General features: G+C 38.1%; 68 protein-coding genes, 2 tRNA genes, 2 other RNA genes and 8 pseudogenes. 29 read left to right on the forward strand and 51 right to left on the reverse strand.

Going from position 1 to position 105,011, the window contains the following annotated elements:
• Positions 1-801 precede the first annotated feature (801 nt).
• Positions 802-877, reverse strand: a tRNA-Lys gene (locus tag FNZ60_RS04475).
• A gap of 434 nt (positions 878-1,311) precedes the next feature.
• Between FNZ60_RS04475 and FNZ60_RS04485 the strand changes: the two genes are divergently transcribed.
• From FNZ60_RS04485 to FNZ60_RS04495, 3 genes are all read left to right on the forward strand, one after another.
• Positions 1,312-2,895, forward strand: a complete 1,584-nt coding sequence (locus FNZ60_RS04485) for a TerC family protein (RefSeq protein WP_142416487.1) — start codon at positions 1,312-1,314, stop codon at positions 2,893-2,895.
• Positions 2,896-3,850: 955 nt separating this feature from the next.
• Positions 3,851-5,251, forward strand: a complete 1,401-nt coding sequence (locus FNZ60_RS04490) for an amino acid permease (RefSeq protein WP_142416488.1) — start codon at positions 3,851-3,853, stop codon at positions 5,249-5,251.
• A 775-nt stretch (positions 5,252-6,026) separates the two neighbouring features.
• Positions 6,027-7,418 carry an amino acid permease gene (locus FNZ60_RS04495; protein ID WP_142416489.1) on the forward strand — a complete coding sequence of 464 codons (1,392 nt, stop codon included), beginning with the start codon at positions 6,027-6,029 and terminating at the stop codon, positions 7,416-7,418.
• Positions 7,419-7,546: 128 nt separating this feature from the next.
• On the opposite strand, the gene ilvC is transcribed toward FNZ60_RS04495, so the two are convergent.
• From ilvC to FNZ60_RS04535, 8 genes and pseudogenes are all read right to left on the reverse strand, one after another.
• Positions 7,547-8,566: a ketol-acid reductoisomerase gene (gene ilvC, locus FNZ60_RS04500; RefSeq protein WP_142416490.1), complete on the reverse strand. Its 1,020-nt coding sequence runs from the start codon at positions 8,564-8,566 to the stop codon at positions 7,547-7,549.
• 678 nt (positions 8,567-9,244) lie between these two features.
• Positions 9,245-9,403 (reverse strand): annotated as a pseudogene (locus FNZ60_RS04505) (hemagglutinin repeat-containing protein); the annotation flags it as partial.
• 2 nt (positions 9,404-9,405) lie between these two features.
• Positions 9,406-9,813, reverse strand: a complete 408-nt coding sequence (locus tag FNZ60_RS04510) for a hypothetical protein (protein ID WP_142416492.1) — start codon at positions 9,811-9,813, stop codon at positions 9,406-9,408.
• A gap of 161 nt (positions 9,814-9,974) precedes the next feature.
• On the reverse strand, positions 9,975-10,376 hold the full coding sequence (locus tag FNZ60_RS04515; protein ID WP_142416493.1) for a hypothetical protein: 402 nt from the start codon (positions 10,374-10,376) through the stop codon (positions 9,975-9,977).
• A pseudogene (locus FNZ60_RS04520) lies at positions 10,373-18,397 on the reverse strand (hemagglutinin repeat-containing protein). Before FNZ60_RS04520 ends, FNZ60_RS04515 begins: the two are co-directional and overlap by 4 nt.
• Positions 18,398-18,436: 39 nt before the next feature.
• A pseudogene (locus FNZ60_RS04525) lies at positions 18,437-20,204 on the reverse strand (ShlB/FhaC/HecB family hemolysin secretion/activation protein).
• A gap of 1,693 nt (positions 20,205-21,897) precedes the next feature.
• Positions 21,898-22,632: a pyridoxine 5'-phosphate synthase gene (locus FNZ60_RS04530; RefSeq protein ID WP_142416494.1), complete on the reverse strand. Its 735-nt coding sequence runs from the start codon at positions 22,630-22,632 to the stop codon at positions 21,898-21,900.
• 84 nt (positions 22,633-22,716) lie between these two features.
• The gene (locus FNZ60_RS04535) at positions 22,717-23,838 is read right to left on the reverse strand and encodes an ATP-dependent DNA helicase (RefSeq protein ID WP_142416495.1); all 1,122 of its coding nucleotides are present in this window, start codon (positions 23,836-23,838) and stop codon (positions 22,717-22,719) included.
• Between the two features lie 572 nt (positions 23,839-24,410).
• Between FNZ60_RS04535 and FNZ60_RS10100 the strand changes: the two genes are divergently transcribed.
• The 6 genes and pseudogenes from FNZ60_RS10100 (at position 24,411) to FNZ60_RS04550 (ending at position 27,808) form a co-directional block, all read left to right on the forward strand.
• Positions 24,411-24,740, forward strand: a complete 330-nt coding sequence (locus tag FNZ60_RS10100; protein ID WP_246054711.1) for a Rossmann-fold NAD(P)-binding domain-containing protein — start codon at positions 24,411-24,413, stop codon at positions 24,738-24,740.
• A 9-nt stretch (positions 24,741-24,749) separates the two neighbouring features.
• Positions 24,750-25,337: an NAD(P)-dependent oxidoreductase gene (locus FNZ60_RS10105; RefSeq protein WP_281280243.1), complete on the forward strand. Its 588-nt coding sequence runs from the start codon at positions 24,750-24,752 to the stop codon at positions 25,335-25,337.
• Between the two features lie 332 nt (positions 25,338-25,669).
• Positions 25,670-25,924 (forward strand): MFS transporter, encoded by a 255-nt coding sequence (locus FNZ60_RS10435; protein WP_281280244.1) that lies wholly within the window; start codon positions 25,670-25,672, stop codon positions 25,922-25,924.
• Between the two features lie 52 nt (positions 25,925-25,976).
• A pseudogene (locus FNZ60_RS04545) lies at positions 25,977-26,780 on the forward strand (MFS transporter); the annotation flags it as partial.
• Between the two features lie 27 nt (positions 26,781-26,807).
• Entirely contained in the window at positions 26,808-26,933 is a 126-nt protein-coding gene (locus tag FNZ60_RS10440) for a hypothetical protein (RefSeq protein ID WP_281280242.1), read from the forward strand.
• Positions 26,934-26,983: 50 nt separating this feature from the next.
• Positions 26,984-27,808, forward strand: a complete 825-nt coding sequence (locus tag FNZ60_RS04550) for a TauD/TfdA family dioxygenase (RefSeq protein ID WP_246054712.1) — start codon at positions 26,984-26,986, stop codon at positions 27,806-27,808.
• 672 nt (positions 27,809-28,480) lie between these two features.
• Here FNZ60_RS04550 and FNZ60_RS04555 read toward each other — a convergent pair.
• From FNZ60_RS04555 to FNZ60_RS04585, 7 genes are all read right to left on the reverse strand, one after another.
• On the reverse strand, positions 28,481-30,283 hold the full coding sequence (locus tag FNZ60_RS04555) for an acetolactate synthase 3 large subunit (RefSeq protein WP_142416497.1): 1,803 nt from the start codon (positions 30,281-30,283) through the stop codon (positions 28,481-28,483).
• A gap of 282 nt (positions 30,284-30,565) precedes the next feature.
• Positions 30,566-31,438: a tRNA (adenosine(37)-N6)-dimethylallyltransferase MiaA gene (miaA, locus tag FNZ60_RS04560; RefSeq protein WP_142416498.1), complete on the reverse strand. Its 873-nt coding sequence runs from the start codon at positions 31,436-31,438 to the stop codon at positions 30,566-30,568.
• Between the two features lie 1,011 nt (positions 31,439-32,449).
• Positions 32,450-33,976, reverse strand: coding sequence for a Do family serine endopeptidase (locus FNZ60_RS04565; RefSeq protein WP_142416499.1), 1,527 nt, complete (start codon positions 33,974-33,976; stop codon positions 32,450-32,452).
• 147 nt (positions 33,977-34,123) lie between these two features.
• Positions 34,124-35,068, reverse strand: coding sequence for a protease modulator HflC (gene hflC / locus FNZ60_RS04570; RefSeq protein WP_142416500.1), 945 nt, complete (start codon positions 35,066-35,068; stop codon positions 34,124-34,126).
• Positions 35,069-35,070: 2 nt separating this feature from the next.
• Positions 35,071-36,216: an FtsH protease activity modulator HflK gene (hflK, locus tag FNZ60_RS04575; RefSeq protein ID WP_142416501.1), complete on the reverse strand. Its 1,146-nt coding sequence runs from the start codon at positions 36,214-36,216 to the stop codon at positions 35,071-35,073.
• Positions 36,217-36,338: 122 nt separating this feature from the next.
• Entirely contained in the window at positions 36,339-36,848 is a 510-nt protein-coding gene (locus FNZ60_RS04580; protein WP_142416502.1) for a dihydrofolate reductase, read from the reverse strand.
• Positions 36,845-37,639, reverse strand: coding sequence for a thymidylate synthase (locus tag FNZ60_RS04585; RefSeq protein ID WP_142416503.1), 795 nt, complete (start codon positions 37,637-37,639; stop codon positions 36,845-36,847). The genes FNZ60_RS04580 and FNZ60_RS04585 overlap by 4 nt, the downstream gene beginning before the upstream one ends.
• Positions 37,640-37,862: 223 nt before the next feature.
• Between FNZ60_RS04585 and FNZ60_RS04590 the strand changes: the two genes are divergently transcribed.
• The 4 genes from FNZ60_RS04590 (at position 37,863) to FNZ60_RS04605 (ending at position 45,833) form a co-directional block, all read left to right on the forward strand.
• Positions 37,863-39,170, forward strand: coding sequence for an MFS family transporter (locus FNZ60_RS04590; protein WP_142416504.1), 1,308 nt, complete (start codon positions 37,863-37,865; stop codon positions 39,168-39,170).
• Positions 39,171-40,606: 1,436 nt separating this feature from the next.
• A complete protein-coding gene (locus FNZ60_RS04595; RefSeq protein WP_142416505.1) occupies positions 40,607-41,914 on the forward strand; it encodes an MFS family transporter in 1,308 nt (435 codons plus the stop codon).
• A gap of 684 nt (positions 41,915-42,598) precedes the next feature.
• Positions 42,599-43,903 (forward strand): MFS family transporter, encoded by a 1,305-nt coding sequence (locus tag FNZ60_RS04600; protein ID WP_142416506.1) that lies wholly within the window; start codon positions 42,599-42,601, stop codon positions 43,901-43,903.
• Between the two features lie 622 nt (positions 43,904-44,525).
• Positions 44,526-45,833 (forward strand): MFS transporter, encoded by a 1,308-nt coding sequence (locus FNZ60_RS04605; RefSeq protein ID WP_142416507.1) that lies wholly within the window; start codon positions 44,526-44,528, stop codon positions 45,831-45,833.
• Positions 45,834-45,901: 68 nt separating this feature from the next.
• Here the strand turns inward: FNZ60_RS04605 and FNZ60_RS04610 are convergent, their stop codons facing one another.
• The gene (locus tag FNZ60_RS04610) at positions 45,902-46,207 is read right to left on the reverse strand and encodes a DUF2853 family protein (protein ID WP_142416508.1); all 306 of its coding nucleotides are present in this window, start codon (positions 46,205-46,207) and stop codon (positions 45,902-45,904) included.
• Positions 46,208-46,303: 96 nt separating this feature from the next.
• On the opposite strand from FNZ60_RS04610, the gene ssrA reads away from it, so the two are divergent.
• The 5 genes from ssrA (at position 46,304) to FNZ60_RS04635 (ending at position 50,277) form a co-directional block, all read left to right on the forward strand.
• Positions 46,304-46,660: a transfer-messenger RNA gene (gene ssrA / locus FNZ60_RS04615) on the forward strand.
• 171 nt (positions 46,661-46,831) lie between these two features.
• The gene (locus FNZ60_RS04620; protein ID WP_142416509.1) at positions 46,832-47,377 is read left to right on the forward strand and encodes an SspB family protein; all 546 of its coding nucleotides are present in this window, start codon (positions 46,832-46,834) and stop codon (positions 47,375-47,377) included.
• Positions 47,378-47,385: 8 nt separating this feature from the next.
• On the forward strand, positions 47,386-47,586 hold the full coding sequence (locus tag FNZ60_RS04625) for a DUF4169 family protein (RefSeq protein WP_142416510.1): 201 nt from the start codon (positions 47,386-47,388) through the stop codon (positions 47,584-47,586).
• Positions 47,579-47,830 carry a ribbon-helix-helix domain-containing protein gene (locus FNZ60_RS04630; protein ID WP_142416511.1) on the forward strand — a complete coding sequence of 84 codons (252 nt, stop codon included), beginning with the start codon at positions 47,579-47,581 and terminating at the stop codon, positions 47,828-47,830. The genes FNZ60_RS04625 and FNZ60_RS04630 overlap by 8 nt, the downstream gene beginning before the upstream one ends.
• A 110-nt stretch (positions 47,831-47,940) precedes the next feature.
• Positions 47,941-50,277 (forward strand): ATP-dependent helicase, encoded by a 2,337-nt coding sequence (locus FNZ60_RS04635; RefSeq protein ID WP_142416512.1) that lies wholly within the window; start codon positions 47,941-47,943, stop codon positions 50,275-50,277.
• 56 nt (positions 50,278-50,333) lie between these two features.
• On the opposite strand, the gene FNZ60_RS04640 is transcribed toward FNZ60_RS04635, so the two are convergent.
• Positions 50,334-50,963, reverse strand: coding sequence for a DapH/DapD/GlmU-related protein (locus FNZ60_RS04640; RefSeq protein ID WP_142416513.1), 630 nt, complete (start codon positions 50,961-50,963; stop codon positions 50,334-50,336).
• Positions 50,964-51,102: 139 nt separating this feature from the next.
• On the opposite strand from FNZ60_RS04640, the gene FNZ60_RS04645 reads away from it, so the two are divergent.
• From FNZ60_RS04645 to FNZ60_RS04670, 5 genes and pseudogenes are all read left to right on the forward strand, one after another.
• Entirely contained in the window at positions 51,103-51,684 is a 582-nt protein-coding gene (locus FNZ60_RS04645; protein WP_142416514.1) for an SCO family protein, read from the forward strand.
• Positions 51,685-51,710: 26 nt separating this feature from the next.
• A complete protein-coding gene (locus FNZ60_RS04650) occupies positions 51,711-52,580 on the forward strand; it encodes a 50S ribosomal protein L11 methyltransferase (RefSeq protein ID WP_142416515.1) in 870 nt (289 codons plus the stop codon).
• Positions 52,581-52,597: 17 nt separating this feature from the next.
• Positions 52,598-54,424: an aminopeptidase P family protein gene (locus FNZ60_RS04655; RefSeq protein WP_142416516.1), complete on the forward strand. Its 1,827-nt coding sequence runs from the start codon at positions 52,598-52,600 to the stop codon at positions 54,422-54,424.
• Between the two features lie 300 nt (positions 54,425-54,724).
• A pseudogene (locus FNZ60_RS10110) lies at positions 54,725-55,117 on the forward strand (integrase); the annotation flags it as partial.
• Between the two features lie 792 nt (positions 55,118-55,909).
• Positions 55,910-56,536 carry a hypothetical protein gene (locus FNZ60_RS04670; RefSeq protein WP_246054713.1) on the forward strand — a complete coding sequence of 209 codons (627 nt, stop codon included), beginning with the start codon at positions 55,910-55,912 and terminating at the stop codon, positions 56,534-56,536.
• A 374-nt stretch (positions 56,537-56,910) separates the two neighbouring features.
• Here the strand turns inward: FNZ60_RS04670 and ligA are convergent, their stop codons facing one another.
• The 24 genes from ligA to ettA form a co-directional block, all read right to left on the reverse strand.
• Positions 56,911-59,061 carry an NAD-dependent DNA ligase LigA gene (ligA, locus tag FNZ60_RS04675; RefSeq protein WP_142416518.1) on the reverse strand — a complete coding sequence of 717 codons (2,151 nt, stop codon included), beginning with the start codon at positions 59,059-59,061 and terminating at the stop codon, positions 56,911-56,913.
• Between the two features lie 109 nt (positions 59,062-59,170).
• Positions 59,171-60,832, reverse strand: a complete 1,662-nt coding sequence (recN, locus tag FNZ60_RS04680) for a DNA repair protein RecN (protein WP_142416552.1) — start codon at positions 60,830-60,832, stop codon at positions 59,171-59,173.
• A 7-nt stretch (positions 60,833-60,839) separates the two neighbouring features.
• Positions 60,840-61,733 carry an outer membrane protein assembly factor BamD gene (locus FNZ60_RS04685; RefSeq protein WP_142416519.1) on the reverse strand — a complete coding sequence of 298 codons (894 nt, stop codon included), beginning with the start codon at positions 61,731-61,733 and terminating at the stop codon, positions 60,840-60,842.
• Between the two features lie 160 nt (positions 61,734-61,893).
• Positions 61,894-62,778 carry a UDP-3-O-acyl-N-acetylglucosamine deacetylase gene (gene lpxC, locus FNZ60_RS04690; RefSeq protein WP_142416520.1) on the reverse strand — a complete coding sequence of 295 codons (885 nt, stop codon included), beginning with the start codon at positions 62,776-62,778 and terminating at the stop codon, positions 61,894-61,896.
• Positions 62,779-63,008: 230 nt separating this feature from the next.
• The gene (gene ftsZ / locus FNZ60_RS04695) at positions 63,009-64,775 is read right to left on the reverse strand and encodes a cell division protein FtsZ (RefSeq protein ID WP_142416521.1); all 1,767 of its coding nucleotides are present in this window, start codon (positions 64,773-64,775) and stop codon (positions 63,009-63,011) included.
• A gap of 63 nt (positions 64,776-64,838) precedes the next feature.
• The gene (gene ftsA / locus FNZ60_RS04700) at positions 64,839-66,140 is read right to left on the reverse strand and encodes a cell division protein FtsA (protein WP_142416522.1); all 1,302 of its coding nucleotides are present in this window, start codon (positions 66,138-66,140) and stop codon (positions 64,839-64,841) included.
• A complete protein-coding gene (locus FNZ60_RS04705; protein ID WP_142416523.1) occupies positions 66,137-67,048 on the reverse strand; it encodes a cell division protein FtsQ/DivIB in 912 nt (303 codons plus the stop codon). Before FNZ60_RS04705 ends, ftsA begins: the two co-directional genes overlap by 4 nt.
• Positions 67,036-67,956, reverse strand: a complete 921-nt coding sequence (locus FNZ60_RS04710; protein WP_142416524.1) for a D-alanine--D-alanine ligase — start codon at positions 67,954-67,956, stop codon at positions 67,036-67,038. Before FNZ60_RS04710 ends, FNZ60_RS04705 begins: the two co-directional genes overlap by 13 nt.
• A 238-nt stretch (positions 67,957-68,194) precedes the next feature.
• Complete coding sequence (gene murB, locus FNZ60_RS04715; protein WP_142416525.1) at positions 68,195-69,172, reverse strand: UDP-N-acetylmuramate dehydrogenase; 978 nt, start codon at positions 69,170-69,172, stop codon at positions 68,195-68,197.
• Positions 69,150-70,577 (reverse strand): UDP-N-acetylmuramate--L-alanine ligase, encoded by a 1,428-nt coding sequence (murC, locus tag FNZ60_RS04720; protein ID WP_142416526.1) that lies wholly within the window; start codon positions 70,575-70,577, stop codon positions 69,150-69,152. Before murC ends, murB begins: the two co-directional genes overlap by 23 nt.
• Entirely contained in the window at positions 70,561-71,697 is a 1,137-nt protein-coding gene (gene murG / locus FNZ60_RS04725; protein ID WP_142416527.1) for an undecaprenyldiphospho-muramoylpentapeptide beta-N-acetylglucosaminyltransferase, read from the reverse strand. Before murG ends, murC begins: the two co-directional genes overlap by 17 nt.
• The gene (locus FNZ60_RS04730; RefSeq protein WP_142416528.1) at positions 71,694-72,842 is read right to left on the reverse strand and encodes an FtsW/RodA/SpoVE family cell cycle protein; all 1,149 of its coding nucleotides are present in this window, start codon (positions 72,840-72,842) and stop codon (positions 71,694-71,696) included. The genes murG and FNZ60_RS04730 overlap by 4 nt, the downstream gene beginning before the upstream one ends.
• Positions 72,843-72,994: 152 nt before the next feature.
• Positions 72,995-74,389, reverse strand: coding sequence for a UDP-N-acetylmuramoyl-L-alanine--D-glutamate ligase (murD, locus tag FNZ60_RS04735; protein ID WP_142416529.1), 1,395 nt, complete (start codon positions 74,387-74,389; stop codon positions 72,995-72,997).
• 4 nt (positions 74,390-74,393) lie between these two features.
• Positions 74,394-75,464: a phospho-N-acetylmuramoyl-pentapeptide-transferase gene (gene mraY, locus FNZ60_RS04740; RefSeq protein ID WP_142416530.1), complete on the reverse strand. Its 1,071-nt coding sequence runs from the start codon at positions 75,462-75,464 to the stop codon at positions 74,394-74,396.
• A 22-nt stretch (positions 75,465-75,486) separates the two neighbouring features.
• A complete protein-coding gene (locus FNZ60_RS04745; RefSeq protein WP_142416531.1) occupies positions 75,487-76,908 on the reverse strand; it encodes a UDP-N-acetylmuramoylalanyl-D-glutamyl-2,6-diaminopimelate--D-alanyl-D-alanine ligase in 1,422 nt (473 codons plus the stop codon).
• Complete coding sequence (locus FNZ60_RS04750) at positions 76,905-78,356, reverse strand: UDP-N-acetylmuramoyl-L-alanyl-D-glutamate--2,6-diaminopimelate ligase (RefSeq protein ID WP_142416532.1); 1,452 nt, start codon at positions 78,354-78,356, stop codon at positions 76,905-76,907. Before FNZ60_RS04750 ends, FNZ60_RS04745 begins: the two co-directional genes overlap by 4 nt.
• A gap of 23 nt (positions 78,357-78,379) precedes the next feature.
• Complete coding sequence (locus tag FNZ60_RS04755; RefSeq protein ID WP_142416533.1) at positions 78,380-80,122, reverse strand: peptidoglycan D,D-transpeptidase FtsI family protein; 1,743 nt, start codon at positions 80,120-80,122, stop codon at positions 78,380-78,382.
• Positions 80,119-80,526, reverse strand: a complete 408-nt coding sequence (gene ftsL, locus FNZ60_RS04760) for a cell division protein FtsL (protein ID WP_142416534.1) — start codon at positions 80,524-80,526, stop codon at positions 80,119-80,121. The genes FNZ60_RS04755 and ftsL overlap by 4 nt, the downstream gene beginning before the upstream one ends.
• Positions 80,523-81,521: a 16S rRNA (cytosine(1402)-N(4))-methyltransferase RsmH gene (gene rsmH / locus FNZ60_RS04765; RefSeq protein WP_142416535.1), complete on the reverse strand. Its 999-nt coding sequence runs from the start codon at positions 81,519-81,521 to the stop codon at positions 80,523-80,525. The genes ftsL and rsmH overlap by 4 nt, the downstream gene beginning before the upstream one ends.
• 263 nt (positions 81,522-81,784) lie before the next feature.
• Positions 81,785-82,175, reverse strand: an RNA gene (gene rnpB / locus FNZ60_RS04770) — RNase P RNA component class A.
• An 83-nt stretch (positions 82,176-82,258) separates the two neighbouring features.
• Positions 82,259-82,768 carry a lytic transglycosylase domain-containing protein gene (locus tag FNZ60_RS04775; RefSeq protein ID WP_142416536.1) on the reverse strand — a complete coding sequence of 170 codons (510 nt, stop codon included), beginning with the start codon at positions 82,766-82,768 and terminating at the stop codon, positions 82,259-82,261.
• Positions 82,769-83,994: 1,226 nt separating this feature from the next.
• Positions 83,995-84,372, reverse strand: coding sequence for a hypothetical protein (locus tag FNZ60_RS04780; RefSeq protein WP_142416537.1), 378 nt, complete (start codon positions 84,370-84,372; stop codon positions 83,995-83,997).
• A gap of 2,586 nt (positions 84,373-86,958) precedes the next feature.
• On the reverse strand, positions 86,959-87,897 hold the full coding sequence (locus tag FNZ60_RS04790) for an ArsR/SmtB family transcription factor (protein WP_142416539.1): 939 nt from the start codon (positions 87,895-87,897) through the stop codon (positions 86,959-86,961).
• Between the two features lie 592 nt (positions 87,898-88,489).
• Complete coding sequence (gene ettA, locus FNZ60_RS04795; protein ID WP_142416540.1) at positions 88,490-90,139, reverse strand: energy-dependent translational throttle protein EttA; 1,650 nt, start codon at positions 90,137-90,139, stop codon at positions 88,490-88,492.
• A 177-nt stretch (positions 90,140-90,316) separates the two neighbouring features.
• Between ettA and FNZ60_RS04800 the strand changes: the two genes are divergently transcribed.
• The gene (locus tag FNZ60_RS04800) at positions 90,317-90,847 is read left to right on the forward strand and encodes a hypothetical protein (protein WP_142416541.1); all 531 of its coding nucleotides are present in this window, start codon (positions 90,317-90,319) and stop codon (positions 90,845-90,847) included.
• 56 nt (positions 90,848-90,903) lie between these two features.
• Positions 90,904-91,512 (forward strand): bifunctional nicotinamidase/pyrazinamidase, encoded by a 609-nt coding sequence (gene pncA / locus FNZ60_RS04805; protein ID WP_142416542.1) that lies wholly within the window; start codon positions 90,904-90,906, stop codon positions 91,510-91,512.
• A gap of 451 nt (positions 91,513-91,963) precedes the next feature.
• Here the strand turns inward: pncA and FNZ60_RS04810 are convergent, their stop codons facing one another.
• On the reverse strand, positions 91,964-93,013 hold the full coding sequence (locus FNZ60_RS04810) for a DUF475 domain-containing protein (RefSeq protein ID WP_142416543.1): 1,050 nt from the start codon (positions 93,011-93,013) through the stop codon (positions 91,964-91,966).
• A 364-nt stretch (positions 93,014-93,377) separates the two neighbouring features.
• Here FNZ60_RS04810 and FNZ60_RS04815 point away from each other — a divergent pair, with 364 nt between their 5' ends.
• Positions 93,378-93,917 (forward strand): helix-turn-helix domain-containing protein, encoded by a 540-nt coding sequence (locus FNZ60_RS04815; protein WP_142416544.1) that lies wholly within the window; start codon positions 93,378-93,380, stop codon positions 93,915-93,917.
• 382 nt (positions 93,918-94,299) lie between these two features.
• Positions 94,300-94,479: a YegP family protein gene (locus FNZ60_RS04820; RefSeq protein ID WP_142416545.1), complete on the forward strand. Its 180-nt coding sequence runs from the start codon at positions 94,300-94,302 to the stop codon at positions 94,477-94,479.
• 773 nt (positions 94,480-95,252) lie between these two features.
• Here the strand turns inward: FNZ60_RS04820 and FNZ60_RS04825 are convergent.
• Both FNZ60_RS04825 and FNZ60_RS04830 read right to left on the reverse strand, forming a co-directional pair.
• Positions 95,253-95,564 (reverse strand): hypothetical protein, encoded by a 312-nt coding sequence (locus tag FNZ60_RS04825; RefSeq protein ID WP_142416546.1) that lies wholly within the window; start codon positions 95,562-95,564, stop codon positions 95,253-95,255.
• 169 nt (positions 95,565-95,733) lie between these two features.
• The gene (locus tag FNZ60_RS04830) at positions 95,734-96,417 is read right to left on the reverse strand and encodes a hypothetical protein (RefSeq protein WP_142416547.1); all 684 of its coding nucleotides are present in this window, start codon (positions 96,415-96,417) and stop codon (positions 95,734-95,736) included.
• Between the two features lie 465 nt (positions 96,418-96,882).
• On the opposite strand from FNZ60_RS04830, the gene FNZ60_RS04835 reads away from it, so the two are divergent.
• Positions 96,883-97,197 carry a helix-turn-helix domain-containing protein gene (locus FNZ60_RS04835; protein ID WP_142416548.1) on the forward strand — a complete coding sequence of 105 codons (315 nt, stop codon included), beginning with the start codon at positions 96,883-96,885 and terminating at the stop codon, positions 97,195-97,197.
• Here FNZ60_RS04835 and FNZ60_RS10115 read toward each other — a convergent pair.
• Complete coding sequence (locus tag FNZ60_RS10115) at positions 97,121-97,303, reverse strand: hypothetical protein (protein WP_142416549.1); 183 nt, start codon at positions 97,301-97,303, stop codon at positions 97,121-97,123. The two genes, FNZ60_RS04835 and FNZ60_RS10115, sit on opposite strands and share 77 nt — an antisense overlap.
• A gap of 1,565 nt (positions 97,304-98,868) precedes the next feature.
• Positions 98,869-98,945, reverse strand: a tRNA-Ile gene (locus tag FNZ60_RS04845).
• A 174-nt stretch (positions 98,946-99,119) separates the two neighbouring features.
• Between FNZ60_RS04845 and FNZ60_RS04850 the strand changes: the two genes are divergently transcribed.
• A complete protein-coding gene (locus FNZ60_RS04850) occupies positions 99,120-99,845 on the forward strand; it encodes an SIMPL domain-containing protein (protein ID WP_142416550.1) in 726 nt (241 codons plus the stop codon).
• A gap of 29 nt (positions 99,846-99,874) precedes the next feature.
• Here FNZ60_RS04850 and FNZ60_RS04855 read toward each other — a convergent pair whose 3' ends face one another.
• The 4 genes and pseudogenes from FNZ60_RS04855 to FNZ60_RS04870 all read right to left on the reverse strand — a co-directional run.
• Positions 99,875-100,336: a YcgN family cysteine cluster protein gene (locus FNZ60_RS04855; protein ID WP_142416551.1), complete on the reverse strand. Its 462-nt coding sequence runs from the start codon at positions 100,334-100,336 to the stop codon at positions 99,875-99,877.
• 563 nt (positions 100,337-100,899) lie between these two features.
• A pseudogene (locus FNZ60_RS04860) lies at positions 100,900-101,723 on the reverse strand (tyrosine-type recombinase/integrase); the annotation flags it as partial.
• A 246-nt stretch (positions 101,724-101,969) separates the two neighbouring features.
• Positions 101,970-103,986: pseudogene (gene rpoD, locus FNZ60_RS04865) on the reverse strand (RNA polymerase sigma factor RpoD).
• Between the two features lie 413 nt (positions 103,987-104,399).
• Positions 104,400-105,011 (reverse strand): annotated as a pseudogene (locus tag FNZ60_RS04870) (DNA primase); the annotation flags it as partial.

Here is a 105,011-nt window from a genome sequence, read left to right on the forward strand (position 1 = left end):
GATGTAACTATATAAGTTTAATATTTTCAAACTTGAAAACTCATTAAGGCTTATTTTCTGTCGTTTAGCAGGTATTACCATTGAACATTAAGCTGATCTTACTCCTGCTACGTTCAAGCCAACAAATTTGTTTTATCCTGATCTAGCCTATTAGAGTTCTTACAATGATTACAGAAAAATTTCTTTTTAATCAGAAGAATTATTAGACAATGCTCATACTGCTAACAAAACTAAAGTTTTTTCTATCTTTAAATAATATACTAAGCGCTCAAAAACTTTAGTCAATTTATACTAAAAGAGTTGCTTCTTATAATTCTTAAATAATACAATTACTGGTAGAAGCTTCTTCTTACTCATTATAATTTTTACAAAAGAGATAATACGTATTAAAAAATCTTAAATACCCTTGGAAAGATCTTTAAGCTCCCTAAAAATACAAAATGCTAAAATATACAAAAACTTATGAAAAACGATATCAATAATCTGCTCTATTCATATTGAGTTAAGTTGCTGAATACCATAAGATTTTCTTATTTCAAAGTAGATGTTGAATCAATCAAAACCGTTTGCTTGCATGTCATAAATGTGGAATCCACGGGTGTAAAATTATACAAGAAAGAACTAAAAACGACTCTTATGAAGAGTCCTAAATGCCAAAAGTACTGCTATAGGATAACATTAGAGGCTGGCAAAATGTGTAGTGGTATCAGCTTGCTCCTACTTCCAAATTTTATTGAGCCTTTTCTCATCTAAAAAAAGTTTTTTACGCACTCAATAAATTCTTCATAGTCTAAAACAAAATGGTGGGTGATGAGGGAATCGAACCCACGACCCGCTGATTAAGAGTCAGCTGCTCTACCGACTGAGCTAATCACCCATAGGCTTATCAAAAGATAAGAATGAGCGTTTCTATAACGCCCCTAAGGATAGATGTCTAGATATTTTATTGCTTTTATATAGCCTTCATTGTCTGTAAGATTAAAATATGATATTCACCACTTGATCTTATATAAAAATAAACCCATTATAAGAGGCTCTATAAATAAATGTTCTGATTGTTATACAGAATCTACAGTTGGAGGATTATCGAGCATAATGCCCGAGCAAAATTCAGAGGAACCTTCTTGTCATTGTAAGCGAGATGGAGCGTCATTTTATTTTATCAATAATCATATGCGTTTAAGTAATATGTTGCCATTTTTTGCATTGAATGTAAGTTTGTTACATTCAATGCTCATAATCCAATATACGAATAAGAGCCCATGTTTTTTTTTATCGATCACGCGCTTTTAAGCTTTTAAAAGGTGAGAAATGATGGAATGGATCACTGATCCCCATGCGTGGTTTGGTTTGATCACGTTGGTTTTTCTTGAAATTGTTTTAGGAATAGATAACCTTGTCTTTATTGCAATTTTAGCTGAAAAATTGCCGCTGCATTTGCGTAATCGTGCACGCTTGATAGGTCTTACTTTAGCGTTAATTATGCGGCTTTTCCTTCTCACAATTATTGGATGGGTTATGAGACTCGATACAATAATTCTTTCACTCTCATCTTTTGTATTTAGTTGGCATAGCTTTATTTTAATCGGTGGTGGAGTTTTTTTGCTAGCAAAAGGAACGTTAGAATTACATGAAAGGTTAGAAGGGGTATCGCATGAAAGAAAAACGGGTAGTGCTTATGCAGTTTTTTGGCAAGTAATTGTTCAAGTCGTGGTATTGGATGCGGTTTTTTCACTCGATAGTATTATTACCGCAACAGGTATGATTGCAAAAGAGCAGGCAGCGGTTATGTATATCGCAGTCATTTCTGCTATGGGAGTCATGATGTGTGGCTCTGGCACTCTTATGCGTTTTATTAATCGTCATCCCACTATTGTAATCCTTTGTCTTGGATTTTTGATGATGATTGGCTTTTCACTCATTGTTGAAGGATTTGGTTTTCATATTCCAAAAGGGTATTTGTACGCTGCTATTGGTTTTTCTGTTCTCATCGAAGCTTTTAATCAAATTGGACGTCGTAATCGTGAAAAGATGATAACAACGAATGATCTACGCAGTAAAACAGCCGATGCTGTTTTAAGACTCTTAGGAGGGGGCAGTAAAGATAGTCATCTTGCTGAAACTGTAGATGTCATTGCTGAACAAGCCGCAGCTTCTGAATTATTTAGACCAGAAGAAAAAGAGATGATTCGTGGTGTTCTCGATTTAGCTGATCGTCCTGTTCGCTCTATCATGTCTCCGCGAAATGAGATTGAGTGGTTAGATTTAAATGCTGATGAAAATGAAATGCGTGAAGAATTACAAAAGGTTAAACATAGCCGCTTAATTCTTGCGCGTGAAAAAGTGGATGAATTTGTTGGCGTTGCATTGACAAAAGATCTTCTTTTAAATTTGGCAGAGGGTAAAAAAATTAATTGGAAAAAAGCTATGCGAGAACCTCTCGTTGTTCATGAAAATACAAGCGTTTTACGACTGATGGAGCAATTACGTCATTCTTCGATTCAGCTTGCAATTATTGTTGATGAGCATGGATCTTTTGAAGGAATTGCAACACCAACCGATATTCTTGAAGCAATTGCTGGAGACTTTCCTGATGATGATGAAGAGCTCATGATTGCAGAACAACTTGAAAATGGCAGCCTTCTTGTAGAGGGATATGCCGATATCCGCCGTTTAAGTGGTTATCTTGGACGTAATCTTGTTGATGAGTCAGATCGTTATACAACTCTAGCAGGCTTTATGCTTTGGCAGTTTGGTCATTTGCCAAATGAAGGAGAAAGTTTTGAAACAGATGGTTTACGCTTTAAAGTTATCGAAATGGAACGCCGAAACATATCTAAAATTCTTATTTCTCCACTTGTATTACCAGAAAAAGCTAATTCTTATGATACATAAGATACGTAAAAGAATTTTATTGAGAAAAATAAGAAGTTGATAGCTTAATTACATTTCATTACTTTTATATTTTTTAAGCACGCAATAAGAGATATACAAAAGTTAAATTATCAACGAACGTTCAGTACAAAAAAGTTTTTATTGATGATGCGTAAAGAATATTAAAAGAAAAAATAGCGCAAAATTATTTGTAAAGGATCATTACTCTCAAAAAATGGTGAATATAGACAACATATTAATTTATAACAATTATTTATTACTGTTTATTAAGCTATGACCTTCACATTAAAACGTTTGTTTGCAAATACCGAATTGCCATCTATAACAATGCTCAGATTTCCACCCCTGTGACTTGCACCCACTGATGAGTACATCTTTAAACCAGACACTATCTTTTATGAATTTATCACAACATCTGACAAAATTTTTCAATATCTAAATTAACTACTTTAGAAGAAAAACTATGGTATTCTTCTTTGTCTTTGTAAAACACAAAAAAACTCCTTTTCACTTATGATAACATCGTAAAATTAAAAAAATGATTTTAGAAATCATTTGATTTTGCTAATAAGCTATTATCTTTAAACCAAGAGTACAACTTTCTAATTCTCCTTGAGAAAAAAATTAAATTCCTTCCTAATTATACAAAAACAAATAAGATTTAGAAAATCATCAAATTTTTCTGATAATTTTTAAAGAACTCTTATAATACGATGTCTTTTTTTAGCCATTTATTTGTTATCAAAATAACAATAAAACTCCATATTCAAATATCTGTTATGTTATTTAAGGAGAAAACATTCTCTTTTCTAAAACTATATTTTTTATCTTTATCCACACGAAACCATGAAAAACGTTTTTTTCCTTTACACCTTATTTATATCATGCTTCGATACAAAATAACGCCTTTTTTAGTGTAATTTAATGTCAAAATAATTAAAGGGAACCCAAAAAAATGAGCTCTAAACAAAATTTAAAAGATAAATCTCAGGATAAGCTGCAACGTGGACTACACAACCGTCACGTACAACTGATAGCCGTTGGTGGTGCTATTGGAACAGGTCTCTTCATGGGATCTGGAAAAACAATTAGTGTAGCAGGCCCTTCCATTATACTCGTTTATGCGATTATTGGTTTTGCCCTATACTTTGTCATGCGTGCGATGGGAGAATTATTGCTTTCTAATTCAAAATACCGATCTCTCATTGATTTTTCAACCGATATGCTAGGACCAGGAATCGCTTTCTTTGTTGGCTGGAGCTATTGGTTGAGCTGGGTTGTAACTGGCGCAGCTGATATTATTGCCATCATTACTTATATGCACTTTTGGTGGCCAACCCTCAATCCATGGTTTATCGTTTTTGCTTGTATTGGTATCTTTTTAATCTTTAACCTGCTTGCCGTAAAATTTTTTGGTGAACTTGAATTCTGGTTTGGTCTTATTAAAGTCGTCGCAATTATAGCCTTAATCGTTGTTGGATTTTATATGATCACAACAGGCTTTATTTCTCCCAATGGTACGGTTGCTTCTCTCAATCACGTATGGAATGATGGAGATATCTTCCCGCGAGGAATCACAGGCTTTTTTGCTGGATTTCAAATTGCCATTTTTTCTTTTGTTGGTATAGAAATTGCTGGAACAACGGCTGCTGAAGTCAAAGAGCCTAAAAAAGTTCTTCCCAGAGCAATTAATGCAATACCAGTGCGTATTGTACTTTTTTACATCTTTTCTCTCGCTGTCATTATGTCTGTCACACCTTGGAATCAAATTGTTCCAGATAAAAGTCCTTTTGTTTCGATGTTTTTGCTTGCAGGCATTCCGATTGCGGCTGGTTTGGTAAATTTTGTCGTTCTCACCTCTGCTGCGTCTTCAGCAAACAGTGGTATTTTTTCTACCAGCCGTATGATATATGGACTTGCAACACAAAAAGGTGCACCTCAAGTTTTAGGAAAACTTTCCAAATACCATGTTCCAGCTAATGCTCTACTTTTTTCCTGCTTATGTATTTTAGTAGTATATACAGTTGCCTCACTCTCTCCAAGCCTCATAAGTGCTTTTACAATTGTGACCAGCATTTCAGCTATTGCATTTTTATTCGTATGGTCTGTCATTTTGATTAGCTATATTGTCTATCGTCGCAATCATCCTCATCTGCATGCTGAATCCGTCTATAAAATGCCAGGGGGTGTTGTTATGTGTGGGCTGATTTTAGTTTTCTTTGCTTTCATACTTTATTTGTTAACATTAGAACCTGATACTCTAACAGCCTTAGAGTGTGGTATAGTTTGGTTTATTTTCTTAGGTGTAACGTATTTTATGTTCGTAAGAAAAAACACATCTCAAGATAATAAATAAAGCACATAGATAAAAAATATCTCAAAAAAGGGTACTAAAGGTACCCCTTTTCTTCTTGGTCTCCTTCCCACATCTAAAAGGATGAGAATTCCGACCAAAGCTCATTTGCAAATAAGCCGGCTTATTAAGGAGTGTTTCTTCTAACCACTTATATAGTCCAGCGACATAAAAAACTTTATGGACAAGCCCTACCCTGAATACTCACCATATATTCTAAAAGTACCTCATGTATAAAATTTATATGCCTGATCAATATATTATTAAATAATGCTGTTTTTACGGCATAATAAAATAAAATACGAACTATTCTATAAAGAGTTTTTTATAAACTTCACTTACATCATTGATGAATAAAACATTTAGCTTTTATCTAAAAAGCAAAAAAACAAAATTTATATTCACATTTCTCTTAAACTTAAGAATACAGCTCTCAACAAAATATACCCTACCCCCTACAATAAAAAATTTATGAAAATACTTTTTATTGTGCGTAAATTTAATTATTATTTTTTACTTTATTATACTTTTATATTAAACAATATATTTAAATATAAAATATAAAAATAAGAGTAGTTGTTTATCATAAATAGGTATAACATATTTTATATTTTATATATAAAAATAATTAACGCATTAATCAACAATTTTTTTCTTTATTAATATAGGATCATAGAAAAAAATTCCTTTACTCCACAGCCATATCATGTTCCGATAGCAGGGATTACCTTTATAAGGTAATTTTTATCTTAAAATAACTAAGGGGAATTTCCCAAAAATGAACAAACAAAATTTAGAAAAAAAACCTAAGAAGAAATTGCAACGTGGACTACATAACCGCCACATACAGCTTATAGCTCTTGGTGGAGCGATTGGAACAGGTCTCTTTATGGGATCAGGAAAAACAATTAGCGTGGCAGGCCCCTCAATTCTACTCGTATATGCGATTATTGGTTGTGCTCTATACTTTGTCATGCGTGCTATGGGAGAACTATTGCTTTCTAATACACAATACCGATCTTTTATTGACTTCTCAACCGATCTTCTAGGCCCATCTGCCGGATTCTTTATCGGTTGGACATATTGGTTATGTTGGATTGTCACTGGAACTGCTGAAATTATTGCTATTGTCACTTATGCACACTTTTGGTGGCCTGAACTCAATCCGTGGATTCCTGTTATTGTTGGACTTATGTCCTTTTTAATTCTTAATCTCGTTGCCGTAAAACTTTTTGGTGAACTTGAGTTTTGGTTTGGTTTTATCAAAATCGCAGCCATTTTAGTCTTAATTGTTGTAGGGTTTTATATGATCTTTACTGGTTTTATCTCTCCAAACGGTACAGTTGCTTCCCTCAGCAATATATGGAACGATGGAAATATTTTCCCACGAGGGATTTCGGGATTTTTTGCTGGATTTCAAATTGTTATTTTTGCTTTTGTTGGCATTGAACTGGCAGGAACAGCTGCAGCTGAAGTAAAAGAGCCTAACAAAGCCTTACCACAAGCTGTCAATTCAATACCTGTCCGTATTGTATTCTTTTATATTTTCTCTATTCTTGTTATTATGTCTGTAACACCTTGGAATCAAATAAGTCCAGAAAAAAGTCCTTTTGTAACAATGTATGCACTTATCGGTATTCCAACTGCAGCTGGTTTAATGAACTTTGTTGTCCTCACAGCAGCCGCCTCTTCAGCAAATAGTGGAATTTTTTCTACCAGCCGTATGGTATATGGACTAGCAACACAAAAAGGAGCTCCTAAATTTCTAGGAAAACTTTCTCGTAATCACGTTCCAGCCAACGCACTATTCTTTTCATGTTTATGCATCTTATTAGGCTATGCAGCTGTATCGTTATCTCAAACCCTCATAGAGGCCTTTACGATTGTTACGACAATTGCTGCAACGTTGTTTATATTTGTATGGTCTATCATTTTGATCAGCTATATCGTCTATCGTCGCAATCGTCCTCTCCAGCATGCTGTCTCTCCTTATAAAATGCCAGGAGGTGTTGTTATGTGTTGGGCGCTTCTCGTTTTCTTTGCATTTATTATTTATTTATTGTCATTAGAGACGGATACTGCCATAGCTTTAAAATACATTCCAGCATGGTTTATATTTTTAGGCATTGTATATTTTCTTTTTGGAAGAAAAAATTATGCAAAGACTTGAAAAATAGCCTCTCCTAAAAAATAAAGCTTACATTGCAAAAAAGCATATAAAAAAGGGTAACTTGAGTTACCCTTTTTAAATATTTATCTATAAAATTATAAATTTGACAAAATATCTCTGTAGGGGCTTCAATTACGTTCTTTATCAACCAAAGCGTTAGATTTTATCCAAGGCATCATAGAACGAAGTTTTTTACCAACTTCTTCAATAGGATGATTATCATTTAAACGCCGCATACTTTTAAAATGAGCCGCACCAGCTTTATATTCCTGAATCCAATTCGATGTAAATTTACCCGTTTGGATATCTTTCAGTATACGTTTCATTTCTGCTCTGGTTTCATCCGTAATCACCCGTGGACCAGACATATATTCACCCCATTCAGCTGTATTAGAAATCGAATAATTCATATTTGCAATTCCCCCTTCATACATGAGATCAACAATTAATTTAACTTCATGTAAACACTCAAAATAAGCCATTTCCGGTGCATAACCCGCTTGTGTTAGTGTTTCATAACCTGCTCGGATCAATTCAACAAGACCACCACATAAAACCGCTTGTTCACCAAAAAGATCTGTTTCGCACTCTTCTTTAAATGTTGTTTCAATCACTCCAGCACGTCCACCACCAAGTCCACATGCATACGATAAAGCTACATTATGAGCATGCCCTGAAGCATCTTGCGCCACTGCTATTAAGCAAGGAACACCACCCCCCCGCTGGTATTCATGACGCACTGTATGCCCTGGACCTTTAGGAGCAATCATCACAATATCAATAGTTTTTTTAGGCTCAATCAAGCCAAAATGAATGCTCAAACCATGCGCAAAAGCAATCGCTGCCCCATCACGTAAATGATCATGAATATGCTCTTTATAAATATCAGCTTGCAACTCATCTGGTGTTGCCATCATAATGAGATCTGCCCATTTTGCTGCTTCAGTAACACTCACCACTTCAAAACCATCAGCCATAGCCTTTTTAACTGTTTCCGATCCTAAACGTAAAGCTATTTGAACATTCTGGACACCGGAATCCTTCAAATTTAAAGCGTGCGCACGTCCTTGAGAACCATAACCAACAATGGCTACTTTTTTCCCTTTAATAAGATTAACATCCGCATCACGATCATAATAAACACGCATAAAAACACTTCCTTCTTTTTCTATTTTAACTGAATTTAAAATTATTTTTTTATTAAATAAGAAACATTATCTTTAGTGCATCACACACCCATAAAGACAAAAATGCTGCTTATAAGAACACAGCAATTGAATAGTCTTTAAAGTTTACATATTGCATAGAAAAAACCGTAATCCCCAAACATTCCCAAAACATATACGGATCCCCAATAAATAAAATTCAACCGCTATTTTACAAAAACAATAATGACATAAAACAATATTTCTAAAAAAAATATATCTGCTAAGATTCTATTCTTCTGTCACAAAACAAAATGTTATAGCCTAAAAATTAAGATACAACATACAAATCTTAACATGAACCAAATCAATACGGATAGCAAGAACAATTACGAAACAACAGGGATTGTTATAGCACAAACTTCAAAAGCATATAGAACAATATCTATAAAATTATGAAGAGAACACCCTTGTATTATTTAGACAGTGCATTGTTTTGATAATAATCATCATCATGATTCAACTTGAAATAAAACCTTGAGTACCGTAAGATTCTCTCATTTCAAATCTCTCTCATGTTGAATCAATCAAAACCATTCGCTTGCACGTTGTAAGCGAGATTGGCGTGTGAATAAAAAACTATTAAGAAAGGATTCAAAATGCTTTTTATGAATCGTCTTACGTACCGGTGCCTATAACATGGCTGTTCTTGTGCTGAACTTCATCACTAGAGCCTTCTCCTTGACTAAAAGCAACACTGCCTGTTGCCCCTGCCCCCGTGCCATAACCATAGCCAACACTCATGGAAGTACTTTCATTGTTGTTTTGTGTGCTTTGCGTTGTTAGGGTTGGCATTCTGGTTTATTTTTATATTTTTGACAATAAGCGCTCTTTAAACGTCTCTCGACACTGCGCTTTGGGATAACAGCACCAGGAACACAGATAGGAAGATCTTCAGCATTATAATTATGACACCGGTCTCTCAATCCAACATTAAAAAGTTTATGATAAAATCCTGACTTCACAAGACACATACGAACCGCAGCATTTGCATTCATGCTTAAGCCTTCTGAGTCCATACTATCATTGTAAGGGCTTGGCATACCACATTCTAACAGGGCTTTTTTGACCTCAAGTTGATCTGCCCCTGGCTTTGCCCACATATCCAAAGCCAATTGTTCATCGAAAATATTACATCCCACCATAATAAGCAGAACACTGCAGCTCAATAATTTTAAGATATGTTTCATTTTTCCCCTCTTTTAATGGATTTAGTTACTATAAAAATGCCTACGCCTGTTGATCTTCTGCCCAACGTGTAGGACTAAATTGTAATAGTTACTTGAGGTAACAATCCCGCACAAGCATGGGAATACATGAAAGTGGGGATTGTTTCCATCAACAGCAAAACTTAAGGATAGCATTCATATTGTTCTGGATGTTTTTTACAAAACGGGCTGTTTAAACGCCTCTTAACACTGCGCTGTGGGATGACAGCACCTGGACGACAAATCGGCAAGTTTTCAGCTTTATGATTTTCACACCAAGTCCCCCCTCCCACTTTACCACGAAAACCTGCTTGAACCATACAGGCATCAATAGTTGCCCATGCATTGTAACTGAGTTTTCTGTTTTCTGGATCGGCATCAATAAGGCTTGGCATGCCACATTCTAACAAGGCTTTTCCTACCTCTGTAAAACCTGCTCCTGACTTCTCCCACGTAGCCACCTCTCCTGGAGGAGGCTTGTTAAATTGACATCCAGTTATGATCAATAAAATTATAGTGCTTAATAGCTTTAAAGTTTGTTTCATTTTTTACTCCATGATTTACTTAAAGGAAATTGTTCTAAATGAGATGTGCCATACTGCTTTTGGCATTTTGGACCCGCATTTCCAAGACATGTATGGACACTGACGGGATCTGTGAACATTCTCCATGCTTCTTTCCACCAGTTACTGCCAGCAGGTATTGTCTCGTAAGTATAGTCATTGCCGCCAATCACTCTGTTGACAAAGTCAAATCTATGCCCATCAAAGCCAATAGTGGTTTGTTTTTCATCACTCAAATACCTTAAGAGACCTTCTGCAGCCAAAACATTCGCCGCTGGTCCATAGAAATTGATCGTCGTATTATTGGCTATCCCATGCACTCCTTCTTGTTTGAAAGAATTCATCATGTTAGAATTTGTCAAACTGCCACGACTATGGGCATCAAAATGTAATCCTGTGTTCCCATAGCGAGACATCAGATTTTTTGCTTCTTGTGTTGAATTGGTCAGACCCCAAAAGTTATTTTCAAAAAACTTCTGATAGCCTGCCACCAGAAGCTCTGAAATGGCAGAATCGGCTTGGGGAAATACAACAAAATAAAGCGGTGCATTTTTATCCTTCGCATGTTGTTCTGCATAAACAGCAGCTTCATAGGGTGGGGTAAAGATGCCGTTAAAGGACACATGTACCTTGCCATCAGCGCCTTCCTGTAAATTTTGCTTTTCTTCCTCCGTTAAATAATGAAACTCAGGAATATTTTGTCCACGACCGTCTTTGATATACTGTCCATTTTCATCTTTTAGATAAATTATATTGCCATTTTCATCACGATCCACCACAGCGAGAGGGTGTTCTTTAAGAAACATGGTTTTGTAAGAATTATCACTGTATTTAAACCCTTCCTCCAGCAATTGCGTGGCCATTTCACGGTTTTCATGAACGAGTTGTTCCAGCTTGGCAACATCGAGCTGTTGGACACCCTTATGAGCGTTAACGGTATCGCGATTAAGGGAAGCAATGGCTTGTTCGCCATTTTGCCCTGTCAGTGCTTTCTGCCCTGCTTCATCGGTAAGCACAATGGTGCCATTGCTGATGGCCGATTTGGTATAGCCGTCCTCAGAATCCTTGGCTTTGGAATGATCTAAGACATTTTTGGCAATGTTTTTTGCAACGCCATATTTGCCTTGATACATCGGCCCCCCCGTTGAAATGCTATAGCCTTTGCTGCTGGCTTGAGCTTCAGCACCGTTGATAATATCACTGGTTGTAATGGTGCCTGTTGTCAGACTATTTTTGTCTGCCGGTGCGCTGCTGTTAATAATGCCTCCGGTCAGTGTTGTTTTATTTTCAACAGTGATATCATAACCGCCCGCCCCCGCTTTAATGCCTGATTGTTCCCCAACACTGTGATAATTGCTAGAGGATTTATCCTTATTCAAGGCAATATTGGTTGAAGCTTTATCATCCTTTTTTCCACCATTATAGCCAACAGAAAAGGAATCCTGCTTGCTGGAGCTTTGCATCGTGTCACTCTGGCTGGTAATGGTTAAATCACCCCCAACACCCATCTCTACATGGTTTCCAGAAAGGACGGCCCCATTCAGTGTGGTATCTCCTCCACTGTTGGTATGAACCGTGCCTGTGCCCACAACATGGCTGTTCTTGTGCACAACCTGTTCACTAGAGCCCTTGCCTTTCCCAAAGGAAGCATTGCCCATCCAGCCATGACCACTGGTGCCATGAGTGTAGCCAACATTCATGGAAGCACTTTCATTTTTGTTTTGTGTGCTTTGCGTGTTTTGTGCACTTTCAAGCGTGATATCTTGCCCCGCTGTTAGATTAATATTGCCGCTCTGTTCATCATTGATCAGAGGGTTTGTGCCTGCAATAATATCAACCCCTTCACCATAGATGTTGCCTTTGTCAGCGTTTATGTTAATAGCATGCCCCCCTTGTATGTTATTTGTGAGCGCATTGGACGTTTGATACGATGCCTCTGCCTTATTTGATTGAAAGCCTGCCGTAATGCTGGCTGAGACATCAAGAGCATTGCGAATGTCTTTTGGGGTTGCTCCACCTTTTATCCCACTGTAAAGACCCTTGCCTTTATTATAGAGACCATAGCCTTTCAAGCCACCAATTAAACCATTGCCGATTTTGTGTTTTGTATCCCCATGACCAAAGCGTGTGCCTGCATCCTTCACATCTTGTATATCACCTAATATCCCTACATTGACAGATCCTGTCACACCAGCAAAAAACTTTTCATGTTTTTCGTTGCTCTTAGCAACATCATGCACTGCTGAAAGCCTCACGTTATTGCCTGCATCAATATTCACATCATGCTCTGCCGAAACATTTGTCGCTTGTAAATTTGCATCATTGCCGGCTTTAAAATTCGCATCATTGCCGGCGTGGAAATTGGACGCTGTATTGGTCTTTTCCCATTGATCACCTTTGTCCTTAGCACCCACAACACCAAGTCCTACAGAAACACCGGTGCGGTTTTTGCCAAACTGAATGCCAAAGCCTGAGCGCTCTTCTTTTGAGTTTGCACTATGGCTATTCTGCCCCGGTAACACATTAATATCATGGGCTGCTGCAACATTAATATTTTCCTGTGCGCTAAAGTCAGAGCCCACGATATCCACATCTTCTTTTTTGGCGGTAATGGCGATATTTTTCCCATTGAGTGAAGAGCCTTGATGTTCAAAACTTTCCTCATTCTTTGTCTTTGACTCACTGCCATAGATTGAAGCAAAGCCTTTGCCTGACCCCACACCAAAACCCGTTTTATGGGTTTCTGAATGGCTCTTATGATGGTCTGTCATGCCATCAATCGTCACATTTTTTCCGCTCACATGGATGTCTTCATTGGCAATCATATGAGAAGCCGTAATCGTGGCGTCTTTTTCGGCATTCAAATCAATATTGCCCGTTGCCCCAAAGACAGAGGAAACCGTTGTGGTATGGGATTCAGATGTATTGGAAGATTTACTGCTGAAAAGTCCACTTTTCGACGATTGTGCTTGTTGATCATAGTTTTCTTGTACGCCTTTGATGATCATATTTTCCCCAGCGTGAATCGTAATATCCGCTTGTTTCTGATCTCGCGTTTCCTCTGTCTTGCCGGCTGTAAGCGTCGAAGCGTCAATTTCCGTGTTGCGTCCTGAGTCAATGGCAACACCATTGCCTCCCGATACGAGTGAACCTACCACTTGGGTCGCATCAATCTTGCTATGCCCAGATTTGCTGCTGCTGAACACGCCACCCTTTTTATGGTACGACATCTCATAATTGAGACTATTTTCCGCATTGTTGATCAGAACATCTTGGCTGGCTTTCAGCCCCACTTTGCCATCAGCCGTAACGGAACTGCCCGTGATGGTGAGATCATGCGCTTTGCCATCCTGCCCTGCTACAGCGGTAATATCCCCGCCAGCATTGATCGAAGAGTCAACCGCAACGGACAGTGAACTATCAACTTTGGTGTTTTTATTGTGAAAGTGTATGTCCCTTTCATCTTTTCTCACCCCTATTGTGATATCCCCTTGAGCACCAAAATCCACATTGCCTTTCGCATTTATACTGGACGCAGAAACATGGATATCTTTTCCGGATATAACCGTGGTCTCTTTTCCAGAACTTAAATGAGAGCCATTGTGCACCGCAATATGGGAGTTTTGATCTCTCCGATGTTGATTCGCACTGTTGCGCGTAGCATCAATCGACACATTTTCTTTTGCTTGTAAGTGCAAATCATCATGAGCTTGAACTTCAGAGCCTACAATATTCAGATCTTTTCCAGAGGAAAGTGTTGTTGAGCCGCCTGAATGGATTTCTGATTGATGATGCATTGTCACATCCCCCTGTGCATCATCATGATGCGTGGCTGCCGACCCTATGGTCAAGTTTCCTTGTTCTGTCGACATGGCAAGATCACCCCCTGTGGTAACCTTTACCCCTGAGGTTGTGATATCTTGTTTGGCTATCACGGCCCCATTGCCCCCAGCAGACAAGGCATTGGTGTTTAACACTGTCTCCACACCATCAACCATTGTGCGCCCTGCCTCCAAACGAATAGTGTTCTGTGCAAGCAAAACAGCATCATTTCCGGCGGAAAAATGCCCCCCTTGCCCCCAAATATTCTCACCCTTTACAGATAAATTGTGGGTCGCACTGATCCGCCCTGAATTGACCAGATCTTTGCTGGTTATATTGACATCTTCACCCATGATCAAAGCACCAGCAGAAACAAAAGAAGCTCTATCCTTTTCTGGAATGTAAAGCACCGGTGCATAGACCTCCATGCCCTTTACTTGTTGACGAACATAAATGACCATCGGTGCTTCTAGGTTTGCCAATTGTTCTTCACTTAAAGGCTCACCAAAGGCAAGATTGTGGGCTTTGGCATAGTCTGCCCCTTTATCCAGCAGGCTCTTGACTTGTTCAATGGCATCGCTTCCTGGAATAAACGAGCCTTTGCCTAAACCTTGCCCCACAAGATCACGCATTTGTTTTTCAATCAGCTGCTTTTCAAAATAAGCATCCCCTAAGAAAAAAATCTCCCGATCTGGCTTATACCCAATTCTATTTAAAAAATAAGCCGATCCATAAAACTTACCAACATCAAGGAAATCTGCCCTGGTTTCATAAATGAAATTCTGTTGCGGCAATGTCCCCCCAACACCCCCTGATTGGGGTTTTGGCAAAGGCAGCCCCGCAGACAATTCCCCCGACCCATTGATGTCCACTTTGGGTGTAAAGAGCGCTCCTCCTGCGGTCAAACCGTTCAATGCCTCTAGCGGATTGCCCGAAACCGCCTTCGCCTCAAAATGTGCCTCCCCCGTAATGGACCCTTCAACAGCCGTGTTGTTGAGTTTATCGACCACCAAATTCAACGTACCTGCTGCCTGAACAAGACCAGAAACCGTATCGAGAACTTCTGAGCCAGTTTGGCGATTCTGGCCATTGGCTATGTCGAGACTCGTATTGCGGCTGCCATCAGCGTTATAAGCATAACAATAAGCATCCGTATGAGCCTGACAGCCGAGATAGGTATTTTTATAAGCTGTCGCCCCCAAATTAGTCAGCGTTTTGGCTTGGATATCCGCATTGCCGCCCGCTTTTATAATGCTATAGTTATTCTCAATATTCTCAGCATTAATGATAAGATTACCGTGTGATTGAATCATCCCCTGAACCGCAGGCTTATGCGAAAAACTCTGCGTGACAACTTTTTCTGTCATATGCGACCAGTTGTTGTTTGGTCTCCCGAAAAATCCTCCTTTCCGCCGAGAACCATTCCATCGATACTGTTTTATGTTTTCTCTTGTCTCATTATGTTTCCAAGTAAAAGCCTTATAGATTGTTCCATCTTTCAAAGTTGCTGTACCATAAGTCCCTTCTTTGCTATTCCAAAGTGGATTATCTAAATAAAGTTCTAAGTGTCCTTTCCAAAGCCCATTATCGTATTGATATTCATGCCCCTTGCCCCAAAGATTGGGTCCAGCCTGATATAACATTCCATCACTGAGCCTATCAGCCCCTTCTGGTCTTTGGAATGAAATATCGCTATTTTCCGTTTTTTCCGTGATGACCGGCGTGCTATCGGCTTCGTTTTTCAACATTTTTGTTTGGATCAATAAGTTTCCACCCGCCTGAATCAAGCCTGCTTTATTGACAAGAGAAAGGCTCTTTCCTGTGCCAGCTGCATTGGTGAAAGATAAATCACCTTCTGCCATCATAGCACCAAAATCATTCAACAAAGCCCCATCAACTTGTAAAGCCCCATTGCCCCCCACATAGATTAGCCCCGTTTTGTTGTTGGTCACATCCCCTGTCACGCGAAAGGCTAAATTCTGCCCCGCTGCCAATTGACCGCTATTCTTAAGCTCCCCTGTTTTGATGGTGAAATCTTTTGCCGCTAAAACCGATGTTGCCTCATCAACCATAACCCCTGGAGCCGTAAACAGAATATCTCCCGTCCCCCCTTCATCGGTAATGGCTTGTAGCCGCGCATGGTGAATATCAAGGGCGTTTGTGCTGTTAAAATCTAAACCACCATACGTCAACTCACTCCCCGAGACATCAATATGATCTGCTATTAAATACAGCGTTTGAGGTGTGTAAATATGAGACCGATTATTGCTTAAATCCAGTGTTGTTGCTTTCAATCGCACATCCCCCATGACAGACAGTACATTCTCAACACTAATCCCCCTAACAGCGATGTTAATGTCGCTGTGCTGTACCCTATGATCTGATCATAATAAATATCGTTGCTAGCAAAAAGTTCAATATTACCCCCACTGGCAATCTGCCCAACCTTAATACCTTTGTCCGCTGTGATAAAAAGAGAGCCTTGCTTATGCAAAACAATATTGTCTGAGCCACTCAGTGAAAAATCAACACCGGTCATCAAGGTGCCTGCATCCAAATTCCCAACCGTTAAAGTTGCATCTCCCCCTATCATCAACGAAGAAAAGTCAACCGCTCCACCACGGATATCAGCCTTGCCATAGGCAATCAATTGATTAAAATGAACCGCAGCATCAGATTGCGTATGAAGAGCCACATCGTGATGTGAGAGAAGGGATTGAGAAACAAATATCCCCTTATGAGAGCCTAAAGTAATATCCCCTGCGCCATAAATGTTTTCTACTGCAATACCCCCCCCTTACACTTTGGAGATCAACACCCCCTTGGTCACTCAAAACAAGGCTCCCAGAAGCTTGGGTTGCGGCCATATTAACCCCACCGACTAAAAAGTGCCCTTGTATATCCCCACCAGCATGCGCCTTTAAAGTGCCCCCAGCTAAAACAGTGCCCCCAATGCTCAAATCACCATCCGTTTCAAACGCCATATCGACCCCAGCCCCTAGCCCAGAGACTTTGATAGCATGGTGCGCAGACAACTTCATATTGCCCCCAGAGGTTGCTTGCCCTGCAATGGTCAAAAGCCCTTCCTCTGCCTCTGCTGTAAAATGTCCCTCAGCCCCACCTGTTTCTAACGTCACATCCTTATGGGCGGCAATATCAACATGCTTTTTCGAAGTGATGTGCTCTGCCAAGACACTCTTGCTTTTTGATTTAAGAACCACACCCCCATGACCAAAAACATTCTTCAGTGAAATTTTTCCATCCGCAGAAAGATGTAACTGACCGGCATTAGCCGCCATATCATGGCGCATGCGAACACCAACACCTTTTTCTGTCGCCACAAGTTTAATCTGGTCTGCCTGGAGAGCCCCCAAAGCAGAGCCATCTATGGCATATTCCGGTTTACCAGTAATATCGGTTAGCTCCTTCATTTCCCGTGAAGCATAATCATAACGGCCTGTTCCAGCGAAAACCCCAATTTCCTTCCCCGCAACAGGTCCTTCAAAATGCACTGTGCGTGAAACAATATCAACAATATCAACAGCCCCTCGGCCTGAAAAAAAGTTTGCTCCGTGTGGACCAAAAGAGATATCCCCACCTCTGACCGCAAAACCTTTCAGAAAACCAGAGACATCAATTTCTGGAACACCAGTGGTTAAAGTCGCATGGGGGGTATTGATAAATCCATAACCATCACAAGTTATCCCATTAGGGTTGGCTATAATCACATCTGCGGGGCGCCCAAAAACCTCTCCTGGACCATTCAAGGCACTGCGCTTACCACTGGTGACTTCATTTAAAATCACTTTCGCTGAACCGGTAACACGCAAATGCGGGTTACCCGGCAGAATGCCCCCTAATTGCGATTGCCCTACTTCACTCGCGTGATTGTTCCAAATAACCCCGGAATGACCAATATTAAAATCATAATATTTATTGTGCGATAAACCAGAACTGTTGTGGATAACAATATCAATAGAAGGAACCCCATTGGGCGCTGCCACAATATCTGGACGATGAGCGGCATTAGCATGAGAATCAATAGAAATTTGCGCCTGTAAAGCTGAAGGTGCTAATAAACAAGAAAAACTAAGTCCTCCAAATAAAACCTTTTTGAGCATCGTACTAGAAACTAAAACACCGAATAAAGCTGCTCTTTGTTCTCTCTTCTCATCTCTCATCTTTTATCTCCCCATCGCTATCCTTCAAGATCCGTTGTTTTAAAGATCCATTGTTAATGTCATTAAAAATGTGCCTGACTTCTTGTGCTTAACTGTGCTCCACAAAATATTGGAATAACTGGCATCAAGAGAAACCATACCCCCTGCAAGCTTGACACCCGCTGTCCAACCAGCAAGTTCTTCACTCTTAAAACCGTACAAAGGTTGTGCAAAAACACGACCATAATCCAAACCAACATAGGGGCGAAGTTCTCCAAAAACCTTTTTGAGCATCGCGTTGTTGCGCCACGGAATGGTGCGCAGCATCAAGTCATTACGGATAAAAAAGCCGTTATTGCCAAAAATTAAACTCTCACGCGTACCGCGAACATTGGAAGCGCCCCCCAAAGATATCTGCTCTGCTGCCAATAAATTATGCGGTGAATATTGACCACTTAAAAGATTGCTTAAGACAAAATTCCACCCACTAACCTCAAAGGGTGTCATGATATCGAGAGTTCCAGTAAATTTGGCAAATTGAGGCTCCGCATCCCCCGCTCCTGGAGCATGTTTTTTAACCGAATGAAAAAGCGGAAGTCCTTGCAAATAACTGATATCAAAGGTCCAAGTCCCCCCTAACATCTGACGAGAATGCGATATCCCAAAATTGGCAACGCTATATTGACGACTCCCCACTTCAATCTTATTGCCAAGAAGGTAGTTGTTGGTTCTTTTATAGGAAAGACCTAAATTCAAAGTCGTCAGAGAAACACTATCGCGGTGGAGAACCCTGCTTGTACTGGCGTGTAACTCACTGGAATCCCCCGTCGTTTCAATATCCGAAAAATTGCCCTTGATAATACTTTGATAATTATAAGCATAGCCATTTAAACCAAAAGTCCAATAACCATAGGGGATACTCACACTTGCTGAAATGTTATTGCTATATCCCTCTTGCTGGCTCCCGCCCCAATAATCTGTTTGACTACGTTGATAGCTAAAATCCCACGCATCATTGAGACCTAAAATATTTTCTAACTTTAAACCAGCACTATAACGGGCATAACCCGTTGAGGATTGTCCTAAATTATCATGGGAAACGGTGATCTTGAAAGCTTTATCCGGTTGATTATTAATATTGACAATGGTGCTCCCCTCTTCACGACCTGGTAGAAGCTCACTTTGAGCATGTGCTGAAAAAAGCCTGTTGATTTGATCTAGACCCTGCTCAATATCGCGCATGTTGAGAATATGCCCTTCCAAACCCGGAAAAGCACTCCACACAACATGATTATGCGGTAAAGCCGGTGAACCATTGTAATAAAACCCGGACAACTTGCCCTCAACAACAACAAATTTGAGCATCTTGCTGTTTTTGATATCTTGATCGGGGATATAAAAACGTGCCGTTACATAGCCTTTATCTAAATAAACCTTGGTTAACTGCTTGATTAAAAGCTGGATATCAGCAAGACCTATACATCTCCCAACATAAGGTTCTGTGACCGCTGCTATAGCGCCCTTTTTGATATGATAAACCCCATCAACAATAATATCATGAATTGGAAAGCAGTACCCACTGTCCCAAAGTGCTCCCTGCTTTCCTTCAGAAGGCGTTGTAATGCCTTTGGGCGTTAAGGCGCGTAGAATTCTCAATTCTTTCTAATCACTGCTTCTCAGATTGTTGGCGAGAAAAATTATCTGTTGGGGAATGAAAAATAGCCGATGACCGCGCATAAACAGGCATGCCACGAAACATGCTAAACAACACTAAAATGGCTAGAAAAAGCCTTAAAAAGCTCTCTTGGCGTAAAAAGATAAATAACACGATAGATTTCCCCCCGCTTTTGTCATTTATGAAGCATTATATCGCTTCATAACCCCTTGGGAATACCACTCAAAACACTCACTATTCTATGACGATTTCTAACAACAGAGCATATCTATGCATCCAAATAAAAACTGCGCCAAAATTCTGATTCTATTGCTGAAGACTTCTCCCCGCATACCTATATGGAAAATTCTTTAACCAAAACTGTTTGGCAAATCAATCTTTAATACCGCAATATCCCCATATATCTCCATAAATCATAGAGGGAAAACTCTTTCTCCTACTCCTATGCTATTATATATGTCTTACATAAATAGAATAGACTGTAGATCATGTTATTAAACAAATTTTTATTGTACAAATCATTATAGCAAACAATAAAAATCTCTTTTGAGAGCTTTTAAAAATAATCATTCTGATATTTTAAAAGCACATACTGCATCTGTCTTGATTAACACGTAAAATAAATAGCAAATTTCACTATTTTGCTGATTTAATCTCTTTCATAGGCTGTTGATAAGTATCCTTTTAAAAACTCTTTTGAAAAAATTATCGACTTTTTTAGCATTTTTCTGCATTTTTTTCTCAATTCGTTCAAAATGGATTTAATAAGCTTCATTTTGATTATTTTGAAAATAATTAATTTATAGAATATATCGCCTTGAGTCTATTCTTTATGCTTCACCATCATAAATTTGATAATGAACAAGTCATGCTACGCTTTCTCTTACAATCCTATCGTGATCAAACGATATCAGATGAAGATATGAAAACTGCTTTTGAAAAGTTTATTATAGCAATTGTTTATAAAAAGAAATCAAATGAATCACATATAACAGGATAAATTCTTAAGAGAGATCATATAAAGAAATTGCACACAACCTATTTATTTCATTGTATTTTTATCTATAATAAGTCATCATTTATTTTGACACGCTTATCTAGAAAAGCGGGCTCTCTTTTCAAGAGGTTCTAGTCTAAAATTTATTGCGCCCTTGCTCTCCTTCATAAAGTGATAAGTCGATATCATTGTTTTATTTTCTCGCCTCCAATATCACAAGAACTGGTATTGAATTCATCCTAATCATAAAAAAGCATTTTCTGATTTTAAAAAACTATTCATGATGTAATCAGCAAAAAAACTTGCACATTGCAAACAGAGTTACATATGAATATTTCTTATGAATCATCTCCTTGCAAAGTTCAGCTGCAATACCAATCTAGCAAAAAATGATAACGCTCACTGATATCTTTATGATGTAAAAGAATAATGAATAATAGGTTTTATTATTCATGAAGATTTCATGCACTTCAAAAATAACGCCATGAAATGAGCTCAAACATATTGAAAGATATTCTCCAAACACTTTATAAAACTCAAGAAAATTTTGTGCATTGATCCAATAAAATCCTACACACTCCTTTATACAGAAAAACACTTTCAAAACCCTATTTCTTATCGCTTCAAAGAAATTATAGCAGTAAAACTTCTTGTATAATGAATGCTACGAATAAAAAACATCTCATGCATTCAAAAATAAAAGACAGAAAGCACCCCATAAACAGAGCAGCAATAGAGTCTTTATAATACACACTAATAGTGCTATTTATCTCAATAGATATTACTTTTTTCAGATAAATGGGCAAAGCTTCATAAAAATTTCTCTTCCCACTTTATAGAAAGAAAAAATTACGATAATAACCGAAGAAAACGCTGCACAGTCTCATGCATTCCATACTCTAAAGCATCAGCAATAAGCCCGTGGCCAATAGAAACTTCATTAAGCCAAGGTATATTCTTGATCAGAGCAGGAAGATTCATAACCGTCAAATCATGCCCTGCATTCATACCTAAGTATAACTCTTTCGCTCTTTGTGCGGCTAAAACAAGTTTATTGAGCTCGTGATCTTGTTTTGTTTTATCCTGAAATGCACCGCCGTAAGGTCCTGTGTAAAATTCCACACGATCAGCCCCTATTGCTTTAGCAATATCAAGACCATCGCTCGTAGGATTAGCAAAAAGTGATACACGAATTTTTCGTGTTTTTAAACGCTGAATAATAGGGGCTAAAAATTCTGCATCTTGAGCAAAATTCCATCCATGATCAGACGTTGATTGATCTGGATCATCTGGGACAAGAGTAATCTGATCAGCATAGTTTTCAGCAATATCCAAAAATTGATCACTTGGATAACCTTCAATATTAAACTCCGCCGTAGGAAAATTGTTCTCTATTAAACCGTATATCTCTGGCAAATCGGCAAAACGAACATGTCTTTCATCGGGACGCGGATGAACCGTCAAACCTGCCGCTCCAGCAGCAAGCGCTATATGCCCAATATTCTTGATACTTGGCCACGGAAGATTACGTCGGTTGCGCAAAACAGCAACAGCATTAAGATTAACCGAAAGTTTTATCGCCATGCCTATTTCCATTTTTCTACAGTGTGTAACAAGATAGAAAAAAGGCATTTTCTATCTGAAACTTGGATAATATACATATTTTTTCTATCGAACAATCGTTAAGCGCTCTGCTGCGCGTGTAATTCCCGTATAAAGCCAGCGTGCATACATATCACGAAATGCAAAACTTTCATCAAACAAAACAACATTATTCCATTGAGAACCTTGAGCTTTATGAACCGTCAATGCATACCCATAATCAAAATCATCATATCGTTTCCTTAATGCCCACGAAATTTCCTGATCAGGTTTTTCAAATGCTGCTTTTAAAAGTTTAATCTTTATGACCCCACGCTCACTTTCTTCTGGTTTTACCAAAAGATTAATATTTGGTTTAACTGTCTCCTTTTGTGAAGTCATCACCTTCCATAAAGAACCATTTAACAAACCTTTAGGAGGATCATTTCGCAAACACACAAGCTTATCTCCCGCTTGCGGATACTCTGCTGTAAAGCCCTTTAACATACGCAAACGCTGGTTATAAAGGTGGCGTGTGCGATTAATCCCAACCAAGACTTGATCAGCATCCAAAACCAATAGTTGATTGACCTCTTTACGCGTCACGACACACGCTTCTCCATAATCACCATAAGCAATATCGCGTCCTTCACGTACGTCCATAGCAAGACGTATAATGGGATTATTCCGCGCTTGCCTATGAATTTCTGAAAGAAGAAAATCTGGTTTTCCATTGGAAAAAAATCCCCCACCGGATATAGGAGGCAATTGACCTGGATCACCAAGAACAAGAATTGGCGTCCCAAAACTCATTAAATCACGTGCTAATTGTTCATCGACCATCGAGCACTCATCAACAATAATGAGTTTAGCTTGTGCAGCAGCACTTCTTCGATTTAATGTAAATGTCGGAGCAATAGACTTTTTTCCCGTGATTTCATCTGAAACTTCCTCTTCTCCTCGCGGACAATAAATTAATGAATGAATTGTACAAGCATTGCTTGCACCTTTAGAACGCAAAACCTGCGCCGCCTTGCCTGTAAAAGCAGCAAACTGGACAGAGCCATCAACTGTCTCTGCAAAATAGCGCGCGAGCGTCGTCTTACCCGTTCCCGCATAGCCAAAAAGGCGGAAAAGAGGTGAACGCCCTTCCCTTAACCACGCGGCAACAGCCTTCAATGCATTATCCTGTTCCGGCGAAAACTGCATAATTTATCAAAATAAGATTCGCATAAAAAGAGCAAGCATTAAAAAGATGATCAATTATTGATCCATTGCTTTTTCAAAATATTGTAACAATCTAAATTTTATCTATACATTACTCTTCATAACTCCAATAAGTTATATCTCAACAAATAAAGAGGAGACATCACGCTTATATGAAGCACGCTTTATCTCGCATAAATATGTAGCTTTTTCTGTTTCAACCATAAAATCTGGTTCACAAATATGGCCTTCTTACTAGTCTATTATAAGAAAACTGGGATATGGTTTCATATCCAGCGTAGCACTTCAGATTCGTCCTCTAGAATATGAGAAAAGTGCAGTTCTCTATCGACTTGAGTCAAATTTTTTCTTTTTGTCGCAATGTGTTAAAGTTTATAAAAACAAACTGATTAATACTATTCTTATTGCTAAAAATAACAATTAAATCAATGGGATAATTTTCTAATAGGCTTGGCGTTATGTCAAAATATCAGCGATAAGATTGCTTTTTGATTGTTTTATAAATGAAATAATGAGCTCAAATAAATATTGATGAATGAAACGGAAGGGTTAAATTGAAAATATTAATTCCAGATGACTATCAAAAAGCCACTCTAACATTACAGTCTATGACAAAATTAATGAAATCGCATGAAGTGCTGGTTATCAATAATTTAGCGAAAGAATGTGATTTAGAAGATAAGCTCAAAGAGATAGATATTTTTATCTTAATCAGAGAGCGGACTATAGTTGATAGAAATCTTCTCCTGAAACTGCCAAATTTAAAATTAATCTGCCAAACAGGCCCTATAGGTCCCCATATTGATATAGAAGCTTGTAGAGACTTAGGAATTAAAATATTAGACGGTGGTGGAGATCCAACTTCTGCTGCTGAATTTGCGTGACTCTTAATGATGTCTGCGCGTAGAAAATTCTGTCAATCTGTGTCTGATATGAAAAAAGGACAGTGGCAAACAACATTTGGCAACCAAATGAAAGGGGCTACTCTTGGAATATTCGGGTTTGGGCGTATTGGTAAAATGGTTGCTCAATATGCTCAAGCTTTTGGCATGTCCATTTTGGTTTATGGAAGCGAGCGTTCAACGCAAGAAGCAAAAAATTTAGGCTATCATTTTACGCATTCAAAAGATAAATTTTTTACACGTCCTGACATTATATCTCTACATTTACGTTTAAGCGATACAACCAGAGAAATTATTCAATTCGATGACCTGTTGAGCATGAAACCTCATACTATTTTTGTCAACACAGCGCGTTCAGCTTTGGTTGAAAAAGGGGCGATAGAAAAAATACTAAGTTTGGAAAATTCAATTTACTTTGCACTGGATGTCTACGACAGCGAGCCAGTCTATGAGAGCAAATTCTTGCAATCAGATAGAATTCTTTGCACGCCGCATCTGGGCTATGTAACCGGAGACAGCTTTGAGAATTATTTTGAAAAAGCTTGCCAAAATATAGCATCTTTTATGAAGAGCGCTTAATGCCGGCTAGGCCAATATTTGTAAAATTTATCTTATATCGCTAGCGTATCAAATTTGCACGACACATCATAGCTTATTTCCTTAAATTAAGCATATTCTTTAAGCTTTCATATGAATACCAATCGTGTTGACAAATTTTTATGTCATTAGCATAAAATACCTCATTTATTGTTGTAATCATGATTTAAAAAGGCTATCGCTTTGGGATACCCTTTAATCGGAGGGGGGGTATAGTGAGCAATAATAAATTTATAGAAAAAGATTATTATAGATGAGTTGTATTACTTGTTGCCACTATCGCTCAAGCATCAGCCTGCTTCTTTGTTCAAGGGATTGGTCCTTTAGCTGAATTTTTTAAGAAGGATTTCTCGCTGAGTGACTCTCAGATAGGTTTACTGTCTTCAGCAGCGCAGTTCCTCCCTATTATTGGATTACTTGTAGCTGGCGAATTACTAGACAAGTTTAACGAGCGCTATATTGTTGGCGTTGGCGCGGTCGGTGTTTCTGTCGCTCTTTTGTTGGGAGCAATCGCCAATAACTATATTTCCCTTTTGATTTGTTTGCTCATTGTAGGGGGATTTTTATAGTTCTGCTCAACCTGGTGGCGCTAAATCTGTTTCTTCATGGTTTCCACAATCGCAGCGCGGATTTGCAATGGGAATAAGACAGGCGGGGCTGCCATTAGGTGGAGCATTAGCTGGGATAGTTCTTCCTGCGAGTGCGCTTGTCTATGGCATACAAGGTGCGTTTTTGGTCGGCGCCATCGTTTCTTTTCTAGGTGGATGTATATTTATTGTTTTTTATCACGCACCAGCAAAAGTTGTCGCTACCGTTCCCAAAAGCAAGGCAAGGGTTTCGTTCTATGCAACTGTAAAGTCTCGTCTTGCGATGTTAGCTGCACCGCATATGAAGAATATTATTTTTTCAGGCATTTCACTTTTAATCGTTCAATATGTTTTAACCATTTTTATAACGATTTATTTTTATAGAATCTATCACCTATCTCTAGATAAAAGTGTTTATTTGTTTTTCGTTTTACAAGCTTCTGGTACCTTAGGAAGAATTATTTTAGCAGCGTGGAGTGATCATTGTAGAAAAGAACGATTTTTTCCTGTCTTGTTTTGCATGATTGCAATCGTTTTTGGATTTTTAATATTAATTTTGGGCATGAGTGGATCCATAATTTATCTAACTCTTTTATCTGCTTGGTTAGTTTTTTTTGGAATCGGATGGTATGGCCCGTGGATTGCTTATATTGTAGACTCTTCGCCAAAAGAAAGCGTTGGCTTTTCTCTGGGTTTAGCCATGTCTGTAAATCAAATCGCAATTATTACGGCTCCACCATTATTTGGATTAATCCAAGACTTTACAGACACTTATTTACTAACATGGCTGATTTTAATTTTAATGACTGTTTTTTCGCTTTTCTTAATAAACAAGTAGGAAAATATAATTGGGGAGAAAATTATCATGATAAATGAAAATACTTTTGAGTTGAGTAATGTCGAAAGAGACAAATTTTGGGAGGCTTTAGACCATGTTATTTATGATCCATACGGTGGTGGTATTGAATATTCGGTTGAGCTAAAAAAATAGCATTTTCGCTGCTACCACATAGAATATTGACAATTCTTATGAAGCAAAAGGTGTCTATTACCCCTAGACCATATTTAATCTTTGAAAAGCTTCCAATTGATAGACAAATTAATACATCACCTAATCCTTATAATTTAGATGCGTCTTGTAAAAGTGGCTATATTAGCGAAAATTTAATCATGATGTTTTCTTTATTGATCGGAGAGCCTTATTCCATTAAGTTTGAAGGCGAACATATAGTCAATAACCTAGTTCCTTTAAAGGATAATAAAACAGATTATACAGGATTAGGATCTGAAGTTAAGTTAGATTTTCATATAGAAAATGCAGCACTAAAATTTATAACTGGTTTAAATTTATCTCCTAAAGGGATACTTTTATCGGGTGTTCGCAATGATGTTAATGGCCCGTTAACGAGAATATCTGATGCACATCTAGCTTTAAAACTTTTAAGTGAAGGGAATTTGAGTAGCTTAAGGGATAATTTATATAGAATTAATGTTCCCTATAGATGGAAAAATGGGGTAACCTCTACAACTAAAGTGCCGCACATTCAAGGGGACAGTGAATTCTTAAGTATCAGCGCTGTTTTTTATCCGGGTATGTTCGAGCCACAGTCAAAAAAAGCCAAGGAAGCTTTAGATCATTTTTATGAAGCCATTAAGGCTGTATCTTTTGGAATTGATGTACAACCAGGAAGATTATTATACATTGATAACAAAATGGCTCTACACTCTAGAGATAAATTTTGGGGATCATTTGATCGTTATGAAAATCCAATGCGATGGATTCAAAGAGTGTTTGTGTCTGCAGATTTATGGAATCATAGAGATGTAAAACAAATAAAAGAAAGAGTATTTGATTTTCACTGTTAATGTCCTGATAATGATATAATGTTGCGTATTATTCTGGTTTATATAGATTGACGATACATCTCATATATATAAATTTCTCTCGCTTAAATCAGATGAGATTATGACCTGATTATAAGCTATGATGGCCCATTGATTTTCTATAGCTGCATTTGATCTTTGTTATTTTAGTCCTTCCTTTCAAGCCACTAGGAGACTCTCCTATCAAACCCTTGAAAAAGCGATTTAGCGTAATTTCATAATGCAAAACCAAAACAGAGTGACAAACTTTTCTATTGTTTTCACAAGTATGACGATTTGCATGGTTGCACCCTTCAAGCACGATGGCTTTTTTCTTGTACGATGGAATCTGTTATACATGAGACAACATAAATTAATTTACAACAGATCATTCAATGTATTATCTAAAAAATGCAACGAAATAGCTCTTAATGTGAACATATGAACTAAAAAAACAAACATCGCGTACCAATAAATTCAAACATAATTGGACACACAACTTATAACATTTTTTAGATAAACAAATAATCATACACGCCATGTCTTTAAACAAAGAATGAAAAGTATAAAATGAGCTCTAAGGATAATAGGCACTCTCCACAAAGAAGAGACAGCGATGAAGCCTCCGAAAACTTCATCATCACCATCCTTCATTATTTAGTTAACATATTCATTTTATACAAGAATCTTTCCCTCAGCAGAAACAGCATTTGCAACAGCCTCCTCGCTTGCTTCATCGGGTAATAACATCTCATTATGAGCACATCCCGATGGGATCATAGGAAAACAGTTTTCTAAATGATAAACACGACAATCAAAAAGAACAGGCTTATCACAGTCAATCATCTGCTGAATTTTATCATCAAGTTCATCGGGCTTTGAGCAATAAATCCCCACCGCTCCATAAGCTTGTGCCAATTTCACAAAGTCAGGCATAGATTCCGTATAAGAATGAGAAAGACGATTACCATGCAGCAGCTGCTGCCACTGACGGACCATACCCATATATTGATTATTTAAAATAAAAATCTTCACAGGTGTATCATGCTGAATGGCTGTTGCAAGTTCTTGAATATTCATTTGAATGGAAGCATCACCAGAAATACACACAACAAGCGCATCAGGATAGGCTATTTGAACACCAATCGCTGCAGGAAGGCCATACCCCATCGTTCCAAGACCACCAGAAGTCATCCAATGTTTTGGTTCATCAAAGTGATAATACTGCGCTGCCCACATCTGATGCTGTCCGACATCCGTTGTAATATAAGCACGAGCATCTTTGGTCAGCGTATAAAGCCGTTCAAGAGCATATTGGGGCATAATGACATCTTTTTTTTCCATATAGGCTAATGAATTACGTGATCTCCAGCGATTAATTTGTGTCCACCATATTTTTCGACTTTCCTGATCAAACGTTGATGGATCCTTATGCAAATGCTGCGTGATTTCTGTCAAAATATCAGCTACATCGCCAATAAGTGGAACTTCTGCTTTGACAATTTTATTGATAGAAGAAGGATCAATATCAATATGAATAATACGCGCATGAGGTGCAAATGCATCAAGGCGCCCCGTGATACGATCATCAAACCGTGCCCCAACAGCCAACATGACATCACAATCATGCATAGCCATATTAGCTTCATAGGTCCCATGCATCCCCAGCATTCCCAGCCAATTTTTACCAGAAGCTGGATAAGCACCAAGTCCCATTAAAGTTGAAGTAATGGGAAAATCTCCCCATTGAACTAAATTACGCAACAGCTGGATAGCTTCCCCCCCCGATGAAATAACACCCCCACCCGAATAAATCACAGGGCGTTTTGCCTCAACTAAAAAAGCAACAGCTGATTTAATAGCCTCACGATTATTTTCTTTCAACGTTGGAAAAGAATGCAAAGATTCCTGAACTTTAGGTGCCCTATAAAATCCTGAAGCAAATTGAACATCTTTAGGAATATCAATCAAAACCGGTCCTGGACGTCCTGATTGAGCAAGAGAAAAAGCTTCATGAATAATGTCCGCAAGATCATTAACATTTTTAACCAACCAATTACGCTTGGTACAGGGCTTTGTAATCCCCACTGTATCAGCTTCTTGAAAAGCATTTGTCCCAATCACGGTGGTCGCTACCTGACCAGAAAAACAAACAAGAGGGATAGAATCCATAAAAGCATCTTGCAAAGGTGTCACAGCATTCGTTGCCCCTGGACCAGAAGTCACAAGCATCACACCAACCTTTCCAGTACTGCGTGCATAGCCTTCAGCAGCATGCCCCGCTGCTTGTTCATGGCGCACCAAAATATGCTGAAGTGCATCTTGGTGATAAAGAACGTCAAAAATAGGAAGAACAGCTCCACCAGGATAACCAAAAATATGTTTAACCCCTTGATCTATAAGAGCCTGAACCACTATTTCAGCCCCCGACATTACTTTTCCATCTGCACGCTCTTGCTGTCTTGGATCATTTCTCATTTTTCCCACTCACCTATTTAATAGGACAATAAAAAAGCCCCTAACGGAGCCTATAAAAAAGACTCTCAAGGAGCCCATTACACAACATATATTGTATGATCTCCCCCATTATTCCAACGTATAAAATATATAAAAAAAACCTTAAAGGAGAATTTCTAATTCCATTGAACCCATTCGTCAATAAAAATTAATATTTTTTAATTTTTTTCCTTTACGAATTCTCTTTTATCTTTTGCAAATTTCTTTGCATAGCTTCCAGCTCTTTTATAAGCTAGCTTTTTATCAAGAAGTAAGTCTCCATTCTTCATCAAATTGATGACGAAACCATGTTATTTGTCTTTTTGCATATCTTCTCGTTTGTGTTTTTACAGCTTCCAGAGCATTCTCAAAGCTTCTATGTCCATCCAAATAAGCCATAAATTCAGGTATACCAATCGCTTTCATCGCTGGTAAGGAAGGAGAAAGCATAAGTTTCTTCATGGCTACCACCTCTTCTAAAGCACCTCTTTCAATCATCGTGTCCAAACGTTTATGAATACGTTCATAAAGCTGTGGGCGGGGGGGCATGAGTAGAATTTTTTTGGCACAATTTGATGCAATAAGAGGCGTTGTTTTTTGTTTCTGCCACCAACTGAGCCTCGCACCGGTTGCATCATAAACCTCCAAAGCACGCACAATACGCTGTCCATCTTGCGACGAAATTTTTTCAGCAACAACAGCATCAATCTGTAACAACTGGCGATAAAGACTTGCAACACCCTCTTTATCAAGCAATAAACGCCATTTTTGTCGCACAGCATCTGGAACATGAGGGATTTGCGAAATCCCTTCTAAAAGAGCACGAAAATAAAGTCCTGTTCCACCAACAAAAATAACAGATCTCGACGTAAAAATAGCCAACAGCTTTTCAACATCACACAACCATTGCCCGACTGAATAATTCACCGTAGGACTCACATGACCATAAAGATAATGGGGAACAATCGCGGTATCAGCCTCTCTCGGCCGTGCCGTTAAAATATTTAAAACATCATACACCTGCATTGAATCGGTATTAATAATGAGAGCATTTTTTTCTTGAGCCATTTGCAATGCAAGCGCTGATTTTCCACTTGCCGTTGGCCCCGCTATTAATGTAATTGTTCTCTGTACCATGAAGATTAATCTCTCCTGATCAGCAACTCATTGCAACATCTATGACTGCCCCCAAAGCCCCTGTATTTTCTCTTTATTATCATAAAGTAAAAACTTTAAACAAAAACACGAACAAGGCTGCTCCTTCAAGATAAAAAAATCTTTATGAAAATTATAAAAAAGAAAAAACGGATTTAGTAACAACATCAAAGCAATTTTCCAAAAAATTTTGCTATCATACTTCAATAACAAACCATAGCCATAAATATTCTGTCCATTATGCCATTTAACATAGATTGGGAATGATCATTTATGAATAATAATATTGAGCTTAACCTATACAATCAAACAACTTTAGATTTTTCCTATAAAAATAGCATACTGCTCTTAGCTTATTAATTAAGAGCCTCAGAACCTTTCTTGCTTACACTTTCTTTTTTATCACTATTTTTAATCCATAAAAAAGATATAAATATATAGATAAATTATTGATTACAATGATATTTTTCTATAAAATTCTTTTTCAGACTGAAGTAAAAAAGCGTCTTCGACAGCACACAAAGTATAATCACAAAGCGCTGAACGTCTTACTGGATAAAACATTATGTATAATAATTGAGCGTTTTATTTATCATCGTTGGGTGTTTTGCAATTTGAATGCGAACCCCCAATATCACAAGATTACCTTATTTTTCCCTCTCATAAAGCATCACTATCAATGCCACTCACGTGCATCACAAGTAGGGATAAAAATTACCTGACAAAAGACGACAAATATCTCTCCTATAACATTTCAAAGCAAAGGCTGTTACAATATTGAAAACCAGCAAATATCCCAACAAATATCATTGTCGGCTTGTACTTTTATTCAGCGCAAAAATGGAATCGTCCAATGGATTTTTGTTCTATAATCCATACGCTCCATCGTAAAATGGAATAAAAAGTACAAGATGTTACATGGTTAAACGCCTAAATACCCATATATGAAGGCTGATAAAAAACGAATTCTTCCAATTATCAATCCATAAGGCTTCAATCCATCGGGATCGTTACGAACCTTAACTCTCCATCTGGGCGTGCTACAATAAAGAGAGCATTTTTGCGTCCAGCTTCACGTAATTTATGAAAACGTTTTTTAGCCCCATCAATTGTTGTAATAGCACTCTGATTGATATCAACAATCACTTCACCAACGCGAATACGCTTTTTATCCGCAGCACTATTTTCTGCAACAGATGTCACCACCAATCCTTGAAGTTTATCTGAAATTGAATAACAATGACGCAAATCCTCTGTCAGTTCTGATAACGTCATTCCCATCAATTGCATCGTCACGCTTTTCGACGGATCATCATTTTTTTGATCATCAACTTCTTCTTCTGTATCTTCACTGGCATCGGTCTCAATCAAACGTCCAAGCTTAACTTTTACTGTTTTTTCTTGCCCATTGCGTAAAACAGTAACATCAACCACTTTTCCTTCCACACTCTCTGCAACTAAACGGGGCAAATCACGCGCATGCTTAATCTTAGAATTCCCAAAAGAAAGAATGACATCTCCAGTTTGTAACTGGCTATTATCGACATTATTTTCTTCCGTCTGTTCTATTTTACCAGCCACCAACGCTCCTACAGCATTGTCTAGTTTTAAACTCTTTGCAATATCCTCTGTCACCGGCTGAATACGAATAGCCAACCAACCACGCCTTATTTCGCCAAAATCACGCAATTGATTAATAACAGAAAGGGCCATATCCGATGGAATAGCAAATCCAATACCGATAGATCCTCCAGAAGGTGAAACAATTGCTGTATTAACGCCAATGACTTCACCATTCCTATCAAATAATGGACCACCAGAATTGCCTCGATTAATCGCTGCATCGGTTTGAATAAAATTATCATAGGGACCAGCATTAAGGTCACGGTTACGGGCAGAAATAATACCAACCGTCACACTCCCACCAAACCCATAAGGGTTACCAATAGCCATAACCCAATCACCAATACGCGCTTTTTCTGAATCACCAAAACGCACAGCTTTTAATTTTTTAATCCCCGCATCCACTTGAAGCAACGCTAAATCCGTTTTACTATCTTTGCCAAGGAGCTTTGCCTTGAGTTTTGTACCATCGGTAAAGTTAACTTCAATATCATCAGCATCAACAATCACATGATAATTTGTAACAATAATTCCTTTTTGGGCATCAATTACAAAACCAGACCCCAGAGAGCGTACCTTTTGAAATTGACTATTTTTTTGACCATCTTTGGGTGTAAAAAAATCATTAAAATATTCCCCCAGCAATGAATCTTTGGGAATAACGGGTACCGAAGTATTTTCATCTTGTTCTGTTCCTTCAACAGTCTGTGCCGTAGAAATATTCACAACCGTCTCCAAAAGCTCAGAAGCGAGATCAGGAACAGAAAGCAATGTCTTGTTTATCTCTTCACCCCACGACAAACGCACGGATCCAGATAAAAACAAAATAACACAAAAAACAACTCTTGTGATAAAAGACTTTAAAAACGTATTTCTACTCACAACACTTCTACCCATGACATGCCTTTAAACCAAAGCTGCAAAAAGCCTTACTCAATTTATTATATAAAAATCAGTATGGCATCGCATTCGCTTACATTCATCATAAAACAAGCAACGATAGGGCATACTCCTCATACGAGTATCCCCCATACACTATTCCACCTATTCTCCACCAGCCTTTGAATCAGCTTTACTCAAACTAGAACTTACTGTTGATGAAGGAAATGAAGCTTTTTTCTTTGCTTGCAGAGGGTTGCGAAAATAAAAAAAGAAATCCTCATTTGGTGAGATAACCATCGGTATTCTCTCTAAATTTTTATACTGTTCCATCGCTAACCAAAAATCGTAAAAAGATGGATTAACTTCCCGAGCCTTTAATAAAATGCGAATACTTTCAGCCTGTCCTTCACCGCGCGTAATTTCAGCATCACGCTTTGCGGCCGCCACAATTTCTTCATATTCACGATTTGCCTCCGCCACAATACGATCCCGCTCTTGTTGACCACGAGCCCGAATATTTTCCGCCACCGCTTCCCGTTCAGCAGCCATTTGCCGATAAACATCTTCTGAAACAGCATCAGTTAAATCGGTTTTTCGAATACGCACATCAACAATCTTAATACCCAGCGAGCCTGCATCGATAGAAAATTGCCGTTGAACCTCAGCCATCATCGCGCCTCGTTCATCTGATAAAGCTGCTTTGAATTCTCGTTTACCATAGACAGCCCGCAAAGCATCAATAAAGCGTGGAGCAAGATTTTCACGTGCTGCAATTTGTGGACGCCCTGAAGCAATACGCTGTAAGAACAATTTAGGATCCGTAATACGATAAATAAAGAACGCATCCACTTCATAATAAGCCCCCCCACGAACCTGCACAGATTGCGTAGGAACATTGTAACGCAACAGCCGATTATCCACCACAATCATCTTATCGACAAAAGGCATTTTAAAATAAATTCCAGGATTAGACTCGACCTTAACAATTTGTCCAAAACGCTTAATAGCCACTTGTTGACGAGGATAGACAATAAAAAGTGACATCCACAAAATGAGTAACAGAACTATTATGGTACTAAAAACAAATAAAAAACGGGACTGCTGCATGATTAACGTCCTCCAGAAATCTGAGAATCCAAGAGCGATATAGAACGTGCTGATTTTATTTTTGCTTTTTCTGATAAATTATTACGCAGCAATTCGTTCAAAGGAAGATAAGGCACCGCAGGAGAATTAATTTGATCGAGAATCAATTTATTTGGTGAAGAAAAAACACGCCCCATCGTCTCCATATAAAGACGATAACGTGCAGCCTCTGGTGAAATGGCAGCCTCACGCGCTATGGCCTGAAAACGTTCAGCACGTCCTGTTGCCTCTTCAACCATTTGTGCTTTTTCACCTTTCGCGATTTCCCGTGTCCGCGAAGCTTCACCATTGGCTAAACCAATCTTCGTAAAACGCACACGATTTCCTTCTTCAATCATCCGTCCACGTTCCTGCTCTGCTTGCTGAACAGAATTAAACGCCGCAGCAACTTTAGTAGGAGGAGCTGCTTCACTGATCGATACACGACTTATTTCGACACCAAGTTGATATTTATCGACAGTCAATTGGGTAATCTTTCTCACATCGTTAGCAACTTCTTCTTTTTTATCGCGTAAAACATCATCAACAGGTCTTGAACCAATAACCTCTCGCATTGCACTTTCGGCAACCTGACGAACAGTTCCTTCTTGATCATTCACATTGAATAAAAATTGTCCTGGATTGGAAATGCGATAGTAAACAGAAAAATTGACATTCACAATATTTTGATCACTCGACAGCATCAAACCTTCACTTTGTTGTCTCTGTCCAGGATGCCCACCAATTGCAATTGTTTTTTCCGTTAAAGGCACTTTCATATAGGTCTCAATTGGCCAAAAGTGAAAATGCAATCCATCACCGACAACGCCTTCCTTAGGCACACCGAAACGCAATTCTACTGCTTGCTCATTTTGTTGGACAATATAAAGTGACTGATAGAGAAAAAAACACACAGCAAGTAGAAGAAACAAAACAAAAAAGCCCCCTCGACTAAATTGTTTAAACTGATCCTGTCCTTTACGCAAAATATCATCAAAGTTGGGACCATTTTCGCCACCATTATAGCCACCAGAACCAAAAAGATTCTTAGACGATGTTTTTTTGTCACCACTGTTCTTGTTTTTATCGCCACTCCACGGGCCACCACCATTTTGATTTGTCCAGGGCATTACCACCTCTTTAACTGACTACCATTCATTAAAATACCAAGCCTTAGACTTAGGCTTTATAAGATCCTTCTTCTCTTATATTATGCAACCGATAAACCCTTTTCACTTCACATTATAAAACATTATTTCCGCTCATAAACAACAAAATGTGTCGGATGACTATCTTTATCTCCTTTGGGAATATCTTGTGTTTGCACAATAGTCCACTTTTCTTTGTCAAAAACAGGAAAAAAACTATCACCTTCTATAGAAGCTAAAACTTTTGTAAGGAATATTTTATCAGCCAAACTGAACCCTTGTTGAAAAATTTCACCCCCACCAATAATAAAAATTTCCTCTACATCATTTTGAGCCGCAACACTTTTTGCAAGAGAACAAGCCTGCGATAAAGAATGAACAACAACCGCCCCTTCAGCGCTGAAAGTACGATCACGTGTAATGACGATATTTGTACGCCCTAGTAAAGGTCTTCCGATAGAATCCCAAGTTTTTCGCCCCATAATAATGGGCTTACCCAACGTCAACGCTTTAAAGCGTTGCAAATCCGTTGATAAATGCCAAGGCATTGTACCTTCATGACCAATAACACCATTTTCTGCAACAGCAGCAATTAAACAAATAGAAATCGTCATATGGCTACCGGCGCTTTAATATGGGGATGTGCTTCATAATTAAGCAATTCAAAGTCCTCAAATTGAAAAGAAAAAAGATCTGTTACGGCTGGATTGATGCGCATACATGGCAAAGCATTGGGGATACGAGACAATTGATGTTTTGCCTGTTCAAAATGATTAGAATAAAGATGAGCATCCCCTAAAGTATGAACAAAATCACCAACTTTAAGGCCACTAACTTGCGCAATCATCATCGTTAACAATGCGTAGGACGCAATATTAAATGGAACCCCTAAGAAAATATCCGCTGAACGCTGATAAAGCTGACAGGATAATTTCCCCTCAGCGATATAAAATTGAAAAAGACAATGGCACGGAGGCAAAGCCATTTCCTCTATTAATGCAGGGTTCCAAGCTGAGACAATCAAGCGACGAGAATCTGGCGTTTCCTTAATCATCGTTAAAAGATTGCTCATTTGATCAATATGGCGTCCATCAGGAGCAGGCCAAGAACGCCATTGATAACCATAAACAGGACCAAGATTTCCTTGTTTATCAGCCCATTCATCCCAAATCGATACACCATGTTCTTTCAACCATGCAATATTTGTATCGCCTTTAAGAAACCACAAAAGCTCATAAATAATTGAACGTAAATGCAGTTTTTTTGTTGTCAACAACGGAAATCCCGCTTGTAAATCAAAGCGCATCTGATATCCAAAAATAGACCGCGTTCCAACGCCTGTTCGATCTTTACGATCAGTACCATAATTTAAAACGTGGGATAAAAGAGCCAGATATAATTTCATAAAGCTATTATGTCCGATTCTTTTCATTATAGAAAATAAAAACTGTAAAATCCCTACAAACAGAATTCAAATTTTTTTTTCGAAAACATCTTACACAAGAAATTATCGTGATCTGACTAAATTTTTGATGCAAAAGATAAAATACTATAGACAGATTCTTAATAAAATAACATAGAGAGATAATGAACAAAGATAGATGAACGTGAAATAGAAGGGATTAACTATGGAAAAACAAGAATCTTTAGCACCACATGATACAAGAAAACGTGTTCTTTCTATCATATCGAGTGCATCCGGTAATCTGGTAGAATGGTATGATTTTTATGTTTATTCTTTTACATCTATTTACTTTGCCTCACAGTTTTTTCCTTCTGATGGAGATGTTGTTACCGAACTTTTAAAATCTTCCATTGTCTTTTTTATTGGCTTTCTTATGCGTCCAATTGGTGGTTGGCTCTTTGGTTATATTGCCGATCGTTATGGACGTAAACGCTCTTTACTTATTTCTGTTTTCATGATGTGTGGAGGCTCTTTCCTTATTGCCCTCCTTCCTACCTATGAAACAATTGGAGCAACAGCAGCCGTTTTACTCATTTTGCTTCGTATGATCCAAGGACTTTCCGTTGGCGGTGAATATGGTACAACAGCAACTTATATGAGTGAAATTGCTCTTAAAAAACGCCGTGGCTTCTTTAGCTCTTTTCAATATGCAACGCTTATTGGCGGTCAGCTTCTTGCAAGTCTGGTTATGTTTGTTCTCGCCTTCTATCTCACAGAAGATCAGTTAAAAGCATGGGGATGGCGTATTCCTTTTGTGATTGGTGGATGTGGCGCCATTGTTGCAATTTATCTGCGTCGTTCTCTTCATGAAACAACCACAAAAGAAAGCCGCTCTCAAAAACACTCTGGTAGTCTTAAAGAACTTCTACGCAATCATGCAAAAGCGTTCTTTTTGGTGGTCGGTTTTACAGCTGGAGGATCACTTATATTTTATACCAGCACAACTTATATGCAAAAATATCTGATCACAACAACCGGATTTGATAAACCCACTGCAAATACAATAATGACAGCTGCACTCTTTGTTTTCATGTTACTCCAACCTCTCTTTGGTTCTCTAGCGGATAAAATTGGCACTAGAACTTCACTGCTTATTTGGAGCAGCCTCTCCATCATCTTTATCGTGCCAGGGCTTAGAATAATTGGTAGCACCAATGATACTTGGATTGCGCTCTTAATCGTTATTGGAATGCTGTGTATTTTGAGTTTTTATACATCCATCTCTGGTATTGTAAAAGCAGAAATGTTTCCTGCATCAGTACGCGCCATGGGAGTTGGGCTTTCTTATGCTACTGCCAATGCAATCTTTGGTGGCTCTGCTGAAACTGTCGCACTCGAATTTAAAAAACATGGTCATGAATCTATATTTCATTTTTACATAGTCGGCATGATGATCATTGCCCTTATCTCTATTCTCCTTATGCCCGATGCGCGTAAAAAGGGGTATCTACAAAACGATGATATTCATTAATTTTTGATATTAATAAAAAAAGCCCAGAATATTGGGCTTTTTTTATATCTGTCCTCTAGAAGTTTAAAGCTCAAAACTTTTTATCCCTGCCAAACACTCCAAAGAAGAAATTTTTCTCCTACATAAACCGCTTACAAAAATAAACAGCTTCACATTATTATATAATAAATACTTCTTTTGCTGAATTTCGTTCGCTAAAAATAAAAAACTTTTTATTTATTTTAATATTCTCATTTCCAATCAAAATCGAAGAAAAACGATAATCTTTCAAGAAATTTTATCAAGAGTAAATTACACATTGTCTCATGCTTTTGTTTAATACATTCTTTAATGGGCTTCCCATGCAAAATAAAAGCCCCATGAAAAATAGAAAATCCCATTATATGATGAATTTCTGCACTTTTTTAAGAAATATTTCTCACCCCCACCATTTCACGATGGCGCTCATGAATGACATAAATAAAAATGCCATAAAGTATAAATATTAATCAATAGATTGATTTATAATAATAACTTGTCATTATTAAACTTGAATGAAAGTTTCAAATAGCGCAGGCTTCTCTTAATTTTCAAACTTGTTATATTGAATCATATCAAAATCATTCGCTTGCACGTTACAAGGAGACAAAACCATATAGATAAAAACTATAGAAAAAAGAGCTAAAAATGTCTCTTCTGAACCGTCTTAATAGCTCAAAGGCCGTCGTAACATTGTTTACCAACATCTTTACGCTTAATCAAAATGCCAGCGGCTATCATGATATTATTTTCTAAACCTTAATGTCGCCCTCCCCCTTTGCCACTTAAGAAAGTTCATAAAAAGTATTTTTACGCACATACCAACCTCACATGTAATATATAATATATAAATAGCCACTAATGCTATTTTACGAAACAATATCAAGCCTATAAACTAAAGAGCATTCTATCTTCATAAACATGCTCATATGCACATAATTCACAATGAAACAAAAATAATATTTCCTTAAAAGATTGCCAAAAACGCACGATTTACGCAATATAGCATATGCCCAAAAACATTAATCTTTCTAGAAAAGTCTTAACAGCACCCCCTGAACTTTAAGTACAAAAGCTCACCCTTTTTCCATCTTAAGTTTTTAACCTCTGAACTAAGGATATAATCATGAAATAAAATTCCATTGACGAATGACCAACTGTAGAAATTAATTCATACCTCTTACCACAGTTCGATTCAAGTTTACTTGCTTTATATAATGATACTATAAATACAACATATAATAAATATTATTTATTCTTTTTAACTCCCCAATAAAAAACTTGAAAAAACTATAAATACTATAAATTATCTTAAAGTATTTTCTTAAAAAATTATCATGATATAATCGCGTTTTTGTAATACACATCGTAAAATAGCGTTTAAGAAAAAATTTATTCATTTAAAAGGGGAGTGCTTCATGAATAACCAAACAACTTTAGAACTCCATGATACAAGGAAACGTATTTTTGCTATCATATCTAGTGCATCAGGAAATCTGGTAGAATGGTATGACTTTTACGCTTACTCCTTTGCATCGGTTTATTTTGCATCACAATTTTTTCCTGAAGATGAAGATATCGTTATACAACTGTTAAAAACTGCAGGAATCTTTTTTATTGGTTTTCTTATGCGTCCAATTGGAGCATGGCTCTTTGGATTCATCGCTGACCGCTATGGACGTAAACGCTCAATGCTTATTTCTGTTTTTATGATGTGTTTTGGCTCTTTTCTCATTGCCATACTTCCCACTTACAAAACCTTAGGTATAACAGCAGCATTTCTTCTCCTTTTAGTCCGTATGTTTCAAGGACTTTCCGTTGGTGGTGAATATGGTACAGCCGCAACTTATATGAGTGAAGTTGCACCTAAAAATCGTCGTGGGCTTTTTGCTTCTTTTCAATATGCGACAACGATCTCTGGTCAACTTCTTGCGAGTTTTATTATATTTATTTTAGCCATTTACTTTACTGAAGATCAATTAAAAGCATGGGGATGGCGTATTCCTTTTGTCATTGGTGGCTTGGGAGCAATCGTTGCACTTTATCTGCGAAGCTTGCTTCATGAAACAACAACCCACAAAAGCCGCTCTGAACAACACGCTGGTAGTCTTAAAGAGCTTTTTCGCAATCATAAAAAAGCTTTCTTTTTGGTTGTTGGCTTTACAGCTGGTGGCTCTCTTACATTTTATACATACACCACTTATATGCAAAAATACCTGATCACAACCACGGGCTTTGATAAACAAACCGCAACAACAATCATGACTGCCGCCCTCTTTGTTTTTGTATTATTCCAACCTCTTTTAGGTGCCTTCGCCGACAAAATTGGCGCACGATTTTCACTCATCAGTTGGGGGATTTTATCCATTATCTGCACTATTCCCGTTCTTAAAATGATTGGAAATGCCCATAATCCATGGAGTGCACTCTTAATCATTATTGGAATGCTCTGTATTATGAGTTTTTATACCTCCATTGCGGGGATCATAAAAGCAGAATTGTTCCCTGCTTCAATCCGAGCAATCGGTGTTGGATTTGCTTTTGCCATTGGTAATGCACTCTTTGGTGGTTCTGCTGAATATGTAGCGCTTGGACTAAAAAACATGGGATACGAATCCGTTTTCTTTTTTTACATCGTTGGGATGATGATCATTGCCCTCATCTCTATTCTCCTTATGCCCGATATCGATAAAGGAGGATATCTCGATAAAGATGAACTTCATTAAAGTGATTTGCTAAATAAAAAAGCCCAAAAAATTGGGCTTTTTTCAATCTCCTCTCCGCAGCTTCATAAGCACATCTTAATATTAATGAAGGGCCTGCCCCCGCGTTGGTCTTGTAAACAGCTTATCTCTCCCTAAACTGTCTATCTCTATTAATCTCTTTATGCAGTTTACTTCATAAGGTTCTATGGGCCAGCTCTATCCTCAATATTTATCACGATATCTAACAAAAATACCGCATACGTAAAATCTTACATGGCCATTTAAAAGATCTATTTTATGACATGACAATAATGAGTAAGGACATAAAAATCTTTTTTATGTCGCTTAAGCTTTATGAAATATCTTTATTTTTGGGTTGCTACGCATAAAAATCATCTCTTCTATGATCTTCCAGCATTAAGCCTATAACCATCGAAGTAATTATTTTGGCATTTTTCTCACCAAGATTAAATATATCTTGATCGGCTTTTCAAGGTTCTCTCCCCTTTAGAGGTAATGGCATAACTTTTATTTTACGAGAAAATAAAAATACGAAAACGAGTGATAATATAATTACAAATAACGCCAATAAATCATCTTAAAGCATTCTCCTAAAAAATTATCATGATACAATTGTATTTTGATGATATACATCGTAAACAACTTTAAAGAGAAAAACTGATCGATGTAACAGGGGAGACTTTAATGGAAAACCAAACAACTTTAGCACCACATGATACAAGGAAACGTGTTTTTTCGATTATCTCTAGTGCATCAGGAAATCTCGTAGAATGGTATGATTTTTATGTTTACTCATTTACATCTATTTATTTCGCATCACAATTTTTTCCTTCAGATCATGATATTGTTACGCAACTGTTAAAGACTGCAGGAGTCTTTTTTATGGGCTTTCTTATGCGCCCTATTGGAAGTTTGCTCTTTGGCTTCATCGCAGATCGCTATGGACGTAAACGATCGATGCTCATTTCTATTTTTATGATGTGTGGTGGTTCTTTTCTCATCGCCCTCCTCCCCACCTATGAAATGATTGGAACAACAGCAGCCGTTCTTCTGCTTTTAGTTCGAATGTTACAAGGGCTTTCAGCGGGGGGTGAATATGGAACGGTTGCAACTTATATGAGCGAAGTTGCTCTAAAAAATCACCGTGGATTCTTCGCTTCTTTCCAATATGCAACACTTATCACCGGTCAACTTCTTGCCAGTTTTGTTATATTTATTTTGGCACTTTATCTGACAGAAGATCAATTAAAAGCATGGGGATGGCGTATTCCTTTTGTCATTGGTGGCGTAGGAGCAATCATTGCACTTTATCTGCGTCGTTCGCTTCATGAAACAACCACAAAAGAAAGCCGCTCTCAAAAACAAGCTGGTAGCCTTAAAGAACTTTTTCGCAATCACAAAAAAGCTTTGTTTTTGGTTATGGGCTTTACAGCGGGAGGTTCTCTCTCATTTTATACTTATACCACTTATATGCAGAAATATCTGATCACAACAACTGGTTTTGATAAGCAAACTGCAACAACAATCATGACAGCTGCGCTCTTTATCTTCATATTGCTCCAACCTCTATTTGGTTTTCTAGCGGATAAAATTGGCACAAAAACTTCACTTGTTCTTTGGGGAATCTTATCCATCATCTGTACAGTTCCTGTATTAACAGCTATTGGGAACACAGATAGTGTATGGGTTGCATTTTTCATTATTGTTGGAATGCTTTGTATCATGAGTTTTTACACATCCATCGCAGGGATCATAAAAGCAGGTGTATTTCCAGCCTCAATCCGTGCAATGGGCGTTGGGTTGTCCTATGCGATTTCCAATGCTCTATTTGGTGGTTCTGCTGAATACGTTGCATTTGGATTAAAAAAAATCGGTCATGAATCTGTATTTCCTTTCTACATAATCGGCATGATGGTCATTGCGCTTATCGCGATTCTTCTAATGCCGGATATAAACAAAGGAGGATATCTTCAAGATGAGACCCATTAATATTCCATAAAATGTAAAGCCCAAATAAATTGGGCTTTTTTATAATTAGTACATACAAGTCTCATTTTTATATCATGACATCCATTTCATTAGCTTACTCTCAATAATGAAAAGTCATCGGACAGTTTCTATAACTTTGACATGTCGCTTCCATAAATATTGATTTATAATGGTTATTTATTCTCTTGTATATCACATGGAAAACCCAAATACTGTAAGCTAATCTTCATTATATAAAGCTCCCTCGCGATGCTTTCTTGAAACTTATGAATATTTTTTTCTATGAATAAAATTCACGTAAGAAAAAATAAAAACGGATGTTATGAAACAGATAAAGTAAAGAAATTATATACTGTTATATTAATAATAAAAAAGTAAAACAATATTATTAGATTATTAATATAATACTATTTTATAAAAATAGTATTATATTAATATGTTTAATTATTTAAAATAAGAAAATTACTTTTTATACGATATAATAAAGAGCAAAAATTGAGCAGAATACGTTATTAAAAATAGTTATTTATAAAAATAATCATTATACAAATGAATTTTTCTGGAAATTATAAAAAATTAAGTTTTAAAAATATAAACTATAAATTTAAAAGGGGAACACTTCATGAAAAGTGAAACAAATTCAGCATCGCATGATGCAAGAAAGCGTACTTTTGCTATTATAGCAAGCGCATCTGGAAATCTCGTAGAATGGTATGATTTTTACGTTTACGCATTTGCATCGATTTATTTTGCATCACAATTTTTTCCTTCAGATGGTGATGCAATTACACCGCTGTTAAAAACTGCAGGTGTCTTTTTTATTGGCTTTCTTATGCGCCCTATTGGAGCTTGGCTTTTAGGATTCGTTGCCGATCGTTACGGACGTAAACGCTCAATGCTTGTATCCATTTTCATGATGTGTGGAGGCTCTTTTTTCATCGCCATACTTCCCACCTATGAAACCTTGGGAATAACATCAGCAATCCTTTTACTGTTAGCGCGAATGGTACAAGGACTTTCAGCGGGGGGTGAATATGGTACAGCAGCCACTTATATAAGCGAAGTTGCTCTCAAAAAGCATCGTGGGCTGTTTGCTTCTTTCCAATCAGCCACCCTTATTACAGGTCAGCTTCTTGCCAGTTTCATTATATTTATTTTAGCCATTTACCTTACTGAAGATCAGTTAAAAGCATGGGGATGGCGTATCCCTTTTGTCATTGGTGGATGTGGAGCACTCGTTGCGATTTACTTACGTCGTTCGCTCCACGAAACGACCACAAAAGAAAGCCGCTCCCAAAAACACTCTGGTAGTCTTAAGGAACTTCTTACCAAACACACAAAAGCCGTCGTCGTGATTGCCTGTTTTGCCTCAGGCGGATCACTCACATTTTATACCTTTACGACTTATATGCAAAAATATCTGATCACAACCACTGGCTTTGATAAACATACCACAACAACGATTATGACAGCTGTACTGTTTATTTTCATCCTTTTCCAGCCCATAGCAGGCATCATTGCCGATAAAATTGGAACAAAAACTTTACTCATCATTTGGAGTATACTCTCTACCATTTTTACATTTCCTGGACTCTGGATAATTGGTAACACCCATAGCGTATGGGTTGCCTTCTCCGTCATTATTGGCTTGCTCTTTATTATGGGCATGTATACATCCATCTCTGGTGTTGTAAAGTCAGCCATGTTTCCCTCTTCCGTACGTGCATTAGGCGTTAACATCTCTCACGCTATTGGCAATGCCTTATTTGGTGGTTCTGCTGAATACGTCGCGCTTGGATTAAAAAAGTACGGTCATGAATCACTCTTTTATTTTTACGTAACCGCCGTAATGATCATGGCATTTATTGCGCTTCTCTTTGTTCCGAGTATGCGTAAAGGAGGATATCTCCAAGACAATGAAAAAGATTAATGCCTTCTATAAACAAAAAAGCCCAAAAAATTGGGCTTTTTTTATCATGATCACAAATTTAATATCGTTTAAATTTTATGAAGTGCATCGAGTTGCTTTGCAACTAAGTAATAAAAAGTCATACGACTTTTTCTACGTTCCCCAGTCATCATCTGAGCAACTTTTGCAACAGCCATTTTAGCACTCTGCTCATCAACTTCTAAAACATCTTTAACCCATTTTTCAACACGTTCTAACTCTTTTGGATCCGATGTTGCAACAAGCGCTGCATCTTGCTTTTGCATCACCAAAGCTAAACGATGGTTAAGTCGCTCAACTGCTGCTTCATCAGGGTTTGAATCATATATTTTAATATCTGCTAGATTATTTTTCATTTTGCATCATATCCTCTCCAAAAACGAGCGGTTATACTTCACCGCCGCATCATATAGCTCCATAAATAATTAGAGGATTAAAAATATTAACAACCCCCCCTTTTCCTAAGACTGTTCTTCATCTATACTTAGAGAGCTGACTTTTCAGCTATAGTAATAAATGGACGGTGAAATAAACCTATTGGACCCGGGGGCGGTACCCGGCGCCTCCACCAAAATATAAAAAAACAAAATTATATTTTGGTGGGGGCGAAATAGGATCGACAAGGGTGTAAAGATCGCTCTTTTACTCGGCATTGTACCACCGTTATCGGGCTAAATGAGTAGTTGCAAATGACAACTATGCGGAAGCACGTCTCGCCGCTTAAGGTGGTGTGAATGTTTCAAATTGACTCTTAAACCGTCGCAGGTTTAAGCGGGGTTCGAAGGCACCTGGCAACAGAAGCCTTCACTGTTTAAAATGTTATTGAGTGATCTTTCAGACATTATCAAACATTATTTTTTGTGTTTTTTCGATTCAAATGAAGTGCCTCGTAGACAAAATGCTGCTAATTTTAAATATATTCTCTTATACAAGATCAATACGACCCATTCTGCTACGTGAAATAAAAGGAATAAGCTTCGATGGTTAAAGATCAAATCCGTTACGATATTCTCGTTCAGGATGCGCTTCGTGGAGTTATCCGTAAAGTTTTATCGGAAGTTGCTAAAGCAGGTCTTCCGGGAAATCATCACTTTTTTATAACTTTTTTTACAAATGCCGCAGGCGTTAAAATTTCTTCTCGGTTAAAAAGTCGCTATCCTGAACAAATGACAATCGTCTTACAACATCAGTTTAGAGATCTCAGCGTTTCAGAAACAGCCTTCGAAGTGGCCCTCTCTTTCAGAGAAATCACCGAAAAACTCGTTATTCCTTTTACTGCTATTCAAGTCTTTTACGATCCTGTAGCAGCATTTGAAGCTGCATTTGATCTGCCCTCAAAACTTCCCTCCGCAGAAAGTGAAAATGCAGAAAATATCCCATCTACCCCCATTGCTCTATCAGACAAACAAAAAAAAGAAAATACACTCACAAAAGAACAAAATCTCAGTATCAATAAAGAACCTTCAAATAACGATGCAAAACAGAGCGCTGATGTTGTCTCTTTAGATTCCTTTCGGAAAAAGTAAATTTTCTCATGACCGAACCGATTAACCTTCGTCAATTTCAAAAACAAAAAAAGCGTGCAGAAAAAGCTCTTCAAGCTGAAGAAAACCGTTATCGTTTTGGACGAACAAAAACTGAAAAACTTTTTGAGCAAAAAAAATCTTTAAAAACGCAAAAGTTTCTTGATCAAAATCGTTTACAAAACGACAAAGAAAGGGGGAAAGATGCATGAAAATAATTCAATCGATTGGTCAAAAGTTATTCCAAAAAAGATATCAGTTCGCGTTGATGGACACGCAACAAGCGTTTCTTTAGAGCCACCATTTTTAGATATTTTAAAAGATATAGCCCGCAAAAAAGGACAATCTTTAGCCTTTATTATCACCGATATTGATAGTAAAAGACCGCAACAAGTTAATCTTTCAGCCTCATTGCGCGTTTATGCTCTTCAAAGCATTCTCGCTCAACGTCTTTAGTCCTTTTTTTGTTTTAACATCTCTGGTCCAATAAAGACTGTTGCGGTTTGTAAAAGAAAAGTTTTTTAAATCTAGCACTTTTATGAAAAAAAGATTAAAAAAAAGGTATAATGAATAATTTTTCTGATCACATACCTTTCTTTGAAGAAGATACTCTCCCATCCCATGATGAAAAAAACTCTGGGATTTTTTCTCATGTTCTAAAAGAAAAAAAATCATATAACACAGACTATTTAGCACAGCTCAATCCAGAACAACAACAAGCTGTTATGAATACTGAGGGGCCTCTTCTAGTTCTTGCAGGTGCTGGTACTGGAAAAACACGCGTTTTAACAACCCGTATTTCTCACATTCTGCGCTCTGGACTTGCCTCTCCTCAACAAATACTTGCTGTCACTTTCACCAACAAAGCGGCCCGTGAAATGAAAACACGTATTGGTGAACTTATTGGTGAAGTTGTTGAAGGCATGCCTTGGCTTGGAACTTTTCATTCCACTGGTGCCAAAATTTTACGCCGCCACGCAGAGCTCGTTGATTTAAAAAGAAACTTTACAATTCTCGATAGCGATGATGTTCTTCGGCTTTTAAAACAGCTTATTCAAGCTGAAGGCTTAGACGATAAGCGTTGGCCGGCACGAAATTTTGCCATGATGATTGATTCTTGGAAAAATCAAGGACTTTCACCAGAACATATCTCAAAAAGTGAAGCGCATTCCTTTGGCAACGGTATGGGACGTGAACTTTATCATAGCTATCAAAATCGATTAAAAGATCTGAATGCTTGTGATTTTGGTGATCTTCTCCTTCATTCTATCTCTATCTTCCAACACAATCCAGATATTCTTCGTGAATATCATTCTCAATTTCGCTATATTCTTGTCGATGAATACCAAGATACGAATACAGCACAATATCTTTGGCTTCGCCTTTTAGCACAACATCCTCAAGGTCAAAATGTTAATCTTTGTTGTGTTGGCGATGATGATCAATCCATTTATGGATGGCGTGGTGCAAAAGTTGAAAACATACTACGGTTTGAAAAAGATTTTCCTTCTGCCAAAATTATTCGCTTAGAGCGCAATTATCGCTCAACATCCCATATTCTAAAAGCCGCCTCGCATCTGATTGCTCATAATGAAGAACGGCTAGGAAAAGTCCTTTTTTCCGCTCAAATAAAGAGTGAAGAAGAAAAAGTAAAAATTCACTCAGCATGGGATTCAACAGAAGAAGCGCGAGCAATCGGAGAAGAAATCGAACGCGCTCAACAAACCGGTCATGCCTTAAATAATATGGCTATCTTGGTACGTGCATCATTTCAAATGCGTGAATTTGAAGATCGCTTTGTAACACTTGGCCTTAACTACCGCGTCATTGGTGGTCCTCGTTTTTATGAGCGAATGGAAATACGGGATGCCATGGCTTATTTGCGCGTTGTTGTCCAACCTTCTGATGATTTAGCTTTTGAGCGTATTATCAATACACCTAAACGCAGCATAGGAGATGCAAGCTTACGCATTCTTTATGAGAGTGCACGAGCACGTGCTGTATCTCTCTTTTCCGCGGCCGCTGACATCATTGAAACAGACGAACTAAAGCCTAAGGCACGCAGTGCCTTACGAAGCCTTATTGAAAACTTCCGTCGCTGGCAAAATATGTTGCAAGACACCCCCCACAGAGAGCTTGCCGAGATCATCCTTGATGATTCCGGTTACACAACCATGTGGTTAGAAGATCGCTCACCAGAGGCTCCTACACGATTAGAAAACCTTAAAGAAATGATCCGTTCCATAGAACAATTTGAAAATCTTCAAAACTTTTTAGAACATGTTTCACTGGTTATGGAAACGGAAAATAATGAAAGCATGGATGCCGTCAACATCATGACACTTCATTCTGCTAAGGGGCTTGAATTTGAAACGGTTTTTCTTCCAGGTTGGGAAGAAGGACTCTTTCCCCATCAGCGCTCATTAGATGAAGGGGGACGTTCAGGCTTAGAAGAAGAACGGCGCCTTGCTTATGTAGGACTTACAAGAGCAAAAAAATATCTACATATATGGTTTGTATCCAACCGCAGAGTTCACGGACTTTGGCAATCTGCTCTTCCCTCCCGTTTTCTCGATGAATTACCAGCAGAACATGTAGAAGCCATAGCTATGGAAACATCTTATGGTGGTTATGGACAATCCTCCTTTCAACATCATGATTTCTTTTATAATGACTACGCAGCACCAAGACAAAAGCGTGCACAAAAAAACAAGAATATAGAAGGGAAAGTTATCGCTCAATCAATCTCTCATGCTCCATCAGATTTTTCTGTCAACGATCGAATTTTTCACATAAAATTTGGTTATGGTTACATTACCGCAATAGATGATCATAAATTGACAATAATGTTTGAAAAAGCGGGAGAAAAACGTGTATTGGATAATTTTGTCGACAAAGCTTAACAAAAACAAACGACAATCAGTTTTTTTTAAAAGACCACTTTATTTTATTCTGAGACTCACTTCCATTTTCGAACAAAAGCTTCAATGGATAAATTTTGCATATCAGGCAATGCAATGTAAATTTTATCAAGCGGCCAATCCCACCAAGCCATATTTAAAAGATCTTCTATCACATAATCGGAAAAACGCATCCGCAATTTCTGAGCGGGAACCCCAACAACAATCGTATAAGGCATAACATCTTTCGTTATAACAGCATTGGCTCCAATAATGGCTCCATGACCAACTGTTACCCCAGGCATAATAACCGCTCCATGCCCAATCCATACATCATGCCCAATAATCACACGTTTTGCACAACGCCTTTCACGAAAAGAACGATCGAGGGCGCTATAACGAAAATATTCATTTGGACGATAGGTTATTTTATGTGTTGAAACGCGCTCCATGGGATGCTCCAACGCATTCATCCGTACATGAGATGCGATAGAACAAAAACGACCAATATCGCTATAAATAGCCTCACTGTTACGTTCTAAATAAGAAAAATCCCCAACGATTACATCCCGTAAAATCACCCGTTCATTAATTTCCACATAGCGCCCCAATTTACAACCATGCAATCGCGCCGTCGTATGAATACGCGGTTTACTTTCATGGAATCGAAGATCATTCTCCATATTCATATCGTCTTCCACCAACTGTTTCATCAAGAGATATCACAAAGACATACCAACCAAACCCATAAAATCAACCATGAAACAAACATTGCAATACAAACCTGCCAATGCTAGAATTTTTTGATACCTTTAAGAGAGATAAGCTATGAAAAATGTAATCCGCATCTTAGGACTAACAGTTATATTTCTTGCGGGAATTTTTATTTATGATACGTTAATAAACAAACCTTTAGGTGATGACTTCACGCTCACCGATTCAAATGGACAAACTGTTACGCAAGCTGATGTTCGCAGTAAACCTTCAATTATTTTCTTCGGTTTTACAATGTGCCCTGAAATCTGTCCTACGACATTAATGAATCTTGATCGATGGCTTACAGCTATTGGACCTGAGAGTGATAAATTAGGAAAATGGTTTGTGACTGTTGATCCTGAACGCGATACCCCAGAAGTGCTTCATGAATATCTCAGTAATTTTTCTAATAAGATTGTTGGCATTAGCGGAGATCCTGAAAAAGTTCATGAAATGGTCAATTCTTTCAATATCATTGCTGAAAAAGTACCTGGAACAGATGGCAACTATACTTATGACCATACAGCAGCGATTTTTTTACTCAAAAAAGGCGGAAAGTTAGCAGGTGTTATTCGTTATGATACAAAAGAAAGCGATAGTGAATTAAAAGATGAAATCGCCATTGAACGGCTAAAAAAACTCATCTCAAACTAAAAAAGCCGATCAAAAGAAAGAATAGAATGTCGCAGCAAATTCGCCTCTATTATACTGCTTTAAAAAGTAAAATAGAAAAGTTTTATCCCCTTATAGAAACAGCTTTTGAGGAAGAAGGCTATCCTCTGGCTCTTACAGAGATAGACGAAAAAAATGCTCTCTATGAGCTGTCTCTATATGTCGATCAAGATAATCAAGAGAATGCATTAAGGCGGTTTGCAAACATTCTTTCTATCGATTCTGATAAAATTAATAGAGAAGTTTTACCCAATATTGATTGGGTACAAAAAAGCCTGGAAGGACTAAAGCCAATACATGCGGGTCCTTTTTTCCTTCATGGAAGTCATAACCGAAACGCCATTCCAGCAAATGTTCTCCCCATTGAAATTGATGCAAATCAAGCTTTTGGCACTGGACATCATGGAACAACAGCGGGGTGTTTGGAAATGATTGCCAAAATCATGAAACACGAAAATCCACAAAATGCCCTTGATCTTGGAACGGGCAGTGGCATTTTAGCTATTGGCATGGCCAAGCTCAAGCCCATTCCTATTCTGGCATCCGATATTGATCCTGTTGCTATTAAAGTGGCACAACATAATATCGCGCTTAATGGCGTAAAAGAATATATTACAGCTGCTACAGCAACAGGTTTTACCCATGATCAAATTACAAAACGGGCTCCTTTTGATCTCATTGTTGCCAATATTCTTGCCAATCCGCTTATCGAACTTGCACCAGAAATGGTTCAGGTCCTTCAAAGAGGGGGATCACTTATCCTTTCTGGAATTCTTGAAGAACAGCATGATCTTGTATTGGAAGCTTATATAAAACAGGGACTCAAACATATTGAAACATACCACCGACACGGCTGGGTTACGATACATCTGAAATAAAAGAAAAGGACGTTGCTATGTATCAATCTTTTGAAGCAACAACAAATCCCGCACACGCTCTCGAGCGTATTTCCTCTCTTCGTAAAGAGCTCGATCGCCTTGGGCTCGACGGTTTTCTTGTTCCACGCAACGATGAACATCAAGGGGAATATGTTCCCCCTCATGCGCAACGCCTTAGCTGGCTTACAGGCTTTACTGGATCAGCAGGAATCGCACTTATTTTAAAAAATAAAGCCCTTATATTCACAGATGGACGCTATAAACTTCAAGTTCGCCAACAAACTGATCCTCATATCTTTACTTATGAAGATCTCGTAACCTGCCCCCCCTCACAATGGCTTGAAAAAAATGGACAAAAACTTTCTATTGGTTTTGACCCATGGCTCCACACAATCGCCGCTACAGCAACCTTAAGGAAATCTTTAGAGATAAAAGCAGGCGGAAAACTTGTAGCAGTTCAACATAACCCCATTGATCTACTTTGGCATGATCAACCACAACCACCACAATCTGCCCTATCCATTCATCCACTCAAATATGCTGGATGCGACACGGATGAAAAACGCGCTTTGATTCGCAAAGGCATACAACAAACCCGTGCAAATGCTTTTATTTTCACAGACCCCTCCTCTATTGCATGGATATTCAATATACGAGGCAATGATATTTCCAATACGCCTTTTTCTCTGTGCTTTGCTCTTATCCCGCTCAACGAAACGCCAACCTTATTCATTGACAACCAAAAACTTGGTGAAGAACAAAAACAATATCTAGAACGTTATGCAAAATTATATGAACCAGAACAACTTCTTTCAAAAGTCAAAGAATATGTGCAAAAAGGAACAGTTTTTGCCTTAGATCCACAGCTAACATGCGAAAAATTACGGATTGTCATTGAAGAAGAAAAGAGCTCTTTCATTACACTGACCGACCCTGCTGCTCTACCGCGTGCCATTAAGAATACCACAGAATTAGAAGGGGCACGGAGAGCACATCTGCGTGATGGTGTTGCTCTTACCCGTTTTTTTTCTTGGTTAGATAAACAAACACCAGATACAATAAGTGAGATTTCTGCCGCTCAAAAATTAGAAGAATTTCGCATACACACAGCAAAAGAAATGGGGGAAAAACTTGAAGATCTTTCTTTTGATACAATCTCAGCAGCGGGAGCAAATGGTGCCATTGTTCATTATCGTGTAACAACGCAAACAAATAAACAACTCAAAGCTGGAGAACTTTATCTTGTGGACTCAGGTGGACAATATCGTGATGGCACGACAGATGTCACACGCACAGTAGCAATTGGAAATATTGGAGAAGAAGAAAAATGCTGTTTTACGCTTGTCCTCAAAGGCATGATTGCTCTTTCAACCGCACGCTTTCCAAAAGGCACGCGTGGACAAGACATTGATGCTCTCGCACGTATCTCCTTATGGAAAGCTGGTTTTGATTACGCTCATGGTACAGGTCATGGCGTTGGTTCTTATCTTTCTGTTCATGAAGGACCACAAAATATTTCACGCAGAGGGTGCCAAGAACTGATTCCTGGAATGATTGTTTCCAATGAGCCTGGATATTATCGCGAAGGCGCTTTTGGTATTCGACTTGAAAATTTGATAATCGTAAAACCAGTACAAAAAATTGCTGGTGGAGACATAGAAATGCTTTCGTTTGAAACGCTCACCCATTGCCCCATTGATAGGAGACTCATTCTCCCAGAGCTTTTGACACAAGAAGAACGGCAATGGCTCAATGATTACCATGCGCGTGTTTATCAAATGAATGCCCCTTACCTTAATGAAGAAGATAAAAAGTGGATAAAAGAGGCAACAATGCCCCTTTAAATGAAGCAGTACTAATATCTTCTCGTGTTTTTTTAAATATAACATATTGATTTATAATGATAAATAATCATTTTTAAACTTGATTCTAACTCCGAATATAGTAAATTTTTCTCATCACAAACCCTCTCAGATTGAATCAATTAATATCACCTTCTTACACGTCAAAAGCGGGGCTGGTGTGTGGGAAAAAATTGCTAAAAATAAGGAGTAAAAATAGCTTTTTATGAATCGTCTTACGTGCCAAGAGTTGGTCCGTAACATTCTAGGGCTGGAAAATAGTGTGATGGTGTTTTTGCTTCTCATAAGCGTAAAGATGGGGGGCACAATGGATTTATCGTTATACTATTCACGGGCGCCGTCGTAAAACGAAATGAGAAGCGTTGAGAAACGTCTCTTTTAAAAAAAGCACGTGAATCGGCAACTGGAGAGCGTTTCAATTCTACATGAGAGGCGTACCCCCATTATTACACAACAAACAAAAGCGTGAAGCAATGCGCAATCTCTATTATTTAAAAGACATTGCTTTAGACGCTTTTGAAAGCCGTAAAGCCGAATTAAAAGGAAATGCTAAAGATGGAAACTGGTTTTCACCTTTAAAACTTCATATTCTCCCCAAATTAGGCTGTCTACCCGTTTCAGAGATTATACAAACTAAAGATACGCAATACCCTTGCCCCCATTTGGCATTACAAAAAACACCACATCCGCTCTTTTTTTAAAAGGTGTGTCTTCATCATCAAAAAAGATTTTTATAAGATGCTTGAAGTTTTTCTGATACAACAAACGCTCTTCCCAAATTTGAAATAGAATGGGCTGCTCTTTGTAAAGGATAACACTTACCGAACACCCTCCAGCCTCTTTATACAAGTTACTAGTCTTATTGTTCTTAATATGGAAAATTTCATTATATTTTGTAATCCTCGACATCATTTTTCTCATATCAATTATAATCAGCTTATTACAGCGTTCGGATTCAAAATTTATGCATATTGATTTATAATTTTCACCTTTTCGGTTTACCTTATGAGTCAATAATGTATCATTTTTTCAATTCTTGAATAATGTTCGATAGTCGTGAATCATTATAATACATATTGATACAAATAAACAGAATCTGCTATGAGAGAAAAGTTAAGTCGTTAGAATTTAAAGGAAGTAGAATAATTATAACATTACCTTTTAAAGAATTTTCTTTATTAGAAACAGTCAGACATCATGTTATTTTATAGAGAAGCTCTCAAAAACTGCACAACACAAGAATAGCTATAGAAGTGAAAAATCTTTAGAGCTCTTTACAAAAAACTACAAATACTTTGAAAGAGATAGAATAAAGCATAGATTTTATGACTTACCATGATAAAAAACTCTAAAGATAGATCTTAATAAGCTATATCCTTATTTACCATTAAAGTGATTATCCTAATGCGTATAATTTTATTTTTTTCCGTAATATTATTATTGGGATACTATATTGGACCTTCTATATTGACGGAAATTAATAAATTTAGACGAGTTCCTATTGCTGCATTTTCTAAAAGTCGAGTTATTACTGAAAATGAATACAACCAACTTTACGAAAAATATGTCAATGAACAATATCACTATGGTGTATATGACGAATACCTAAAACGAGCAAAACTATATCTAGATGCTAAAAGTTATGGTGTATATCATGTTTTAAATCATGATATGATAGTGCTTGTCCCAGAAAACGTGAAATATATTCATGCAAAAGTTGTTTGGTGTGCATGCCTTGTAGACTTATTGAAAGGTGTTTATAATGAAAAGCTTCCAGCGCTATCTCTGCCCACGTACATACAGAAGTTACGTTCTCAATATAATTGGAAAGAAAGTGATTTTATTTGGGCAAAAAATTTAGTCATGAATTCTACAGATCCAATGTTTAAATATGCACAAATGGTATTTGATTCTGAAATATTCTCATACACTGTACTTGCTCTCATAAACGAGATCTCAAATGCCGAGAAATTTGAAAGAGATAAGCGAGGCCAGGAAAAAAATTATGGTGCTAGACGCATTATAGAATATCCAAAATTTTGTAATGAAATTGGACAAGTATATCATATAATGATGCCTGATAAGTATAGATGAAAATCACGCTACATAATAAAATGCTACTGTTATTTATTATATATAATTATCCAGTCATTTTTTATTAGTTGGTCATGCAAAGAGTAAACAATCAGTCGGTTACATCTCTTATTGTGCTATGAGAGAATTTATATCTTCTGCATAAAAGCAATCAAAATGCGTTATTAATATTTATAACATATTACTGTTAAAAAAGTAAAACCTTTCCTCTACAAAAAATAATAAATTTATTCATTACATCACTGCCCTGAGAAATAATATTTTACAATACTAAAAATTATAAAACTTTATATGGGCATTATATATTGTTTTTAAGGTCAATAAATGTACGTAATGAAGAAAATAACGTATTCGTCTGCTTGAAAAAAGCGCCCTTATCCCTCAATCAGCTTTAGCCAAGCCTCTTCATCGATAACCTCAACCCCTAATTCTTGTGCTTTAGCCAATTTTGATCCTGCTCCAGGTCCAGCAACAAGAAGATCTGTTTTTTTAGAGAGTGAACCCGACGTTTTGGCCCCTAATCGCTCTGCCAATGCTTTTACTTCATCACGTGACATATGCGTCAAAGTTCCTGTAAAAACAATGATCTTTCCTGCTATTGGTGAAGAATCTGTCATGATAGGGACCTCATCGAGAGGCGTTACTTCTTCAAGCAAAACAGACAAAACCTCACGATTATGTGCTTCCTTATAAAAATCAACAATTGCGCTGCCTACCTGTGGTCCAATTCCCTCTATATTGGTAAGCTCCATCCAAGCTTCATTGCCTTCTTTATTTTCTCCCTCACAAGGCATAAGTGCTTCCATCGCAGCAGTTTCAAAAGCTGTATAAGTTTGATAAACTCGTGCAAGGCGGCGTGCATTAACCTCACCAACATGACGAATCCCCAATGCAAACAAAAAACGGCTTAAAGGAATTTCGCGGCGTGCATTAATAGCATCATACAATTTCCGCACTGAAACAGTACCAAAACCTTCCATATTTTCTAAACGAATTAAAGACTTTTCTTGGCGTCGTTCTAAAGTAAAAATATCGGCTGGTGTATGAATACAAAGTGCCTCATCTTGAGCATGGAAAAAAAACTCTACTTGTTTTTTCCCCAAGCCCTCAATATCAAAAGCATTGCGCGCAACAAAATGACGAATACGCTCAATCGCCTGTGCAGGACAAATAAGTCCCCCCGTACAACGACGCACTGCTTCTCCATCTTCACGAACAGCATGGCTCCCACACGCTGGACACAAATGAGGAAAAATAAAAACAGCCGCATTTTTTGGGCGCTTTTCAATAATAACATCAATAACTTGCGGAATCACATCACCAGCACGTTGTACAATCACACTATCCCCTACGCGGATATCACGTCCTTCACGAATGGGCTCTCCTTTATGACCAATTCCCTTAATATAATCTTCATTATGCAAGCTGGCATTGGTTACCACCACCCCACCAATAGTAATAGGCGTAAGGCGCGCAACAGGCGTCAAAGCCCCCGTGCGTCCCACTTGAATATCAATATCTTCCAAAAGCGCTATCGCTTTTTCTGCTGGAAATTTATGTGCTATTGCCCAACGCGGCGAACGAGAAACAAACCCCAAGCGCTTTTGGAGCATCAAATCATTAACCTTATAAACAATACCATCAATATCATAGTTTAAGACATGACGGCGTTCTTCGATATCACGATAATAGGAAATAATTTCCTCGAGTGTCTTAAAAACTTTTGTTAATGGGTTGATAATAAAGCCATATTCTTTAAGCTTTTTCATCATCTCCATCTGACTTCGTGCAAATATTTCACTCACCTCACCACAAGCATAAGCAAAAAATTGCAGCTTTCTGCTGGCAGTTATCCGTGAATCAAGTTGCCTGAGTGAACCTGCCGCCGCATTTCGAGGATTGGCAAAAGTGACCTTACCCTTCTCTTGTTGTCTGGTGTTCAATGCTTGGAAATCCTCCCGCCTCATATAAACTTCACCACGAACCTCAATGATATCGGGAAAATCACCTTGCAAGACGTGCGGAATAGCAGCAATTGTTCGGGCATTCGCCGTCACATTCTCACCAACAGTTCCATCACCCCGCGTTGCTGCCCGCACAAGCTGCCCCTCCTCATAGCGCAAGGACAATGATAAACCATCAATTTTTGGCTCCGCTGTTATTTCCAATATTTGCGTTTCTGGAAGCCGTAAAAAACGACGAATACGCTCAATAAATTCAGTGACATCTTCAGAACTAAAAGCATTATCAAGGGAAAGCATGGGCAGTGCGTGAACAGATTTTTCAAACTTTTCTGAAACCGGTGCTCCAATTTTATGTGAAGGAGAGTCCATACGAACAAGTTCAGGAAAAAGAGCTTCAATTTCTGCATTACGACGGCGTAAAGCATCATATTCTGCGTCAGAAATTTCAGGCTGATCATCACGATTATAAAGCACATCATGACGTGCAATCTCTTTTGCCAACCACTCTAATTCACTTTCTGCTTCAAGAGCAGTAAGTTTTTTAACGCCGTCCTTGTTCATAAAATCTATTCCAAATGGTGTGCTATAATCATAAAAATCTCAACTCTTTAACCATGAAGTGAGTTCAAATGAACACATGCTCGTCATGTCTTTTTTTCCCCAATGATAATTAGGCAAGCAGCTTTTGAGCCGCTGCTCGTGCTTCCTCAGTAATCTGTTCTCCTGCCAACATACGAGCAATTTCTTCTGCACGCTCCTGCTCTTCCATTTTATGAAGAACAGTAACAAAGCGCCCTTCATCATTACTTTCAATCTTTGAAATAAGAAAATGACTATGCGCTTTCGATGCAACCTGGGGTGCATGCGTAATAGCAAAAACCTGAATTTTTTCTGACAAACGTTGCAACCGTTGCCCAATAGCTGCCGCAACAGCGCCCCCAGCGCCTGTATCAATTTCATCAAAAATCAGCGTGGGAGCCGATCCTCGATCAGATAAAACAACTTTTAATGCTAATAAAAAACGCGACAATTCACCGCCAGAAGCCACACTAAACATAGGTCCAGCATGTGTTCCAGGATTTGTTCGCACCCAATATTCAATGCGATCACATCCCTCTGCACCTCGCCTTTCAACATCAGTCTGCATTTCAACAATAAATTCTGCCTTTTCTAACTTTAATGCCGGCAACTCAGCCATCACACTTTCAGACAAATGCTTTGCTGTTTCTCGACGTTTTATTGTTAAGGCTTGTGCTAACAGATCGTAGTTTTTTTGTGCTTGTCTTGCTTCATCTTCAAAACGCGTTAGCGTGTTCTGAGCCTCTTCAAAGTCAGCCAATTCAGCATCCATTTTATCGCGTAATTGAACCAACCCATCTGCAGAAACTTGATATTTACGCGCAAAACCGCGAAGAGCAAAAAGACGTTCTTCTATCCGTTCCAATTCATCAGGTTCAAAATCCAATGCGCGTATTGCTGCCTCAATGCCTTCTTGTGCGGTTGCAAGGGCATGCAATGCCTCATCAAGTGATTTCACCACTGGTGCAATGAGCTCTTCTGCTTCTGGAATTTTCCGTTCCAAACGCCGCACCAAATTAGACAACACTGGAATTGGTGATTTTTGACCACTTAAAAGATCATCTGCTTCTTTAATATCCGTCGCTATTTTTTCTAATTTAAGCATATCGGCACGACGAAGAGAAAGAGCATCTTCTTCCCCCACTTGAAAATCAAGTTTTTCAAGCTCTTCTACACACGCACGAAGATAATCAACCTCACGCACAGCGCTCTCTACTTTAAGACGCTGCTGTTGTAAACGTTCCTCAAATTCACGCCATATACGATAACACTGACGCAAATTTGCCACGTCATCTTCAAGCCCACCAAAAGCATCTAATAATTGACGATGTGTCGCAACATCAACAAGGGCACGATCATCATGTTGTCCATGGATTTCAACCAACAGACGGCCAACACTCCGCATTAATGCAACACTAGACACTTGATCATTGATAAAAACACGACTCCGCCCATCACTTGATTGTACACGTCGTAAAATGATATCACCCTCATCATCAAGACCATTCTCACGAATAAGCTGACGCGCAGGATGTGAAACAGAAACATCAAAAACAGCTGTAACCTGTCCTCGGTCAGCCCCATGACGCACAAGCGAAGCATCCCCTCGTCCCCCCAGAGCAAGCGACAAAGCATCAAGTAAAATAGACTTTCCTGCCCCTGTTTCTCCAGTGAAAACTGTCAACCCCGCCGTAAAATGAATATCGAGCGTTTCGATCAAAACAATATTATGAATCGAAAGCTGTACCAGCATGAGAGAATCAACGTGCCCTCTTCTTATCACCACCGAAAGCATTTGAGATCCAAGAAGATTTATGCTCCTGTGGCGATATTTTATTCTTTTGCAAGAGATTATAAGAGAATTTATACCACTGACTTTTAGGATAATTACGTCCTAAAATAGCAGCTGCCGTCTGTGCTTCCGCCGTTAAACCAAGAGCAAGGTTAACTTCTGTTAAGCGGAAAAGCGCTTCTTCAATTTGATTGGTATCGAAATATTCTTCAACGACCGTACGAAAGCGTCTACTTGCTGCAAGATAGCGCCGCCCCTCTTCATAATAACGGCCAATCTGCATTTCTTTACCAGCCAGCTGTTCGCGCCCAAAACGTATTTTATCCTTAGCGTCCTTCACATATTCAGAATTTGGATAACGCTCTATAAGAAGCTGCATCGCAGCAATAGCGCGTTTCGTATCCCGTTGGTCACGCGTAACATCAGGAATCCGACGGAAAGAAGAAAGACCAATAATATAATATGCGTAAGCTGAATCAGCCGCCCCTGGATAAAGAGTAATATAGCGTTGCGCCATACTAATTGAATCATCATACTTTCCGAGTCGATAATTTGTAAAAGCCCCCATGACTAAAGCCTTACGCCCCCAGTCTGTATAAGCATACTGTTTTTCAATCTTCAAAAACTTTTTCGCGGCATCCGCAAGCCGCCCACTCTCAAGGCTAGCAAGCCCCTGATTATAGAGAACATCTGGTGGATCTATCTTTAAAACATAAGCAGATGGATCAAGGGTACTTTTCTCTTTAAAGAGACATCCTGCCAACATACAAGTGCTTCCTAAAAGAACCACCCCCAATATCTTGCGTACAGTGTTAGATTTTCTATATACCATATTTCCAATGCACAGATGAGATTTTTTCATAGTTTTTCCGGCCTCCACAGAATATCACCTTGTCGCAAAATAATTTATTAAAGCTTTTTATACCATATCGCTTTAAAATCCACATAACTAATTTAGCAGCTTAGGTCAATCATCCCCTTAAAAATCAAATAAACGATAAAAAAAACTTATCAATTTTATTTTACTCTTTCTCTAAGGAGCTTTTTTCATAATATGATTCGTTTGCCAAAACAGCTTTGACCAATTGTGCATTAATTGTATGTCCACTACAATAAGAACGAAATAATCCAATAAAAGGGCCCCCGAGCAAAGCAGTATCACCAATCGCATCAAGCATCTTGTGCCGAACACACTCATTCTCCCAATAAGGACCATTGGGATTTAAAATTTCGTCATTAAGGCCGATAACAAGAGAATTTTCTAAAGAAGCACCTCTCGCCTTTCCAGAAAGCCGTAACTTTTCCACATCTTTGATAAAACCAAAAGTTCGCGCACGCGATAAATCATCTCGAAATCTTTGTGTGGTTAGATCAAAACTGAAATGTTGCCTACCAATAGCAAGAGAAGGAAAAGAGATTGTTATATCAAAATGACGCCCATCAAAGGGCAAAAGCTCTGCAAAACCATGCGCTCCTTCAACCCGTAACGGCTTTTTTATAATGAAATAAGAACGATATGCATTTTGCTGGACAATGCCAGCATCTTCAAAAGCTTGGCAATATTGCCATGCGGAACCATCTAAAATAGGAATCTCGTTATGAGATACTTCAATAATAAGATTATCCAAATTATAAGCAGCAATGGCAGCCATCAAATGTTCAATTGTTTCAACCCTTACCTCTCCATCTCCAAGCATCGTTGATAACTCAGTTTCTCCCATTTGAGATGCATGGGCTTGAAATATTTTCTCTGTTCCGTCTAATCCACAACGCTTAAAAAGAACACCACATCCAACATCGGCTGGATAAACCTTTACCTCTGACAAACAACCACTGTGAACGCCAATACCTTTAAATGTCACTGTTTTTTTAAGAGTAGACTGATATTTTGGCACTAAATTCATCATATCATTTTATTGAATTGCTCTTCCACCTTTTGAAACAAATTATAAAACCATAAAAACAATATTCATAGCAAATAATAAAAAACCCACTTATTATAAGCGGGTTTTAAAAAATAAAGTACTTTATCCAAAAATAACAGTAATTTTACTGTATAATTCTTAATTCATCATAAAATAAATAATAAAATTCCTTACTTTACCTCATTCTTTATCAATTAATTTGCCTTTATCAATTAATTGGCTTGACGACGTAAAAATGCTGGTATTTCCAACTGATCTTCTTCACTGATAAAAGTACGCTGATCTTGTGGAACTTGCGGATGCAACTCACCAGAATGACGAGGAACATAAACAGAAGCATCTTGAGAAAGCGCCTGAGAATTTTTACTGTAAACATGAGATTCTTGCTGCTGAGATGATCTTACAGCAGGCTCCAGCCTTGCTTCCGGCTCTGCTTCCTCACGATGTGTCAAACTCTGCTTTAAACGCTGCCAAAGATTACGAGGACCTTGATCAGTAGTCGATGTCCTTTGACTTTGTCCATGAGCAACAGGAGGAAAATCTTTTAACTCCGGCATACGCATTGGAGCGCGTGCTTGCATCTGTTGTACTTGTTTTTGTTGCACTGGCTTTTCTTTTTGCCGCACAACCCCTGTCATCTCATCAAGAACATGCGCTGTTGCCTCCATATTCACGGGAGCTGTCATAGTTTGTTGAGTAGGACGACTTACTTGCATACGTGGCCCATCTGATATCTGGTCCTGCACAGCATTTGAACCATAAGCAACAGTTTTCGTCGCACTTCGTGTCGTCATTTCTTCTGCAGGCTGTGCAAAAATTTGACTTTTGGGACGAAACTGTTCCCCTGTTGGCTTACCTTTTTCTATTTCAAGTGATTCGATGACTTCTACCATTGATTCAGAACGCAAGGGCGATGACTGAACATGGAAAGAACTATGTGGCGTTCCAGGATCATTCTTGCGCATTGAAGAAGTTGGCCTTTGAATCTGAGGCTGAGAAGACTGAACGCTAACCTCACGATCAATACCGGTAGCAACCACAGAAACACGAATAACACCTTCCAATGACTCATCATCAATAGCCCCAAAGATCACATTCGCATCAGCATCCACTTCTTCACGAATACGATTAGCAGCTTCATCAACTTCAAAAAGAGTCATATCACGTCCTCCCGTAATAGAAATCAATAAACCACGCGCCCCACGCATAGAGGTATCATCCAACAATGGATTCGCAATAGCTGCTTCAGCAGCAGCCAAAGCACGCCCCTCACCCGATGCCTCACCCGTTCCCATCATAGCGCGGCCCATTTCGTGCATAACAGAACGAACATCAGCAAAATCAAGGTTAATCAAGCCTTCTTTAATCATCAAATCCGTAATGGAAGCAACACCAGAATAAAGCACTTGGTCAGCCATAGCAAAAGCATCAGCAAATGTTGTTTTATCATTCGCAATACGGAAAAGATTTTGATTGGGAATAACAATCAATGTATCGACAGACTTTTGTAATTCTTCAATACCAGCCTCTGCCGTTTTCATACGACGTGCTCCTTCAAACTGAAATGGCTTTGTCACAACACCAACGGTCAAAATTCCTTTTTCACGCGCAGCGCGCGCAACAACGGGAGCAGCCCCTGTTCCAGTTCCTCCCCCCATACCAGCAGTAATGAAAACCATATGAGAGTCTGCAAGATGATCAATAATTTCATCAATACATTCCTCTGCCGCGGCTTGTCCAACTTCCGGTAAAGCCCCAGCACCCAAACCTTCTGTTACAGCTGCCCCAAGCTGGATAACACGTTCAGCCTTTGACATAGCCAAAGCCTGTGCATCCGTATTTGCAACAACAAAGTCAACTCCCTGAAGGCCAGCATTAATCATATTATTCACGGCATTCCCGCCACCACCTCCAACACCAAAAACGGTAATGCGTGGCTTCAATTCCGCGATATCTGGCCGATGCAGATTAATCGTCATTTTCTTTTCCTTCTCATAAGACACCGCAAGCCAAAGCGATGAAATTTATCCAACTAGACTTAACTAAAAACTCTCACGCAACCACTGACCAACACGCTGAAAATACCCACGCGTGCCCATCGATAAATGATTTCCTGCCGCCTGCATTGTTTTTTCTTCAAAACCCACCAATTGCGGATAAATTAACAACCCAACAGCAGATGTAAACGCCGCCCCTTTTGCAAGAGAAGGAAGCCTCGAAATCCCTAAAGGCCGCCCGATACGAACATTTCTTCCTAATATAGTACGTGCCATTTCTGGCAATCCTGTTAACTGGCTTGTTCCCCCAGTCAAAATAACACGCTTACCAATGATGTGACCAAACCCAGAACGATTTAAACAATCACGAACCATTTCTAAAATTTCTTCAACACGCGCACGAATGATGCGCCCAAGAACCGCGCGAGGATATTGCGTTTCACGCTGTTCACTGCCAATTTCCGCTACATTAATCATTTGCCGCTCATCAGCACTTGTTAAAAGTGCTGAACCATAAACAACTTTCAAACGTTCTGCCTCTGTTAGAGACATAGAAAATCCGCGTGCAACATCAAGAGTGACATGATTCCCCCCAACAGCAAGAGCATCGGCATGAACAAATTTTCCCTCAAAAAACACTGAGCATGTCGTTGTTCCACCCCCAAAATCAATACACGCAGCCCCTAAATGTGCCTCATCGTTCATCAAGACAGCAAGACCACTTGCAAAGGGAGTAGCAACCATCGCTTCAACACTCAAATGTGCACGATTAATACATGTTTCTAAATTACGCAAAGAGGCTGTTTCTGCTGTTACCACATGCACATCGACACCAAATGTTTCCCCGGCCATACCAATCGGGTCAGAAATTCCTTTATCTCCATCCAATACATAAGAAACTGGAACTGAGTGCATAACATGACGTTCAGCATCAAAAACTTTACGAGAAACGTCTGAAAAGGCCATACGCATATCACGCTTGGTGACTTCACAACCATTCAAATGGACCTTTCCATGAATTAAAGAACTTTGTAATCGGCTTGAGGAAAAACTCACAATCACTGAATCAACAACCAAACCAGCCATTTTTTCTGCCGCATCAACAGCCAAACGTATTGACTGTTCTGCTGCAAACATATCCATAACAACACCAGATTTAATCCCGCGTGAACGCTGTACTCCAAAGCCTAGAATTTCCATAGAATGGGTACGACCATGTAAATAGTGCACATGCTTTAAAGGACGCAAACAAGCAATAAGACAAACAATCTTACTTGAGCCGACATCAAGAACCGTCAAAAAACGTGTCTTACGCCCCCCCCGATGATGTGATCTGAGCAACATCATGGGTTTCCTGCCTTTCGTGCCTTTAAAAGACGTTCTTCTTCTGCAACACCAGCATCATAACGCCCCAACGCTTCATCTGATAAAGAAACAGTAATTCGATCAGCAAGACGTAAATCAATACTGAGAATATCACGCGATAAAAGATCTTGCATCCTACCAGACGAAACAAGAGAGGAAAGCCTTTCAAGAGCCCTATTTTCAGGCAACATAATGCGCATTCCATTATCCAAAACAAGATCCCAACGCCGATCACCTACCCGCACAAAAGCACGAACACGATCAGACACTTGCCGATAGGCTGACAGCGCTTGAATAAACGCTTTAGCAGCATTTTGTGCACCCTGCCCAACCACAAGAGGCAAATTCAGCACAGTTTCTCCTTTAAAAGGTACAATGACACGCCCCGTATGATCGACAATATCCATGATGCTATCATGTTGCCAAATAGCATAAGGTTCACGTTCCACGATGGAAATACGCATTCTATTGGGGTAAATCTTCTGAACATTCGCCGATTGAACCCAAGCCTGTTTTTCCAAAAGAGAACGTGCTCTTTCAACATCAAAAGTGAAAATAGAAGACGCAACATCAAGTCCTAAAATTTTCAAAATATCCTTACTTACCAAACGCTTGTTACCGCTTATATCGACATCGACGACCACAAAACCACTATCCGATATGATCGCATTTACGATCACAGCCATTTGACCACTGGCTGAAAGTCCATAAAAAGCCGTTACAAAGAAAAACCATACAACAGCAAAAGAACCAAAATGGCGTGGAATATGCATATTGATAAAAAAAACTTCAAACATAAACCGAAGAAAACGACGATAAAGACGTGGCAAAGCCGGCACTAACAGCACCTCCATCGGAACATTTGATTTATTAACACTCAACGCATACATGATGCGTCCTCCACCATCCATTGAACAATATCGCCGTAAGTACGGCCGCTTGCTTTTGCAATATCAGGAAGAAGGGACGTTGGTGTCATACCGGGCTGCGTATTAATTTCAAGCCATACCAATTCTCCTGTTTTTTCATTAAAACGAAAATCAGAACGGCTAACACCTCGACACCCTATCGCCTGATGGGCTGCTAAAGACATTCTTTGCACACTTTGGTAAATATTTAGTGAAAGTTTTGCAGGACAAATATGGAGAGAACCGCCCGTTTTATATTTTGAATCATAATCGTAGAATGAAAAGGGGTGACTGGGAAGAATTTCACACACATCCAGCACCTCATTTCCCAAAACAGCACAAGTCAATTCACGACCAGGAATATATTTTTCCACCATCACCTCATCGGCATATCCCCACTCAGCCCCCCCAATATTATGCGGCGGCACAGTTTCATTCTCTTGGACAATGACAACACCAAAACTTGATCCCTCACACACCGGTTTAATGACATAAGGAGGTTCCATAGGATGGGCTTGCCCAACAGCAAAGCGATTCATGATACGAGAAGGAGCAACACCAACCCCAACACTTGCAACGATAATTTTTGCACGTCCCTTATCCATTGCCAAAGCAGATGCCATCACACCAGAATGGGTATAAGGAATTTTTAAATATTCAAGAATCCCTTGAATCCGACCATCCTCGCCAAATGGACCATGCAATGCATTTAAAGCGATATCGGGCTGCAACTGCTCAAGAACAGAAGCAATATGAGTATCAACATCCACGCGGCTCACACGATACCCCTGCGCCTCAAGAACATCAGCACAAGCCGTTCCTGAAGATAAACTTACAGACCGCTCAGAAGAAAAACCTCCCATTAACACAGCTATATGTTTATCTTTCATAACAAATCACCCTCTTTTGCACACTATATGTAGTTCATATAGAACACATCAGCACCACATACAGGAAAAAACGAAGTTTATCCTTGCGAATCAATAACCTAGCATTTTGCATAATGAATCAGACTCAAAAGCCTGATGCAAGAGTTTCTTTGTTAATTTATTGATTCTTAATGGATTTTTTTATTATCTCTTTGAAATGACTCATTTTTTTATTGACACTTTTTTAGTGAACAAAAAATCAATGAAATGGATCAAAAGGAGCAACCTCTCGACCATGCTCAAATTGACCAATACGTTCTATTTCCCATTGTAAAAGATGAGATGAATGTGCAAAAACACGCGCACGCACTGTTTCGCCCAATGCTTCAAGATCATATCCTGTTGCTTGCCCTGTATTAATCATAAAATTACAGTGCATTTCACTCATTTGAGCGCCTCCAATCCTTAAGCCACGACATCCTGCTTCATCAATCACGCGCCACGCGGATATATTCTCAGGATTTTTGAAAGTTGACCCCCCTGTCTTTTCACGAATAGGCTGCACTGTTTCTCTGTGGAGGGCCACTTCATCCATAGCAGCACGAATATCATCTTTATGACCAAGTTCTCCTTCCAATAAAGCAGCCGTAAAAATAAAATCTTTAGGAATATCACAATGACGATAGGAATAATGCATATCTTTCAAATTCAAAATATGGCGTTGTCCTTTACGATCCAACGCATAGACCTCAACAACACGCGCTGCAGTTTCAACACCATTCGCCCCCGCATTCATTTTGAGAGCCCCGCCAAGACCACCAGGAATACCATGATAAAAATGAAAACCTGCAATTTCTGCCTTTAAAGCAGCAGCAGCTAAATGTTTATCCGCCGTACCAGCACCAACCAAAAAACCTTTTGGAGAAACTTGCTGCACTTGCCCAAAGTTTTTGGGCAAAAGACGAATCACAACCCCAGGAACACCTCCATCACGCACTAGAAGATTAGAACCGATACCTACAATTGTTATAGGAATAGTTTCAGGCAAATTTTGCAGAAAGAGAGCCAAATCTTCTTCATCAATCGGCTGATAAAAAAGCTCTGCCAACCCACCCGTGCGAAACCATGTCACCTTACGCATCTCAACATTAGGAGTAAGTTTGCCTCTGACATCACCCAACAAAGGTTGCAATTGCACCAATAGCGCCTCACCATCAATGTGCTGAAAATTTATCATGACCATCAAGCCCCGACAAACGATGAGGCAACGCACAAGCCCATTGTGTGATATTGCCAGCACCAAGAAAAACAACATAATCCTCTGCCTGAGCAAATGATGAGACAAGAGACACAATATCTTCCAAATCATGGATCAAGCGCACATCACGATGCCCCGCCATTTTAATATGCTCTACCAATTCTTGCGAACCAAACCCTACGATAGGCTCTTCACCAGCCGCATAAACAGGGGCAATCAACACTGTATCGGCATCATTAAAACAAGCAGCAAAATCATCAAATAAATGATACAAACGCGAATAACGATGGGGTTGTGCAATTGCAATAACACGCCCTTTTGCACTCTCACGTGCTGCACGCAAAACAGCCTTTATTTCTATAGGGTGATGTCCATAATCATCAAATATTTCAATACCACGCCAACTTCCTGTTCGCGTAAAGCGCCGTTTTACGCCACCAAACTCCGCTAAACCCTTCTTTATCAATTCATTTGAAATACCAAGTTCATGCGCAATCGCTATCGCTGCTGTTGCATTGGCAACATTATGCTGTCCTGCCATGGGCAAAAGTAAATTTTTCAACTCAATCTTTCTTCCTGTCTTGCGTGAACGAATAAGAACATCAAAATATGTTTTTTGACCATTCATCGAAAGATTAAGAAAACGAACATCCGCTTGTGGATTGGCACCATAAGTAATCACCCAACGATCATCAATACGACCCGCCAATGATTGAACTTCTGGATGATCAAGGCACAAAACAGCAAAACCATAAAAAGGAACATTTTCTACGAATTGCCGAAAAGCTTCACGCACGGCATCAAAATTTCCATAATAATCCAAATGCTCAGCATCAATATTGGTAACAACAGCAATATCAGCAGGCAGTTTTAAAAATGTCCCATCGCTTTCATCAGCTTCAACGATCATCCAATCGCCCTCTCCTGTCCGAGAATTCGTCCCATAAGCATTAATAATACCACCATTAATCACCACTGGATCAAAACGGCCAGCATCAAGAAGCGCTGCAACCATTGATGTGGTCGTCGTTTTACCATGTGTACCACCCACCGCTATTGCACGCCGAAAGCGCATCAGCTCCGCTAGCATTTCTGCACGTCTGACAAGCGGCAAATGTCTCTCCTTTGCAGCAATATACTCAGGATTTGTTTTTTTAACGGCAGTCGAAAAAACAACAACCTCTGCATTCCCTAAATTTTCAGCACAATGACCGATATGAACATTAATTCCCTTTTTCCGCAAACGTTCAACATTGGCACTCTCAACTTGATCGGACCCTTGAACTTTATAGCCAAGATTATAAAAAACCTCTGCAATTCCACTCATGCCAATCCCTCCGATTCCGATAAAATGGATAACGCCTATATCAAGTGGCATTTTCATCAAAAAGCTCCTCTTTTATATCTGACAACAATCGCCCTGCAATTAAGGCTTCAGCCATATCAGCAAGGCAACGGGTCGCATGAGGTTGCCCAACTTTTTTTGCAGCAAGCGCTTGTTTTTCCAATAAATGGGGTGCACAACAAGCTTGCGTTAAAAGAGCAGAAAGTTTTTGTGCGCTTAAATCTTTTTCTAAGATAATTTGCGCGCCGCTCCCACGCGCAAGAAGAGCAGCATTGGCTGCCTGATCATGATCCAAAGCATGAGGATAGGGAATAAGCAAAGCAGGCCGACCAATGACTGCGATTTCACAAACCGATGATGCCCCAGCACGTGATAAAATGAAATGAGACCGCGCCATACGTTCAGCCATATCATCAAAAAAAGGAGCAACCTCTGCTTGAACGCCCATATCACGATAGGTTTTGATCAACTCTCCAGCTTCACCGCGAACTTGCTGCACAATTTGTAAGCGTTTACGATTTTTATCATCAAGTAAAGTAATAGCTTCTGGAACAATATGTGAAAAAGCAGAAGCCCCTTGGCTCCCCCCAAAAATCAAAAAATGAAATGGCTCATCACCTATAGAAGGCTGATAGGGAATTTCTGCCGCCTTCAGCACAGCTTCACGCACGGGATTCCCCGTCAAAAGCGTTTTATGCGCATAAGCACCCTGGAGTGACAACAAACCACCAGCGATTGCACGCACAAAAATTGCCAACACCCGATTAGCACGTCCCATAACAGCATTTTGCTCATGAATAAATGTTACACGCCGCATGAGAGCTGCAATAAAAAGAGGAGGAAAGGTCGGATAGCCCCCAAAACCACCCACAAGAACAGGGCGTAATTTATAAAACAACGCCAACGATTGCCGCATTCCCCTTAACACAGTCCAAAACATCTTTATCAGAGCAAAAGGATGATGCCTTGTAAATGTTGCTGAAGAAACAATATGTGTATGTTCTTCATCAAAGCTGCGTACAAAAGATCGCGCTCTTTCATCGGTTATCAAATGAACATCATATCCACGACGCCTTAATTCAACAGCAAGCGCTTCAGCAGGAAAAAGATGCCCGCCTGTACCACCCGCCACCAAAATAATAACTTTTTTATCATTCATGAAGGCGTATCCAAGAAAGAAGAAGAAAACGCAGAAAGGCGCGCTTCTGGCCAACGACGTGTTAAACTGAGCAAAATTCCCATTGAAAACGCAATCGCTATCATTGATGAACCACCATAAGAAATAAACGGCAATGTCATGCCTTTGGGAGGGATTAAGTGAAGATTAACAGCCATATTAATGGCTGATTGAAAACCAATCATCATGGCTATGCCTGTAATACCAAGACGCATAAAGGAATCACGTGTATTCATGGCGATATATAATGAACGCATAACGATAAAGCCAAAAAGCATCATAATTAACAAACAAAGGATAATACCATATTCTTCAGCAGCAACGGAAAATACAAAATCTGTATGGCTATCAGGAATGATACGTTTGACTGTTCCCTCTCCAGGACCTTGTCCAAACCACCCGCCATTCAAAATAGCCTCACGCCCCACATCCACTTGAAAAGTATCTCCTTCACCGGTCAAAAAACCATCGATACGCTCGCGCACATGATGGAGAAAAAAATAAGCGAGAATAATTCCTACAGCACCAAAAATGAGAAAGAAGAAAATAACCGTAAGAGGCACACCGGCAATAAAAAACAAACCACCCCATGTTGCACTTATTAAAAGTGTTTGGCCAATATCAGGCTGCAAAACCAGAAGCACACAACAAAGAGCATAAAGTACAATCGCTAACGTATAGCCCCCAATTCCCCTCCGCCGTATCTGTTCTGAAAAAAGCCAAGCGGACATAACCACAAAAGCTGGCTTCATAAACTCTGAAGCTTGTACAGAAAAACCAAAAAGCAAAATCCACCGCCGTGCTCCCTTTAATTCTGGCCCCCAAAATAAGGTTGCAACCATAAGAGCAAGCGTTACAATAAGCAAAAGAGCACATAGGCGACGAATATTGCGAAGCGAAAAAAAAGAAATGGTCACCATCACAAAAAATGCTGAAATGCTAAAAATGATATGCCAGCGAACAAAATAAAAACTATCAACAATTCCGATTTTTTTGGCAATAGTGGGGCTAGCAGCAAAAGACAGCATAATGCCAATCCCCATTAAAATTAAACAAGCTGCAAAGATAGAGCGATCAATCGTCCACCACCAATGAGCAATTGGGTCTCTATCTGCACGCGTAATCATTTATATCCACCTTATCTGTTTTATAATATAAATTGTCTTAAAATGATAAAGTTCCCTAACCTGTTTAACAAACACTTTATAAGCTAAATTACACAAAAAAAGATTCTGGAGTCTTAACACAAAAGTATTTTTTTCATACTTGATGCTTCTTTTTATGGTAACTGCTTCACCAAAGAGATAAATGCTTCACCCCGTACTTCATAATTTTTAAATTGGTCATAACTTGCACAAGCAGGCGACAAAAGAACCACCACCTCCTTTTTCGTACAACCCATGGCATCAATAGCGGCTTCACGCACCGCATTTTCCAAAGTTAAGCTCATAGAAAAGGGAAAAGAAGATCCAATAATATGCGCAAATTCTTCCGCTGCACTCCCAATCAAATAGGCTTTACGAATTTTAGGAAAAAATTCTCTAAGAGACTCAATTCCTCCCTTTTTTGCTAATCCCCCAACAATCCAAAAAATATCATTAAAGGCGCAAAGTGCAGGCGCTGTTGCCTCTGCATTCGTCGCCTTGCTATCATTGATAAACAAAACCGCCCCCATTTGACGTACCTGCTGCATACGATGGGGTAATCCTTTATAGCTTGCTAAATGCTTGTTTATACAAGAATCGGTTATTTTTAAAGCCTGCAACGTTGCCAAGGCCATAAGAGCATTTTGCGCATTATGACCTCCACGCAAAGCAGCCATAAAAGCAAGATCTGCAAGCATATGTCGCTGTCCTTGACGAACCGAAAAGAGCTTTGTCCCCTCTGCATAAAAACCATTTTCAACAAAATGATCCTTGGAAATGGCCTCAATTTGATGCCCCTCATGAAGCAACCGTTGATACAACATCTCACAAGCTTCATCATCAACTGAAATAAAAGCCTGAGAAGCCTGAGCAATCAGATGCCTTTTGGTTTGCACATAATGCGCAAAACTGCCATGACGATCAATATGATCAGGTGTCAAATTCAATAAAAGCCCAACAGTTGGTTGAAGAGAGGGCGTAAGATCAATTTGAAATGATGAACATTCAATCACATAGATACGTTTTTTAACAAAGGGCTTAAGCGTCAATATCGCCTGTCCAATATTTCCCCCCATTTGCACATCATAACCCATTTTTTCCAACAAATGGGTAAGCAAAGCCGTTGTTGTGGACTTTCCATTCGTCCCCGTAATCGCAATGAAAGGAACATCCTCATCACAAAAACCATAATGCTGTAAAAAATGATGGCGCGCACGAACAAACAGTTCAATATCACCGATAATTTCTATATTTGCTTGACGTGCTTTTTCAACGACCCAATGGGGTTGCGGATAATTTAAAGGAACACCAGGTGCGAGAATTAAGGCAACAAATTCTGACCAATCCTCATCATGAAGATCTCTTGTTGGAATATTTTGCCGAAAAGCTTCTTGCACGCTTGCAGGATTATCATCCCATGCCACCACTTCTGCACCACCACGCATCAATGCTTGTGCCGTCGCTAATCCAGACTTGCCTAATCCAAACAGAGCAACTTTTTTCCCCTTATAACATGCAACAGAAATCAAAATCTCACCGCAATTTAAGTGTTGAAAGACCAATGAGAGCAAGAACAATTGAAATAATCCAAAAGCGTATCACCACTTGGCTTTCAGTCCAGCCTTTTTTCTCAAAATGGTGATGGATCGGTGCCATAAGAAACACACGTTTTTTTGTCAATTTGAAATAACCAACCTGAATAACGACCGAAAAAGCTTCCACAACAAAAAGCCCTCCAATAAGAGCTAAAACAATTTCGTGCTTCGTAGCAACCGCAACAGTCCCCAATAATCCTCCAAGAGCCAACGAGCCGGTATCTCCCATAAAAATAGCTGCAGGCGGTGCATTAAACCATAAAAAGCCAAGCCCTGCTCCAACAACAGCGCCCAATAAAACAGCCAATTCACCGGTTCCCGATACATAGTGTATTTGCAGATAATCAGCAAAATTCATATTGCCACAAAGATAAGCAATCAGAGCAAAAGATAAGGCGGCCACCATCACAGGAACAATAGCCAGCCCATCAAGTCCATCCGTCACATTAACCGCATTCCCCGTCGCGACAATGACAAAAGCAGAAAAAGGAATAAAAAACCAGCCCAAATTGATAAGATAATCTTTCAAAAAAGGTAAAGCAAACCCAGATGAGCCAATTTGCAAGATAACAAAAGCAGCAATTGCGGCAACAACAAACTCCAAGCTTAACCGTGCTTTCCCAGAAAATCCTTTCTCTGTTTGTTTTGTGACCTTAAGATAATCGTCATAAAATCCAATGGCTCCAAAAGAAAGCATAACCAAGAACGATACCCAAAAGTAAATATTCGATAAATTACACCACAAAAATGCCGATACCACAATGCCAGTCAAAATCATTAATCCACCCATTGTAGGTGTTCCAGCCTTTTTAAAATGCGTTTGAGGACCATCGGCACGAATGGGTTGCCCTTTGCCTTGCCGCAATTTAAGAGATGCAATAATGCTAGGTCCAAACAAAAACACAATGAGCCCCGATGTCAGCATCGCTGCTATCGTGCGAAAGGTAATGTAACGGAAAACATTCACACCTGGAAGCCAATCACTAAATGAAGAAAAAAACAGCATCATGATACAAAAAAACCTCTTAAAACTAGGAAGAAACCACTTTATAGCGATCAAGCAATGCCGTCACAATATTTGATGAACAAAGACTATTGGATGATTTAATCATCAAGAGATCCCCAGGAGAAATTTCTGTCAAAAGAAGCGGTAAAATTTTCTCAACATTTTCAGCATAATGAACCTTAACATCAGCCGATAAATCACTGATTAAAGATTTCATCGCTTCACCAAATAAAAAAACGGGATTAGCACCAGAAAGACGTATAGGCTTTATTAAATCACGATGAAGCTTTTCACTATAGGCTCCTAACTCTAGCATATCTCCTAAAACAGCAATTCGCCGCCCCCCTTCCCCAATAGGTCCTGTCGCAAGAAGCTCAAGAGCAGCCCGCATAGATGCGGGATTAGCATTATAGCTTTCATCAATGAGATAAAATTTGCCCCCTTTCGATAAAGACAACCGATAACAAATGCCCCGCCCTTTTTGAGAAGAAAAATGGCTCAAAGAAAGCAAAACAGGCTCTAAATCAACCCCCATAGCATCACAAACCGCAAGAACCCCTAAGCTATTTTGCACGATATGGCGTCCAGGAGCACCAATTTGGACCTTCCTATCCTGTCCTCCAATAGGCACCATCATAGAAGAACGATCGCTTAAAAGACGTATATCCCGCGCTTGATAATCAGCATTTTCAGCCTCACCAAAGCTTAAGATCTTTTTTACACCGCATTGCTTTGCTTTTTGAACAAGATAAGAAAAAAAAGCACTGTCCGCATTTAAAATGGCAATGCCTTCCTCATCCAATCCTTCAAAAATTTCAGCTTTTGCCTCTGCTATTTCTTCAAGATCTTTGAAAAAACCCATATGCCCTGCACAAATATGCGTAATGAGAGCAATATGCGGACAAACCAATTTGACCAACGGGCGAATTTCACCCTTATGATTCATGCCAATTTCAAAGATACCAAAATCACTCTCCATCGGCATTCGCGCTAAAGTAAGTGGAACCCCCCAACAATTGTTTAAAGAAGCAAGATTCGCATGAACGTTCCCAGCCGTTGCAAGAACTTGTTTCAAAGCTTCTTTTGTTGTTGTTTTTCCCACCGATCCTGTTATCGCGATAATTTTAGCTCTTGAACGTTTGCGTGCAGCTTTCCCAAGTTTTTCTAGAGCTTGCAAAACATCAGGAACAACAATGAGTGGAGCCGATATCTTTTCCATATCAGCCAAACGATGTTCGGCAACAATCAGAACACCTGCACCTTGTGCATAAGCTTGCGCAGCAAAATCATGACCATCAAGATGATGCCCCTTAATGCAGAAAAAAATATCGCCTTCTGTAAGAGTACGACTATCAATGGAAACCCCAGGAAAAATTTCAGGCAAGCTTCCCATGACAACCCCATCAACGGCCGCAACAAGTGCTTGTTTATCCCATAAAGCTGTCATCTCTTTTGGCCCTCTAGAGCTTCTATCGCTTTCAGACGATCTGAAAAAGGATACGTTATCTGCCCTATAATTTGGCCATCTTCATGACCTTTTCCAGCAATGATGAGTGTATCACCAGCTTTCAAAAGCCCCACTGCGTAAGAAATAGCTTCACCACGATCTGCTATCTCTATGGCTGTTGGTACCGCCTGTAAAATATCCTTGCGTATTTTTTCTGGTATTTCTGTGCGCGGATTATCATCGGTTATAATAACAATATCTGCTTTATCCGCTGCAATCTTTCCCATCAAAGCTCTCTTTCCTTGATCTCGATCTCCTCCACAACCAAAAATGACAACCAAACGCCCTTGCGTAAAGGGACGAACAGAAAGCAAAACTTGCTCCAAAGCTTCTGGTTTATGCGCATAATCAATGTAAACAGGCGCATTATTTTCTGTCTTTCCAACAAGCTCTAACCGACCAGGAGCCCCCTGCAAAGTTTCAAGCGCAGAAAAAACCTTATCAGGAGAGACACCCGTTGCAATGGCCAGTCCTGCCGCCACAAACGCATTGGCCACTTGAAAATCTCCAGCTAAAGGCAAATCAAATGTATAAATCTTATTTTCCACACGACACTCAATACACTGTTTTGAACGCTGATGTTCAACACGATTAATTGTGATAAATTGCCCCTTACGACCAATTGTCAAGACATGGCGGCGCGCTTTTCTAACAGCATCAATAACCTTTTGTGAATAGATATCATCAGCAAAAATCACAGCAGGAGCAGAAATAGGCAATAGTGTATCAAATAACCTCATTTTAGCCCGTAAATAATCCTCTACGCATCTGTGATAATCCATGTGATCTCGCCCTAAATTGGTAAAGGCCCCAGCCGTTAAACGAACGCCATCAAGACGTGCTTGATCAAGCCCATGTGAAGAAGCTTCAAGAGCTGCATGGGTCACCCCTTCATGAGAAATTTCACAAAGAAGACGGTGTAAGACAACCGGATCAGGTGTTGTAAGAGAAGCATAATCATTCCGGTGAGGCGAAATAACACCAACCGTTCCTATACTCGCAGCACACAATCCAACATGAGTCCAAATTTGCCGAATAAAAGAGACAACAGATGTTTTGCCACTTGTCCCTGTTACAGCAACAACCGTTTCAGGCTGAGAACCGTAAAAACGTGCAGCGGCCAACGCGAGACTATGACGAATATTAGCAACACGTAAAATTGGAACAGATAAATTCTCAAGAACAGCTTGACAATCAGTAACAATTGCGTGTGCACCACGCTTTATTGCATCATGGATATAGTGCCTTCCATCCCCTTGTTTTCCTTGAACAGCGACAAAAACATAACCTGGTAAGATTTGCCGAGAATCTGCACTAATTCCTGTTATTTCCATTGAAGAAAGATTCTGATCTTCAAGAGATTCTGTAAAAACTGTTCCAAACAACATAACGACGCACCTTTATCTTCATTTTACCGTTGTTTAACGAAATTTGAATGGCTCTCTTTACTTAAAAGAGGCTCATATTCTTTTTTAAAATCGGGCTTTACACCAAGAAAACTTGCTGAGCGACGAATAATATTAGCAAGTATTGGTGCAGCATTCATCCCTGCTGTTGCGGAACTTTTTCCCTCCTCTGGCTTAGGTTCATCAATAATTGTTAAAACAACATAAGAAGGATCATCAATCGGAAAAGCAGCCAGAAAACTATTGAAATTTTTTGTTTTAGAATATTTTCCATTTTCAACTTTCTCAGCTGTTCCTGTCTTTCCACCCACCCGATAGCCTTCCACTTTTGCATTACGTCCAGAACCAATATCACTATTTAATTGATAAAGGTAACGCATATTTTGACTTGTTTTGGCCTGTAAAACCTGTTTGGCGTGGTGCAAAGTTTGTTCTTTTGTCCGTTTTAAAAATGTAGGTGTAATCAACCAACCACCATTCATTAAAGCAGCAGCCCCAACGGCTGTTTGCAAAGGTGTTGTTGCCATGCCATGTCCAAAAGAAATTGTCATAGAATGAATATCCTTCCAATGATGGGGGACAATAGGATGGGCAACTTCTGGCAACTCTGTTGTAAGACGATCCAAAAGCCCCAATCTTTGCAAAAAACTACGATGTTTATCAATCCCTATCGTTAATGCCTCTTTAGCAGAACCAATGTTGGAAGAATAAATAAAAACCTCCCATAAAGTTAAGGGACGACTTTTTCCGTGAAAATCATGAATCGTATAGCCACTACTTGCTTTTATCGGCTTTGAAGCATCAATAATACTGTTTAAATGAAAAAGACCAGAATCAAGAGCCATAGCAGTCGTAAAACTTTTAATAATCGATCCCATTTCAAAAGCTCCAGCTGTCATTCGATTTAAACGATCACTTTTTAACGCTTCAGTAGGATTTTCGGGATCAAAATCTGGGAGTGATGCCAAAGCCAAAACTTCCCCCGTATGTATATTCAAAATAACAGCGCCTGCAGCAATTGCCTTATAACGCTTCATAGCTTGAATAAGTTCATCATGAACAATTGCCTGAACACGCACATCAATCGAAAGCTGAACTTGTTTTAATGACTCTTCCACGGCAAGACCAGCAGCACGCAGAGCACTCAACCCCGTATCATCAATATATTTTTCCATACCCGCAATGCCCTGATTATCCACATTGACCATGCCGAGAATATGGGAAGTTATAGGCCCATCAGGATAAAAACGACGAATCTCCGTCCGAAAACCAATGCCTGGAATACCAAGAGCCATAATCTGCGTCTTCTGCATGGGGGTTAATCCACGCTGTATCCAAGAAAAAGCTGTTTTTCTTTTTAAACGATTATAGGTTTCCTGCCAATTAAGATCAGATAAAACGGTTGAAAGCAATTCGATTGTTTCATCCACATCAATAATACGTCTTGGCTCAGCAAAAAGTGAATAAGTTTTAATATCTGTTGCCAATAAACGACCATTACGATCCACAATATCAGGCCGTGCCGTCAATTGAAGAACGCTTGGCCCCTTTGCTTCTTCGATCTGTCCACCTTCCAGTCCATAAGAAATCAAACAAGCGCCCATGATGCCATATAAAATTAAAAAACAGAACAACGAAAAAAGCAAACGGGGACGGCTAGAAGAAGAACCACGAATAGAAACATTATGATGATTCAACGAATTCTTTAAACGCTTTTTCTTCTGTGAAAATAAAAAGGTCGATTTCATCGCCGTGCGCCTTTTTGAACAACGCCTTTGACCTGAGAAGCCCGATTATTTGCCAAAATATCCTGATTATCTTCCAAGATATTTTGTTTAATCACTTCTTCAATTGGATCATGTACCCGTACCGGAATATCTTTAAACTCCACAATTTGACGTGGCTGTATAATCTCTAACCCAAGTTCTTTTTGATAACGTTTTGCAAGTTTTTGCATGCGTGAAGGCTTTATCATCACAGCCCATTCTGCATAAAGCAAACGCACCGTATTTTTTGCTGCTGCAATTTCATGCTCAAGATGACGAACCTCGCTCATTCGTTTTTGAACATCATATTTTACCTTATAAGTAAGCCCTGCCATACAAATCATAATCATCACTAAAATCATATCAAATGTACGGAAAACTGTCATTTCTTGCCACCTTCAAAACTGGCAATTTCTGCTAAACCAAAAAATTTCATATCTTCCCCAAGAGCCTCCGCATCAGTCCGCACCCCTATACGCAATCTTGCAGAACGTGAACGAGGATTTTGTTGTAACTCCTCTTTATTTGCCGTTATTCCCCCTTTAAACAAAGGGAAAAATGTTTCTGGAGAATGCTTTATTTCAGGCAAATAACGTGATCTCATACACTCTCCAGAACGTGCTGAAAAAAATCTTTTAACCATACGATCTTCAAGAGAATGAAAACTGACAACCCCCAAACGGCCTCCTGCTTTTAAAACGCGTTCAGCAGCAAATAAACCACGCGCTAATTCACCAATTTCATCATTAACATAGATACGAAGAGCCTGAAATACACGTGTTGCAGGATGAATACGATCCCCTGGCTTACGCCCTACCAAGGCTTCGATGGCATAAGCCAAATCACCTGTTCGCAAAAAAGGTTGAACAACACGACGCTTTTCAATCATCCGTGCAATGCGCCCTGCATAACGCTCTTCTCCTAATATCTTAAAAATACGCGCTAAATCCCTCGTCTTTAAATGATTGACAACATCGCTGGCTGTAAAACCCGTCTGAGCCATTCGCATATCCAATGGACCATCTTTTTGAAAAGAAAAACCTCTTTCTGCTTCATCAAGCTGCATTGAAGAGACGCCAATATCCAAAATAACCGCATCCACCTTCTCTTCAACGACACAATCGAGCTGTGAAAATTCCATATGAATCAAACGAAGCCGTGGAAAAAACTCATCAACAAGGGCTTGTCCCGCACTAATAGCATGAGGATCACGATCAAGAGCAATCACCTGTGCCCCTGCCTCTAACAAAGCACGCGTATAACCACCAGCACCAAAGGTGCCATCAATCACTTTTGCTCCAACCAATGGCATAAGCCCAGCCAAAACTGGTTGCAACAACACTGGAATATGGCGTTCAGCTCTTTGATCCTGTTTTGTCAAAATAATCCGTCTTGAAGTTATGCTGTTTCAAATCAACAGCTCTCTCATAGCAACCGATATCAGAATAACCCAAGCCTCAACCTTCATATTAATCACAATGAATAAAAAAAGCTAACGTTATCCCAAGACACATCCTAACGCATTATACTTAAAGAAATGTTATAATTTTTTAAAACGCTCTTTATTCAAATGTCCATTTCAAACACAGACTCTATAAAAGCCCATATGCCATTGATTTTATAAAAAATCGTGCAGCATCATAAAATATCAGTCGGCCTATAAGCCGGGTTCTGTATAGTAAAGCTTATGCTTTACATGGCAACCATTCATCTAGGACGGATGTTACCATCCGCCTCATGCAACCTACCCGAATGACTCGCCCGGAAATCGGCTGCAAATAAAATCTTGCACGTCATTTCTATTTGGTCTTGCTCCCGGTGGGGTTTACCTTGCCACATTCATTACTGAATGCGCGGTGGGCTCTTACTCCACCCTTTCACCCTTACCTATAAAAATAGGCGGTTTACTTTCTGTGGCACTTTCCCTAGGGTCACCCCCGCCGGGTGTTACCCGGCACCGTCTTTCCATGGAGCCCGGACTTTCCTCACTTGCCGCTTTTCAGCATTGGACAAGCGCGGTTGCCCAGCCGACTGACGCATTAACTTATAAAACACTTTCTGCTTCGTGAAAATAGCATCTTAAAATATTTTATAGCCAATCTCTTTTAAAAAACGTTTTCATTTTAAAGAAGCAAGATACGTTTTTACTTTTTTGCAATATTTTGCTGAAATGGAATTCATTTTTTTTGCAGCATGACCTGCGTTATATTTAAGGATTGTACCACACGTACTTCCACCACTGAGTTTATAGGCCCGTGCCAAATAACGCATACCATATTCAAGATTGGTCGCAGGATCATACAAATCTTGTACAGAACCACTAAAGCCCAAGCCTCGTGCCGTTGAGGGTTTAATTTGCATCAAACCTATTTCTCCTGCTGCCCCTTTTATACGTGCTTTATAATTACTTTCAACTTTTACAACAGCATGCGCTAAATTAACCGGAACATTATACTTATTTGCGAGTTTCCGAATAAGAAACTCATAAGGACGAGCTGGTGTCTTAGAAGCAACAATCCCTGAGCCTTCTTTTGATTCTGCAATATTTAAAACACTATGAGCCCAACTGATACCAAATACAAAAAATACAGCATATGCTGTATTTAACAAGATTTTCAAAAATTGCATTTTCTTTCTCTTCACAACATTCTAAAATTCTATCCACAAATAATTTTCAGGCGTATTGTACAAAAAAAGAAAGCAAAAGAACGACTTAAAAAAGGAAATACTAAGACCATTTCAAGATAAAATTCTGCTATAAAAGAAAATCTCTTTATGCACAAGTTATAGATTGCTCTATATCATAAAATAAAAAAAATAAAGAGACTATAGCTAATCTTATAGCATATTCAATAAAATGATATACTCTATCTATTTATTTTATTGATGTTGTATAAATCATTTTATAGTACAAAAATAGCAATTTAAAGAGACATAATATTTTTTTTACAAACGATAATTAAACTCTTTATTAAGCTCAATTTCACAAAGCAATTAGAGACAAAACCATCCTGCTCTTTACTTATTCAAAATATTACAATAGCCTTTGGCATTTGAAATGATTCAAAAAAGTTTTTTTACTTCTTTCTAAAAAGAGTTTTATCCTCCAAAAATCCCCCGCTTATTTTGGCAAAAAACCTGATTTTGATTGCTTTAACAGATTGAAAACGAGAGAATTTCACAATATTTGAGATGGTCACTTCGCATGTAAAATGATCAATGACCGCTATAAAATAATATTCCTCTTATTCCTACAACAAAGCCTAACGGTTATTTCCGTCTGCTTTTTAAAATTCTCGAAAATGCAATCGCACAAAACTTTTTGAAAGAAAATGGATCTCTCATCCTCCTCTAAATATTTTTTTCTTGATCCCAGATTAATATCTTATCAGCCTTGCGCCTCATCTTCAGAAGTCATACAAATGAATAAATATCCTAAAATCCGCAAGAAAAAAGGAAGCTCAAACCTTTTGAGAGTTTCAAACAAAAAATAACTGGCATATAAAATGCATTTAATATGTTTTGTTACAGAAATTCATGCTTTTTCTTTTCTACAAATGAGCGCTCTCTAATTATTCGCACCCTTTATGAAAATATTGTCTTGATTTGAGCTGTTTTTTATTCTTTTTATCATTGTAGGCATTAATAATGCAGTTAACTTGAAACGCTCTCGGTGAGCTTGTAATCACTCCTATCATGATTGTAACATCACCGGGATGCTCTCACTTCTTATTTTTTGAATAAGATAGATCTTACTCATTACCTGACAAATTGACCACCTTCTTGCTTTTCAAAACTTCATGAAAAACTACGCCCCTTAAAATCAAACCCATAAAGCGCGATTAAAAAAATAACTAAAAATAAGTATTCACAATGGAAGGACGAGAAATCGCTTTTGAGAGAGCCATAGCAACAGTTTCTCCAAACTTGTGAGCCTGTTCAAGACTCTGGCCATTTTCAGAAGCAAATAAAATCGCATCGCGACGCACTTTCTCAATAAACAGCTCTTGCTGCTGAGGACGCATCTTAGAAAGATGCATGATAATATCTGGAAAAGAAATAAGCACTCTCTCAAGCAACAACTCTTCTGTTACATCAATTTGCTGAGAATAAGAAAAAGAGCGATCGGAAAAAAATCTATAAACAGCAACATTCCGAGAAGCAAAAAGGCTAGCGCCAAAAATAAAAAACACAAATAAAATAAAAATAATACGACGCCAAAAAAATCCCATTTTCTTTTCCCTAAAGAACACAGAATATAAATACAGAATTCCTTTATAGCATTCAACGCTTTCTTAATAAAGAGAAATTCTTATCATTGAAAATAAATACGCTAATATTATTAACCAGTTAGCAGCCATAACCACCCTATATCCTATATATTTAGAGACCATAGGCTACACAATAATAGACCACGCACCTTTTTCCTAAGAACAACTTACAAACAGATCCTAAAAACAACTACAAAAAAACCTGACTGAGGTTTTCCTCAGTCAGGCCAGACAATCTAGGGGATCCACGCGGGGGGGGGGGGAGGAGGTTCCCCGATCGTCCTCTCACATCGACCACTAAGATAGCCGATGCAATATTCTTGCTATGGAATAAAATGCTCTAAACAACAAGAAATTCTTATCATCTTCTACACAAAAAAACATAAAATAATTATAAATTTCTTAAAAAAGGTAAAATTTAGGCAAAAAAAATTTAAAATGACCCATTTTGAAGCAATTTTATTTCGACAAGCATCAATCAGAATCTAAAGTCATGACAATTTTTATAATATTTTCTTTCACAACTCTGGTGATCACAATTAAAAAACAAGCAATTTGTACATATTCACCCTATAAAAAAGTGAATCAGCAGAATCACTTATTCAACAGCAATCACCGCAAAAGAGAAACTTATTCTTTAAATCTTATACAATAACTGCAGAAATATCTGTTCAAAAGAACAGATGAATTATTTAAATAAAAACAATAAACTAGAGGAAAAATCTTATCTATCTTTGTGATAAATTTCTGAAAATGATCATTTAAAAATATTGTCAAATCCTTATGCAACAACATCAATAAAGAATTTAAACAGCTTACGAAAAAACAAAAACTCTGAAGATTTTTGTTTCGAATCATATCCTATAATCATTCCCAATAACGATAAATTATCGTACAATAACCAATCACCCCCTATTGCGTTCTCATAACAAAACGATGAGGACAGATATTCCCTTTTAATCTTTACCCCTTAAACTGCCTTGCAAAATGATAGATAAAACAATTTTTGTTCACAAAAATTGCTGTGCTTTTTTCACACATCAAGATATTGATTGTATTAATTATTGATCATTTTCATATTAAATGACCATTTCTAATCTTTATAAGCGCCCCTCATTTTAAATCTTCGTCTATTGAATCAATCAAAGCCATCCTATCACACATTATAAGTAAGATTGGCAGATGAATGAAAACGATAAAAAAGAGACAAAATATCTCTGATGAGCCATTTTAAAGCAAAGACGACATCATATTGAAAACTGAAAATAAAATGATGATACCGACTTACAAATTTTACTTTAAAAAACTAAAAACGATACTGCTTTATGAATTTTATGCTATATTACAGCTACGCTGTAAGATGCACGCATCAACCAAAAAAGAAATTCACGTTTGGCAAGAAAAATAGACTATTGAATAACCCTCTAGACTTTTCATGATCGAGAGACACAAAACTTTCGTGTAATAGGACGCTTTTCTTTCCTGCTTTCAGCCACGAACTATCCATAAATCACTGCCCATATGATTTTATGAATATAACGCAAAGCATATATAATATGCATGTTGGTCAGAAGAGATAAAAATAAAATCAGATGCATTATAATGGTTGTTTGACAAAGTATTTTATAAAATTCGCTATATCATCTTTCCAACCCATGACCAATTGATATGTCATGATATGGTGTTATCGACGAAGCTTTTATTTTTCTATGGCTTATAAATTAATATATTCCACACATCACAGCATATTTGAGACAAAGATTAAAGCACATAAAAACCTTGTGAGCAGTCCCAGCTTTATAGGCCAAATTGCGAAAAAATATTGCATATATTATTTTGAGTAATCTTTGAAACTAGAAAGACACCTAATTTTGAAAGAATAGGAAAAAGTAGAAGCCAGTTTCTATTTTTACCATCATATTACCCTTTAAAATGCTTTACGGTTTTCAAAAACATCTATACTTTTTAAAGCATTGCCCCACGTTTTTGCTTTTCTCATTACTTGAAGGTTTTTCCCACGAAAAATTCTAAAGCTTTTTTTATCCATGCCCTTGTTTTAAAACCTATTTACCCCCCATCTCTTGGTACCATTTATAAAAGAGACAACTTAAAATTGGGGACCACTATCTTTAATATTTATGACGGTATGAACCATCACCATAATATATTGTGCAACATTATTATTATATTGTAGCTGCTCTCATAATTAGAAAATGTATGAGAGGCGTATTTCCCTTTCCAAACGGTGTTATTTAGATAAATATCTCTCTCTTGTAACCGATAAACAAACGCTTTTGGATTATAAAAAAAAATTTAAATAAAAAAATATGATATCAAGACACCTAAATGACAATCTTCATAGCCTTATACCCTATCAAAGGCACTTTCATTACACAGGACCCACACGCCCCTATGAAACTTCAACCCTCCCGTATAAAAAATAATACAAATATAAAAAACAACAACACTTCAATGATTGAAGAAAGTTTTATCTCTACGCTGTTTCCTGAAAACAATCGGAGAATAAAGAACATTAACAAATACGTTTTATGCAAAATTGATTTGTTTATCTTTGATATCATCAACCAATAAACGCGGATCACGTGCAAGCCAAAGCGTAACCATATCCTCCTCTCTTTTTGTATTTTGTATAGGAGTAAGATGAACTGTTTGCTCTAAAATAAGTCCCGCATTTTTCAGCCATTGTTCTATTTGTAAAGCCGAAAATCCAAAACGCATAGGCGCTTGATCAGAAAGTGAAGACAAAGCTTTATGATAAGCCAAATCCACAATCAATAAACGACCATGAGGACGCAAAACATCTGATATCTCATGAAAAGCCTTTTCAGGATTTTCAAGAAAATGTAAAGCCCAATAAAGAATGACTAAATCAAAAGTTGTCTCTCCAACAGGCAAATGCAAAACATCACGATCAAGCACAACTTCAACCGCATGCGTATAAAGATCAGAAAATAATTTTAAGACAGAATCTCCCCCCATTCCAATACTCAGCATCGTCTGAAACGGCTTATCACCCACGATTTTAAGTAAAGCATTTTCCATACCATGATCTGCCCTATAGGATGACCGTAAGTCCTCCCATCGCGACGCATTTTGTAAGAAATGCTTCTTTCTCATTTTTTGACGCTGTTTTTTGATATCCTTCAAACGTTCTAAATCGTGCGCTAACAAAGCATCATGCTTTGGCAAAGCCGAAAGAACACTCATAATAATGTCTTTCCCCCAAAAATCATGACAAAGCTTAAAATAAAGGCAATCTCCCTTCTGATAACGCTCAATCAATCGTGCTTCGTACAATAAAGATAAATATCGTGATATACGCGCTTGCGATTGATCAAGAATAAAAATAAAATCAGAGATTGTTAAATCTTCATGCTGCAAGAGGGTAAGAACACGTAAATGACTTACTTCTGCGGCCGTTTTCAATAGCACAGTCACCGCATCTAAACTTGTACTCTTTTTCATAAATTTCCCTCCAACATTCCTATAAACATTTGTTTATAGAGAAAAAAGTCAAGCATAAGACGCATATTCTTATCTATTTCGTTGCCACTGTTTTATCAAAGATAATTAATCACTCCACACCTTACAATAAATGCCCCCAATACTGTCCGTTTTTCTCATTTGAAAACTATTCATGATAAAATCAATAACAATCATTCTCTTGCACCTTATAAACAAAAGGTAGAGATAAAAAATCATAGAAATAAATGAATTTTCTTCTTATCACCTGCTTAAAATAAGAGCTATCCAACATGGAAAGCGAGTCAATAACATAGATACTGGTCTGCAATTTTATTAAATAAAAACGATAACACTCAATGACCAGCATATCCACACAATAGCAATATACTCTCCCCCCTCTTTATAGCCGTTTTCCAAGCAATAACCGATTATATATCACGAGTAAAATAGCTTTATTGATGTCATAATCTTATAAAGAATTTACTATTTTCTAAACATAAAAACTTCCACAGAATATATGACTTTATTGATAAATATAATAAACACAAAAACACACTATTTTCTCAATAAAATTTCAATACGATAAGAAATTCTAGCGTGTAAGAGGCTTATAATTTGCATGCTTAGGGTTAAGGGATTCAGCCCCAAGACGACGCACTTTATCAACCTCATATTCAGCAAAATTCCCTTCAAACCATTCCACATGGCCATCACCTTCAAAGGCTAAAATATGCGTTGCCAATCGATCAAGAAACATACGATCGTGCGATATGATCACTGCACAACCAGCAAAATTTTCTAATGCATCTTCCAATGCCCCCAATGTTTCAGTATCAAGATCATTTGTCGGCTCATCAAGAAGAAGTACATTCCCCCCCTCTTTTAGAAGTTTTGCCAAATGCACGCGATTGCGCTGTCCCCCTGATAAATTTGCCACCTTCTGTTGCTGATCAGTCCCCTTGAAATTAAAAGCCCCACAATAAGCACGACTGTTCATCTCATATTTGCCTAACTTAATAATGTCATTCCCACCAGAAACCTCTTCCCAAACCGTTTTATCGCCGGCCAAGGAATCGCGACTCTGATCCACATAACTCATGTGAACTGTTTCACCGATACGTATATGACCTGAATCGGGCTGTTCTTGTCCTGTCAACATTTTAAACAAGGTCGACTTTCCCATACCATTGGCTCCAATAACGCCGACAATACCCCCAGCAGGAAGTTTAAAAGAGAGGGAATCAATCAACACACGCTCGCCATAAGCCTTAGAGAGATGATCAACTTCAATGACAACCTGTCCCAATCTTTCTCCGATAGGAATAATGATTTGTGCCTCTCCAGGACGGCGTTCACGTGCTGCCTGAACCAACTCATCATAAGCTTTAATCCGTGCTTTTGACTTTGCTTGTCGCCCTTTTGGACTAGAAGCAATCCATTCTTGCTCCCGTGATAGAGCACGTTGACGCGCAGCCTCTTCACGACCTTCCTGAGCCAAACGCTTAGCTTTAGCCGCCAAATAAGCAGAATAGTTCCCCTCATAAGGGATACCTCTCCCACGATCTAACTCTAAAATCCAACCCGTGACATTGTCGAGAAAATAACGATCATGGGTTATCAAAAGCACAGCCCCTGGATATTCACGCAGATGTCTTTCAAGCCAAGCTGTCGTTTCAGCATCTAAGTGGTTTGTCGGTTCATCCAAAAGCAACAAGTCAGGTTTTGACAAAAGCAATTTACAAAGCGCAACACGCCGCTTTTCACCACCCGAAAGTTTCGTCACATCTTCTTCAGCTGATGGACAACCAAGAGCCGACATCGCCATTTCCACTTGACTTTCTAAATCCCAAAGATTCTGACTGTCAATAATATCCTGAAGCCTTGCACTTTCATCAGCCGTTTCCTCGCTATAATTCATCATCAATTCGTTATAACGCTCAACAATGGCTTGTTTATCTGCAACACCTTCCATCACATTGCCACGCACATCTTTGCTTGTATCAAGCACAGGTTCTTGTGGTAGATAGCCACAACGTGCTCCTTCAGAAAGCCACGCTTCGCCCGTATATTCCTTGTCTAGCCCAGCCATAATACGTAAAATAGTTGATTTACCTGCACCATTTGGCCCTAAAATACCGATCTTCGCATCTGGATAAAAAGATAAATGAATATTTTCTAAAATTTTTTTATTGCCGTAAGACTTGTTGAGCCCAGCCATATGGTAGATAAATTGACGTGCCATAAACTTCTCTTTATATAAATTTTTCTTTATACTGCGATATTAAAGATTAGAATTTTGAAAAAACCACTTCTGCTTTTTGAAACTGTACAGTAAATAATACTTACATCGTATCAAAAGTTTTTCATTTTAAATATTGGTACATTTTTTCTAATCTCACAAGCCCTAGTATGGTTCTAAATGCAAAAAAACATCTTCGCAAAAAGCAAAAAGCAAATTTTTTTAGCTGTACCTGAAACGTGTTATCAAACTTTACCTCTCTTTTCCATACCAGATATAACATTGTATTTTTATCGTATTAAACCAACATATCAATGTAATATGACGTCAGAAAGAAAAGTCATTCTCTATGCGCCTTCTTTTTTTGCTTTATGGGCTTCATACTACGCAGTGAAAAATCCTTCACTCTTTTCATCAATTTTCTGTTACGGAAAACAATGGTCTTCACCCCTTGCTTTGATGTGGCTTAAATTACGTTTACAAAATGACCGCCGTCTTATGGGATCTGACGTTCCAAGCCCAATGATCATGAAAGCTTTGCGTCAACACGTAGCAGCAAATAACGACACGACACTTCCCATTGGTACATGGTTACACTTTTTAAAAAACTATAAAACGAATTGTAAAAACTTATCCATCCCCCTCTTTTGGCTTGATAATTATAAAAATAAAATCAACATCCAGAAAATCATTTCAAAACTCCAAGACTGAATACAGCTTTTTGAAAATACGATAAAAACTCATCTCCCTCCTATAGGAATACATTTATGGAAAAAAAAGCCTTAATCGTCATTGATGTTCAAAATGACTTCTTACCCGGTGGAGTACTCGCAGTACCACAAGGTGATACTATTTTACCCGCCGTCAATAATCTCATCAATCATTTTGACCACGTTATTCTAACTCAAGACTGGCACCCAAAGAACCATTGCAGCTTTGCTTCCTGCTATCCTGAAAAAAAGCCCTATGATACCATCAATCTTGACTATGGTCCTCAAATACTTTGGCCCGATCACTGCATACAAGGAACACAAGGTGCAGAATTTCACCCATCTCTCAGAGTGGAAAAGGCACAACTTATCCTTAGAAAAGGCTATAATCAAAAAATGGATAGTTATTCTGCTTTTCTTGAAAATGATCAAAAAACATCAACAGGTTTACAAGTTTATCTTAAAGAACATGGTTTTACCAAGCTCGTTATGTGTGGTTTAGCAACGGACTTTTGTGTTGGATTTTCTGCTCTTCACGCCATACAAGTCGGTTTTAAAGTCAGTGTTTTATTAAATGCCTGCGCTGGTATTGATGTAAATGAATCCTTAAACACAATGCTTAAAACGATGAATGAAGCTGGTATTGAACTGTTGATGGTCGCCTAAATATTGTGTTGTATCTATCTATTATAAGAAACTGATTTATAAGAAATAAATCATTTTTACATATTTAAGTGAGAGACCAGAATAGGGTAAAATTCTTTCATTCCAAACCTATTCATAATGAATAAACTATTCTCTTGCACGTCACAAATAGGATAAATATGGAGATAAAGATCATTCAAGAAAACAGCCCAAATACTTCTTATGAATCGTTAAATACCATAGCTACCATAGTCCTAAAAGCAGGTGAAAATATAGCACCCGTTTGCGCCTTGTATTCAAGTCAAAATATATCCCAAAAATTGTAGAAAACTATCCCTCCATAAGTAAAAATATACCATGCATTCAACTTTAAAATAAGAAAGACAATAGCATTCTGTTTTGCATAAAAGACCTTTCCTCTTCAAAGAGATATGATAAACAAAAACATCAAAAAATATGAAATCTCCATTACTTAAGATGCAACGTTTTTATCTGATTGACGACGATTAAAACGAATTGAAGAATACAATGCTATTCCAATAATACTAACTCCCACAAGTCCCGTTAAGACTTCAGAAACCGATATAATCGTTTGCAGATACATAATCACTGCAAGAACTAAAATTGCATAAAAAGCCCCATGCTCCAAATAACGATAATGCAACAATGTCCCTGATTCGACTAACATAATTGTCATAGAACGAACGTAAAATGCACCAATACCAAGACCAATTGCGATAATAAAAAGGTTGTGTGAAAAGGCAAAAGCTCCCACCACGCCATCGAAAGAAAAACTTGCATCAAGGACTTCTAAATAAAGAAACGCTCCAATTCCCCCTTGAGCCACTGTCGTTAAAGTCTTTTTAGGCGTATCCAAAAGATGACCAACAACCTCAACCCCTATAAAGGTCAAAAGTCCATAAAGAGCAGCCAATAAAAAGGTGATTTTATCTTCTGCAGCAATTTGCCCTGAAACAAATAAGATCAAAATCAAAACAATTGCGATATCCCCCCCAATAAGCGCCCCCAATTTTTGCGCTGGTCTCTCTATAACGTTAAGCCAATGCACCTCTTTTTCAGAATCAAAAAAATATTTTAAGCCAACCATCATAAGGAAAGTTCCCCCAAAAGCTGCAATTCCCATATGCGCATTGATTAAGACTTCGGCATATCGATGTGGTTCCCCTATCGCTAATTTAACTGCCGCAATTGGATTAATTCCAACAGCAACGACAACCACCAACAACGGAAAAACAATCCGCATCCCAAATACAGCAATCAAAATACCCCATATAAGAAAACGACGACGCCATAACGGATCCATTCTACCAAGAATACGTGCATTAATAATAGAATTATCAAAAGATAAAGAAATTTCCAAAACCCCTAAAACACAGCAAATAAAAAAATATTTAAGAAAACCAGTAATGCTTCCCGTTTCAAACCAACCGATAGCTCCTCCTAAAAAGACACCAATAATCGTGAAAAAAAAAGCAAACCCAAAATAGCGTAACAGGGCCATGATCATTCCTCAAAATTTATTTTCTCGTTCATCGACAGCCCCCCCGAGTACAAACTGAAAGCTTGTATCTCTTTAAAGTTGCCTCTCTTAATGCAGAGCTGTGTAGAATACAATGGTAGAATTACATGAAAATTTTCTCAAAAAAAACAAGAGACAAAGTGTGATAAATAGAAAATTTTGCTTTAAAATAAATATTAATCGTCAATACAATAGAGCTGAGAGATTATTTTCTATCCACTAAAATAAAAAAATAAAGAAAAATTAACATGATAAATATTGACATTATATCATAGAATATTAATACATAGTGTGCTTTTATTGTTTTATAATTTATACCATGATGATTTACTGAGGGAGATAATTCGTGGCACGTCCTGAAACTGAATCAAAAACCATATTTGGAAAACGTTTACGTTATGTACGTCTTGCTTTAGGCGATCCATCACGTGAAACCTTAGCTAAAAGTTTTAGCATGACGAAAAATTCCATTGCTTTTTATGAGCGTGGAGAAAGAGAACCCAATCTTAGTGTCTTACAGACATACCGCACGTTATATGGTGTCAATATTAATTGGCTTTTAACTGGACAAGGAAAAATGTTTGACGCCGAATATACAAAAGGTGATTTTGATTGGAATTATTTTATTAAAAAAATTGAGGGACTTGAAGAAACACTTGCCAAGTGTGATCGTAATGAAAAACTAAGTCAAGAAAAAATCGATAACTCTTATGAAAAGTTGCAGCAATATTTGTCAAGACAAGGTTTATCAAATGGTCTTAACTCTAAAGCAGCGACCTCTTTGATCGATATGAAAGCTAAAATGGCCAATTCTTATACCCTTAGCTTATTCATTGATTTACTCATTCGAAGCGTATCCCAAAAAGAAGTTATCGCTAATCAATAAACGTCTAGTTCAAAAGACAAAGAGAATTTTTTAACCTCACCAGTATAGAGAAAAATATTTTTCCTGTGGCCATGCTGGTGAGATTTTGTGTGCTCTAAAATTTATCTTTATAAAACAAAAATATCTATATTATAAATGAACGTATAGTATTATTAAATTAATAAAAAATAATTTTATAGTATAAAATTCTCATTCATAACTTATTGACAAGAAATTTTTTCTTGTTAAAACAATAATAGCTCTCATAGAAATCATTTTTAAAGGTCAAAAAATTTAAGGGGAATATATTGACGACTTCCTATAGAGACATACATTAGTATTCGTAAATAGATTAGTTGCGTATTTATCCTGAAAATTATAGCTATTTTATGAGGTAAGAAACATGTATTTTGAGGTGTTTCAAGGAGTTCACAATCAATGGTACTGGCGTTTAATCTCAGGAGATGCACAAAAAATTGCTTTTTCGAGTAAAGGTTATCCAACAAAACAAGATATCCTAATTAATATTGAACAAATTAAAGAAATTACACATAAGGCTCTTATTAGAGAACTACAGTCTTGATGTTCTTTATTGTTAAGAAAAGCGTTTATTTTGTATAATAGGCTTTGACATTGCTTTTTTGTGACAAATGAAAAGGGGCTATTTTTCCTTTAGTGGAGAAAAGTTTCTTATGCTATTTTTGACCGATGCAAATGACAGTCAATTTTTCATAAATAACCTATTTTTTCAAACATAATCAAATTCCTGCAGTATCTATAAAGCAGAAAAACTCCCAAACGTTGTATCTTTTAATCAAAAATAAACAAAACAAACGCATCTGAAAAAAGACAAATCATAAATTAAAAATATGATTGTTCATCCAAGTATCAATATCTTTTATATTCATCCTCCTATTACGTGGCCGATAATCATGATATCCACTTCATTTTTATAAAATAACAAATATCTCCTTCTATGATCATGCAACGCCTTTATGCCGATTACTAGAATCTATCGTAGCCATTAACCGCCCCCCTAAAAGGAATGCGCAAAATTATTGTCTATAATAATATAATATCACCACAACAATTTCTGGATCGTATAGATGTGCTTTTTAATAACCAGCATATCTACAAATTGATATACCATTATAAACTTTTACTTTATGATCAATGATACTCTTAACTAAAATATCTTCATAAATCAGAATAAACTTGAATATTCTTTTCCAAGATAATTTCCCAACGAGCATTGTAATAAGCTTTATTAAAGCGCATCTCTCTCGTTAATTCTCGTCTTTCTAACATATTTCCAGATCCTTTAATGCATAAACTTGATATAAAACATAAATACAGTCACTCTTTATTATTTTCAGATTTAAGCAATTTTTGATGTTTCTTTTCATTTTCTTTATATTGCTTAATTTCTTTTTTCAGCTTTTCAATTGTTTGATCACGCCTTTTAATCACCATACTTTGCTCTCTAATGGCTCTATCTCGTTCCTCAGTCATCTTCATAGAATCTCTTAAAAACTCATGCTTTATTCTTCTGGATTCCTCTTTTAGAGCTTTAACTTGACTGCGAAAATATAAAGCAAACCGAAATATAATCCCGCAGAGCAACACAACAACAACAACCGCTCCCAATAAAACTTCGTTTACACTCATTTTTATCTCCTCTAATTGCCGCTCAAATGATCATCTTAAGCAATTTGTTTCATAACCCATTAAAAAAGAAGGCAATAAGCCATATTCCAAGTGCGAATAATCGCTCTCGGCATTCTTATTTTCTCTATTAAAAACATTGATAAATGACACAAAAATACGTTGAAAGCGGCTAACCGCACACGCTCTCATCGATTATTTGCGACATATTTATTGATATAAAATATACAAAATAAGGAACTTTAAACAAAATGAACAACGTAATAAAACCAATATACGCCTCTCTCAAACCGCTCCTATCTTCCTCTTTTACGCAATGTGGAATAGGGCTATATGTGAAATTTTTTTGATGATTACAAAAAAATTTAATGACACAAAGCACAGCTCTTCTACAAAATTTTACCTTTCCACAAATCTTTACATCACAACAGATCAAAGCATTCCTATAAACACGAGCCTCTCTATAATCACAAGTATCACTGCAAACTTCAATATATTGAGCATTCATAACTTGACTAAAAATAACTGCATTCGTGTAAATATATACCTCTCCACTCCTATTCAAATGCCAATAAAGTGCTCCCCTTTGATAAACATGCAAATTCTTGTTCCACCCCAAACAACCATATATCAATACATTGTCATAAACAAAAACATCATCGTAAAAACAAATTTTATTATAAACTGTAGCATCATCAAAAGCACACCTATCCTCATAAGGGCATTGATGACATGTATCATATTCTACCAAACGAGCACGCTCATACCCCAAATTATTTTTATGTTTTATAAAAATACCAAAATTACTTTTTCTGATATTTTCAAATTTTTTTAACGCACACATACGATATATCATCCGATAGTGACCTAATTTATTACAACAAAAGAAAGAGAAACATTCTAAAACTGTAAATTTATATTTTTTTCTACAATCATGATTTTGCCTCTTAAGGCTGTAAAGCTTTGTTATATACCCACATACCGCCTAACGCAGATTTTTTTTACAAATGCTGATGTTGGGGTATATCTTGATTTATAACGCTGCTACGTATACTATTGCGGCGAAATCTTATGAACACACGCACGCGTATCGCCGTTTCTGGTATACGCCGTAATTTCTTTACAACCGTGGAACTAAGGAACCATTTTTATTGATTCGAATCTGAAAGTGTATGGGGACATTTTGTTATTAGTAAAAAACAACTCTATATGCTTCATTAGCGAAGAGCTACACATGGATATTTTCACGCTCCTTGTATCGTATATTCTGGATTCGCAGCGCAATATTAACGCTATAGCGTAAATGTGTAAAGGTCTAAAAATGAAAAAGACTGAAAAAGATTGGTTCCAACGCTTAATTGAATTGATAAAAAGTGACGGACGAACGATGATCGAAATAAGCAGAGCAGCAGGCTGTGGACAAAACTATGTCCAACAAATGATAAAAGGAGGAAAGAGACCTTCAGTCGATAAACTTATGGCTATTCTAAACACACTTGGAAATGCTAGCGCCATATATGTCATAACTGGCTTCGACATCTCCGATGAAGACTTAAAACTTATAGCTTTGATTTCGTCTGGAGATAAAAAGAAGATTGAAGCTTTAAATGTTCTGTTGAATGAGAAGCAGTTGTAGAATTTTCTACTCTATCCAATATCGCTTGCTTTTGAGATGTCGATAAAGACTCCCATTTCACAATAATATCCGATAAAATCGTCCTAAATTTTTCATCATTCTTCATAGTTATACTCCGTATTGTCGAATAATATAACGCTAAAGCGTTTAAACATATTTCATACCTTAGAAAAAAATATTTGCAATAGGCCGTATGGAAGCAATTGTGTACAAACTTATTTTATAAAATCAGATGAAATCCTATGAGCTGTGTACCATATTGAAACAGAAAACATCACTCGCTCCAGAACTTTTTATGAAAATTGGTAGATCTATCAACAACGCGAATAATGTTACGCAAATCTTCTGATTCGAACTAATAACAAATTAATGTGAAAACATTCCTGAAGATACTCCTGAACTCTCTATAAGAGAACACAAAAAAGCCTATTTCAAAAAAAATATAATTTTTCTACCCTTGATGTTTTTTTCACACTATTGCAAAGCAGTCATCATATAACAATGTTATAGAAATGGATTCTTATAAACTGCCACGCTCCTAAAACTCTGTAACATATTTACAAACCCTCCCTTTGAAAGCCCCCTTTTTAAATACTGATTCTCTATCATGATACAAATAGCAATACTCAAAAAAATAAAACGCCCCATCATCCATAATTTCTGTAGGTCAATTGTACGTAGTTTTACAAAAAGGAAGCAGTTTTTCTAGGTAAATGAAGAATTATATTTTACCAAATGTGATCTTGAAGAAGAAATGTCCTGTTCCAACAAAAAAACTCTTCCCTTACCGGTCATTTTGCAGAAAAGAAAAAACTCTCTTTCACAATCAGCACAAGAAAATTTTAGCAATACAAACAAGAACCAGTTTTAGCAAAATACTGCTAATACCTTATGAGAGTAAAATCAAAAAAGGCCTTGTGACTTCAATAATACTTTGCATTAAGAAAGAACGATAATTCGAGCATAAGGTAAAAAACGCATAATAATCAAAATCATGATCAAAAAGGTCATTTTAAGCGGCTTTTTAATATCATAGAGAATATTTCCTTCCAGAGTCATAAGAATGTCTGTCACAATAAAATTTGATTAATGTAAGATACCACCGACAATCACTGTTCCTCCATAATACCTGTGAACGTCTATAAATCACATGCCTTTATAGACAATCTTTTATCATTGATGATGTTGTTATAACACCTGAAAAAACGTAAAGATTATTCAAAGAAAGCGGATTTATATTCATTGTTTTTTAGAGAGATTTGTTATGAACAAGCACAGCGTTTAGCATTAATTTTATGAGGACCTGTTCACTTGCAGAACAAGCATAAATTAAATTCATCTCATGAAGGGGAAATCACTGCCTTATGAAGAATATTACCCAGAAAAAATAAAAAACAGCATATAAATTAAGAACGTAAACAGCAACACATATCAAATTAATTCCAAATGCTCTAATGTTGCAAATAAAAGCATTCTTTTGATGAGACTAAAAAACATATCATCATTTTATATATTAAAATGATAATAGAAAAAACACTGCAAAAAACTTAGAACAAAAAGAGAAATAAATCAAAAGAACAAAGGATGTAGAAGCTTCAAATTTTACTAAGCTGTCTATTTTTCTATTGGATCATTGTCTGCCTATCGGCACATTGTTTGAAAACTTCCTATTGGTGGGCCCGGAGGGACTCGAACCCCCAACCAAGCGGTTATGAGCCGCTGGCTCTAACCAATTGAGCTACAGGCCCCATATAGGTGGTCTCTCTCTAAACTAAAATGCTCTATGATACAAGAGCTGACTTGAGTTATAATCAATCTTTCTTATCTTTTCTATTGGTTTTTTTTCTAGTGCCCTAATTTCTTTACAAGAACTCTCAAAAATGAGAAAGTAGTCATAACAAATGTAAAGGAATAGAATAGATATGATAGAAAAGAAAATTCAACCACTGAAGAGTTCTTTTGTTAAAATAGCTATATTAACATTCACACTCTTAACCGCTTCATTAACTGTCCATGCTTATGCTGAAGAAAATAAAAGAGAAGCGACGATTACAGTGACAGCAATCGGAGAAAGTCAAGCTGCACCGGATATGGCAATTATTAATCTTGCTGTTGTTACCTATGACAAAACAGCGCAGAAAGCTTTAGCTTCCAATAATCAATCGATCAATGATATTATAAAAGCTTTTAAAAATAATGGCATTCAAGCAAATGACTTACAAACATCCGGTTTATCCATTTATCAGTCAAACCACGAAAAAAAGAATAATGAAAAACTCTATCACGTTTCCAATTCTTTAACTGTACGCATTCGTGATCTTAGCAATGCAGGTAAAATCTTTGATCAAGCGATGACACTAGGGGTTAATTCAGTCAATAGTATTACTTTTACCAACGCAGATACAAAGCCATTTTATCAAGAAGCACGGAAAAAAGCTATTGCTGAGGCTATTGAAAAAGCGCAAACAATAGCGCAAGCAGCCGATTTAAAGTTAGGAAAAATTATTGAAATCAATGAAGATGGTTACCATCGTCCAACACCGCGTCTTATGAGCAGAGCAGTAGATGCGAACTACGCAGATACAAATTTTGCAGGAGGTGAGCTAAATTATAATGTGAGTGTTACTGTCGTCTTTGCGATCGATTAACCCATCAACCATTGTATAAAACACACATATTACTGTCCTTCACATAGAAGGCCAGTAATATGATTGAGATAATCATCTTCAGATGATAATTCGTCTTCGTAGACTTCTATGTGTCCGCGTGCAGAAACGCGCGCTTTATGGACCGTCTGACAATCTCCTGATACCAATGGATGCCACCATGGGAGATCTTTTCCTTCATAAATTAATCTATAAGCGCAACTTTTGGGAAGCCAACGCGCCGTTTTAACTGTTGTCATATCTAACGATATACAATCGGGTACAATTGATTTACGATGAACATAATCTCGACACTGGCACGTTTCCCCATCTAAAAGACGACAAGCAATACTGGTTGCATAAAGATCACCTGTATCATCATCCTCAACTTTGTGGAGACAACAACGACCACACCCATCACAAAGGCTCTCCCACTCAGAAATGGAAAGCTCTTCTAATTTTTTTATTTTCCAAAAAGGAAGTTCTCCATTCATAAATTCAGACACACCTTTTTTAATTAAGACGATCTATAAAAAAAGAAAAAATTAAAAGTTTAATTTCTATAGTTCTGTCTATTTCCATCTCTGACAAAGATTCAACTCAATCCATACTTCATAGAAATTTCTTAAAAACTCTCTGAAGAAAAAGGAAATATTCAGAAAATAGTCCATATCAATGAATATAATCTATTGAAAGATTCCTTTGACAACTGACAAAGAGCAAAATGCGTTACCTAAAATGATAGAAGAATGCTGTAACGAATACACCTTTTTTATCAAAAGGATAGTACGCTGCACGATAAATTTATTCTTGAGATACCCCATTTCTAAAAAACGAATCGCTCGAAGCAAGATGATATTTTATCATTCATTTCTTAAAATCCCCCCTTAACCTTTCTCCTTCATCACCACTCTTTGGCCTCTATCTGTTCTTTTGAAACAGAGAAATCCAAAACTACAAAAAACGCTAAATATTGTAAACTTTTTAGATTATTCAAAGTGTTCCCATATTTTCTCAAAAAAAAAACATCGAAGTACACAGTAATAAACTCCCCCTCCGATAGAAGCACGTGAAATTCTGTTGTAGCATCACGCCTTCCTTTCATATTTTCGACAGGGATTATCCATATATCCCCATCAACTTGATCTTTATGAATATGACACAAAGGAAAAGTACGAACACCTGTAAGGATAAGCAAACGCAAAGCCAGTTGTGTCATAGTTGTTTTTTGACAAAGTGTTTTATAAAACGCCGGTATATTCTCCAATTCATGGCTGATCTATTAATAATTTTATGACGTTGCTTTCCTAAGAGAGCCCGTGCTTTTGTTGTTGCTTGTAAATCAAACATTCAATCCTAAGGCAGCCGCATGTTTGAGACAAAGGTTAAGACGGTTCAGCGCTTTCTCTGCGGTTATTGCTTTTGAATACCAGATAGGGGCGAGGATATTGCGTATCTTTAGTTTGTGTAATCTCTGAAACGGGCAAACAGCCTAATTGGGGAAGAATATAGAGTTTTAAAGGTGAAAACCAGTTTCCATCTTTCCCATCATTCTTTAATCCAGCTTTCCAACTTTCAAAAGTATCTAAAGCAATATCTTTTAAATAATGGAGATGCTTATTGCCTCACGCTTTTGTTTCTCACGTTCTTTAATGGGGTCACGCCCTTCACGTAAAACAGAACGCCATTGGTTTGCACATTCACGCGCTTGTTTTAAAGAGACATCTCTCAAAACGCCCACCACACTCATTTCACAGGCGGCGCCCATGAATGGTATAACGGTAAACCTATTGAGCCCCCATTTTTACGCTGATGGAGTAACAAGCCGGTACTATCACACACTTGTGCCTGCCTTTGAGTGTTGCCGACAGACCTTGGCACTTAAGACGGTCCATGAAAAGCCATTTGTAGTTCTTTCTTATACAAATTTTATCCACACATTCATCCCACTTTTGACGTGCAAGGGAATGATTTTGATTGATGCAACATGAGAGAGATTTAAAATGAGAGGATCTTACGTTATTCGGAACTCTCATTCAATATCAAAACAGTAAATTATCTTTATAAATCAAAAACTTGGCATACAGAAGAAAGAGGAAAATGATTTAAATGCATCAATTCCTTTATTTAAGAATCGAGAAAACTGCGTAATTTCCGTGAGCGGCTAGGATGCTTTAATTTGCGAAGTGCCTTTGCTTCAATCTGACGAATACGTTCTCTTGTCACTGAAAACTGTTGCCCTACTTCTTCTAGTGTGTGATCTGTATTCATTCCTATCCCAAAACGCATTCGCAAAACACGTTCTTCCCGTGGTGTTAATGAAGCAAGAACGCGTGTTGTCGTATCGCGCAAATTCGCTTGGATAGCCGCATCAATGGGTAATAATGCATTCCTATCCTCAATAAAATCACCCAAATGGGAATCATCTTCATCGCCAACAGGTGTTTCAAGTGAAATAGGTTCTTTTGCAATCTTAAGAACCTTTCGCACTTTTTCTAAGGGCATAGAAAGCTTACTCGATAATTCTTCTGGTGTTGGCTCTCGTCCAATTTCATGGAGAATCTGACGTGAAGTACGAACGATTTTATTAATTGTTTCAATCATATGAACAGGGATACGAATAGTGCGTGCCTGATCTGCAATTGAACGCGTAATGGCTTGACGAATCCACCATGTGGCATAGGTTGAAAACTTGTAGCCGCGCCGATATTCAAATTTATCTACAGCCTTCATCAAACCGATATTGCCCTCTTGAATAAGGTCAAGAAACTGCAAACCACGATTCGTGTATTTTTTTGCAATTGAAATGACAAGACGTAAATTCGATTCGACCATCTCTTTTTTTGCAATAGTTGATTCGCGCTCACCTTTCTGCACTTGCATAACAATCCGGCGAAATTCACCAATCGAAATAGCTGTTTCTTGTGCAAGATTTTGTATTTCACTGCGCAATTTTTGAATTTCTTTTGCTTCACACATTGAAAACTCTTTCCAACCCGGTGCAGGTAAAGTGGCAATATAATTCATCCAATCTGCATCTAATTCACGCCCTTGGTATTCTCTTAAAAAATCCTCATGGCCAATACCATAGCTGTTAGCGATTCGTTTTAGCTTACCTTCATTATGAATCAATCTCTTATTGATATCATAAAGCTGCTCAACCAAAGCTTCGATACGATTTTGGTTCAAAGAAAGAGACTTCACGGCTTGAACCAATTCACCCTTTAATTGAATATATTTTTTCTTTTGAGAAGCTGTAAGAGCGCCCTCTTTACGCTCTGCCAAACTGCTTTCAACATGCTGATCTTGTAATTTTCGTAATTTTAGATAGGTTTGAGCAATAAAATCTAATGTTTCCATAACTTGAGGACAAAGCTCATTTTCCATTGCCGCAAGCGATAAGTTAACATCGTCATCGTCTTCATCATCATCTTCTTCAATGCTTCTTTCTCCTACATCTTCCCCTAGATTACGGATACTAGAAGACATTTTTTCTTCTTTTATCTTATCAACTTCACTTCGCTCGATAACAGGAGCCTGTTTTGCTTCAGGGCCAGCATAAGTCGTTTCAAGATCAATAATTTCACGAAGAAGAACACGCTGTTCTTTTAATTCATCACGCCAAATTATCAAGGCCTGAAAAGTCAAAGGACTCTCACAAAGTCCCGCAATCATTGTCTCACGCCCAGCTTCAATACGCTTGGCAATGGCAATTTCACCTTCCCGTGAAAGAAGTTCAACAGCCCCCATTTCACGTAAATACATACGTACGGGATCATCCGTACGATCTGTTGCTTCGCGCTTATTCGTCGTCGTTGCAATTGCGTGGCTAGAGGCCTCTACTAAGTCTCCACCCTCTACTGTCACTTCGTCTTCATAATTTTCAGACTCAACTTCACCCTCATCATCCACAACATTAACCCCCCATCTCAGAAAACATCGCCAAGATATCTTCAATTTGTTCGGATGTAACTTCATCAGAAGGAAGAACGGCATTGAGTTCATCCATCGTTACGTAACCATTTTTTTTGGCAAGCTTAATCATTTTCTTGATGGCATCATCAGAAAAATCAAGAAGAGGACCATCCAAACTTGCTTGGCTTGTTACTTCTGCATTATCTTTCTGTTTAACCTTTGTTGCCATACCATATAACTCCACTCGATCACTTCATCGTTTCCATGTAACCATCGTTTCCATGTGACCAGCTTTTTTGTTCTCACTTAAATCAACCAATAGTTTCTCATATATACTTCCTTTTAAGAGATTACTATTGGAAAGAATACATTTTGTATGCCTTATACACGCTGTAACATCCAGACAAACCTGTCATCCAGAAAAAAACGCGGAAAAACTCCCGAAGTTTCCCCGACACCTCTCAACGCTTCTGAGATAATCCCTGTACTCTATCGTAAGAACCAATTTCCCGCTTTTCCTAAAATTTATTCTAAAATTTGATTGTCATCTTTATGATTTAATTGTTACCTTTATGAAAATGTCACTCCACATAAAATTCCTCATCTAAAATTTAAGTGACTGATTCGCATAAAAAAAGCGAATCATTTTATCGTATCTTGCGTATTCCCGTCTATTTTTTCATCCAACCAACTTCCAAATCCTTCAATTAATGCTTCTGTTGCCTGCATCTGCTCTAGCTCATTTTTTACCTCACGAAGCAGATCAAAAACCTCACTCTTAGGATTTTCTACAAGTTGCTCTTCAATGTCCTGTAACCTCTTATGTAGGTGGTGTTCCTGAAGATGCAAGTAGACAGCTTGTTTTAATATAGCACGTGCATCTTCTATGGGAGCGCCCCCAAAGATAATATGCATACCAATATTTTGCACGAGACGTTTCATACGCTCTAATAAAGCCTTTTGCCCTCTTTTTTCTAAGAACGCAACCATTGTCTCTGTATCATGAAGCGGCTGATCCCCAAGAATTTCCTGCATCGTTTGGTGAAAATATATCAATTGTGTATTTTTTAATTCTAACTCAGAAAGAACCTCAAAGTTTTCATGCCATAACTCAGGATAATAAGCCAAAGTGAGTAAAATCACGACTTCACGCAAAGGAATAGCTTGCGAAGAATTTCGTACAATTTCAGAATTTTCTAACAGAGAAAAGGTTTGATCTTTAAAGATCCTATTGGGTGAAAATTGATCATATCG

Source organism: Bartonella massiliensis, from assembly GCF_902150025.1.
In the GTDB taxonomy this organism is placed as follows: Bacteria; Pseudomonadota; Alphaproteobacteria; order Rhizobiales; family Rhizobiaceae; genus Bartonella; species Bartonella massiliensis.

Bases quoted from the DNA above. Each gene is read 5' to 3' on its own strand.
- FNZ60_RS04485 (WP_142416487.1), top strand. From the start codon at position 1,312: ATGATGGAATGGATCACTGATCCCCATGCGTGGTTTGGTTTGATCACG.
- FNZ60_RS04490 (WP_142416488.1), top strand. From the start codon at position 3,851: ATGAGCTCTAAACAAAATTTAAAAGATAAATCTCAGGATAAGCTGCAA.
- FNZ60_RS04495 (WP_142416489.1), top strand. From the start codon at position 6,027: ATGAACAAACAAAATTTAGAAAAAAAACCTAAGAAGAAATTGCAACGT.
- ilvC (WP_142416490.1), bottom strand. From the start codon at position 8,566: ATGCGTGTTTATTATGATCGTGATGCGGATGTTAATCTTATTAAAGGG.
- FNZ60_RS04510 (WP_142416492.1), bottom strand. From the start codon at position 9,813: ATGAAACATATCTTAAAATTATTGAGCTGCAGTGTTCTGCTTATTATG.
- FNZ60_RS04515 (WP_142416493.1), bottom strand. From the start codon at position 10,376: ATGAAACAAACTTTAAAGCTATTAAGCACTATAATTTTATTGATCATA.
- FNZ60_RS04530 (WP_142416494.1), bottom strand. From the start codon at position 22,632: ATGGCGATAAAACTTTCGGTTAATCTTAATGCTGTTGCTGTTTTGCGC.
- FNZ60_RS04535 (WP_142416495.1), bottom strand. From the start codon at position 23,838: ATGCAGTTTTCGCCGGAACAGGATAATGCATTGAAGGCTGTTGCCGCG.
- FNZ60_RS10105 (WP_281280243.1), top strand. From the start codon at position 24,750: ATGTCTGCGCGTAGAAAATTCTGTCAATCTGTGTCTGATATGAAAAAA.
- FNZ60_RS10440 (WP_281280242.1), top strand. From the start codon at position 26,808: ATGATAAATGAAAATACTTTTGAGTTGAGTAATGTCGAAAGAGACAAA.
- FNZ60_RS04555 (WP_142416497.1), bottom strand. From the start codon at position 30,283: ATGAGAAATGATCCAAGACAGCAAGAGCGTGCAGATGGAAAAGTAATG.
- miaA (WP_142416498.1), bottom strand. From the start codon at position 31,438: ATGGTACAGAGAACAATTACATTAATAGCGGGGCCAACGGCAAGTGGA.
- FNZ60_RS04565 (WP_142416499.1), bottom strand. From the start codon at position 33,976: ATGGGTAGAAGTGTTGTGAGTAGAAATACGTTTTTAAAGTCTTTTATC.
- hflC (WP_142416500.1), bottom strand. From the start codon at position 35,068: ATGCAGCAGTCCCGTTTTTTATTTGTTTTTAGTACCATAATAGTTCTG.
- hflK (WP_142416501.1), bottom strand. From the start codon at position 36,216: ATGCCCTGGACAAATCAAAATGGTGGTGGCCCGTGGAGTGGCGATAAA.
- FNZ60_RS04580 (WP_142416502.1), bottom strand. From the start codon at position 36,848: ATGACGATTTCTATTTGTTTAATTGCTGCTGTTGCAGAAAATGGTGTT.
- FNZ60_RS04585 (WP_142416503.1), bottom strand. From the start codon at position 37,639: ATGAAATTATATCTGGCTCTTTTATCCCACGTTTTAAATTATGGTACT.
- FNZ60_RS04590 (WP_142416504.1), top strand. From the start codon at position 37,863: ATGGAAAAACAAGAATCTTTAGCACCACATGATACAAGAAAACGTGTT.
- FNZ60_RS04595 (WP_142416505.1), top strand. From the start codon at position 40,607: ATGAATAACCAAACAACTTTAGAACTCCATGATACAAGGAAACGTATT.
- FNZ60_RS04600 (WP_142416506.1), top strand. From the start codon at position 42,599: ATGGAAAACCAAACAACTTTAGCACCACATGATACAAGGAAACGTGTT.
- FNZ60_RS04605 (WP_142416507.1), top strand. From the start codon at position 44,526: ATGAAAAGTGAAACAAATTCAGCATCGCATGATGCAAGAAAGCGTACT.
- FNZ60_RS04610 (WP_142416508.1), bottom strand. From the start codon at position 46,207: ATGAAAAATAATCTAGCAGATATTAAAATATATGATTCAAACCCTGAT.
- FNZ60_RS04620 (WP_142416509.1), top strand. From the start codon at position 46,832: ATGGTTAAAGATCAAATCCGTTACGATATTCTCGTTCAGGATGCGCTT.
- FNZ60_RS04625 (WP_142416510.1), top strand. From the start codon at position 47,386: ATGACCGAACCGATTAACCTTCGTCAATTTCAAAAACAAAAAAAGCGT.
- FNZ60_RS04630 (WP_142416511.1), top strand. From the start codon at position 47,579: ATGCATGAAAATAATTCAATCGATTGGTCAAAAGTTATTCCAAAAAAG.
- FNZ60_RS04635 (WP_142416512.1), top strand. From the start codon at position 47,941: ATGAATAATTTTTCTGATCACATACCTTTCTTTGAAGAAGATACTCTC.
- FNZ60_RS04640 (WP_142416513.1), bottom strand. From the start codon at position 50,963: ATGAATATGGAGAATGATCTTCGATTCCATGAAAGTAAACCGCGTATT.
- FNZ60_RS04645 (WP_142416514.1), top strand. From the start codon at position 51,103: ATGAAAAATGTAATCCGCATCTTAGGACTAACAGTTATATTTCTTGCG.
- FNZ60_RS04650 (WP_142416515.1), top strand. From the start codon at position 51,711: ATGTCGCAGCAAATTCGCCTCTATTATACTGCTTTAAAAAGTAAAATA.
- FNZ60_RS04655 (WP_142416516.1), top strand. From the start codon at position 52,598: ATGTATCAATCTTTTGAAGCAACAACAAATCCCGCACACGCTCTCGAG.
- ligA (WP_142416518.1), bottom strand. From the start codon at position 59,061: ATGAACAAGGACGGCGTTAAAAAACTTACTGCTCTTGAAGCAGAAAGT.
- recN (WP_142416552.1), bottom strand. From the start codon at position 60,832: ATGCTGGTACAGCTTTCGATTCATAATATTGTTTTGATCGAAACGCTC.
- FNZ60_RS04685 (WP_142416519.1), bottom strand. From the start codon at position 61,733: ATGAAAAAATCTCATCTGTGCATTGGAAATATGGTATATAGAAAATCT.
- lpxC (WP_142416520.1), bottom strand. From the start codon at position 62,778: ATGATGAATTTAGTGCCAAAATATCAGTCTACTCTTAAAAAAACAGTG.
- ftsZ (WP_142416521.1), bottom strand. From the start codon at position 64,775: ATGACGATTAATCTGCATCGGCCAGATATCGCGGAATTGAAGCCACGC.
- ftsA (WP_142416522.1), bottom strand. From the start codon at position 66,140: ATGATGTTGCTCAGATCACATCATCGGGGGGGGCGTAAGACACGTTTT.
- FNZ60_RS04705 (WP_142416523.1), bottom strand. From the start codon at position 67,048: ATGTATGCGTTGAGTGTTAATAAATCAAATGTTCCGATGGAGGTGCTG.
- FNZ60_RS04710 (WP_142416524.1), bottom strand. From the start codon at position 67,956: ATGAAAGATAAACATATAGCTGTGTTAATGGGAGGTTTTTCTTCTGAG.
- murB (WP_142416525.1), bottom strand. From the start codon at position 69,172: ATGATAAATTTTCAGCACATTGATGGTGAGGCGCTATTGGTGCAATTG.
- murC (WP_142416526.1), bottom strand. From the start codon at position 70,577: ATGAAAATGCCACTTGATATAGGCGTTATCCATTTTATCGGAATCGGA.
- murG (WP_142416527.1), bottom strand. From the start codon at position 71,697: ATGAATGATAAAAAAGTTATTATTTTGGTGGCGGGTGGTACAGGCGGG.
- FNZ60_RS04730 (WP_142416528.1), bottom strand. From the start codon at position 72,842: ATGATTACGCGTGCAGATAGAGACCCAATTGCTCATTGGTGGTGGACG.
- mraY (WP_142416530.1), bottom strand. From the start codon at position 75,464: ATGATGCTGTTTTTTTCTTCATTTAGTGATTGGCTTCCAGGTGTGAAT.
- FNZ60_RS04745 (WP_142416531.1), bottom strand. From the start codon at position 76,908: ATGACAGCTTTATGGGATAAACAAGCACTTGTTGCGGCCGTTGATGGG.
- FNZ60_RS04750 (WP_142416532.1), bottom strand. From the start codon at position 78,356: ATGTTGTTTGGAACAGTTTTTACAGAATCTCTTGAAGATCAGAATCTT.
- FNZ60_RS04755 (WP_142416533.1), bottom strand. From the start codon at position 80,122: ATGAAATCGACCTTTTTATTTTCACAGAAGAAAAAGCGTTTAAAGAAT.
- ftsL (WP_142416534.1), bottom strand. From the start codon at position 80,526: ATGACAGTTTTCCGTACATTTGATATGATTTTAGTGATGATTATGATT.
- FNZ60_RS04775 (WP_142416536.1), bottom strand. From the start codon at position 82,768: ATGCAATTTTTGAAAATCTTGTTAAATACAGCATATGCTGTATTTTTT.
- FNZ60_RS04780 (WP_142416537.1), bottom strand. From the start codon at position 84,372: ATGGGATTTTTTTGGCGTCGTATTATTTTTATTTTATTTGTGTTTTTT.
- FNZ60_RS04790 (WP_142416539.1), bottom strand. From the start codon at position 87,897: ATGAAAAAGAGTACAAGTTTAGATGCGGTGACTGTGCTATTGAAAACG.
- ettA (WP_142416540.1), bottom strand. From the start codon at position 90,139: ATGGCACGTCAATTTATCTACCATATGGCTGGGCTCAACAAGTCTTAC.
- FNZ60_RS04800 (WP_142416541.1), top strand. From the start codon at position 90,317: ATGCAAAAAAACATCTTCGCAAAAAGCAAAAAGCAAATTTTTTTAGCT.
- pncA (WP_142416542.1), top strand. From the start codon at position 90,904: ATGGAAAAAAAAGCCTTAATCGTCATTGATGTTCAAAATGACTTCTTA.
- FNZ60_RS04810 (WP_142416543.1), bottom strand. From the start codon at position 93,013: ATGGCCCTGTTACGCTATTTTGGGTTTGCTTTTTTTTTCACGATTATT.
- FNZ60_RS04820 (WP_142416545.1), top strand. From the start codon at position 94,300: ATGTATTTTGAGGTGTTTCAAGGAGTTCACAATCAATGGTACTGGCGT.
- FNZ60_RS04825 (WP_142416546.1), bottom strand. From the start codon at position 95,564: ATGAGTGTAAACGAAGTTTTATTGGGAGCGGTTGTTGTTGTTGTGTTG.
- FNZ60_RS04830 (WP_142416547.1), bottom strand. From the start codon at position 96,417: ATGATATATCGTATGTGTGCGTTAAAAAAATTTGAAAATATCAGAAAA.
- FNZ60_RS04835 (WP_142416548.1), top strand. From the start codon at position 96,883: ATGAAAAAGACTGAAAAAGATTGGTTCCAACGCTTAATTGAATTGATA.
- FNZ60_RS10115 (WP_142416549.1), bottom strand. From the start codon at position 97,303: ATGAAGAATGATGAAAAATTTAGGACGATTTTATCGGATATTATTGTG.
- FNZ60_RS04850 (WP_142416550.1), top strand. From the start codon at position 99,120: ATGATAGAAAAGAAAATTCAACCACTGAAGAGTTCTTTTGTTAAAATA.
- FNZ60_RS04855 (WP_142416551.1), bottom strand. From the start codon at position 100,336: ATGAATGGAGAACTTCCTTTTTGGAAAATAAAAAAATTAGAAGAGCTT.